General features: G+C 61.9%; 109 protein-coding genes and 8 tRNA genes (2 of these 117 only partly in view). 43 read left to right on the top strand and 74 right to left on the bottom strand.

The genetic code is table 11. From position 1 onward, the window contains the following. The 5 genes from KW842_RS13730 to KW842_RS13710 form a co-directional block, all read left to right on the top strand. Window positions 1-807: the 3' portion of a LysR family transcriptional regulator gene (locus KW842_RS13730; protein WP_218304646.1), read on the top strand. The gene continues 90 nt to the left of window position 1, outside the view; only the last 807 of its 897 coding nucleotides appear in the window; the start codon falls outside the window, past its left edge; it ends in the stop codon at window positions 805-807. Window positions 808-816: 9 nt separating this feature from the next. Continuing rightward, entirely contained in the window at window positions 817-1,722 is a 906-nt protein-coding gene (gene cdd / locus KW842_RS13725) for a cytidine deaminase (RefSeq protein WP_218304645.1), read from the top strand. 98 nt (window positions 1,723-1,820) lie between these two features. Continuing rightward, window positions 1,821-2,804 (top strand): DUF1852 domain-containing protein, encoded by a 984-nt coding sequence (locus KW842_RS13720; RefSeq protein ID WP_218304644.1) that lies wholly within the window; start codon window positions 1,821-1,823, stop codon window positions 2,802-2,804. Between the two features lie 26 nt (window positions 2,805-2,830). Continuing rightward, on the top strand, window positions 2,831-3,865 hold the full coding sequence (locus KW842_RS13715; RefSeq protein ID WP_218304643.1) for a methionine synthase: 1,035 nt from the start codon (window positions 2,831-2,833) through the stop codon (window positions 3,863-3,865). Window positions 3,866-3,926: 61 nt separating this feature from the next. Then, window positions 3,927-4,436 (top strand): flavin reductase family protein, encoded by a 510-nt coding sequence (locus tag KW842_RS13710; RefSeq protein ID WP_218304642.1) that lies wholly within the window; start codon window positions 3,927-3,929, stop codon window positions 4,434-4,436. Window positions 4,437-4,491: 55 nt separating this feature from the next. Here KW842_RS13710 and KW842_RS13705 read toward each other — a convergent pair. The 8 genes from KW842_RS13705 to cysS form a co-directional block, all read right to left on the bottom strand. Beyond that, a tRNA-Ser gene (locus KW842_RS13705) sits at window positions 4,492-4,584 on the bottom strand. A 403-nt stretch (window positions 4,585-4,987) separates the two neighbouring features. After that, window positions 4,988-5,314, bottom strand: coding sequence for a nuclear transport factor 2 family protein (locus KW842_RS13700; RefSeq protein ID WP_229223670.1), 327 nt, complete (start codon window positions 5,312-5,314; stop codon window positions 4,988-4,990). Window positions 5,315-5,540: 226 nt separating this feature from the next. Continuing rightward, window positions 5,541-5,633, bottom strand: a tRNA-Ser gene (locus tag KW842_RS13695). Window positions 5,634-5,734: 101 nt separating this feature from the next. Further along, entirely contained in the window at window positions 5,735-6,982 is a 1,248-nt protein-coding gene (locus KW842_RS13690; protein WP_218304641.1) for an aspartate kinase, read from the bottom strand. Window positions 6,983-7,126: 144 nt separating this feature from the next. Then, entirely contained in the window at window positions 7,127-8,527 is a 1,401-nt protein-coding gene (gene tilS, locus KW842_RS13685; protein ID WP_218304640.1) for a tRNA lysidine(34) synthetase TilS, read from the bottom strand. Window positions 8,528-8,587: 60 nt separating this feature from the next. Continuing rightward, on the bottom strand, window positions 8,588-9,562 hold the full coding sequence (locus KW842_RS13680; RefSeq protein ID WP_218304639.1) for an acetyl-CoA carboxylase carboxyltransferase subunit alpha: 975 nt from the start codon (window positions 9,560-9,562) through the stop codon (window positions 8,588-8,590). A gap of 84 nt (window positions 9,563-9,646) precedes the next feature. After that, on the bottom strand, window positions 9,647-10,306 hold the full coding sequence (locus KW842_RS13675) for a DNA-3-methyladenine glycosylase (RefSeq protein ID WP_218304638.1): 660 nt from the start codon (window positions 10,304-10,306) through the stop codon (window positions 9,647-9,649). 1 nt (window position 10,307) lies between these two features. Then, on the bottom strand, window positions 10,308-11,696 hold the full coding sequence (gene cysS / locus KW842_RS13670) for a cysteine--tRNA ligase (protein WP_218304637.1): 1,389 nt from the start codon (window positions 11,694-11,696) through the stop codon (window positions 10,308-10,310). A gap of 221 nt (window positions 11,697-11,917) precedes the next feature. On the opposite strand from cysS, the gene KW842_RS13665 reads away from it, so the two are divergent. The 3 genes from KW842_RS13665 to KW842_RS13655 are packed head-to-tail and all read left to right on the top strand — an operon-like array spanning window position 11,918 to window position 13,800. Then, window positions 11,918-12,502, top strand: coding sequence for a peptidylprolyl isomerase (locus tag KW842_RS13665; protein WP_218304636.1), 585 nt, complete (start codon window positions 11,918-11,920; stop codon window positions 12,500-12,502). Window positions 12,503-12,546: 44 nt separating this feature from the next. After that, a complete protein-coding gene (locus tag KW842_RS13660) occupies window positions 12,547-13,041 on the top strand; it encodes a peptidylprolyl isomerase (RefSeq protein ID WP_218304635.1) in 495 nt (164 codons plus the stop codon). A gap of 3 nt (window positions 13,042-13,044) precedes the next feature. Beyond that, complete coding sequence (locus KW842_RS13655; RefSeq protein WP_218304634.1) at window positions 13,045-13,800, top strand: UDP-2,3-diacylglucosamine diphosphatase; 756 nt, start codon at window positions 13,045-13,047, stop codon at window positions 13,798-13,800. Here KW842_RS13655 and KW842_RS13650 read toward each other — a convergent pair. Next, window positions 13,790-14,542 carry a tetratricopeptide repeat protein gene (locus tag KW842_RS13650; RefSeq protein ID WP_229223669.1) on the bottom strand — a complete coding sequence of 251 codons (753 nt, stop codon included), beginning with the start codon at window positions 14,540-14,542 and terminating at the stop codon, window positions 13,790-13,792. The two genes, KW842_RS13655 and KW842_RS13650, sit on opposite strands and share 11 nt — an antisense overlap. An 82-nt stretch (window positions 14,543-14,624) precedes the next feature. Here KW842_RS13650 and KW842_RS13645 point away from each other — a divergent pair, with 82 nt between their 5' ends. From KW842_RS13645 to KW842_RS13635, 3 genes are all read left to right on the top strand, one after another. Beyond that, complete coding sequence (locus KW842_RS13645) at window positions 14,625-15,290, top strand: response regulator transcription factor (protein WP_218304633.1); 666 nt, start codon at window positions 14,625-14,627, stop codon at window positions 15,288-15,290. Further along, window positions 15,277-16,638: an ATP-binding protein gene (locus tag KW842_RS13640; RefSeq protein ID WP_218304632.1), complete on the top strand. Its 1,362-nt coding sequence runs from the start codon at window positions 15,277-15,279 to the stop codon at window positions 16,636-16,638. Before KW842_RS13645 ends, KW842_RS13640 begins: the two co-directional genes overlap by 14 nt. 63 nt (window positions 16,639-16,701) lie before the next feature. Beyond that, on the top strand, window positions 16,702-17,103 hold the full coding sequence (locus KW842_RS13635; RefSeq protein ID WP_218304631.1) for a YgiW/YdeI family stress tolerance OB fold protein: 402 nt from the start codon (window positions 16,702-16,704) through the stop codon (window positions 17,101-17,103). Window positions 17,104-17,109: 6 nt separating this feature from the next. Here the strand turns inward: KW842_RS13635 and KW842_RS13630 are convergent, their stop codons facing one another. Both KW842_RS13630 and KW842_RS13625 read right to left on the bottom strand, forming a co-directional pair. After that, on the bottom strand, window positions 17,110-17,688 hold the full coding sequence (locus KW842_RS13630) for a DUF6622 family protein (RefSeq protein ID WP_373925181.1): 579 nt from the start codon (window positions 17,686-17,688) through the stop codon (window positions 17,110-17,112). A gap of 46 nt (window positions 17,689-17,734) precedes the next feature. Then, on the bottom strand, window positions 17,735-18,292 hold the full coding sequence (locus KW842_RS13625) for a DUF1439 domain-containing protein (RefSeq protein WP_218304629.1): 558 nt from the start codon (window positions 18,290-18,292) through the stop codon (window positions 17,735-17,737). Between the two features lie 37 nt (window positions 18,293-18,329). On the opposite strand from KW842_RS13625, the gene KW842_RS13620 reads away from it, so the two are divergent. Beyond that, entirely contained in the window at window positions 18,330-19,058 is a 729-nt protein-coding gene (locus tag KW842_RS13620) for a DUF72 domain-containing protein (RefSeq protein WP_218304628.1), read from the top strand. Here KW842_RS13620 and KW842_RS13615 read toward each other — a convergent pair. Genes KW842_RS13615 through KW842_RS13590 form a run of 6 tightly spaced genes read right to left on the bottom strand, consistent with a single transcriptional unit; the run spans window position 19,044 to window position 24,972 of the window. After that, complete coding sequence (locus tag KW842_RS13615) at window positions 19,044-20,945, bottom strand: response regulator (protein ID WP_218304627.1); 1,902 nt, start codon at window positions 20,943-20,945, stop codon at window positions 19,044-19,046. The genes KW842_RS13620 and KW842_RS13615 overlap by 15 nt on opposite strands. A gap of 9 nt (window positions 20,946-20,954) precedes the next feature. After that, entirely contained in the window at window positions 20,955-22,280 is a 1,326-nt protein-coding gene (locus KW842_RS13610; protein WP_218304626.1) for a sensor histidine kinase, read from the bottom strand. Next, window positions 22,277-23,302: an ATP-binding SpoIIE family protein phosphatase gene (locus tag KW842_RS13605; RefSeq protein WP_218304625.1), complete on the bottom strand. Its 1,026-nt coding sequence runs from the start codon at window positions 23,300-23,302 to the stop codon at window positions 22,277-22,279. The genes KW842_RS13610 and KW842_RS13605 overlap by 4 nt, the downstream gene beginning before the upstream one ends. Further along, on the bottom strand, window positions 23,290-23,760 hold the full coding sequence (locus KW842_RS13600) for an anti-sigma regulatory factor (protein ID WP_218304624.1): 471 nt from the start codon (window positions 23,758-23,760) through the stop codon (window positions 23,290-23,292). The genes KW842_RS13605 and KW842_RS13600 overlap by 13 nt, the downstream gene beginning before the upstream one ends. Further along, window positions 23,760-24,116 carry an STAS domain-containing protein gene (locus KW842_RS13595; protein ID WP_218304623.1) on the bottom strand — a complete coding sequence of 119 codons (357 nt, stop codon included), beginning with the start codon at window positions 24,114-24,116 and terminating at the stop codon, window positions 23,760-23,762. Before KW842_RS13595 ends, KW842_RS13600 begins: the two co-directional genes overlap by 1 nt. 7 nt (window positions 24,117-24,123) lie before the next feature. Further along, complete coding sequence (locus KW842_RS13590; protein WP_218304622.1) at window positions 24,124-24,972, bottom strand: STAS domain-containing protein; 849 nt, start codon at window positions 24,970-24,972, stop codon at window positions 24,124-24,126. Window positions 24,973-25,146: 174 nt separating this feature from the next. Between KW842_RS13590 and KW842_RS13585 the strand changes: the two genes are divergently transcribed. The 5 genes from KW842_RS13585 to KW842_RS13565 are packed head-to-tail and all read left to right on the top strand — an operon-like array spanning window position 25,147 to window position 28,579. After that, complete coding sequence (locus KW842_RS13585) at window positions 25,147-25,503, top strand: GntR family transcriptional regulator (protein WP_218304621.1); 357 nt, start codon at window positions 25,147-25,149, stop codon at window positions 25,501-25,503. Further along, complete coding sequence (locus KW842_RS13580) at window positions 25,500-26,357, top strand: ABC transporter ATP-binding protein (RefSeq protein ID WP_218304620.1); 858 nt, start codon at window positions 25,500-25,502, stop codon at window positions 26,355-26,357. The genes KW842_RS13585 and KW842_RS13580 overlap by 4 nt, the downstream gene beginning before the upstream one ends. Then, entirely contained in the window at window positions 26,354-27,301 is a 948-nt protein-coding gene (locus tag KW842_RS13575; RefSeq protein WP_218304619.1) for a hypothetical protein, read from the top strand. The genes KW842_RS13580 and KW842_RS13575 overlap by 4 nt, the downstream gene beginning before the upstream one ends. Beyond that, complete coding sequence (locus KW842_RS13570; protein ID WP_373925180.1) at window positions 27,288-28,016, top strand: hypothetical protein; 729 nt, start codon at window positions 27,288-27,290, stop codon at window positions 28,014-28,016. The genes KW842_RS13575 and KW842_RS13570 overlap by 14 nt, the downstream gene beginning before the upstream one ends. A 41-nt stretch (window positions 28,017-28,057) precedes the next feature. Further along, entirely contained in the window at window positions 28,058-28,579 is a 522-nt protein-coding gene (locus KW842_RS13565) for a TlpA disulfide reductase family protein (protein WP_218304618.1), read from the top strand. 6 nt (window positions 28,580-28,585) lie between these two features. Here the strand turns inward: KW842_RS13565 and KW842_RS13560 are convergent, their stop codons facing one another. The 13 genes from KW842_RS13560 to KW842_RS13500 form a co-directional block, all read right to left on the bottom strand. Then, window positions 28,586-29,215: a hypothetical protein gene (locus KW842_RS13560; RefSeq protein ID WP_218304617.1), complete on the bottom strand. Its 630-nt coding sequence runs from the start codon at window positions 29,213-29,215 to the stop codon at window positions 28,586-28,588. 28 nt (window positions 29,216-29,243) lie between these two features. Next, a complete protein-coding gene (ccmI, locus tag KW842_RS13555; protein WP_218304616.1) occupies window positions 29,244-30,095 on the bottom strand; it encodes a c-type cytochrome biogenesis protein CcmI in 852 nt (283 codons plus the stop codon). Then, window positions 30,092-30,565 (bottom strand): cytochrome c-type biogenesis protein, encoded by a 474-nt coding sequence (locus tag KW842_RS13550; protein ID WP_373925179.1) that lies wholly within the window; start codon window positions 30,563-30,565, stop codon window positions 30,092-30,094. Before KW842_RS13550 ends, ccmI begins: the two co-directional genes overlap by 4 nt. Continuing rightward, window positions 30,558-31,085, bottom strand: a complete 528-nt coding sequence (locus KW842_RS13545) for a DsbE family thiol:disulfide interchange protein (RefSeq protein WP_218304615.1) — start codon at window positions 31,083-31,085, stop codon at window positions 30,558-30,560. The genes KW842_RS13550 and KW842_RS13545 overlap by 8 nt, the downstream gene beginning before the upstream one ends. Window positions 31,086-31,107: 22 nt before the next feature. Next, window positions 31,108-33,102, bottom strand: coding sequence for a heme lyase CcmF/NrfE family subunit (locus KW842_RS13540; protein WP_218304614.1), 1,995 nt, complete (start codon window positions 33,100-33,102; stop codon window positions 31,108-31,110). A gap of 9 nt (window positions 33,103-33,111) precedes the next feature. Then, window positions 33,112-33,561 (bottom strand): cytochrome c maturation protein CcmE, encoded by a 450-nt coding sequence (gene ccmE, locus KW842_RS13535; RefSeq protein ID WP_218304613.1) that lies wholly within the window; start codon window positions 33,559-33,561, stop codon window positions 33,112-33,114. Continuing rightward, on the bottom strand, window positions 33,545-33,772 hold the full coding sequence (gene ccmD, locus KW842_RS13530; RefSeq protein WP_218304612.1) for a heme exporter protein CcmD: 228 nt from the start codon (window positions 33,770-33,772) through the stop codon (window positions 33,545-33,547). The genes ccmE and ccmD overlap by 17 nt, the downstream gene beginning before the upstream one ends. Window positions 33,773-33,774: 2 nt before the next feature. Further along, window positions 33,775-34,530 carry a heme ABC transporter permease gene (locus KW842_RS13525; RefSeq protein ID WP_218304611.1) on the bottom strand — a complete coding sequence of 252 codons (756 nt, stop codon included), beginning with the start codon at window positions 34,528-34,530 and terminating at the stop codon, window positions 33,775-33,777. 21 nt (window positions 34,531-34,551) lie between these two features. Beyond that, on the bottom strand, window positions 34,552-35,220 hold the full coding sequence (gene ccmB / locus KW842_RS13520; RefSeq protein WP_218304610.1) for a heme exporter protein CcmB: 669 nt from the start codon (window positions 35,218-35,220) through the stop codon (window positions 34,552-34,554). Next, entirely contained in the window at window positions 35,214-35,849 is a 636-nt protein-coding gene (ccmA, locus tag KW842_RS13515) for a cytochrome c biogenesis heme-transporting ATPase CcmA (RefSeq protein ID WP_218304609.1), read from the bottom strand. Before ccmA ends, ccmB begins: the two co-directional genes overlap by 7 nt. 121 nt (window positions 35,850-35,970) lie before the next feature. Further along, the gene (locus tag KW842_RS13510; RefSeq protein WP_218304608.1) at window positions 35,971-36,885 is read right to left on the bottom strand and encodes a 4Fe-4S dicluster domain-containing protein; all 915 of its coding nucleotides are present in this window, start codon (window positions 36,883-36,885) and stop codon (window positions 35,971-35,973) included. 9 nt (window positions 36,886-36,894) lie between these two features. Next, a complete protein-coding gene (locus KW842_RS13505; RefSeq protein ID WP_218304607.1) occupies window positions 36,895-38,289 on the bottom strand; it encodes a sigma-54 dependent transcriptional regulator in 1,395 nt (464 codons plus the stop codon). Between the two features lie 10 nt (window positions 38,290-38,299). Beyond that, the gene (locus KW842_RS13500) at window positions 38,300-39,802 is read right to left on the bottom strand and encodes an ATP-binding protein (RefSeq protein WP_218304606.1); all 1,503 of its coding nucleotides are present in this window, start codon (window positions 39,800-39,802) and stop codon (window positions 38,300-38,302) included. A 262-nt stretch (window positions 39,803-40,064) separates the two neighbouring features. Here KW842_RS13500 and KW842_RS13495 point away from each other — a divergent pair, with 262 nt between their 5' ends. From KW842_RS13495 to KW842_RS13480, 4 genes are all read left to right on the top strand, one after another. Next, complete coding sequence (locus KW842_RS13495; RefSeq protein ID WP_218304605.1) at window positions 40,065-40,403, top strand: c-type cytochrome; 339 nt, start codon at window positions 40,065-40,067, stop codon at window positions 40,401-40,403. A gap of 82 nt (window positions 40,404-40,485) precedes the next feature. Further along, window positions 40,486-42,474, top strand: coding sequence for a cytochrome C (locus tag KW842_RS13490; RefSeq protein WP_218304604.1), 1,989 nt, complete (start codon window positions 40,486-40,488; stop codon window positions 42,472-42,474). A gap of 418 nt (window positions 42,475-42,892) precedes the next feature. Then, window positions 42,893-43,843 (top strand): DmsE family decaheme c-type cytochrome, encoded by a 951-nt coding sequence (locus KW842_RS13485; protein ID WP_218304603.1) that lies wholly within the window; start codon window positions 42,893-42,895, stop codon window positions 43,841-43,843. Between the two features lie 13 nt (window positions 43,844-43,856). Further along, window positions 43,857-46,253, top strand: coding sequence for an MtrB/PioB family decaheme-associated outer membrane protein (locus tag KW842_RS13480; protein ID WP_218304602.1), 2,397 nt, complete (start codon window positions 43,857-43,859; stop codon window positions 46,251-46,253). Between the two features lie 82 nt (window positions 46,254-46,335). Here the strand turns inward: KW842_RS13480 and KW842_RS13475 are convergent, their stop codons facing one another. Then, on the bottom strand, window positions 46,336-46,572 hold the full coding sequence (locus KW842_RS13475) for a hypothetical protein (RefSeq protein ID WP_218304601.1): 237 nt from the start codon (window positions 46,570-46,572) through the stop codon (window positions 46,336-46,338). A gap of 125 nt (window positions 46,573-46,697) precedes the next feature. On the opposite strand from KW842_RS13475, the gene KW842_RS13470 reads away from it, so the two are divergent. Next, window positions 46,698-48,098, top strand: coding sequence for a PLP-dependent aminotransferase family protein (locus KW842_RS13470; protein WP_218304600.1), 1,401 nt, complete (start codon window positions 46,698-46,700; stop codon window positions 48,096-48,098). Window positions 48,099-48,133: 35 nt separating this feature from the next. Here the strand turns inward: KW842_RS13470 and KW842_RS13465 are convergent, their stop codons facing one another. The 4 genes from KW842_RS13465 to rnr form a co-directional block, all read right to left on the bottom strand. After that, entirely contained in the window at window positions 48,134-48,811 is a 678-nt protein-coding gene (locus KW842_RS13465; RefSeq protein ID WP_218304599.1) for a YceH family protein, read from the bottom strand. 12 nt (window positions 48,812-48,823) lie between these two features. Further along, window positions 48,824-49,561, bottom strand: coding sequence for a serine O-acetyltransferase (gene cysE, locus KW842_RS13460; RefSeq protein WP_218304598.1), 738 nt, complete (start codon window positions 49,559-49,561; stop codon window positions 48,824-48,826). Window positions 49,562-49,686: 125 nt separating this feature from the next. Then, window positions 49,687-50,433 carry a 23S rRNA (guanosine(2251)-2'-O)-methyltransferase RlmB gene (gene rlmB / locus KW842_RS13455; protein ID WP_229223668.1) on the bottom strand — a complete coding sequence of 249 codons (747 nt, stop codon included), beginning with the start codon at window positions 50,431-50,433 and terminating at the stop codon, window positions 49,687-49,689. Continuing rightward, the gene (gene rnr / locus KW842_RS13450; protein ID WP_218304597.1) at window positions 50,434-52,884 is read right to left on the bottom strand and encodes a ribonuclease R; all 2,451 of its coding nucleotides are present in this window, start codon (window positions 52,882-52,884) and stop codon (window positions 50,434-50,436) included. 286 nt (window positions 52,885-53,170) lie between these two features. On the opposite strand from rnr, the gene KW842_RS13445 reads away from it, so the two are divergent. Further along, window positions 53,171-53,255: transfer RNA gene (locus tag KW842_RS13445), tRNA-Leu, on the top strand. A 73-nt stretch (window positions 53,256-53,328) separates the two neighbouring features. Here KW842_RS13445 and KW842_RS13440 read toward each other — a convergent pair. Then, window positions 53,329-54,873 (bottom strand): ATP-binding protein, encoded by a 1,545-nt coding sequence (locus tag KW842_RS13440; protein WP_218304596.1) that lies wholly within the window; start codon window positions 54,871-54,873, stop codon window positions 53,329-53,331. A gap of 150 nt (window positions 54,874-55,023) precedes the next feature. Here KW842_RS13440 and KW842_RS13435 point away from each other — a divergent pair. Further along, window positions 55,024-55,108: transfer RNA gene (locus KW842_RS13435), tRNA-Leu, on the top strand. A 38-nt stretch (window positions 55,109-55,146) separates the two neighbouring features. Here KW842_RS13435 and KW842_RS13430 read toward each other — a convergent pair. After that, window positions 55,147-55,896 (bottom strand): ABC transporter substrate-binding protein, encoded by a 750-nt coding sequence (locus tag KW842_RS13430; protein ID WP_218304595.1) that lies wholly within the window; start codon window positions 55,894-55,896, stop codon window positions 55,147-55,149. 173 nt (window positions 55,897-56,069) lie between these two features. Between KW842_RS13430 and KW842_RS13425 the strand changes: the two genes are divergently transcribed. Together KW842_RS13425 and KW842_RS13420 are read left to right on the top strand one after the other, a co-directional pair. Beyond that, window positions 56,070-56,154: transfer RNA gene (locus tag KW842_RS13425), tRNA-Leu, on the top strand. 25 nt (window positions 56,155-56,179) lie between these two features. Next, window positions 56,180-56,264, top strand: a tRNA-Leu gene (locus tag KW842_RS13420). A gap of 69 nt (window positions 56,265-56,333) precedes the next feature. Here the strand turns inward: KW842_RS13420 and KW842_RS13415 are convergent. Continuing rightward, window positions 56,334-57,182 (bottom strand): SDR family oxidoreductase, encoded by an 849-nt coding sequence (locus tag KW842_RS13415; protein WP_218304594.1) that lies wholly within the window; start codon window positions 57,180-57,182, stop codon window positions 56,334-56,336. 94 nt (window positions 57,183-57,276) lie between these two features. Here KW842_RS13415 and KW842_RS13410 point away from each other — a divergent pair, with 94 nt between their 5' ends. The 6 genes from KW842_RS13410 (at window position 57,277) to KW842_RS13385 (ending at window position 66,087) form a co-directional block, all read left to right on the top strand. Continuing rightward, on the top strand, window positions 57,277-57,687 hold the full coding sequence (locus KW842_RS13410) for a helix-turn-helix domain-containing protein (RefSeq protein ID WP_218304593.1): 411 nt from the start codon (window positions 57,277-57,279) through the stop codon (window positions 57,685-57,687). A gap of 77 nt (window positions 57,688-57,764) precedes the next feature. Next, entirely contained in the window at window positions 57,765-59,963 is a 2,199-nt protein-coding gene (locus KW842_RS13405; RefSeq protein ID WP_218304592.1) for an ATP-binding protein, read from the top strand. A 95-nt stretch (window positions 59,964-60,058) separates the two neighbouring features. Then, on the top strand, window positions 60,059-61,216 hold the full coding sequence (locus KW842_RS13400) for a GGDEF domain-containing protein (RefSeq protein WP_218304591.1): 1,158 nt from the start codon (window positions 60,059-60,061) through the stop codon (window positions 61,214-61,216). Between the two features lie 283 nt (window positions 61,217-61,499). Continuing rightward, a complete protein-coding gene (locus KW842_RS13395; protein ID WP_218304590.1) occupies window positions 61,500-62,054 on the top strand; it encodes a phasin family protein in 555 nt (184 codons plus the stop codon). Window positions 62,055-62,122: 68 nt separating this feature from the next. Next, window positions 62,123-63,763, top strand: a complete 1,641-nt coding sequence (locus KW842_RS13390; RefSeq protein ID WP_218304589.1) for a VRR-NUC domain-containing protein — start codon at window positions 62,123-62,125, stop codon at window positions 63,761-63,763. Beyond that, window positions 63,751-66,087: an ATP-dependent DNA helicase gene (locus KW842_RS13385; protein ID WP_218304588.1), complete on the top strand. Its 2,337-nt coding sequence runs from the start codon at window positions 63,751-63,753 to the stop codon at window positions 66,085-66,087. The genes KW842_RS13390 and KW842_RS13385 overlap by 13 nt, the downstream gene beginning before the upstream one ends. Here the strand turns inward: KW842_RS13385 and KW842_RS13380 are convergent. Together KW842_RS13380 and KW842_RS13375 are read right to left on the bottom strand one after the other, a co-directional pair. Next, window positions 66,056-66,589: a hypothetical protein gene (locus KW842_RS13380; protein ID WP_218304587.1), complete on the bottom strand. Its 534-nt coding sequence runs from the start codon at window positions 66,587-66,589 to the stop codon at window positions 66,056-66,058. The two genes, KW842_RS13385 and KW842_RS13380, sit on opposite strands and share 32 nt — an antisense overlap. Before the next feature lie 10 nt (window positions 66,590-66,599). Continuing rightward, window positions 66,600-67,691 (bottom strand): zinc-dependent alcohol dehydrogenase, encoded by a 1,092-nt coding sequence (locus tag KW842_RS13375; RefSeq protein ID WP_373925187.1) that lies wholly within the window; start codon window positions 67,689-67,691, stop codon window positions 66,600-66,602. A gap of 43 nt (window positions 67,692-67,734) precedes the next feature. Between KW842_RS13375 and KW842_RS13370 the strand changes: the two genes are divergently transcribed. Together KW842_RS13370 and KW842_RS13365 are read left to right on the top strand one after the other, a co-directional pair. After that, window positions 67,735-68,190, top strand: coding sequence for a host attachment protein (locus KW842_RS13370; RefSeq protein ID WP_229223667.1), 456 nt, complete (start codon window positions 67,735-67,737; stop codon window positions 68,188-68,190). A gap of 134 nt (window positions 68,191-68,324) precedes the next feature. Next, window positions 68,325-68,780 (top strand): nuclear transport factor 2 family protein, encoded by a 456-nt coding sequence (locus KW842_RS13365; RefSeq protein ID WP_218304585.1) that lies wholly within the window; start codon window positions 68,325-68,327, stop codon window positions 68,778-68,780. Here the strand turns inward: KW842_RS13365 and KW842_RS13360 are convergent. From KW842_RS13360 to KW842_RS13325, 8 genes are all read right to left on the bottom strand, one after another. Further along, entirely contained in the window at window positions 68,777-69,199 is a 423-nt protein-coding gene (locus tag KW842_RS13360; protein WP_218304584.1) for a GNAT family N-acetyltransferase, read from the bottom strand. The genes KW842_RS13365 and KW842_RS13360 overlap by 4 nt on opposite strands. 9 nt (window positions 69,200-69,208) lie before the next feature. Beyond that, window positions 69,209-69,940 carry a LytTR family DNA-binding domain-containing protein gene (locus tag KW842_RS13355; protein WP_218304583.1) on the bottom strand — a complete coding sequence of 244 codons (732 nt, stop codon included), beginning with the start codon at window positions 69,938-69,940 and terminating at the stop codon, window positions 69,209-69,211. A gap of 15 nt (window positions 69,941-69,955) precedes the next feature. Continuing rightward, the gene (locus tag KW842_RS13350) at window positions 69,956-71,023 is read right to left on the bottom strand and encodes a sensor histidine kinase (RefSeq protein ID WP_218304582.1); all 1,068 of its coding nucleotides are present in this window, start codon (window positions 71,021-71,023) and stop codon (window positions 69,956-69,958) included. Continuing rightward, window positions 71,023-71,739: a LiaI-LiaF-like domain-containing protein gene (locus tag KW842_RS13345; RefSeq protein WP_229223666.1), complete on the bottom strand. Its 717-nt coding sequence runs from the start codon at window positions 71,737-71,739 to the stop codon at window positions 71,023-71,025. Before KW842_RS13345 ends, KW842_RS13350 begins: the two co-directional genes overlap by 1 nt. After that, window positions 71,736-72,116, bottom strand: a complete 381-nt coding sequence (locus tag KW842_RS13340) for a LiaI-LiaF-like domain-containing protein (RefSeq protein WP_218304581.1) — start codon at window positions 72,114-72,116, stop codon at window positions 71,736-71,738. The genes KW842_RS13345 and KW842_RS13340 overlap by 4 nt, the downstream gene beginning before the upstream one ends. 120 nt (window positions 72,117-72,236) lie before the next feature. Continuing rightward, window positions 72,237-72,395: a hypothetical protein gene (locus tag KW842_RS13335; protein ID WP_218304580.1), complete on the bottom strand. Its 159-nt coding sequence runs from the start codon at window positions 72,393-72,395 to the stop codon at window positions 72,237-72,239. 152 nt (window positions 72,396-72,547) lie between these two features. Next, window positions 72,548-73,429: a LysR family transcriptional regulator gene (locus tag KW842_RS13330; protein WP_218304579.1), complete on the bottom strand. Its 882-nt coding sequence runs from the start codon at window positions 73,427-73,429 to the stop codon at window positions 72,548-72,550. 13 nt (window positions 73,430-73,442) lie between these two features. Then, on the bottom strand, window positions 73,443-74,060 hold the full coding sequence (locus KW842_RS13325; protein ID WP_218304578.1) for a hemolysin III family protein: 618 nt from the start codon (window positions 74,058-74,060) through the stop codon (window positions 73,443-73,445). Between the two features lie 261 nt (window positions 74,061-74,321). Between KW842_RS13325 and KW842_RS13320 the strand changes: the two genes are divergently transcribed. The 4 genes from KW842_RS13320 (at window position 74,322) to KW842_RS13305 (ending at window position 79,625) form a co-directional block, all read left to right on the top strand. Further along, window positions 74,322-74,702 carry a BlaI/MecI/CopY family transcriptional regulator gene (locus KW842_RS13320; protein WP_218304577.1) on the top strand — a complete coding sequence of 127 codons (381 nt, stop codon included), beginning with the start codon at window positions 74,322-74,324 and terminating at the stop codon, window positions 74,700-74,702. Next, the gene (locus KW842_RS13315) at window positions 74,702-76,270 is read left to right on the top strand and encodes a M23/M56 family metallopeptidase (RefSeq protein ID WP_218304576.1); all 1,569 of its coding nucleotides are present in this window, start codon (window positions 74,702-74,704) and stop codon (window positions 76,268-76,270) included. Before KW842_RS13320 ends, KW842_RS13315 begins: the two co-directional genes overlap by 1 nt. A 3-nt stretch (window positions 76,271-76,273) precedes the next feature. After that, window positions 76,274-78,397, top strand: coding sequence for a TonB-dependent siderophore receptor (locus KW842_RS13310; protein ID WP_218304575.1), 2,124 nt, complete (start codon window positions 76,274-76,276; stop codon window positions 78,395-78,397). A 121-nt stretch (window positions 78,398-78,518) separates the two neighbouring features. Beyond that, window positions 78,519-79,625 carry a patatin-like phospholipase family protein gene (locus KW842_RS13305; RefSeq protein WP_229223665.1) on the top strand — a complete coding sequence of 369 codons (1,107 nt, stop codon included), beginning with the start codon at window positions 78,519-78,521 and terminating at the stop codon, window positions 79,623-79,625. Here KW842_RS13305 and KW842_RS13300 read toward each other — a convergent pair. Next, the gene (locus KW842_RS13300) at window positions 79,622-81,325 is read right to left on the bottom strand and encodes a cyclic nucleotide-binding domain-containing thioredoxin-disulfide reductase (protein ID WP_218304574.1); all 1,704 of its coding nucleotides are present in this window, start codon (window positions 81,323-81,325) and stop codon (window positions 79,622-79,624) included. The genes KW842_RS13305 and KW842_RS13300 overlap by 4 nt on opposite strands. A gap of 85 nt (window positions 81,326-81,410) precedes the next feature. Next, window positions 81,411-81,740, bottom strand: coding sequence for a hypothetical protein (locus tag KW842_RS13295; RefSeq protein ID WP_218304573.1), 330 nt, complete (start codon window positions 81,738-81,740; stop codon window positions 81,411-81,413). Between the two features lie 115 nt (window positions 81,741-81,855). Between KW842_RS13295 and KW842_RS13290 the strand changes: the two genes are divergently transcribed. Further along, the gene (locus tag KW842_RS13290; RefSeq protein WP_218304572.1) at window positions 81,856-82,932 is read left to right on the top strand and encodes a type II asparaginase; all 1,077 of its coding nucleotides are present in this window, start codon (window positions 81,856-81,858) and stop codon (window positions 82,930-82,932) included. Between the two features lie 6 nt (window positions 82,933-82,938). Here the strand turns inward: KW842_RS13290 and KW842_RS13285 are convergent, their stop codons facing one another. Beyond that, on the bottom strand, window positions 82,939-83,562 hold the full coding sequence (locus KW842_RS13285; RefSeq protein WP_218304571.1) for a flavin reductase family protein: 624 nt from the start codon (window positions 83,560-83,562) through the stop codon (window positions 82,939-82,941). Window positions 83,563-83,670: 108 nt separating this feature from the next. On the opposite strand from KW842_RS13285, the gene KW842_RS13280 reads away from it, so the two are divergent. Next, the gene (locus KW842_RS13280) at window positions 83,671-84,120 is read left to right on the top strand and encodes a GNAT family N-acetyltransferase (RefSeq protein ID WP_218304570.1); all 450 of its coding nucleotides are present in this window, start codon (window positions 83,671-83,673) and stop codon (window positions 84,118-84,120) included. A 199-nt stretch (window positions 84,121-84,319) separates the two neighbouring features. Further along, window positions 84,320-86,281, top strand: coding sequence for a CocE/NonD family hydrolase (locus KW842_RS13275; protein WP_218304569.1), 1,962 nt, complete (start codon window positions 84,320-84,322; stop codon window positions 86,279-86,281). Between the two features lie 3 nt (window positions 86,282-86,284). Here the strand turns inward: KW842_RS13275 and KW842_RS13270 are convergent, their stop codons facing one another. The 3 genes from KW842_RS13270 to KW842_RS13260 form a co-directional block, all read right to left on the bottom strand. Continuing rightward, window positions 86,285-86,698 carry a DUF6691 family protein gene (locus KW842_RS13270; RefSeq protein WP_218304568.1) on the bottom strand — a complete coding sequence of 138 codons (414 nt, stop codon included), beginning with the start codon at window positions 86,696-86,698 and terminating at the stop codon, window positions 86,285-86,287. Next, on the bottom strand, window positions 86,692-87,102 hold the full coding sequence (locus KW842_RS13265) for a YeeE/YedE family protein (protein WP_218304567.1): 411 nt from the start codon (window positions 87,100-87,102) through the stop codon (window positions 86,692-86,694). Before KW842_RS13265 ends, KW842_RS13270 begins: the two co-directional genes overlap by 7 nt. A gap of 102 nt (window positions 87,103-87,204) precedes the next feature. After that, window positions 87,205-88,827, bottom strand: coding sequence for a methyl-accepting chemotaxis protein (locus KW842_RS13260; protein ID WP_218304566.1), 1,623 nt, complete (start codon window positions 88,825-88,827; stop codon window positions 87,205-87,207). Window positions 88,828-89,096: 269 nt separating this feature from the next. On the opposite strand from KW842_RS13260, the gene KW842_RS13255 reads away from it, so the two are divergent. Then, the gene (locus KW842_RS13255) at window positions 89,097-89,405 is read left to right on the top strand and encodes a hypothetical protein (RefSeq protein ID WP_218304565.1); all 309 of its coding nucleotides are present in this window, start codon (window positions 89,097-89,099) and stop codon (window positions 89,403-89,405) included. Window positions 89,406-89,434: 29 nt separating this feature from the next. Here KW842_RS13255 and KW842_RS13250 read toward each other — a convergent pair. The 6 genes from KW842_RS13250 to KW842_RS13225 all read right to left on the bottom strand — a co-directional run bounded on the left by KW842_RS13250 (window position 89,435) and on the right by KW842_RS13225 (window position 94,791). Further along, window positions 89,435-89,511, bottom strand: a tRNA-Arg gene (locus KW842_RS13250). Window positions 89,512-89,585: 74 nt separating this feature from the next. Beyond that, window positions 89,586-89,662, bottom strand: a tRNA-Pro gene (locus KW842_RS13245). A gap of 73 nt (window positions 89,663-89,735) precedes the next feature. Next, the gene (gene glmM, locus KW842_RS13240) at window positions 89,736-91,085 is read right to left on the bottom strand and encodes a phosphoglucosamine mutase (RefSeq protein ID WP_218304564.1); all 1,350 of its coding nucleotides are present in this window, start codon (window positions 91,083-91,085) and stop codon (window positions 89,736-89,738) included. A 23-nt stretch (window positions 91,086-91,108) separates the two neighbouring features. After that, on the bottom strand, window positions 91,109-91,948 hold the full coding sequence (folP, locus tag KW842_RS13235; protein WP_218304563.1) for a dihydropteroate synthase: 840 nt from the start codon (window positions 91,946-91,948) through the stop codon (window positions 91,109-91,111). Between the two features lie 67 nt (window positions 91,949-92,015). Next, entirely contained in the window at window positions 92,016-93,899 is a 1,884-nt protein-coding gene (gene ftsH, locus KW842_RS13230; protein ID WP_218304562.1) for an ATP-dependent zinc metalloprotease FtsH, read from the bottom strand. 196 nt (window positions 93,900-94,095) lie between these two features. Continuing rightward, entirely contained in the window at window positions 94,096-94,791 is a 696-nt protein-coding gene (locus tag KW842_RS13225) for an RlmE family RNA methyltransferase (RefSeq protein ID WP_218304561.1), read from the bottom strand. A 43-nt stretch (window positions 94,792-94,834) separates the two neighbouring features. Between KW842_RS13225 and KW842_RS13220 the strand changes: the two genes are divergently transcribed. Then, a complete protein-coding gene (locus tag KW842_RS13220) occupies window positions 94,835-95,299 on the top strand; it encodes a YhbY family RNA-binding protein (protein ID WP_218304560.1) in 465 nt (154 codons plus the stop codon). Between the two features lie 34 nt (window positions 95,300-95,333). On the opposite strand, the gene KW842_RS13215 is transcribed toward KW842_RS13220, so the two are convergent. From KW842_RS13215 to KW842_RS13150, 14 genes are all read right to left on the bottom strand, one after another. Beyond that, a complete protein-coding gene (locus KW842_RS13215) occupies window positions 95,334-95,813 on the bottom strand; it encodes a DUF4149 domain-containing protein (protein WP_218304559.1) in 480 nt (159 codons plus the stop codon). Further along, window positions 95,813-96,289, bottom strand: coding sequence for a transcription elongation factor GreA (gene greA, locus KW842_RS13210; protein ID WP_161014536.1), 477 nt, complete (start codon window positions 96,287-96,289; stop codon window positions 95,813-95,815). Before greA ends, KW842_RS13215 begins: the two co-directional genes overlap by 1 nt. Window positions 96,290-96,389: 100 nt before the next feature. Next, on the bottom strand, window positions 96,390-99,608 hold the full coding sequence (gene carB, locus KW842_RS13205) for a carbamoyl-phosphate synthase large subunit (RefSeq protein ID WP_218304558.1): 3,219 nt from the start codon (window positions 99,606-99,608) through the stop codon (window positions 96,390-96,392). Then, a complete protein-coding gene (carA, locus tag KW842_RS13200; RefSeq protein ID WP_218304557.1) occupies window positions 99,609-100,778 on the bottom strand; it encodes a glutamine-hydrolyzing carbamoyl-phosphate synthase small subunit in 1,170 nt (389 codons plus the stop codon). It lies immediately after the preceding gene. Window positions 100,779-100,989: 211 nt separating this feature from the next. After that, window positions 100,990-101,400: a heme-binding protein gene (locus KW842_RS13195; RefSeq protein ID WP_218304556.1), complete on the bottom strand. Its 411-nt coding sequence runs from the start codon at window positions 101,398-101,400 to the stop codon at window positions 100,990-100,992. Between the two features lie 13 nt (window positions 101,401-101,413). Further along, window positions 101,414-102,337, bottom strand: coding sequence for a patatin-like phospholipase family protein (locus tag KW842_RS13190; RefSeq protein WP_218304555.1), 924 nt, complete (start codon window positions 102,335-102,337; stop codon window positions 101,414-101,416). Between the two features lie 68 nt (window positions 102,338-102,405). Then, the gene (locus KW842_RS13185) at window positions 102,406-103,866 is read right to left on the bottom strand and encodes a hypothetical protein (protein ID WP_218304554.1); all 1,461 of its coding nucleotides are present in this window, start codon (window positions 103,864-103,866) and stop codon (window positions 102,406-102,408) included. A 46-nt stretch (window positions 103,867-103,912) separates the two neighbouring features. Next, window positions 103,913-106,090: a glycoside hydrolase family 36 protein gene (locus KW842_RS13180; RefSeq protein ID WP_218304553.1), complete on the bottom strand. Its 2,178-nt coding sequence runs from the start codon at window positions 106,088-106,090 to the stop codon at window positions 103,913-103,915. 11 nt (window positions 106,091-106,101) lie between these two features. Further along, a complete protein-coding gene (locus KW842_RS13175) occupies window positions 106,102-107,190 on the bottom strand; it encodes an amidohydrolase family protein (RefSeq protein WP_218304552.1) in 1,089 nt (362 codons plus the stop codon). Between the two features lie 13 nt (window positions 107,191-107,203). Beyond that, window positions 107,204-108,169, bottom strand: coding sequence for an N-acetylglucosamine kinase (locus KW842_RS13170; protein WP_218304551.1), 966 nt, complete (start codon window positions 108,167-108,169; stop codon window positions 107,204-107,206). After that, window positions 108,153-109,337, bottom strand: a complete 1,185-nt coding sequence (locus KW842_RS13165; protein WP_218304550.1) for an SIS domain-containing protein — start codon at window positions 109,335-109,337, stop codon at window positions 108,153-108,155. Before KW842_RS13165 ends, KW842_RS13170 begins: the two co-directional genes overlap by 17 nt. Next, the gene (locus KW842_RS13160) at window positions 109,331-110,626 is read right to left on the bottom strand and encodes a D-tagatose-bisphosphate aldolase, class II, non-catalytic subunit (protein WP_218304549.1); all 1,296 of its coding nucleotides are present in this window, start codon (window positions 110,624-110,626) and stop codon (window positions 109,331-109,333) included. The genes KW842_RS13165 and KW842_RS13160 overlap by 7 nt, the downstream gene beginning before the upstream one ends. Window positions 110,627-110,628: 2 nt before the next feature. Beyond that, window positions 110,629-111,546 (bottom strand): DMT family transporter, encoded by a 918-nt coding sequence (locus tag KW842_RS13155; protein ID WP_218304548.1) that lies wholly within the window; start codon window positions 111,544-111,546, stop codon window positions 110,629-110,631. A gap of 2 nt (window positions 111,547-111,548) precedes the next feature. Beyond that, window positions 111,549-114,035, bottom strand: the 3' portion of a protein-coding gene (locus tag KW842_RS13150; protein ID WP_218304547.1) for a TonB-dependent receptor. It continues 261 nt past the right edge of the window; the window shows 2,487 of its 2,748 coding nt (coding positions 262-2,748); its start codon lies beyond the right edge, outside the window — the gene reads right to left on this strand; the stop codon is at window positions 111,549-111,551.

Genomic DNA, 114,035 nt, shown 5'->3' with positions numbered 1-114,035 from the left:
TCGGCCCTGAGCCACAGCATGAAGAAGCTGGAACAGCAGCTCGGCACCGACATCTGGCTACGCGAAGGCCGCAGCCTGCGCCTGACGCAAGCCGGCCAATATTTGCTGGCCGTGGCGCAGCGCATGCTGCCGCAGCTGGAACTGGCCGAAGAACGCCTCCGCCAATACGCGCAGGGCGAGCGCGGCACACTGCGCATCGGCATGGAATGCCATCCCTGCTACCAGTGGCTGCTGAAGATCGTCTCGCGCTATCTGGCGGCGTGGCCGCTGGTGGATGTGGACGTGAAGCAGAAATTCCAGTTTGGCGGCATCGGCGCGCTGTTCGGCTTTGAGATCGACTTGCTGGTGACGCCCGATCCACTGCTGAAACCGGGCCTGCGTTTTGAGCCAGTATTCGACTACGAGCAGGTGCTGGTGGTACACAAGGATCATCCGTGGGCGGGTCAGAAGCAAGTGTCGCCGGAACAGCTGAACGAGGAAACGCTGATCACCTATCCGGTGCCGCTGGAACGGCTGGATATCTTCAATATGTTCCTGCTGCCAGCGAATGTGTCCCCGCGCAAGCACAAGACTATCGAAACCACCGACATCATGCTGCAAATGGTGGCCAGCGGACGCGGTGTAACGGCGCTGCCAAAATGGCTGGTGACCGACTACGCGCCGCAGTTGCAACTGCGCACCCTGCGGCTCGGGCCGAAAGGCATCCAGAAGCACATCTACCTCGGCGCGCGCGAAGCGGACTACAACACCGACTACCTGCAATCCTTCATCGAATTCGCCCGCCTGGCCGACAGTTACCCTCTTTAAGACGACATCATGCATCAACGTTTTACCTCCTTCTTCCCGCAGCTGAGCGCAGACATCCAGGCGGCCGCCCTGCCCATCTTCAATCGCGAGCAATTCAACGGCATCCTGGCACCGGCGGATATACAGGCATTGAAGGCACAAACCGGACTGGATGATGACGCGCTGGCCATCGGCCTGCTGCCTGCGGCGGCGGCCTATTCGGTCGCGCCGATCTCGCAGTTCCATGTGGGCGCCATCGCGCGCGGCGTCAGCGGCAACTGGTATCTGGGCGCGAACGTGGAGTTTGCCGGCGTGCCGCTCGGCCAGAGCATCCACGCCGAACAATGCGCCATCGTGCACGCCTGGTCCTGCGGCGAGACGCGCCTGGACACCATCACCGTCAACTACAGTCCCTGTGGCCACTGCCGGCAGTTCATGACTGAGCTGAACAGTCAGCGCGAGCTGAAAATCAGCCTGCCCGGCCGTGACGTGCTGACGCTGGGCGACTATCTGGTCGATTCTTTTGGCCCGGCCGACCTAGGCATCCATACGCTGCTGCTGGATCCGCAGGACCATGGCTACAGCATTCAGGGCAATAACCATCCGCTGGCGGATGCGGCGCTGGAAGCGGCGAACCGCAGCCACGCGCCTTACAGCCTCTCGCACAGCGCGGTGGCGATCCTGACCGACAAGGGCGAGGTGTACGCCGGCGCCTACGCTGAAAACGCTGCCTTCAACCCCAGCCTGCCACCCCTGCAAGCCGCTGTGTTGATGATGTACCTGAAAGGCAGCCCCGACGACCGCATCCTCCGCGCCGTGGTGGCGGAGGAAACGGCGCCGCAAATCTCGCAATATGCATCCACACTGGAAACCCTGCGCACGCTCGGCTGCGAGGACGTGCAAAAGCTGGTAATTACACGACGCATCAACCCATGAGCCAGACTCATGGTTTCATGAGATAAAATCATTTTTACTCATTGATGGATTAGCATAAAATTTGTCTTAGATAAAGACTGCTAAGTAAAGAACCCATCATGAGTAAAGAATTTACCTTTTCCATTCAGAGCATTTGTTTCGATGAAGATTATCGTCCTTCAGAAAACACGCGCATCACGACCAACTTTGCCAATTTAGCCCGAGGCCAGAGTCGGCAGGAGAATTTGCGCAACACCTTCCGGATGATTGACAACCGTTTCAATGCCCTTGCGCATTGGGATAATCCCAAAGGTGATCGCTACAAGGTCAATCTTGAGATCATTTCGGTTGAGATGAATATCGAGGGAGCAAATAATGGCCGCGCCCTTCCCCTGATTGAAATCTTAAAAACCAGTATCTTCGATCAGAAGAATAACGAACGCATTGATGGCATCGTAGGCAATAACTTCTCCTCCTATGTGCGGGATTACGACTTCAGCGTGGTGCTGCTGGAACATACCAGGAATCAGCCCGAATTCAGCACGCCAGATAATTTCGGCGATCTGCATGGGAAGCTGTTTAAGCACTTCGTAAATTCGGATACTTACAAAGCGCATTTTGGCAAACCACCGGTCATATGCCTGAGTGTTTCGAGCAGCAAAACCTATCTCCGTACTGAAAACCAGCATCCTGTGCTGGGCATTGAATACCTGCAAGATGCGTATTCTTTGACGGATGAATATTTCAACAAAATGGGCCTGAAAGTCCGCTACTTCATGCCTCCAGATAGCGCGGCCCCGTTGGCGTTTTACTTTACCGGCGATCTGCTGGCCGATTACACCAATCTGGAACTGATCAGCACCATCAGCACGATGGACACCTTCCAAAAGATTTATCGCCCAGAAATTTACAACGCTAATTCGTCGGCCGGAAAATCCTATCAGCCAAGCTTGAAGCACCAGGACTATTCATTAACCCGGATTGTGTATGACCGCGAAGAACGTAGCCGGCTGGCGATTGAGCAGGGCAAGTTTGTGGAAGAACACTTCATCAAGCCCTACCAGGCCATGCTTGAGCAATGGTCGGCAAATTACGCTCTCTGAATCATCAAAACATAAGGTCATCTATCGTGAAAAAACTGTTACCCACCTCGACTGCGGGCAGCTTGCCTAAACCTGCCTGGCTTGCGGAACCGGAAAAGCTTTGGTCGCCCTGGAAACTGCAGGATGCGGAACTGGCCGAGGGCAAACAGGACGCCTTGCTGTTGTCACTGCAGGAGCAGCAACACGCGGGCATCGATATCGTCAGCGACGGTGAGCAAACGCGCCAGCATTTCGTGACCACGTTCATTGAACACCTCAGTGGTGTCGACTTTGACCAGCGCGAAACGGTGCGCATCCGTAATCGCTATGACGCGAGCGTGCCGACGGTCGTCGGTGCTGTTTCGCGTCCCAAGCCGGTTTTCGTTGACGACGCCAGATTCCTGCGCCAGCAAACCAAGCAGCCTATCAAATGGGCGCTGCCTGGCCCGATGACGATGATCGACACGCTCTACGACAGCCACTATAAAAGCCGCGAAAAGCTGGCTTGGGAATTCGCCAAAATTCTCAATCAGGAAGCGAGAGAGCTGGAGGCTGCGGGCGTGGATATTATCCAGTTTGACGAACCCGCATTCAACGTCTTCTTTGATGAAGTGAACGATTGGGGCGTGGCCACGTTGGAAAAGGCGATTGAAGGACTGAAGTGCGAAACCGCCGTCCATATCTGCTACGGCTACGGGATCAAAGCCAATACGGACTGGAAAAAAACACTTGGTTCCGAGTGGCGCCAGTACGAGGAAGCTTTCCCCAAGCTGCAGAAATCCAGTATCGATATCGTCTCCCTGGAATGCCACAACTCCAAGGTGCCCATGGACCTCATCGAACTGATTCGCGGCAAAAAAGTGATGGTTGGCGCCATCGATGTCGCAAGCCATATCATTGAGACGCCGGAAGAAGTCGCCAACACCCTGCGCAAGGCGCTGCAGTTTGTGGATGCTGACAAACTCTACCCTAGTACCAACTGCGGCATGGCGCCCCTGCCCCGCCGGGTGGCAAACGGCAAGCTCAATGCCTTAAGCGCAGGCGCAGAAATCGTGCGCCGGGAAATCTTGAGCAAGTCCTGAGCCGAAGTCTGAGGCGGTGATTGAATGCACCGCCTCCCCGCATCCAGTTTAATTAACGACCATGCCCCACTCCAGCACTGCTATCGAGTCATTGAGGTTTCGCGAAGCACTCGGGCACTACGCATCCGGCCTCACGGTGATTACGTCGCACATCGATGGCGAGCTGATTGGCTTCACTTGCCAGTCGTTCTACAGCGTGTCGATGAATCCGCCGCTGGTGTCATTCAGCGTCATGTCCAGTTCCGCCAGCTATCCCGGAATCCGCCAAGCCGGCCGATTCGCCGTCAATATACTGTCAGAACAGCAGGTCCAGATTTCCAACCAATTCGCCCGGCGAGGCACCGACAAATGGCACGACGTCGCATGGCATGCATCGCCGCTGGGCAATCCGATCATTGCCGGTAGCCTGCACTGGCTGGATTGCGAAATCTACGCCGAACACACCGCAGGCGATCACCTGATCGTGATTGGCGAAGTGAAAGCGCTGGATCTGCAGGAAGCCGCTGCGACGCAGCCATTGCTGTACTTTAAAGGTCAATACCGCAACATTGGCGCACATAGCCCCGTTTGAACGCGGCAACGTCACCGTCAATGAAAAAACCCGCCGAAGCGGGTTTTAAAAGTTCTGGCGGAGACGGTGGGATTCGAACCCACGATACAGGTATAAGCCGTATGCATCCTTAGCAGGGATGTGCCTTCGGCCACTCGGCCACGTCTCCAAGTTGATTGCTCAACCGACCAATATAGTATAGGCAGGAGACGGTTTGGTCAAGGCACGCCGACGCCAGCAAACAGGTATCGCCGAATATGGAAAGACCGCCATTGGCACGCTGCCCCGCATGCCAAACGGCGATCCGCCCTGTTCGTTATCTGGCTGGGTGTCGATGCGGTAGTTCAATGAGACGGGCAGCACGGTCGGCCGTTCTGCCGTCCAATATCTGTACGCAAATTCTGACCTGCAGAGCATGTACATGGCCCGCCTTGCTCAGAGGCTTGATGCTAATTGAAAATGCGGCCGTCGAAGCCGGATCAGCAGCATCGGCCGCTAACGGCAGAAAAATCGCCAGAGGCAGCAAGAGTTGGCATCATTTTTTTCTCATGGAAGTCACTTGCTTTCGTGGCTTACTCAAGACTGGCATCGATGCGATGGATGAGGCCATCGCTGTTCACCAGGATGTCCAACAAGCCGATTTCATGCCCAAAGCTTCCGGTAAAGTCGAGACGGACACACACCCTGCCCTTTCCTTGGCGCTCCATCGATATGAGGCGGGTTCGCGTCTGATAACCCAGAAAGTAGCGCTCGATGTAGCGTCTGATGCCTGCGTGCCCGTTGAAACAATGGCCGGTTGAGGGATCGTCGATCAAAGCGTCAGGGGCAAATAAGGCCAATACGCTCGCAACATCGTAGCGATTTGTCGCGTCCACAAAAGCAGTAACCATCTTGCGCATAGCTTATTCTTTCCATTTGCGTCGTCGAACTCAGACACATGGTAAAGCTCGCCTGAAAATCAATCCTATTGATTCCTGCCGCAATCCTGCCTATTCCTGGCGAAGCAAGCGACCGACCTTTCTGGATCGGTGGCAGTACATTAAGCAATCGCGCAGCAAAAAAAACCCGCAGGTCCATAAGGACCAGCGGGTTTTTAATGTCCATCTAGCTAACTGGACTGTGTTCTGGCGGAGACGGTGGGATTCGAACCCACGATACAGGTATAAGCCGTATGCATCCTTAGCAGGGATGTGCCTTCGGCCACTCGGCCACGTCTCCTAGTCGATTACTCAACTATGTCCGCCGTGAAGCAGACGACCGTCATAGTATAGACCGTGATCCGTTTGGTCAAGGCAACTCGGCGGTTTTTTTGGAAAAATTTAAGCCTTTTCCAGTTCGAACGCTTTATGCAGCGCGCGCACGGCCAGTTCCATGTATTTCTCGTCGATCAGCACGGAAATCTTGATCTCGGAGGTCGAGATCATCATGATGTTGATGCCCTCTTCCGACAGCGTGCGGAACATTTTCGAGGCCACGCCGACGTGCGAACGCATGCCCACGCCCACCACCGAGATTTTCGACACTTTGGCGTCGCCGGCGATGCTGGCCGCGCCCAGCTGGTCTTTCGAGCCGTTCAGCACGTCCAGCGCGCGCTGGAAGTCGTTGCGCGGCACGGTGAAGGTGAAGTCGGTCTTGCCATCCACCGACTGGTTCTGGATGATCATGTCGACTTCGATATTGGCTTCCGCCACCGGGCCCAGGATGTGGTAGGCCACACCTGGACGGTCCGGCACGCCCAGCACGGTGATTTTGGCTTCATCGCGCGCAAACGCGATACCGGAGATGACTGCTTGTTCCATGTTTTTGTCTTCCTCAAACGAAATCAGTGTGCCCGAGTTGGCTTCCACTTCCAGGTCCAGCATCGGGTCGGTCAGCGACGACAGCACGCGGGTCGGCACGCGGTAGTTACCGGCGAATTCGACCGAACGGGTCTGCAGCACTTTGGAACCCAGCGACGCCAGTTCCAGCATTTCTTCAAACGTGATCGCCTTCAGGCGGCGCGCTTCCGACACCACGCGCGGGTCGGTGGTGTAGACGCCGTCGACGTCGGTGAAGATCAGGCATTCGTCGGCCTTCATCGCGGCGGCGATTGCCACTGCCGAGGTGTCCGAGCCGCCACGGCCCAGCGTCGAGATGTTGCCGCCATCGTCCACGCCCTGGAAGCCGGTGATGATGACGATCTTGCCGTCGTCCAGGTCGCGGTTGACTTTTTCGTCGTCGATCGACTGGATGCGGGCCTTGGTGAAAGCGGAATCGGTTTTAATCGCGACTTGCCAGCCGGCGTAGGACACGGCTTTCTTGCCGATCGCCAGCAGCGCCATCGACAGCAGGCCGACCGAGACTTGCTCGCCGGTCGAAGCGATCATATCCAGCTCGCGCGGGTCCGGCTGCTCTTGAATTTCCTTGGCCAGGGCGATCAGGCGGTTGGTCTCGCCCGACATTGCCGACGGCACCACCACAATGCGGTGCCCCGCGTCATGCCACTTGGCGACACGCCGCGCGACGTTCTTGATACGGTCCGTCGAACCCATCGACGTACCGCCATATTTGTGCACGATTAAAGCCATAACAGTGAGTTTTCCGCTCAAATAAAGGTAAATGGAACCCTAAACTCTACCTGCCGCAGTGCAAAATAACAAGTCAAAAAACTCATAATCTCATACTGAATAGACATATCTACATACAAAATTCGGCAGAAAGCCGTTCAATGTCTATACAGCTTGCCAACGCAGCCTGATCCGCCCCGCCCCGCTGCCGACATGATGGCAATCCATGCCGATGCCGGCGGCGAACAGCAGCTGGCTGGGGCTTTTCACCACTGGCAGCCGGCCGCGCTCCCACGCCGGGATATTCAGCGCCTGGTAGTGGTATTTGACCGGGCGGGTGGAACGATTGGGCGCCAGCTTGAGTTTTTCGCCGCCGCGCCGGAATTCGATCAGCAGTTTTTGTGCGCGCAGCCAGTCAGCATCCAAACCCTCCTCGGCTGGCTCGAAATACAACACTCCGCCATAGGCCGGGAAGGCCAGTTCGGCTTCGCCGTTCCAGACGAAGCTGGTGCCGGGCTTGTCGTCGAACTGGTCTTCGCGCGTACCGTCGAGGTCTTCCAGCTTGGGCGTCAGGTGCAGGCGGTCGCGGTAGCGGCGTACGTGGCAGTCCGGATGCGTGACCAGCAGCTGCGCGTCGTACTTGGCTTCCAGCAGCTGCGCCAGCATTTCAGCCAGCCAGGCGGTGCTCGGCATGCTGTAGCCGCGCGTGGCGAACCAGTGGCGCAACAGGTTGTAGGCGCGGTCCTGGCTCAGCGCGCGCAGCTTGCTGATGTCGAGCTGGTCGCCGTCGCGGGTGGCGGCAAGGTCTTGCTCGGCCAGTTCGGTCAGCAGGCGGGTGGCCGATTGGGCGTGCTGGGCGCTGCGCGCGAAGCGCTCCTGGAAGCCGGGAAAGTGCTGCTCCAGCGCCGGCATCACGGTGTGGCGCAGCGCGTTGCGGGCGTAGCGCGGATCGTCGTTGGATTCGTCATGGATGTGGCTGACGCCGCTTGCGGCGGCATAGGCTTCCAGCTGCTTGCGTGAGGCTTGCAGCAGCGGGCGTGCCATCACCAGCTGCCCGTTTTGCAGCAGGCCGGCAGCGGTGTTGGCGGCGTCCATGCCGGACAGGCCGGCCGGGCCGGAGCCGCGCAGCAGTTGCAGCAGCACGGTTTCCGCCTGGTCGTCCTGGTGGTGGGCGGTCAGCAGTAATGGCACGCCGTGTTCATGGCACAGTGCGCCGAGGGCGGCGTAGCGGGCTTTACGGGCGGCGGCTTCGGTGCCGGATTTCTTTTGCTCTTGCAGCTGGATGCGGCGCGCGTCGAACGAGACGTTGAGGGCGGCGCATTGCTGCTCGCAGTGCGCCAGCCAGGCATCGGCGTTGGGGCTGAGGCCGTGGTGCATGTGGAAGGCGCACAGCGTCAGCTCGTGCTGCTGGGCGTAGGCGTGGGCCAGATGCAGCAAAGCCGACGAGTCCAGCCCGCCGCTCAGCGCGACGGCGATACGCGGCGCGGCGCCCTCGCCTGTCAGCGCGCGGGCGGTGGCGACAGCTTGTTCAAAGGTGGACGTGAGGGTGGGCTTTTGCTGCTTCAATGTTTGCTCCAAATGCAAACCGGGGGCACAAGCCCCCGGTTGGTGTGACGTCGCAGAAGATTATTCCTGCGGCGTGGTTTCCTTGAACTTGCCGTAGCTCATCAGCTTCTCGTGACGGGCTTCCAGCAGGTCCTTGGTTTTCATGCCGTGGAACTGGCGCAGCGAGTCGGCCAGCGCACGTTTCAGCATGGTGGCCATCTGTTTCGGATCGCGGTGCGCGCCGCCCAGCGGTTCGCTGATGATCTTGTCGATCAGGCCAATCGCTTTCAGGCGGTGTGCGGTCAGGCCCAGGGCTTCCGCAGCGTCGGCCGCGCGCTCCGAGGTCTTCCACAGAATCGATGCGCAGCCTTCCGGCGAGATCACCGAGTAGGTCGCGTATTGCAGCATCAGCACCTGATCGGCTACGGCAATCGCCAGCGCGCCGCCGGAGCCGCCTTCGCCGATGATGGTGGCGATCAGCGGCACTTTCAGTTCCGCCATCACGTACAGATTGTGGCCGATCGCTTCCGACTGGCCGCGTTCTTCCGCGTCGATGCCTGGGAAGGCGCCCGGCGTGTCAACGAAGGTGAACACCGGAATGCCGAACTTCTCGGCCAGCTTCATCAGGCGCATGGCCTTGCGGTAGCCTTCCGGCTTCGGCATGCCGAAGTTGCGCATCGCGCGCTCCTTGGTGTCGCGGCCCTTCTGGTGGCCGATCACCATGCACGCCTGGCCGTTGAAGCGGGCCAGGCCGCCGACGATCGACTGGTCGTCCGCATAAGTGCGGTCGCCGTGCAGTTCGTGGAAGTCGGTGAAGATTTCGTTCACATAGTCCATGGTGTATGGACGTTGCGGGTGACGCGCGATCTGCGAAACCTGCCATGGCGTCAGCTTGGCGTAGATATCCTTGGTCAGTTGCTGGCTCTTTTTGGCCAGACGGTCGATCTCCTCAGAGATGTCGACTGCCGAATCGTCCTGGACGAAGCGCAATTCTTCGATCTTGCCGTCGAGTTCAGCAATCGGTTGCTCAAAATTGAGGAAAGTCGTTTTGGTCATTGTACCTCCGTGTTTATTCTCACCTGTGGGGCAGTGCAGCTCGTCAAAAGAGCGCAGAAAGCCCTCGCACAGCGATTAGAGTATCTATTCTACCGCAACCGGGTCCAAACTACGCCATAAATACCAGGTGGCTACCGTTCGGTAAGGCTCCCAGTTGGCAGAAACCTCGCGCGCATCGCTGCGCGACACCGGTTCACCCGAGAAATAATTCTGGCTGATGCCCTGGATCAGACCGGGGTCGTCCAGCGGCAAAACGTTGGGACGCAGCAGATTAAATATCAGAAACATCTCGGCTGTCCAGCGGCCGATGCCGCGGATCTGCGTCAACTCGGCGATCACCGCCTCGTCATCCATCTGGTCCCATTGCGCGGTATGGACGCGCTTGTTCTTGAAGTGGTCCGCCAGGTCGAGGATGTACTCGGTCTTGCGCTTGGACAGGCCGCAGCCGGCCAGCTGTTCAGCGCCAGCCTTGATGATCTGCGCCGGCGTGCATTTCGGGCTGATCACCAGCAGCTTTTTCCAGGCCACGTCGGCGACCTTGGCGGTCACCTGCTGGCCGACGATGGAGCGCGCCAAGGTGGTAAACGGGTCGTGATGGCCAACCAGGTGCAGGTCGCCAAACTGCGGGATGAGCTTGTTCATGATGCGGTCCCGCTTCATCAGCTCGATCTTGGCTTGCTCCCAGTAGGCCGGAACGGCCGATACCGGGCTGGCTGCGCCCTCGTTATCCTTGGCGGTCACCATATTATGCGCGGCGCCAGTTGGTGGTGCCGTCAGGCTTGTCTTCGAGGATCACGCCCTGGGCCAGCAGCTCGGCGCGGATCTTGTCGGATTCGGCGAAATTGCGGGCTTTCTTGGCTTCCGCGCGCTGCACGATGGCAGCCTCGATGGCCGCGTCGTCACCACCCGCGCCGCCAACGGCGGCCTGGCGGAACTGCTGCGGCGTGCGCTCCAGCAGGCCGATCACGGCGGCCAGCGCCTTCAGCTGGCGCGCAGCCACCGGCGATTTCGATTTATTCACCTCGCTTGCCAGCTCGAACAGCGCGGCCACCGCCAGCGGCGTGTTGAAGTCGTCGTCCATCGCCTCGGCGAAGCGGGCGGCGTGTTCCTCTTTCCAGTCCAATGGCTGGCCGTCGCCTTCCACGCCGTCCAGCGCGGTGTACAAGCGGGTCAGCGCGCCACGCGCGTCGTCCAGGTGGGCGTCCGAATAGTTCAGCGGGCTGCGGTAGTGGGCGCGCAGGATGAAGAAGCGCACCACTTCGGCGTCGTACTTCTTCAGCACGTCGCGGATGGTGAAGAAATTGCCCAGCGATTTGGACATCTTCTCGTTATCCACGCGCACGAAACCGTTGTGCACCCAGTAGTTGACCATCTGGTGGCCGAATGCGCCTTCCGACTGGGCGATCTCGTTTTCGTGGTGCGGGAACTGCAAGTCCGCGCCGCCGCCGTGGATGTCGAAATGTTCGCCCAGCAGCGCCGAGCACATGGCCGAGCACTCGATGTGCCAGCCCGGACGGCCCTTGCCCCACTTGGAATCCCACTTCACCTCTTCCGGCTCGGACTCCTTCGATGCTTTCCACAGCACGAAGTCGAGCGGATCGCGTTTGCCGGTATTGACATCGACGCGCTCGCCGGCGCGCAGGTCGTCCAGCGACTTGCCCGAGAGGCGGCCATATTGCGGGAAATTGCGCACCGCGTAGTTGACGTCGCCGTCCTCGCTCTTGTAGGCCAGGTCCTTGGCTTCCAGCTGTTCGATCAGCGCCAGCATCTGCGGCACGTATTGGGTGGCGCGCGGCACCAGCGTCGGCGGCAGGATGCCCAGCGCCAAGGTGTCTTCGTCCATGTACTGGGTGAAGCGGGTGGTCAGCTGGGTGATGGTCTCGCCGTTTTCCACCGCGCGCTTGATGATCTTGTCGTCGATATCGGTGATGTTGCGGGCGTAGGTGACCTCATAGCCGGAGGCCAGCAGCCAGCGGTACATGACATCGAAGGCCATCATCATGCGGGCGTGGCCAATGTGGCAGTAGTCGTAGATGGTCATGCCGCAGACATACATGCGGACTTTGCCCGGCTCGATAGGTAGGAATGTCTGCTTGTCACGCGCCAGCGTGTTGTAAATCTTTAAATTGCTCATCGGACTCTTGCGTTTTGCTGGGCCGCCTCAGGCAATACGACGGCCTGGCGCACATTGTAAAACTGCGCGCACCTGTCATCATCGTGTGCCTGGGGAAACCTCGGGAATATTCTGGTTTCTACCTTCTAAGGGGTAGAATGGAACAAGTATAGCATTGATAAAAACAGCATAGGCCTCATCTGTGACAGGATTTTGCCTATCTAACAACCAGAGGAAGCCCGATGCACCAAAAACTGATGACCGCCCTCGCCGGCCTGGCCCTGTCCGGCGCCGTGTTCGCCGCGCCCGCCCAGCAGGTCGAGCTGAAAACCAGCATGGGCGACATCGTCCTGGAGCTGGACCACGAGAAAGCACCGAAATCAGTCGATAACTTCCTGGCCTACGTTAAATCGGGCTACTACAAGAACACCATTTTCCACCGCGTCATCGACGGCTTCATGATCCAGGGCGGCGGCTACGATGAAAAACTCAAGGGCAAGCCGACCAACAAGCCGGTTCCGCTGGAATCCGGCAATGGCCTGCACAATGTGAAGTACTCGCTGGCCATGGCACGCATGGGCGATCCGAACTCGGCCACCTCGCAGTGGTTCATCAACGTCGAGGACAATCCGGGGCTGGACGCGCCGGGTCCGGACGGCACCGGTGGCTACGCCGTGTTCGGCAAAGTCATCAGGGGCCAGGAGACCGTCGACAAGATCAAGGCGGTGCTGGTGGACGACAAAGGCATCTTCCAGAACATCCCGGTGATCCCGGTCACCGTGAAGTCGGCGACAATACTTAAGACACCAATCCAGCCAAAACAGTAAAATAGCGGCCTTGCCGTTTTCATTTAACCATTCAGGATAACAAAATGACCAAAGTAATCATCAAAACCAACCTGGGCGCCATCACCGCTGAACTGGACGCGGAAAAAGCGCCTAAGACCGTTGCCAACTTCCTGGCTTACATGGAAGCCGGCCACTACAACAACACCATCTTCCACCGCGTGATCGACGGTTTCATGGTCCAGGGCGGCGGTTTCGAGCCAGGCATGAAGCAAAAGCCAGCCGACAACACCGTGGAAAACGAAGCCAAGAACGGCCTGAAAAACGATAACTACACGCTGGCCATGGCCCGCACCTCGGCGCCACACTCGGCTTCGGCACAGTTCTTCATCAATGTGAAAAACAACGCCTTCCTGGACTACCCAGGCCAGGACGGCTGGGGCTACGCCGTGTTCGGTAAAGTTGTCGAAGGCACCGACGTGGTTGACGCGATCAAGAAAGTCAAAACCACCCGTAGCGGCATGTTTGCCGACGTGCCAGCGGAAGACGTAATCATCGAAAGCATCGAACTGGCAGCCTAAGCAATGTCTGAAGTCTGCGCGCTGTTCATCTCCGATCTGCATTTGCAGCCTGCGCATCCCGCTACCACGGCAGCGTTTTACGACTTCCTGGAGCGGCATGCGCGGCACGCGCAGCAGCTATACCTGCTTGGCGACCTGTTTGAATACTGGGCCGGCGATGACGACATCGCCGATCCCTACCACGCCGACATCATGGCGGCGCTGCGCGCCGTCAGCGATGCCGGGGTTGCCGTCTACTGGATCGCGGGCAACCGCGACTTCCTGGTCGGCGCCCGCTTTGCGGAGGCCGCCAACCTGACTTTACTGCCCGAAACCTGGGTGGCCGAGATCGCCGGCCAAAAGGTCGTGGTGCTGCACGGCGACGCCCAGTGCACCCAGGACAGCAAATACATGGAATTCCGCGCCATGGTGCGGCAACCGGCCTGGCAGGCGCAGTTCACCGCCATGCCGCTGGCGCAGCGCAAGGCCATCATCGCCGGCATGCGCGCCGACAGCCGCAAGGAGCAAGGCGGCAAATCCTACGAGATCATGGATGTCACGCCGGACGCGATTGCCGAGGTGTTCGCGCAGACTGGGACCAGCATCATGATCCACGGCCACACCCACCGCCCCGCCCTGCACCACATCGGCGACCGACTGCGCTACGTGCTGCCCGACTGGGAGCCGGATGCGACGCCGCCGCGCGGCGGCTGGATCGCCATCGACAGCGAAGGCGCCATCACGCGCCACGACCTGCGCGGCGCGCCTATCAACGATTAAGCGACGACATTGCCGCATTCAGGCGGCGCACCAGCGGCTGGTTGAGCTCACGCGTGTGGCTGGCCCAGCGGCTCATGGTCCGCTGCAATTCCTCATACAGCTGATTGGCCTTGCCGGCGTCGCCAACGCCGGCCGCCCAGATCGCAAACTCGGCCTGCACGCTGAAGCTGTTGTGGCGGGCCAGCACATCCTCAAAGGCGGCGCGCGCCTCATCCTGGCGGCCGGCCGCCGCCAGCGCCTGCGCCAGCAACAGCAGCACCTGTTCCGGACGGAAGCGTTCATCCTTGCTGCGTATCGCCTGCAAATGCGCCACTGCCGCAGCCGCGCGGCCACAAGCCAGCGCCGCCTGCGCCGCGCCGAAGCGGATTTCCAGGTCGCCCGAGAACGGGCCTTGCAAGCAAGCCTCGTAGGTGGACGCGGCTTCCTCCGCGTTGCCCGCCGCCAGCAGCGCGCTGGCCAGACGCATCTGGTTCTGCGCGGTCGGCGTGAATTCGTAGGCCTGGCGCGCTTCGCGCAGGTCGCGGCCCGGGTCCAGCGATTTGGCGGCCGCCTTCACCACCTTGCGCGCGCCATGGTCCAGCTTGGAATTCGGCAGGTAGATCGCAAAGAAATACACCACGCTGCCCAGCGCCGGAAACATGAACAGGATCACCACCCAATACAGCTGCTGGCCGCTGCGAATCGCATGCACGGCGAAGAAAAGCGCGATCAGAATGTGCGCGACACCTAAAATTGCCATCATTTACCTCATCTATAAAACATGGCAAGTATTGTAAGAGTTCTGGCTTAAGATTGCATTCATGTTTTTACGGCACACTGGCACGATGCGCATATTACTTGTTGAAGACGACGCCTCCTTGGGCGACACCATCCAGGCCTGGCTGCGGCTCGACCAGCACGCGGTCGACTGGGTGCGCCGTGGCGACTCGGCCCAGACCGCGCTGATGACGCACAGCTACGATTGCGTGCTGCTGGACCGCGGCCTGCCCGGCCTGTCCGGCGACGCCCTGCTGGCCCAGCTGCGGGCAGCCGACAATCCGGTGCCGGTGATCCTGATCACCGCCTTCAATGCACTGGCCGATCGCGTCGAGGGACTCGACCTGGGCGCCGACGACTACCTGGTCAAGCCCTTCGAACTGGAAGAAATGTCGGCCCGCATCCGCGCCGCCGTCAGGCGCGGCGCCAGCCAGCCCGGCAAGCAGCTGACGCATGCCGGCATCGCCCTCAATCCGGACACCCGCCAGGCCAGCCTGGACGGCGTGGCCCTGGCGCTCACAGCGCGCGAATACCATGTGCTGTACGCGCTGCTGCTGCGCAAGCACAGCATCGTCAGCCGCGCGCAGATCGAGGAAGCGCTGTACGGCTGGGGCGACGAGGTGGAAAGCAACGCCATCGAAGTCTACATCCACAATCTGCGCAAGAAGCTCGGCGCCGAACACATTGTGACCGTGCGCGGCCTCGGTTATCGCCTGAAGCATGCTGCGCCCTGAGACATGGTCGCTGCGGCGGCGTCTGCTGGCCGCCATCGTCGCCGCCAGCAGCGTGCTGTGGCTGGCCAGCCTGAGCATCGTCACCGTGATCGCCTGGCACGAAACCAATGAAGTCTTCGATGACGCGCTGGAAGAATCCGGCTATATGGTGATGGCCGCCACCACCGATCTGGACGAACGCGGGCTGCTGGCCGAACTGCGGCCCGGCGGCCACGCGCGCAAGGTGGATATGCAATACCAGATCGTCGTTGATGGCCGCGTCATCCAGCGCACCGGCAGCGCGCCGGCCCAGCCATTCATCGGCAACTTCAGCAAAAAAGATGGCTTTGCCGACGCCGAAGTCGATGGCCGCAACTGGCGCGTATTCGTGGTGCGCAATGAACAGCGCAAGGTCGAGGTGCAGGTCGGCCAGCAATACAAGAAGCGCATCGACATCCTGGAAGAACTGGCCGAGCACCTGTGGGCGCCGGTGCTGGGCATGCTGGCGCTACTGGCACTGATCTGCTGGCTGCTGACCGGTCGCGTCCTGAAGCCGCTGCGCCAAACCGCCGCCGCGATTGCCGCCAAGACGCCCGACGACCTGGCCCAAGTGCCGACCGCAGGCCAGCCGCGCGAGCTGCAACCCATCGTGCAGGCGCTGAATGGCGTGCTGGCGAGGCTCGACAACGCCCTGCAAACCGAACGCCGCTTTACCGCCGACGCCGCACACGAACTGCGCACGCCGCTGGCGGGACTGCATATGCACGTCCAACTGCTGCAACGCCAGCATCCGGAACTGGCCGCGCCGTTCCAGAAACTGCGCCACGACATCAGCCGCAGCACGGCATTGGTCGACAGTCTGCTGACGCTGGCGCGGCTCGATCCCTTGTCGCGCGAGGAATTAGCGCGCGAACCGGTGGCGCTGGCGCCGCTGCTGGCGCAACTGCGCGCAGCCTATGCCGCCGAGGCTGAGCAGCGCGGCATCACGCTGAGCGTGCGCGCAACGCCAACGCCGCAGCCGGAGTACGTGCAAGCCCATCCCGCCATGCTGGACATCGCCCTGCGCAACCTGCTGGAAAACGCGCTGCGCTACTGTCCGGCAGGCAGCCGCATCGACATCGAAGCCGTCTGGCACAACGGCCAGGCGAGCATCGCCGTGCTTGACGATGGTCCTGGCGTCGATGCAGCCAGCCGGCAGCGGCTGACCGAGCGTTTCTTCCGCGTGCTGGGCCAGGAAGCCGAGGGCAGCGGACTCGGCCTGTCCATCGTCCAGCGCATCGCCGATCTGCATGGCATGTCGCTGCGTTTCGGCCCCGGACTGGACGGGCGCGGCCTGGGCGTCACGCTGGCATGGCCGGCCGCACTTTAAGATACAGTTAATGTCCGATGGTTGTAATGGTGCTGTACTTTCAACAACAACCAAGGACGCATCATGAAACGACTGACCCAACTCGGCTGCCTGGCCACCCTGCTCGCCGGCTCCACTTTCGCCATCGCCCAGACCGGCTACACCGGCCCATCCACCCCAACCCCTGCGGCAGCCTACGCCGGTCCATCCAGCGTGCCGGTGATGAGCGCCAAGGATTTGCTGGCCAAGGGCAAGGACGACCAGTACGTCACGCTGAAAGGCAAAATCACCAGCCATAAAGGTGGTGAAGACTACGAATTCACCGACCAGAGCGGCAAGATCACGGTGGAAATTTCTTCCAAGCGCTTTCCGGCCGGCCAGAGCATCGATCACAACACGCTGGTGGAGCTGACCGGTGAATTCGATAAGGAAATGTTTGGCGTATCCACCCTCGACGTCAAGCAAATCAAGGTGGTCGCCAAGTAAGCCGGATCAGGCGGCCAGCGGAGCAGGCTGACGCAGGTAGGCTGCGGCGTAGCGGGCCAGGCGGCCGAGGAACAGGCCGCTGAACACGCCGTACAGCAAGGTGATCGACGCGGCAAACACCAGGCTGTGGCTCAGTTCAGGATGCATGGCCGACACCACGGCAACGCTGTACTTGGTGACAAAGATGGCAATCATCAGTGCCAGCGGCATCCAGCTGCCGCGCTGGAAGATGGTGCCGGCGGCGCGGTCCACGCGGATTTCGCTGGTGGACAAGTGCCAGATCGCAGTGACCGAAGCGGCAACGCCGAGCGTCCACACCGCCCAGACCGCCTCGCCCAGCGGACCGTTGCCCTGGATGCCAGAAATGCCCAGGCCCAGCATCACCAGCGGCAGCAAAGCCACTTTCAACAGCGAAGTTTCGCGGTCCTTGCTGGCCAGCCAGCCACGGTAAATCAGAAAGGCCAGCAAGGCCCAGACGAACAGTGGGGTGTGCGAGATAATTTGCTGAATCATGGCGTGCTCCGTAGTGGTGAGTGAAGGAGTTGAACTCCGATGTAGCCACTTTGCGCCTTTCCAGCCTCCCACGGTTCGCGTTGCGACGAAATGCGCCAGCGCGGCGCGAAATGCAGGATTACTGCGCCGGCTGCAACTTGGCCACCAGGCCGCCAGGGCGGGTATCGATGCCAGTCAGCACGAATTGCACGCCCGCATAGCGCAGCTCCTCCGGGCGGAAGGTGTGCACCGGCACATCACGGATCACTCTATCGCTGAGCAGGTTGGCGACACTGGCCAGCTGGTGCTGCTTGCCCTCGTCCATATTGTCAACGATGAAACGGTCAACATGGGCGTCGGCGATATAGATGGCGTTGTTGGCGCTGTCCACCCGCAGACGGCCGGACACCAGCATGCTGCCATGCCACGACTGCCGCGCCAGCAGCGGCGACACGCCCAGGTCGATGGCCAGCGCCACCCGGTCACTCTCCGGCAGCACCGACAGGCGCGGATGGCTCAGTTCCACCTCAAACACGCCCAGTACCCGCTGATGCATGGGGAATTTGCGCTCCAGGCTGGATTGCAGGCGCTCTTGCGGCAACTCAACCTGGCGCGGACCGATCAAGCCGGCGCAAGCGCTCAGCAGGCCGGCAAGCATCAGTGGCGCGGCAATTTTGGCGTAGCGTTTAAGATTCATTGCAACTTCCCTCAAAAATACGGAACCTGCGCATTATATGACTGTGACGAGAATAGCTTGTGCCGGTTGGAGCATCAGCCGTGAAGCGGCGCCGCAATTTGGCGGCCCCGGCAGCCATCTGGAACGATACGCCCGCGTGCTGAGTGCCGCCGAAATCAACTCCTCCTTCTACCGCCCGCACCAGCCGCAGACCTATCAGCGCTGGGCGGACAGCGTACCGGACGACTTCCGCTTCTCGGTCAAGCTGCCGCGCAGCATTACCCACGAGCGCCGCCTGGAGGACAGCACGGACCTGATCGACGCCTTTGCTGCCCAGGCAAACACCTTGGGGAGCAAACTGGGCTGCATACTGGTGCAATTGCCGCCCAGCCTGAAGCTGGACGCGGAGGCGGCCGAACGCCTGTGGCTGCAACTGCGCAAGCGCTTCAACTGCATGCTGGCCTGCGAAGCGCGTCACGGCAGTTGGTTCACGGATGAGGCGAGCACCCTGCTGTCGCGGCATGGCGTTACACGGGTGATCGCCGATCCGCCGGCCGGCAAGCCGGGGCCGTACACGCCGACCACGGAGACGCTGTACATCCGCCTGCATGGCAGCCCGCGCATCTATGCCTCGCTGTACTCGGACGAGCAACTGCGGCAGGTGGCGCAGCTGATGGCCGGCAAGCCAGGCTGGTGCGTGTTCGACAACACCATGAGCGGCCAGCAGACGCTGCAAGCGCTGAAATTGGCCGGGCTATTGGCTGAAGACGCTTTAGCTGCCGGCTAAGGCCCGCTCCAGATCATCAAAGCTGGCCGGCTTCACCAGATGGAAATCGAAGCCGGCTTCGCGCGTGCGTTCGAGGTCACGCTCGGCGCCGTAACCGGTGTGGGCAATCAGCCTGGTCTGCGCAAAGGCGGGATCGGCCCGCAATTGACGCGCCAGCGTATAGCCATCCACATCCGGCATGCCGAGATCCATGATGATGGCTTGCGGCTGCTGGGCGCGGGCCTGCTGCATCGCCTCCGCGGCATTGCTGGCGGTGAAGACCTCATTGCCCATCAGCGACAGCAGGTCAGCCATCACGCTCAGCGAATCGAGATTATCGTCGACCAGCAACAGGCGTTGCTTGCCGGCCGCCGGCGCTGTGGCCTCGGCCTGAGCGGCAATCGGCACTGGCGACGCTACTGGCAACGGCAGCTCCAGCACAAACGTGCTGCCCTTGCCGATGCCCTCGCTGCGTGCCTGCACCGTGCCACCATGCATTTCCATCAGCTTGGACACCAGCGACAAGCCGATGCCCAGCCCGTCATGCACGCGGTCTTGCGTCGACGCCCCCTGCGCGAACATATCGAAAATCCGCTCCAGATTGTACGAGGTGATGCCGATGCCGCTATCGCTGACAGCGATGCGGATGCGGCCCGGTTGCGGCAGCGTCACCTCCAGCCGGATCTGTCCGCCCGGATCGGTGAACTTGGCGGCGTTGTGCAGCAGGTTGCCAATGATCTGCGCCAGCCGCACCGGATCGCCATGCAGCCACACCTGCTGCGGTGGCGTTACCACTGTCAGCGTGTGGCCGCGCTGCTCGACCAGCACCTTGACCGTCTCCAGCGCCGGTTCCACCACCGCGAGCAATTCCACGTCCTGCAGGCGCAAGGTCAGCTTGCCTTCGGAAATGCGCGCCACATCCAGCAAATCGTCCACCAGATGCGTCAGATGGCCCACCTGGCGCAGGATCACGTCGCGCGCGCTGCGATGCACTTCCAGCTGTTCCGGCGGCGCGTTGTTCATCAGCGCCACCGCGTTGCGGATCGGGCTGAGCGGATTGCGCAGCTCGTGCGCCAGCGTTGCCAGAAAGTCATTCTTGTTGTCATCGGCGGCGCGCAGCAGGCCTTCCATATTCTTGCGCTCGCTGATATCGCTGCTGATGCGGGCGATGCGGTACGGCTGCTGCTGGTCGTCGCGCACCAGGAAAGCGCGGTCGCGTACCCAGCGCATGCCGCCGTCACGCGGCGCCAGCCGGTACTCCTGATCGTACTGACCATCATTCGGCAGCGCGGACAACGCGCGCCACTGTGCGGTCACCACCTCGCGGTCTTCCGCGTGCACGGCATTGAGCCAGTCGTCCGGGCTGTGCTCCAATTGCGCCAGCGGGCGGCCGAACAGCCGCTCATAGGCCGGGCTGGCGTACAGCAGCCGATCGTCCTGTAGACGGAACATCCAGAACACGTCTTCAATATTTTCCGTCAACTGGCGGAAGCGCTCTTCGCTATTGCGCAGGTCCATCTGCACGCGTTGCAGGCGCAGCAGCGCTTTGACGTTAGCGATCAGCTCATCGGCCTCGATCGGCGCCGCCAGATAATTGTCGGCGCCGCCATCCAGGCCACGGATCTTGTCGTCGCGGCCGATCAGCGCGGCCGAGGTTTGCAGCACCAGTACCGTGCAGGTGACAAGGTCGGCCTTGATGCGGCGGCACACTTCGATGCCGCTGATATCCGGCAGCTTGACGTCCAGCAGCACCAGCGCGGGCAGGCGCTGGCGGGCCATCTCCAGCGCATCGGTGCCATTGGCGGCCTCGATCACCTGAAAGCCGGCGCTTTGCAGAATGCGCGTCTTGACATACCGCGCACCGTCGTTATCGTCCACATTGAGTATCAGGATGGCACTGTTATCCATGATGGTTCCTTAGCTATTCACCGGCAGATGCAAAGAGAACGTCGAGCCCTGCCCTTCGGCGCTACACACGCTGACCTCGCCGCCCAGCAGCGCCGCCAGCTTGCGGCACAGCGGCAGTCCCAGGCCGGTGCCTTTGGCGCGCCGTTGCAGCGGATGTTCGATCTGGCTGAACTCTTCAAAGATCAGTTGCTGGTTTTCCGCACTGATGCCAATGCCACTGTCGGTGACGGCGAAGGTCAGTCTATCGCCGGGACGGTAGTCGCGCAGTGCGACCTCCACCTTGCCGTGCTCGGTAAACTTGAGCGCATTCGAAATGAAATTGCGCAGGATCTGCGTGATCTTGCTTTCGTCCGACACCAGCACCACCGGCGGCGGATCGACAAACACCAGCTCCACCGTCGAATCGCGCGTCAGCGGCCGCAACATGCCTTTCAGCGCGCTGAACAGCTGGTCCAGCTGCACCGGCGCCAGCGTAATTTCCACCTTGCCCGCTTCGATCTTGGCCAGGTCCAGCAGGTCGTTGACCAGTTCCGACAAGTCGCCGGCCGCCTGCGAGATAAAGCTGACCTGGCGTTCCTGCTCCGGCGTCAACGGGCCATCCATGCGGTCCAGCAGTAGCTGGGTCAGCGCGCGGATCGAGCTCAGCGGCGTGCGCAGCTCATGGCTGGTATTCGACAGGAAGCGTGATTTCATTTCATCGGCCTTGCGCAGACGCTCGGCCTTGTCCTCGATTTCGGCGTACAGCGCCACCACGCCACGGTTGGTGTCCTCCAGCTCGCGCGTCAGCGCCAGCAGATCATCCTGCCGCTCGCGCAACTCGGCCAGCGCCTGTGCCAGGTCGCGGTTTTGCTGCTCGATTTCAGCGTAGGTGTTTTGCACCGGCGTACCGGCCAGCTGTGCACCGATCAGCGCCAGCTCGCGCGCATTGGCGGCCAGTGCCGCCGGTAGCGACTTGCGCATCACCACATGCAGCGTGGTCGGCGAGGCCGCCACCACATTGCAATCGTCCATCAGCCGCTGCGCGGTCAGGATCGCTTCCTGCAACGGGTCATGCGGCTCGCCTGGCATGGCCGGCTGCGGCGCCGGCCGGGCGGCGCCATCGGCGCTGATCGTCACCTGCAATTGCGGCGGCTGGCCGCCAACGACAAACACCGCCCGCCCGCCAGTCAGGCGGCCATAGGCGCAGCGCGCCACTTCCGAGACGGCGGTCGCCACCCGCACCTGGTCTTGCACGCCCAGTGTCAGCAACGCGGCGATCTGGCGCGCGCGCTGGCGCACCGTCACCACATCCGGTTCGCTGTCTATGCCCATCTGCAAGATACGCTGGGCGCTCATGCCGCCGACTCCGGCATGCGCACCACCAGCACGCTGGCATCGTCGCGGCCACGGCTGTAATCGCGCAGCAGCACCGCTGCGATCACCGCAGGTTCACGCGCCAGCAGACCCGGATAGGTGGCCAGGTCCCAGTTGGTACCGATGCCGTCGCTGGCCAGTATCACAGTCGCACCGCGCGGGCACGGAAACAGCAGGTCCTGCACCTTGCGCATATTGTGACCGACAATACCATTGTGCGACATCAGTTGCCGCCGCCCTTCGTCACCGATGATGCAGGCGCTGATATTGCCGACACCGGCAAATTTCAGCTGCTGGGTGGCGCTGTCCAGCGCGGCAATCGCCACTGCCGCACCGCGCGTCGGCCGCAACGCTTGGTGGCAGGCCAGCATCAGCTCGGATGGCGCCTGTGCTGACTGCGCCGCCAGCACCGCCAGCGCGGCGTCGGCCGCCTTGGCCGCTTCCGGCCCATGCCCCAGGCCATCCGCCGCCAGCAGCGTCAAGCCGTCCGCTTGCACGCGGACGGCCCAGGCGTCGCCGCTGACCGTCTCGCTGGCCAGCGGCAGGCACACGCCGCCCAGCTGCGGCAGCCGCGCCGGCGTCCCCGCTTGCCACAGGCGCAGGAAAATCACCGTCCCCTTGCCGGGTGCGCTATACCAGTCGAACTGGTCGGCCAGGCGCCGCATCGCACCCAGGCCGGTGCCGGCGGTGCCGGCGCTGGATACACCATCGGTCATGGCTTGCGCCAGATTGGCGATGCCTGGACCCTGATCGATCGCCAGTACTTCAATACAGCGCAGGCCGCCATGGTTGACGATGGCCAGCTGCATGCGGCCGTCGCCGGCGTGCTTGAGGATGTTGGTGGCCGCCTCGGTCACCATGATCGCCAGCTGGCCGCTGCGGGTTTCGCTCAGTCCCAGCTGCGCGGCCAGCCCCTGCCCGACACGGCGCGCCTCGGCGGCGTCGCTGGCGTGGTGGATCGCGACCCAGCGGACCGGGTCGAGCGTGCTGCTTAGATTTTCCATTTAATGATAGCGACCGCAGTGCCCTGTTGTGGACGTGAATCAATCACAAAATCGTCGACCAGGCGCTTGGTGCCGCCCAGTCCCAGACCAAGGCCGCCGCCACTGGTATAGCCATCGCGCAGCGCCTGCTCGATGTCGGCAATGCCAGGGCCGGTATCGGCAAACACCAGCCGCAAGCCCTTGCGCAAGCCGTCGCTGAGCCGCTCCAGCACCACCACGCCACCGCCACCATACTTCAGCGTATTGCGCGCCAGCTCGCTGGCGGCGGTCACCAGCTTGGTCTGGTCGACCAGGCTGAGTTTGAGCGCCAGCGCGTGCTCGCGCACCTGCTTGCGCACCTGCACCACATGCTCGTCGCCTTGCAGCGGCAACACCTGGTGCAAGTCGGCCGTAGCGGCATAGCGCAGCAGCAGCGGCGAGTTGTAGCGGTCGAGATCGAAGGTGCCATCGGTATTCATCAGTGATAGCTCTTGCCGAGCAGCTGCATGCCTTTTTCGACATTCAGCGCAGTTTTAACGCCGGGCAGCGTCAGCCCCAGCTCCACCAGCGTGATCGCCACCGCCGGCTGCATGCCGACCAGCACCGTCTGCGCGTCGAGCACGCGCGCCATGGCGGCGGTGTTGCTGATCATGCGGCCGATGAAGGAATCCACCAGATCGAGTGCCGAAATGTCGATCAGCACGCCCTTGGCACGGTCTTTAACGATGCGCTCGGTCAGGTCGTCCTGCAACGTCATGGCCAGGCGGTCATGCATGTCCACCTGGATGGTCACCAGCAGCAAGTCGCCAATGCGCAAGATAGGAATGCGTTCCATGCCGTGCTCACCCGTTGCGTTGAATGGTGGCGCCGACGCGTTGCAGCGCCACCACAAAGGCATCCGCCAGCGTCGCCTTGGTGACCACGTCCTCCAGGTTGACGCCCAGGTGCACAATGGTCTGTGCGATCTGCGGACGGATGCCGCTGATGATGCAGTCGGCGCCCATCAGGCGCGCGGCGGCGATGGTTTTCATCAGGTGCTGCGCCACCAGCGTATCGACAGTCGGCACACCGGTGATGTCGATGATGGCGATGGCGGCGCCGGTTTCCACCACTTTTTCCAGCAGGCTTTCCATCACCACCTGGCTGCGCGCGCTGTCCAGCGTGCCGATCAGCGGCAGCGCCAGAATGTCCTGCCACAGTTTGACCACCGGCGTCGACAATTCCATCAGCTCATGCTGCTGGCGCACAATGATCTGGTCGCGGCTTTTCTGGAACACTTCCACCGTGTACAGGCCCAGCTGATCCAGCAAGGTGCTGATGGCCCACAGCCCATCGGCCAGCTGTGCCGCCTCGTTGCTCAGTTCGCGGCGCAGCGTGGTGAACAGCGATTGCTTGAGCGAGAACACAAAGGTCGCGGTTTCATTCGGCGTCGAGCCACTTTTGGCGCGCTGGGTCGAGATCTCGGTCAGCAGATTGCGCACCTCATCCCAATGACGCGAATGAATGTCGTCGGTGCCGCCGCCGGCAATCGCGGCAGGCAGCAGCGCCAGGAACTGGCGGCAATGGCGCTCGGTGGCGTCATCGTTGCGGAAAGTCTTGGCGGCCAGTTCGCCGGTCCACAGTGTCAGGATGTCACTCTCAAATTGCTTGATCAGCGCACTGATGCGCTGAGCGATGTCATTGGTGCTCATTGTTTCCCCTAGTATGTTGATTGACGCAACTGTCAGACTATATAGCAACTCGTCAACAATAGCCTTTTTCCAATCGTGCGGGTGCTTAATAAAAACTTTTCTTGCGTTTTTGATTTCTAGTGTTATAGTTAACTACAACACCACTTCATTAACACACGTAAGGGGTAAACATGTATGTGGAATGACAACACGCCGATCTATCGGCAGCTGAAAGACAAGGTCGTCGGCATGATGCTGGACGGCCTTCTGAAGCCGGGCGACGCCCTGCCCTCGGTGCGGCAGATTGCCGCCGATTATCAACTCAACCCGATCACGGTGTCCCGCGCCTACCAGGAGCTGGTGGACGAAACGCTGGTCGAAAAACGGAGGGGGATAGGTATGTATGTAACTGATGGCGCCCGCGACAAACTGCTGGCCAGCGAACGTGAACGTTTCCTGCGCGAAGACTGGCCTGCCCTGCTGGAACGCATCCGCCGCCTCGGGCTGGATCTGGAAACCCTGCTGCAAGCAGCGCCGGGAGGTGCACAATGAGCGCCGTCATCACCGCCAGCAACCTGGTCAAGCAATACGGCAAGCAGGCCGCGCTGGACGGCGCCAGTTTCAGCGTCGAGGCCGGCCGCATTGTCGGCCTGATCGGTCCAAACGGTTCCGGCAAAACCACCACGCTCAAGGCCATCCTCGGCCTGACCCGCTTTGACGGCGAGCTGTCGGTGCTGGGCATGGACCCGCGCAGCCAGCGCGAAGCACTGATGAACGAAGTCTGCTTCATCGCCGACGTGGCGATTCTGCCGCGCTGGCTGAAAGTCAAGGACGCCATCGACTTCGTGGAAGGCGTGCATCCGCGCTTCGACCGCAGCAAGGCCGAGAAATACATCGCCAACACCAAGCTCAAGCCGGAGATGAAGGTGAAAGCCATGTCCAAGGGCATGGTGGTGCAGCTGCACCTGGCGCTGGTGATGGCGATCGACGCCCGCCTGCTGGTGCTGGACGAGCCGACGCTGGGCCTGGACATCCTGTACCGCAAGCAGTTCTACCAGAACCTGCTGGAAGACTACTTCGACGAAAACAAGACCATCCTGATCACCACCCACCAGATCGAGGAAGTCGAGCACATCCTCACCGATCTGCTGTTCATCGAAAACGGCAAGATTTCGCTGGCAGCGTCGATGGATGAAGTGGGCGAACGTTTCACCGAGGTGATGGTCGAGCCGCAATTCGCCGCCGCCGCCAACGCCCTGCAACCGCTGAGCCAGCGCACCGTGTTCGGCAAGCCGGTGATGCTGTTTGACGGCGCCGACCGCGCGCAACTGTCGACATTTGGCGAACTGCGCACGCCCAGCGTGGCCGATCTGTTTGTCGCTACCATGAAAGGAAGCTACGCATGAAAACGATGAAATGGCTGATCAAGCGCGAGATGTGGGAAAACAAGGGCATGCTGCTGTGGACCCCGCTGGTGATCGCCGGCGCCATCGCCGCGCTGGTGCTGAGCGCACTGGTGATGGGGCATGTGCAAAATATCCAGGTCGATGGCCACAGCTTCAACACCATTACTATTGAAGGCGCGATCCGGCAGCGCATTGCGGAAACGCTGGCGCAAGCGTATATCGGTACCGGCATGCCGGTGCTGATGGTGCTGGGACTACTGGTGTTCTTCTACTGCCTGAGCGCGCTGCATGACGAGCGCCGCGACCGCAGCCTGCTGTTCTGGAAATCGCTGCCGGTGTCGGACCTGACCACGGTGCTGTCGAAAGTGCTGCTGGCCCTGGTGGTGGCGCCGCTGATCACGATCGGCGTCGCGGTGGCGCTGGGCCTGATCATGCTGCTGGCGACTTGCGTGACACTGCTAATCCATGGCACCAACCTGTTTGGCGAGATCCTCGGGTCACCCGAGCTGTACCTGTCGCCGCTGCGCCTGGTCGGGCTGCTGCCGGTGTACATACTGTGGGCCCTGCCGACGGTCGGCTGGCTGCTGATGGTGTCGAGCATGGCGCGCTCCAAGGTATTCCTGTGGGCAGTTGGCACGCCGGTGATCATCACGCTGCTGCTGGTGTGGGCACAGAAGGCGCTGCACTTCGGCGTGGACGCGCTGTGGTTCGCCAGCCATATCACCAACCGCATCCTGCTGGGCGTGGTGCCAGGCTCGTGGCTGGCCTTCAGCAAGGACACCATCGAGATCGCTCACGAAGAACACAAGCTGCCGCTGCCGGACGCCATCTTCAATGCTTCGTGGTCGACGCTGGGTGGTCCCAGCGTATGGATAGGCGCGGCCGCCGGTATCGCCATGATCGCCGTGGCAGTGTATATGCGTCGTCGCCGTGAAGAAGTCTAAGCTGCTGCTGGTCCTGCTGCTGCCGCTGCTGGCAGCGGCAGCAGAGAAAGACGAGCCGGAGGAGCAAAGCCCGGTGGTGGTCATCAACGGCACCCGCAGCCCGGACTTGCAGCCCTACCGCTATATGCTGTCCGGCCTGGATGCGTTTGAAGACAACCACGAGCTGGCGCCGGATGCGCAGCAAGTCTGGTTCCGCCTGACGCTAAAGGCCAAGGCGCCAGCGGACGCAATGGATGGCGTGACGCTGCGCGTGTCCGGCAAGCAGAGCGACATCGCGCTGCCGCTGGACGCCGGCCACCGCTTCGTGCTGCCACGCGATGAGACGGCCGAAGACGAGAACGCCGATATCGTCCTCAACAAAAAGAAAAGCTACTTCAGCTTCTGGCCCGATGTGCACAGTGCCGGCGTTCCGGCCGGCATGCGGCGGCTGGGCGATATCCGCCTTGAGTGCCGCGTGCTGGTGGCGATCGGCAAGAACTACATTCCGTTCATGCTGCGCGCGACGATCAACACGCTGACGCTCACCACCGACTGGTGCGGCTTCAAGGACTTCAAGCTGAGCGTACGCGCCGAGGCGCCGCTAGCGCGCGCCACACTGCTGGATGGCGAGACGCGCGTACCGCTGACGATCGGCAAGGACGGCAAGTCGTATTCGGTCCCGGTCGGCAGCAAGCAGTACGGCAACGATGCGCTGATCGAGCTGGAGTTGATGTAAGTCAAGGATTCTTGAGGCGCAGCCTTCTTATACTGCGCCTCATGAAAACGACAAGTACCACCCTGCTGCTGACACTGGCGCTGACAATGCATGGCGCCAGCGCGGCGCCACCTGCCCAAGCCATCGGACAGGTGGCCATCGGCGCGCCCTTGCGCCAGGCCACGCTGGATCCGCTGCTGGGGCCCGCGCGTGAGCTGAACGCCTATCGCGGCAAGCCGCTGGTGATCAATGTCTGGGCCAGCTGGTGCGGTCCCTGCCGTGCCGAAATGGGTTCGCTGCAACGTCTGGCGCAGCGCTACGGCAAGCAGTTCAACGTCATCGGCGTTTCTACCGACGACTACCGCGACCGCGCCAGCGCCTTCCTGCGCGGTGCAGGCATCCGCTTCCCCAACTATATCGACCATCAGCTGCAACTGGAAATCATGCTGGGCGCGGACCGCATCCCGCTAACGCTGCTGGTGGACGCGCAAGGCCGCGTGCTGGCACGCCACTATGGCAGCCGCGAATGGGACAGCCCGCAGAGTGTGGCGCTGATCGCCAGCACCCTGCGCATCCGTCCCTGAACCCGCCTAGCCCGGCGCGAAGCTGTTGGCCAGCTTGATAAAACTGTCGCGGTGCGCGGCAACCGTCTTGCTAGGGCCATAGGCTTGCAGCGTGATGCGGCCGATGCTGGTTTCCACCATCGCCACCAGCAAAGTCTGATTGCTCTTGCGTTCCGCGCCTGGCAGCATATTCGCGCCACGGGTGTAATTGCCTTGCAGCGTCAGCAGCGTGACCTTGGTCATGCCTGCCTTGGCGGTGGTAATCTGCGGCTTGACCGGCTTGCCGGCGGCGTCGGTCACTTCCGCGCTCCAGCGTTCGATATTGGCTTCCTGGCTGCCGCCATCGCCGGCCGGGAAGAAGTACGCGACCATTTCGCCATCGTCGGCGGGCTTTCCGGTGCCGCCAGGCAGGATGAACTGGGCGGCACGCATTGTGCTGGCGGGCTCTACCGGGGTCCAGGCGGCGGGCGCGGGCGACGACCAGCCGCGTATGCTCAGCTTGTCCTGTTTCGGCAAGGGCTTGAGCGCCTGCGGCGACGCCGGGCGGCCGTGCGGATTGGCGCCTGGCTGCGCAGCAGCTGCGGCTGCGCTGGCAACGCCAGCCGGCAGCAGAACGCTGGCCATGACCGCCATGGCGGCTATCTGTTTCTTCATCATTTGTTACCTCTCATAAGTAAAAGACAGTTCACGGTGCTGCCTGGCGCTGCTGCGCAATAGCAATGCTTTCGATGGTGTTGCGCGCCGTGTCGGAATCCGGCGGCACCAGCGGCAGAATCTTTTTCCATTGCGCCACCGCGCCAGCGTAATCACCCCGCTCAAACAAGGTACTGCCGAGCAGCGACAAGCCCTTGAAGTTTTCGGCGTCGATACGCAGCGCGCGCATCACCAGCTGCTCCGGCTCGCCCTGCATGGTTTTTCCACGCGACATGGCCAGCACATCGGCGAAGTCGACCAGCAGATTCGGATTGTCCGGGTCCAGGCTGATCAGGTGACGATAGGTGTCGGCTGCCTTCTCGAAATTGCCCATGCTGGCATAGGAGCGCGCCAGCATATTCCAGCCAGCCACATCGTTCGGCTGCTTGCGCAGCTGCGCGGCCATGCCTTCCACCAGTTCCGCCAGTTCGGTCTGGCGCGCCAGTTCCTCGTTGGCTTGCATGCGCGTGGGATCAAGCGCAACCGGCGTGCCCAGCAGCAGATAAAAGGCGCAGGCCAGCGCTGGCAGCGCCAGCGTCAGCAACGCGGCAGCCAGGCGGCGCGGACCGCCCAGCTGTTCGGCCGTGGCGGCAGGCACGGCGCCGACGTCGCTGGCGACGCGCCGTTCCAGCTCGCCGCGCGCCTGCGCATAGCCGGTGGCGTCGATGGTGCCAGCCGCCAGATCGGCGTCCAGCTCGCGTAGTTGGTCGCGCAGCACCGCGAGGTTGGCGACAGCGCGCGCGGCCGGACCACGGCGCGGACGCTCGCTGCGCAACAACGGCGGCAGGATGAACAGCAGCGACAGCGCTGTCAGCAACGCGGCGGCAATGGAAAACGTAGTCATGTCATTTCTTTCTCAGGCAGTGATGCATCCAGCAGCGCGGCGGCGCGCGCCAGCTCGGCAGGCGATAATTCAGGTTCTGTCGCAGCGCGGCGGTGCAGTTGCAGCGCCAGCCCGCCCAGGCCGGCGGCCAGCAGCAGCGCCGGCCCCCACCACAGCAGCCAGGTCATGGGCTTGAACGGCGGGCGATACATGACGAAGTCGCCGTAGCGCGCCACCATGTAGTCGATCACCTGTTGTTCGCTGCTGCCCTGCGCCAGCTGCTCGCGCACCTGGTTGCGCAGGTCGATGGCCAGCTCGGCGTGCGATTCAGCGATGGTCTGGTTCTGGCACACCAGGCAGCGCAATTGTTCGGACAGGCTCAGCACGCGCTGTTCCAGTACCGGGTCGGCCGCCACTGGCGGCGCTTCCGCTGCCAGTGGCGACGACAGCACCAGCACACAGGCCAGCAGCATGGGTATTAATTTAAACACGGTTCAACTCCCTTATCAGCGGCATCAGCTTCTGCTCAATGATTTCCGGCGTCAGTACGCCGATGAACTTGAAGCGGATCACACCTTGTTTGTCGATCAAAAAGGTTTCCGGTACGCCGTAGACGCCGTAGTCGATGCCGACCCGGCCATCCTCGTCAAAGCCGGACAGGGTGTACGGATTGCCAAAGCGCGCCAGCCACTTGTTGCCGTCGGCGCGCTGGTCCTTGTAGTTCAGGCCGATAATCGGCAGCAGCTTGCGCTGCGACAGCGCCAGCAACGCCGCGTGCTCGTCGCGGCACGCCTCGCACCACGAGGCCCAGACATTCAGCAGCCACACCTGGCCTAGCATGTCCGGCGGCGCGATGGTGGCGGCCGGGTCGCCCAGCTGGCTCAGGTGAAACTGCGGCGCCGGCTTGCCGATAAACGGCGACGGTATCTCGCGCGGATTCAGCTTGAGGCCGACGGCCAGAAAAACCAGCAAGGCGACAAACACGCCCAGCGGCAGCAGAAATCGTTTCATATGCGTTCTCTCCTGTGGATGTTCAGGCTTGGGCTGGCTGTTCGCTGGCGGCCAGCGCCGGCCCGGCCGCCAGGCGGCGATGGCTGGCGGCCATGCGATAGCGTTTGTCCCCTGCCGCCAGCAGTCCGCCGGCCGACATGATCAGGCAACCGGCCCAGATCCAGCCGACAAACGGCTTGTGCTGCACGCGCACCACCCACACGCCCGGCGCGGTTTCCTCGCCTAGCGAGACGTACAGGTCGCGGGTAAAGCCACGGTCGATGGCCGCCTCGGTCATCGGCATGCCTTGCGCCTTATAGACGCGCTTCTGCGCGCGCAGCGTGGCCACCAGCTGGCCGTCGCGCGTCACCTCGAACGTGCCTTCAGTACCGCTGTAGTTCGGGCCCTGCACCGGCGCCAGTGCGCTGAAGCGGAATACATGGCTGCCGGCGTGCGTGGTGTCGCCCACCTGCATGCTGACGTCGTTGGCGGTTTCCATGCCCTTGACCAGCGTGACGCCGACCACGAACACGCCTATGCCGGCGTGCGCGGCCAGCATGCCCCAGTAGCTCAGCGGCTGGCGGCGCAGGCGCTGCCACGCACTGGTGCCAGGGGCGACGTGGCGCAGCCGTTCCAGCATGTGCGAGGCGGTGCCCACGCAGATCCAGAATGCGCAGGCGACGCCCACCAGCACCATCGGCGTGGGCGACAGCCACAACTGGATCGCCACGGCAAACAGCAGCGTGCCCAGCGCGATCCAGCGCAAGCGGTGCAGCAGTTCGTTCAGCGGCGCGTCCTTCCAGCGCAGGAAGGGACCGACCGCCAGCAGCACCAGCACCGGCAGCATCAACGGCACGAATACCGCTTCGAAGTACGGCGGACCGACCGAAATCTTGCCGAGACTGAGCGCATCCAGGAATAGCGGATACAGCGTGCCCAGCAGCACGGTGCCGGCCGCAGCCAGCAGCAAGACATTGTTTACCAGCAGCAGCGATTCGCGCGACAGCATGCCGAACTTGCCGCCGGAGCCGACTTTCGGCGCACGCCAGGCGTACAGCAGCAGCGAGCCGCCGATCACCAGCGCCAGGAAAATCAGGATAAACAGGCCGCGACGCGGATCGGTGGCAAACGCGTGCACCGAGGTCAGCACGCCGGAACGCACCAGGAAGGTTCCCAGCAGCGACAGCGAGAAGGCGATGATCGCCAGCAGCACGGTCCAGTTCTTGAAGCTGCCGCGCTTTTCCGTCACCGCCAGCGAGTGCACCAGCGCCGAACCAACCAGCCACGGCATGAAGGAGGCGTTTTCAACGGCGTCCCAGAACCACCAGCCGCCCCAACCCAGCTCGTAATACGCCCAATAGCTGCCCATGAAGATGCCGAGCGTCAGGAACACCCACGCCACCAGCGTCCACGGCCGCGACCAGCGCGCCCAGGCGGCGTCCAGCTGACCGCCCATCAGCGCGGCAATCGCAAACGCGAACGCCACCGAGAAGCCCACATAGCCCATGTACAGCATCGGCGGATGGACGATCATGCCGAAATCCTGCAACAGCGGATTCAGGTCGCGGCCATCAACAGCGGCCGGCAGCAGGCGCTCGAACGGATTCGAGGTGAACAGCATAAAGCACAGGAAGCCAACGCTGACCAGGCCCAGCACGCCCAGCACCCGCGCCACCATCACATCCGGTAGCTGGCGGCTCAGGCAGGCCACGGCAAAGGTCCACAAGGCCAGCATCTCGACCCACAGCAGCAGCGAGCCTTCATGCCCGCCCCACGTGGCGGCAATGCGGAAGTGCAGCGGCAGCATCGAGTTGGAATTGCCGGCCACATAGGCCAGCGAAAAGTCATTCTGCACGAACGACCAGGCCAGCGCGCCAAACGCCAGCGTCAGCAGCACCAGCTGGCCGGCGGCGGCAGGACGCGCCAGGCGCATCCAGCGCTGGTCGGCGCGATACGAACCGACGATGGGCATCACGCCCTGCACCAATGCCAGGCATAGCGCCAGCATCAGTGCCAGGTTTCCTAATTCTGCAATCATTTCATACCCCTATTTTTTATCCTCTGCCTGCTGTGCGGCTGCGCCCTGCTTGAGCGCGTAAGCAGCTTCCGGCGGCATGTAGTTTTCGTCGTGCTTGGCCAGCACTTCGTCGGCCAGGAACAGCATGCCCTCGCCCAGCCGGCCTTGCGCCACCACACCCTTGCCTTCCTTGAACAGATCCGGCAGGATGCCCTTGTACTGGACCTTGATCTGGCGCGCGGTGTCGCTGACCACAAAGGCCACCGTCACGCCGTCGGCCTGGCGCTGCAAGCTGCCCGGCTGCACCATGCCGCCCATGCGGAAGCTGCGGTTGCGCGGCGCTTCGCCTTCAAGAATTTGCGTCGGCGTGTAGAAGAACACCAGGTTCTGCTGGAACGCCGACAACAGCAGCGCCACCGCCACGCCCAGCGCGGCCACGCCGCCGGCGATCAGCGCCAGCCGTTTATGCCGCGGCTTCATCTTGCACCCCATGCGAGCTATATTGCACCACCGCCGGCGCGCGCGCCGGCCGTCCTTGCGCCTGTTCCGCCAGGCTGCGCGCCTGCGCGTGGCGCCGTCTCAGGTGCCACATTTCAAAGCCCATGCACAAGGCCACCACGGCCATCGAGCCCCAGACATACAAGGCGTAGCCGCCCATCGCCCAGAATTCACTCAGCTTGTTCCAGATCATGTCTATACTCCTACTGCCTCACGGCTCCAGTCACTATGCGCGTCGCGTTCAAGCATGATGCAGCGCACCCGCACCAGCGCGGCTGCAATGCTGTAAGCCCAGAACGCCAGCGCCATAATCAGCATGCCCAGCAACATGGTCATCGCCATGCTGGGCGCGCTCTTGAAATTGATCGACGATCCCTGATGCAGCGTGTTCCACCACTGCACCGAAAAATAAATCACCGGCACATTGACCACCCCGACCAGTGCCAGCACGGCGCCGGCGCGGTCAGCACGGCGCGGCTCGTCGATGGCGGCTTGCAGCGCCATGAAGCCCAGGTACAGGAACAGCAGGATCAGTTCCGAGGTCAGGCGCGCATCCCACACCCACCAGGTACCCCAGGTCGGCTTGCCCCACAGCGCGCCGGTCCATAGCGCCAGAAAAGTGAACATCGCACCGGTAGGCGCCAGCGCGCTGGCCATCATCGACGACAGCCGCGTATTGAACGCCAGCCCCATCGCTGCCCAGAACGCCATCGCCAGGTAAATCACCATCGACATCCAGGCAGCGGGCACGTGAACAAAAATAATCCGGTAGGCGTCGCCTTGCTGAAAGTCGGTCGGTGCGACAAAAAAGCCGATGTACAAGCCCAGCGCGGTCAGCGCAATCGCGGCCGCCGTGCAGTAGCGGATCAGTTTTCCGGCCAGCGGATAGAACACTGCCGGCGATGCATATTTGAACCAGCGCGACACGCGCCTGTGGTCACTATTTCCCATGTTTACTCCTTCGCTAAAGTTCTATTCCAGCGCCACCCGCAGCGCCGAGGCGACTGCCCACGGCGCCAGCGCCGCCGCTGCGGCCAGCATCGCCCCCAGCAGCAGGAAATGCGCTTGCGCGCCCATGCCGCTGGCTTCGGCGCTGACCGCGCCCGCGCCAAAGATCAGCACCGGGATGTACAGCGGCAGCACCAGCAAGGCCACCAGCACGCCGCCGCCGCGCACGCCCAGCGTCAGCGCAGCGCCGATCGCCCCCAGCAAGCTGAGTACCGGCGTGCCGATCAGCAGCGTCAGGCACAGCACCCAGACCGAACTGGATGGCAGGCCGAACTGCATGCCCAGCAGCGGCGCCAGCAACACCAGCGGCAGGCCGGACACCAGCCAGTGCGCCAGCACCTTGGCGCAACTGATCAGCATCAGCGGTTCGGCCGACAGCAGCATCTGTTCCAGCGTTCCGTCGGCGAAATCCGGGGCGAACAGGCGGCCCAGCGCCAGCATCGACGCCAGCAATGCAGACACCCACAGCACGCCGGGCGCCATGGTGCGCAGCAGTTCGGGTTCCGGCCCCACGCCGAGGGGAAACAGGGTGACCACGACGATGAAGAAAAACAGCGTGGTCAAGACATCGGAACGGCGCCGCAGCGCCAGCTTGAGATCGCGCCGCAGCACGCAGGTGAACACCTTCAGCATGCGGCCTCCCGGCTCAGGTCGAGCAGCCGCGCCCGAGGCGCGCGCAGCGGCACATGCTGATGCGTGGTGTAGACCAGCATGCCGCCACGCTCCAGATGGCGCTCCAGCGTGCCGGCGAGGTGGGCAATGGTGGCGGTATCGAGCGCGGCAAATGGCTCGTCCAAGATCCACAGCCGCGCGTCCTGTTGCAGATGCAGCCGGGCCAGCGCCACGCGCTTGCGCTGCCCTTGCGACAGGGACAGCGCCGGCAGGCAGGCTTGCGCACCCAGCCCCAAGGCCGCCAAGGCGGTGCACGCCTGTACGCGGTCTACCAGCTGGCCAGCCAGCGTACTGGCGACCACCAGGTTTTCCCACGCCAATAGATCATCCTTGACGCCGTGCGCGTGGCCCAGATAGGTCAGCGCTGCGCCGAACTCTTCACGCGCCGCGCGGATATTACGGCCATGCCAGCGTACTTCGCCGGCGCTAGGGAAAGCAAGGCCGCATAGCAGCCGCAACAGGCTGCTTTTACCGCTGCCGTTGGCGCCGGCAACGCGCAATGCGTCACCGGCTTGAAGCGTGAAATCCAGCCCATGGAACAGGCTGCGGCCGCCACGCGTGCAAGCGAGCTGACATGCTTGCAAACTCATGATGATTCTCCCTTAACCACGCCCGCCACTGCGGCAGGCGCGCAAAATCCGCTTGTTTCAGGCTGGATCTTGCTTTCGGGGAATGATACGAATTAGTACTAGTTCTTTTGATTGACCCAGATCAAATTTTTCCATCTTTGCTACAAATCTCTTTGCGATAAGCGATCAGGCCAAGCGCTAGTCCACGCTGGCGCATTACCTGGTCGCAAGCGTCGATGCAGGCGCCGCAAGCGATGCAGTCGTGCCGCTCGCCTTGGCGGATATCGCTGCCGCTCGGGCAGACCTGTATACACAGCGTGCAATCCAGACAGTCGCCTTGCGCCGCCAGCACAGCGCGATCGCGCTTGGCGTTGCGCAGCCCGCGCGGCTCGCCACGTTGCGCGTGGTAGCGGACGGCTCTGGTACGAGGTCCCGCCAGCGCGCCCAGCAAGGGTCCGAACGGGCAAAACCAGCGGCACACGCGGTGGCGCAGCAGCATGCCGTTAACATAGAAGAACACCGAATAGGCGAGCACCGCCATCCACGGCCCCGGCGCACCATGCAGCAGCTGCACCGGCAACGCGCGCGCCGGCGTGAACCAGGCCGTCATGCCAAATCCACAGCCCAGTGCCAGCAGCGTCCAGGCGCCATGCTTGAGAAATTTCTTCCGCCAGCGTCGCAGCGCAAGCGGCGCCTGATCCAGCTGCATGCGTGCGCTGCGGCTGCCTTCGATACGGCGCTCCAGACACAGCAGCAGATCGGCGTACACCGTATGCGCGCACAGATAACCGCAGAACAGCCGCCCCTGCCACGCCGACGCCGCCATCAGCAGCAAGACCAGACCCAGCAGCGGCAACAGCAGCCAGGCCAGTTGCTGCGGTCCCAGCACCACACCGGGCAGCGCCACCCGCACCGCCGCGACGTCATACAGCAGCATCTGCCGGCCATCCCAGTTCAGCCACGGCAGCAGGAAGAACAGCACCTGGCTGAACCATCCCCAGCAATGCCTCCTGCGCGTGTGGCGGCCGCTGGTTTCGCGCACATAGACCCGGCGCATGCCACGCCCTTACAGCAAGCCCAGCGTTTCGAATTCTTCCTGCTTGCGGTACAGGCTGGACAAGCCCATGCCCAGCTTCTGCGCCGCCAAACGACGGTCCCCCTCGGCTTCGCGGATAGCGCGGGTAATCAGCGCGCACTCAAAGCGGCGCACCTGATCGCGCAGGCTTTCGCCCGGTTCGGCCGGTAGCTGGCCACTGATGCCATCCGCCACCGGCGCTGCGCCCGCCTCCTTGACGATTTGCGGCGGCAGGTCGGCGCAACTGACCTGGCCGCCGTCAGCCAGGATCAGCGCGCGGTCGATCACATGCTCCAGCTCGCGCACATTGCCCGGCCACTGGTAGGACAGCAGCAGCTCATCGACTTCCGGCTCCAGCGCCGGCACGCGATGCAAGCCGCTACGCTCGGCGCCACGGCGCAGCAGGAAAGCCATCAGCGCTGGCAAGTCGGCGCGGCGCTCGCGTAGCGGCGGCAGCTGGATCAGGAACACGCTCAGGCGGAAATACAGATCTTCGCGGAAGCGCCCTTCCGCCACCATCTGCGCCAGGTCGCGGTTGGTGGCGGCAATGATGCGCACATCAGCGCGGCGCGCCTGCTCGCTGCCCACGGCGCGGATGCTCTTCTCTTCAATCACATGCAGCAGCTTGACCTGCATCATCAACGGCAATTCGCCGATCTCGTCGAGGAACAGCGTGCCGCCGTCCGCCTCCAGGAACAGCCCTTTGCGCGCCTTGTCGGCGCCGGTGAACGCCCCCTTGACGTGTCCGAACAGCTCGCTCTCGATCAGGTTTTCCGGCAGCGCGCCGCAGTTGACCGGGATGAATGGCGCGTTGGCGCGCGGGCTCTGCTGGTGAATGCGGCGCGCCACCACGCCCTTGCCGGTGCCGCTTTCGCCGGTCACCAGCACCGTGCTGGCGGTCGGCGATACCTTGTCCACCAGCCGCGCCAGATCGCGCATCACCGGCGAGCTGAACTCGAACTGGTCTTCGCGCTTGCCCTGCACCAGGCTGCGCAGCACGCGGTTTTCGGCGCGCAGGCCGCGCAGGTCGCTGATCTTGCGCAGCCGGTGCTGCAGTTCCTCGTTGCGCACCGGCTTGACCATATAGTCGGTGGCGCCGGCCTGCATCGCCTCGATGGCCGTATCCACCGAGGCAAAGGCGGTCATCATGATAAAGCTGGTGTCGATACCGGCCGCGCGCACCTGGCGCACCAGTTCGATGCCGCTCATGCCGGGCATCTTGATATCGCAGATGGCCGCTTCGATATCGCCTTTCGACAGGCGTTCCAGCGCTTCCTCCCCGGTGCCGGCCTGGACCACGGTGCAGCCCAGCTTCAGCAGGTGCGCCGCCAGCATCTGGCGGATCACCGGCTCATCGTCGATCACCATCACGTCGAGTGATTTCATGCAGTATTTCTCATTCGGTTGGAGGGAATAGCACCCGCACCTGCGTACCGCGCTCGGGTGCCGATTCGATATCGATGGTGCCGCCGTGGTTCTGCGCGATCGCATAGCATAGCGACAGGCCCAGGCCGGTGCCCTTGCCGGCTGGCTTGGTGGTGAAAAAGGCTTCAAACACGCGCTGCACGGTGGCCGCATCCATGCCGCTGCCATTGTCTTCCACGCACATCTGCACGCCCAACGGCGTGCGGCTGGTGGTGACGGTGATGGTCGGCCGGCGCCGTCCGCCGACACCTTCCAGCGCATCCATGGCGTTGATCAGCAGGTTCATGATCAGCTGGGTCAGCTGGTCGGCCACGCCATGGATGGCGGGTAGTTGCATATCCAGCTGCAATTGCAGCTCGACGCCGGCCAGGCGCTTGTCGTAGCGGACCAGGCTGGTGGTGCTGCGCAGCTGGTGATTCAGGTCCAGCAACTGCGCCTCCACCGCGCGCGGTGAGGCGAAGTCGGCAATCTCGCGGGTAATTGCCGCCAGACGCGCGGTTTGTTCGTAGATCAGGTCCGGGCGGCACTGGCAGCAGTTGACGCGGCCATGTTCGTCCATGCAGGCGCGCCGCTCCAGCATGTCCTGGGCGATGCCGGAGATGGCGGCGATGGGGTTGCCGATCTCGTGCGAGATGCCGGCAGCCAGCGTGCCGATTGCCGCCATCTTCTCCTGATGCATATACTTCTGCCGCTCCAGCATCAGTTCCTTGTTGCGCGCTTCCAGCGTATCCGACATATTGTTCACGGCGGTCATCAACTGGCCGACCTCGTCATGCCGGGTGACGTTGATCGGCCCGCCATGCAGGCCATGCAGGATTTCCAGCGCGCGTTTTTGCAGGATGGCCAGGTCTTCCGTCAGGCGGCGGAAGAACAGCACGATGCAGGCCCCCAGCATCACCAAGCCCAGCATGCCGGCGAGGAAAATCGTTCTGGCCACCGAGCCGGTGCGTTCGCGGTAGCTGGCCGCCAGCGACTGGCGGCGCCGCTGCACTGCCTCGGTCAGCGCCGACAGCTCGCTCTTGACCTTGACCACGCCACTGAGCAGGCGATTCAGATTGGGCTTGTCGGGATGCTGGTTGGCGCGTTGCCAGTCGGCGTCCAGCGCTCCCGGCGCCAGCAGCGCGTTGTCGAAGCGCTGGCCGAGATCGCGTTGCGCATCAAGCAGAGACTGGTGATACATCTCGGCGTGCTGCATCGCCACCTGCGGATCATTCGCGTCGATGGCGGCAAAGATGGCGATCACCGCGTGGAAGGCGGACAGGTCGGCCTGCTTCAGCAAGGCCTCGGTCTGCAGCGTGCTCTGGATTTCCTCGAACTCGCGCAGCAGCTGATTCTTCTGGTCGAAGGCAAACAGCGAAATGACGATCGCATACGCCAGCAAGGCGCCGATCACTATCGCGCCCTTGCTGCGTATCGACAGCGCATGGCGCGCCGGCGGCAAGGGCTGGCGGTCGGATGGCGCTTGTTGCTGCATCTTGCTCAATTCTTTAGTACCTGCATCGCGCCATGGTAGCGGCTGGGCAGCCATTCGCACAGGCGCCGATGTCAAGTTAAGTGCATTTGATTGCGGCGTCTCGCAAACGGGAATGGACTAGCCGCTTTTCCCATTTTCGGGAGCAGCCATATCGCAGAGCGCCTGTATTGGCGGGCTTTTCTGCATGGCCTTCTTTTTGCTTATACGCCTGGTGAGTCGTGTATCAACGCGGCCGACATCTGAAACAACCATCGAGGAAATCATGAAATCGATTATTAAACTGAGTGCTCTCCTGCTGCTGGCCAGCAGCGCGCTGGCCAGCGTGAACGCCTACGCCGACGACGCCGAAACCGAAGCACTGCTGCGCAAAAATGGCTGCTTCAAATGCCACGCGGTCGACAAGACCAAAAAAGGCCCGTCGTATAAGAAAGTGGCCGGCAAATACAAAGGCAAGGCGGATGGCGAGGAACATATCGTCAAACAGATCACTTCCGGTCCTACCGTCAAGCTGGAAGACGGCACCGAGGAAGAACACAAGATCATCGACACCAAAGACCCCGCCAAGCTGAAAAGCGTGGCGCAGTGGATATTGACGCGCTAGTCCTCTCCACTCCTCCGCCGTTCCGGCAGCGGCGGGCTGGGCCGTGTGCCCGCCCGCCGCCTTTCAGCATCCAGGAAAAATCATGTACTCCAAACCGTTACTGAAGGCGATACTTGGCGCCGTGCTGTGTCTGTCTGCCGCGCTGTCCAGCGCAGCGGTCGACCCGGCCGCCGCCAGCAGCGATGCCGCCTGCATCGCCTGCCATGAGGCAAACAAAGCCCCCATCAAGGTCAGCAATGACGATGGCGACGAGCGTGCGCTGCGCGGTATCGACGCTGCCAAGCATGGCGCCGGCGTCCACCGCGACCTGTCCTGCGTCAGCTGCCACAGCGACCTGACCGTCACCGGCAACAGCAAGCAGCCGCACAAGAAAAACCAGCAAGCCGCACCCGATTGCGCCACCTGCCACCAGAAGCTATGGGACGAGGCGCAAAAGAATCACAGCGCCGCCGCCAAGCCGCGTCTGGGCAAAGTGGTGGAAAATATCGCCGCCTACAAAAAATCCTTCCACGCCAAGCCGGATGATGACAATCCGGATCTGCCGAAGGCTTCCTGCACCCAGTGCCACGACACACACAGTTTCAACGTCCCCACCGATCGCAAGAGTCCGGAGTATGCTGCCTGGCGCGCCGGCGTGCCGGCCCTGTGCGGCACGCAATGCCACACCGACCAGCTGGATACCTACACCGAATCGGCGCACGGCAAGGAAGTGCTGGAAAAGAACAACAGCAAGGCTGCGGTCTGCATCGATTGCCATACCACGCATGAAATCACCAGCACCTCGCTGCTGTCGTTCAAGCTGCTGAATGTGGAAGAATGCGGCAACTGCCACCAGGAACAGCGCAAATCCTATGGCGGCACCTATCACGGCCAGGCCACCAATCTCGGCACGGCGGAAACCGCCAAGTGCTACAACTGCCACGGCAGCCATGAGATCCTCGGCTCGAAAGATCCGGAATCCAAGGTGCATCCGGACAAGCGCCTGAAAACCTGCCAGTCCTGCCACGACGGCAAGAAACGGCCGAAAGCCACCGCCGGCTTCGCCTCGTTCGAGCCGCACGCCAACAGCCACGACTTCGCCAAGTATCCGGAAATGTGGATCGTCACCAACTTCATGGTGGCGCTGCTGATCGGCGTGTTCCTGTTCTTCTGGACCCACTCCGGCCTGTGGCTGTACCGCGAATGGAAGGAATCGGCCAAGCACAAGCTGGAAACCCATATCCGCCTGGAAGGTCTGCCTGAACCGCTGCAACACAAGCACTTCCGCCGCTTCCCTGTCGGCTGGCGCATTGCCCACCTGTGCTTCGCGCTGGTAACCATGACGCTGGTACTGACCGGTACCGCCGTGCTGTTCTCGCACGCTTCATGGGCGCCGCATGTGGCCAAGGTGTTCGGCGGTTCCAAGCCGATGGGCCTGATCCACCGCTTTGCCGCCATGGCTTTTGTCGGCATCTTCTTCATCCATTTTGTGTATGTGATGCAGAAACTGCTGCGCGACCGCAGCTTCCGCTGGTTCGGCCCGGATTCGCTGATCCCGAACTGGAAAGACCTGCGCGATTGCATCGGCATGTTCAAGTGGTTCTTCGGCAAAGGGCCGAAACCGAAATTCGACCGCTGGACCTACTTCGAGAAGTTCGATTACTGGGCGGTGTTCTGGGGCGTCAACATTATCGGCTTCAGCGGCCTGACGCTGGCGCTGCCGACAGTGGCGGCTGAGTATCTGCCCGGCTGGATCTTCAACGTCGCCACCGTCATCCATGGCGAGGAAGCATTCCTGGCAGCGGTCTTCCTGTTCACCGTGCACTTCTTCAACAACCACTTCCGGCCGAACAAGCTGCCGCCACCGGACATCGTGATGTTCACCGGCACCCAATCGCTGGAAGAGTTCCGCGACGAGCACCCGGCGCAGTATGAGCGTCTGCTGGCCTCGGGCGAACTGGAGAAATACCTGGTGGATGCGCCATCCAAACCGATGCGCATCGGCTCGAAGATCCTCGGCCTGGTGCTGATTGCCTTCGGCCTGATCCTGCTGACGCTGGTCACCATCGGCTTCTTCAGCGGCGGCCACTAACCCCGATCGATGTGCGTGTTGGGCCACGGCGCTTGCCGTGGCCTTTTTTTTCGCGCCCCGCAAGGGCTGCCCGGCAGCACAAAAAAAGCCCGTCACCTCGACGGCGACGGGCTCAGACTACGCTCAACGATCAGAAGGAATGCAGGTAGGACCATATTGCCAGTCTGCGTTGCGGGGCAGGCGCATGGCAAGCGCGGCTACGGCAATCCCAAAAACAGGAATGTGGAAGCGGCTCTCAATAGCGAGGAAATACGCCGCCACTTTCCCATCTTCGAGAAAACAAATCAGCCTTAAGCTCCACATAAATTCCGTTTATAAACAATGTCTTATGAAAATTTTTGCCACTATTTTTGGCGGGCATTGTTTTTGCAAATAGGGAGATGACAGAGAGACACCTGTCTATCACACGGAGAAAATAATGAAGATACTGCGACTCGTTTCCATCCTGGCCTTGGTCGCCGGCATGGCAAGCGCCTTCCCCGCAGCGGCCCAGGGCGATGACCTGGTGCTCAAAGGGGATGCCAAATGCACCGCTTGTCACGACGAAAGCGATAATCCCCAACTGCTGCAAATCGGCAAAGGCAAACACGGCACCCGCGCCGACGGCCGCACGCCGACCTGTACCAGCTGCCACGGCGCCAGCGACGCCCACGCGGACAGCAAAGGCCAGCAACGGCCGGCGCCTGAGCGTACCTTTACCAAGCACGCCAAAACCCCGGTCGCCGACCGCAACGACGCCTGCCTGTCCTGTCACGAGAAGGACGCCAAGCGCTCGCACTGGGCCGGCAGCACCCACGACACGCGCGATGTGGCCTGCACCTCCTGCCACCAGGTACACACCGGCCACGACAAGGTCCGCGACAAGCGCACCCAGCCCGAAGTCTGCTACGCCTGCCACAAGGAACAGCGCGGCCAGGTCAACCGTCCTTCGCACCACCCTATCCCTGAAGGCAAGATGAGCTGCTCCGACTGCCACAATCCGCATGGCTCGGTGGGCCCTAAACTGCTCAAGCGCGACAGCATCAACGACACCTGCTACACCTGCCATATGGAAAAACGCGGTCCGTTCGTACATAACCACGAGCCGGTCAACGAAGACTGCACGCTGTGCCACAACCCGCACGGCACCACGGCGGAAAACATGCTGAAAGCGCGTCCGCCCTTCCTCTGCCAGCAATGCCACACCCCGCACGGCGGCTTCATCCCGCAAGTGGCTGGCGCGCAGGCTACCGCTCCGACCACCAACACGCCAGGCAAGTCCGGCACCTGGGTCACGCAAGGCCGCGCCTGCAACAACTGCCACACCCAGGTCCATGGCTCGAACAATCCGACCGTGACCAATCCAACACCGCAGTTCATGTTCCGTTGAGGGAGAAATGACAATGAAAACCAAGCTTCATACGGCCACGCTGCGCCCTACAGCGCTGGCGCTGGCCCTGATGGCGATCTTTTCGACAGCCGCCGCAGAAGATGACGTGGCCAAGCTGATCAAGCCCGACAGCGTAATCAGCGTCGGCCTCGGCGCCCTCAGCGGCGGCAAGGACGACCGCGCCATCTACGGCCAGTACAACGGCAAGCGCAACAACGACGCCTACGCCATCGTCGACGTCGAGTGGGTCACCCGCGACGACGCCACCGGCACCTGGATGCGCATCAACGTCAACGACGGCGCGCTGGAAGGCCGCTCGGTCAGCTTCCTGCACGAAAAACAAGGCGCGTGGAAATATGCTGCCGAGTACAGCGAGATCAGCCGCGAGTATCCGCGCACCATCAACACCGCCATGACCGGCATCGGCAGCACCACGCCAGTGATCGCGCGGCTGGCAAAGCCGGGCACCGGCAAGAACGTGAACATCGGCACCGAGCGCAAGGCCGCCTCGCTCAACTATGAGCAATGGCTGACGCCTGACCTGCAATTCGAGGCCAATTTCAAGAACGAGGACAAGAGCGGCGCCCGCCTGTGGGGCCGCGGCTATGCTTGCGCCGCCTACGTCTGCGGCACTTCAAGCACCACAGCCATGAACCAGGCCAACTACACGGCCGGCGCGTTGCTGCTGGTGCCGGAGCCGATCGACTCCTCCACCAAGCAGCTCGACATGCGGCTGAACTACCATGACAGCAAGCTGCTGATCGGCCTCGGCTACTATGGCTCGCTGTACAACAACGCCAATGGCAGTCTCAACCCGGTGGTGCCGAACAGCTTCAATAGCGGCCTGGGCGTGGCCCTGCCCGGCTATCCTGCGGTCGGCAACAACATTATCGCTGGCGGCGGCATGAGCTTGCAGAGCGTGCTGCAATCGGCGATGGCGCTGCCGCCGGATAACCAGGCGCACCAGTTCTACCTGGACGGCAGCTATGCGTTCAGCCGCGCGGTCAAGGCCAACTTCAAGGTGGCGTACACCCACGCCAGCCAGAACGACAGCTTTGCCGCCAACGGCCTGCTGGGTGCACCGGCCGGTGCCTCCAGCCTGAATGCCCGCGTCGACACGCTGCTGACCCAGTTCGGCTTTACCGCGCGGCCGACCAGCAAGCTGTCGCTGCTGGCCAATATCAAGCACGAAGACCGCGACGACAAGACCCCGCTGTTCCGCTACAACCTGGAACCGTCGGCCGTCACGCCGGCCACCACGCCAGCCAGCTACACCAATCTGGATGGCGCCTGGTACAACAGCCGCACCAGCAACGTCAAAACCACCGGCAAGCTGGAGGCCAGCTACCGCATCGCCCAGGGCTGGCGCGCCACGCTGGGCGCCGACTACTATCAGGTGGAACGCGAAGTGCCGACTTCGGCGGCGGACGAAAACGTCGCCGGCCTGACCGCGCTGCGCGCCAAGACCAAGGAAACCGGCTATCGCGCGGAACTGCGCCGCAACCTGTCGGAAACCTTGAATGGCGCGATCAGCTATTCGGAAAGCAAGCGCACCGGCTCCGACTGGACCACGCTGAGCACGCTCGATCCAGCCGTGGCCGGCACCACCGCCGCCAATCTGGCGCTGATCAACCTGTATTGCGGCGGCCGTGCCTGCTATGGCCAGCAACTGCCGGCGGCGGCGATTCTGGCGCTGGCGGGCAACTCGGTATTCCCGCTGTCCTTGACCAATCTGAAGCGAGAAAAATGGAAGCTGTCGCTGGACTGGAATCCGGCCGAGAACCTGAACCTGCAACTGGTGGCGGAAGACGGCAAGGACCGCAACACCACCGGTTACGCTCCGCTGAACGGCGGCAAGGGCTGGCGTGAATCCGGCGTGTCGCTGTACAGCCTGGACGCTGGCTACACGCTGTCGGAAAAGCTGACGCTGAACGCCTATATGTCGCATGGCGAGCAGACCCAGTTCATCAACCATAGCACCGGTTACATGGCGGACCTGCACAACTTCAACGACGCGGCCGGCATCGGCGCCAAGTTCAAGGCCAGCGAGAAGCTGCGCTTCGATCTCACCCTGGCGTATCTGAACGATCGCAACAAGTATGGCGTGGCAGCCGCCAGCGGAGTGTCAGGTACCACGGTGACGGCGCCCAGCGCAGCCAACCTGGCCCAGGCAGCGATTGGCCTGCCGGACGCCAGCTACCGCCAGATGGGACTGCGGCTGGCCGCGATGTATGCGATCCGCCCGAATGCCGATCTGCGCTTCGACTACGGCTATTCACGCGTGAAGTTTTACGAATACCAGTGGAGCAACAACGGCGTGCCATTCACGTACTCGGATAACACCACCGTCAACATGCAGAACCGCCAGAACGTAGCAGATATCGCGGTCCGCTACATCTACCGCTTCTAAGCGCCGACAGCAATCAGGCTTCAACAGGACTACGGTCCTGCATGAAGCCTGATTTTTTTCGCCTGCCGGCACATCTTTGCGGTCATGGAAAGGTCAAGTCCATACCCAGCATTTTGATGACGAAGAAGGTGACGAGTCCCAGCCCCAGCAGCACTAGCACGAATAGTGCGACCACTTTGCCGCCCGCGCGCAGCACTGCGCGCCTTTCGTTTTCCTTCTTCTTCCCTTGATCGTAATGCCACTTCACGGCATAGAACATCCCCGTGCCAAGCACGAGAAACTTGAAGATCACGAAGATTACAGGTATCCAGTCCACCATTTTGAGTATTTCCAGTTATTACTTGACACTATCTATTGTGGCGTCGGCGACTGCCATGCAAGGATGGTGTTGCTGCACGTTCTGATGCATACTACCTTAAAGCAATTTCCATACATTGAGACAAAATGTCCCAGTTAGAATCCATACAAGATGGCAATTCCCCCATCTGGCTGCCGCGCTTGGCCGTCCACGGCGGGCCACGTTTTTTGCAGATCGCCGATGCCTTGCAGGCGGCGCTCGCGGACGGATCGCTGAAACCGGGCGACCGCCTGCCTCCACAGCGGCAGTTGGCGGCACAGTTGGCCGTCGACCTGACGACGATCACGCGCGCCTACGACGAAGCCAGACGCCGCAACCTGCTGGAGGGCCGCGGCGCGCGCGGCACCTATGTCGCAGCGCCGAAGGTCGAGTTAAACGCAGTCCTTGATCTGAGCATGAACACCCCGCCACCGCCGGATGGCGTGGACTTCGACGATATGCTGAAACAAGGTTTGGCTCAAGTGTTGATGCGAGCGGATAATGAATTGCTGATGACTTACCACCTGGCCGGGGGCAGCGATTCCGACCGCAAGGCTGGCGCCCAATGGCTGGCGCCGATGTTCGGACAGGTCGATGCCCGACAGGTTGTGGTCTGTCCGGGAGCCCAGGCGGCGATCGCTGCCTTGATGCTCGCGCTGACCGAGCCTGGCGATGCCATCCTGGCCGAGCCTATGAGTTATCCTGGCTTGCGCACCGCAGCGAGCCAGTTCGGCCGGCACATCATCGCGGTGGCAGCGGACCAGCACGGGATGCTGCCTGAGAAGCTTGAGCAAGCCTGCCGCCAGCACAAGCCCGCGCTGGTCTACCTCAATCCCACATTACAGAACCCTTGCGCCACCACCATGCCGGAACGGCGGCGCAAGGAGCTGGCCAGCATCGCCAGGCGCTGCAATGTACGCATCGTCGAGGACGATCCCTACTGGCTGCTGGCCGATGCCCCGCCGCCGCCCGTGGCCACGTTTGCCCCGGAACAGGCGTACTACATCTCCACGCTGTCGAAATGCCTGACGCCAGGCTTGCGTGTCGCCTTCGTGCTGATACGCGATCCGCACGAACGCGAACGTTTCCTGGTCGCGCTCAGATCATTTGCGCTGATGGTCGCGCCGCTCACGGCAGCGCTGGCCACCCAGTGGATACTTGACGGTTCGGCTGACAGATTGATGGACGGCGTGCGCAAGGAAGCACGCCTGCGCCACCGCATGGCGCGGGACATCATGGCGGGACGATACAGCGGCGCCGGAGACGGCCTGCATGTATGGCTTGAGCTGCCGGTTTACTGGAACTCTTCGCAGCTTGCGCGCGCAGCCGGCAACGAGGGCATCGCCGTCACGCCGGCCGAGGCTTTCGCCACTGGCGGCGGCTCGGTGAATGCGATTCGTATTTCTCTAGGCAGCATCAAGGACCGTGGACGTTTGCGGGCGGGCCTTCAACGGCTGTCTCAACTGCTGGCGCGGCGGCCCGAATCGTTCAGCGCTGCCGTGGTGTAAGCAAGATAAAAAATCCAGCGGCCCGCGCCCATGGTTTATTCAAACTGCTTGCGGAACTCGGCAAACTGCGCGGTCAGCTCCTCGACTTGCTGGCGCAGTTGCTGGACTTCCTGCTCCAGCGCGCCTAAGCGCGTGCCCTGCCCGCCAGTACTGACGGAACCACCCAGGCTGAGCGCGGTTTCTTCGCGCGCCAGCGCTTCCTCGCCGCCCAGCAGATGGCCGTAGCGCGGCTCCTTGGTGCCTGGCGCCAGCGGCAGCCTGGATACCAGCGGCGGATATTTATCGATCAGGAATTGCAGCGCCTGCTCCACATCGGCAACCGACTTGAAGTCATGCAGCCGGCCGCTGCGGGTGCGGATCTCGCCGGCGGTTTGCAGGCCGCGCAGCATCAGTATCGTCAGCACCGCCAGCTTGTCCTGCTCCAGCGACCACTTGATGCGCATCCGGTGTTCGTACTTGGTGACGCGCGCGCCAGCTTGGGTGATACCGTTGACATATTTGTTCTGCATCAGCCGCTGCAGCACTTCCGCCACTGTTTCTTCCGACAGCGCCATCACCGGATCGCGGCTCGACAGCTGATTGCAGCCATTGACCAGCGCGTTCAACGACAGCGGATAGTTATCCGGCGTCAGCGCTTCCTTCTCGGCCAGCACCGCCAGCACGCGGATTTCAAACGGGTCCAGTATTTCCAGGCCTTCAGGCGTTGTTTCCATATCCACTTCCTTTTATTCGACGAGCTTGTTCAGTTGGTCGGAGTTCAATTTATCACACTCAGCTACGCTCTGACACGCCAGCCCCGCCGCCTTCATGGTGGCCACCAGCTGCTCGATGCGCTGCTCCTGCTTGACCGCGTTTTCGATCAGCCCGCGCAGCGCCTTGGACAGCGGGTCATCGCCGTTCGGCGTCACGCCATAGGCGGCGAAAGGATTGGCGGCGGCGTTCAGCACATCTTTTTGCACGATGTGGGCCGGATTGCCGACCGCCGTCGCGCCCGGCGGCAGCGGCTTCAGCAGCACCGCGTTGGAGCCGACCTTGGCGTATTCGCCGACGGTAAAGCCGCCCAGCACCTTGGCGCCAGCGCCGATGATGACGCCGCGCCCCAAGGTCGGGTGGCGCTTGGCACCGGTGTGCAGCGAGGTGCCGCCCAGCGTCACGCCCTGGTAGATGGTGCAGTCGTCGCCGATTTCTGCGGTTTCGCCGATCACCACGCCGAAGCCGTGGTCGATGAAGACGCGGCGGCCGATGGTGGCGCCTGGGTGTATCTCAATGCCGGTGATGATGCGCGCCAGGTAGGAGACGAAGCGCCCCAGCCATTTCATCTGGTGGGTCCAGTACCAGTGCGCCCAGCGGTGCATGACGATGGCTTGCAGGCCGGGGTAGCAGGTCAGCACCTCCCAGGCGTTGCGGGCGGCGGGATCGCGTTCGATGATGCTGTTGATGTCTTGGCGTAGACGGTGGAACATGGCTTATCCAGAATGACAACCGGTGCTTGCATGGTAGCGTATCCGGCTGGGAGTTGCTGAACAGCGGCTGAGTTCGGAGGGAGTTCGGCGGCCCTCGAATTCGGCCGCCGAATGGTGCGTGTCGCTTATGCTTCCTTGGCGATACGCTGGCGGCGTGCCTCGTACAGACAGACGCCCGAAGCAACCGACACGTTCAGGCTCTCGACCGAGCCGAACATCGGGATGCTGACCAGCATGTCGCAGGTCTCGCGGGTCAGGCGGCGCATGCCCTCGCCTTCCGAACCCATGACCAGCGCGGTCGGGCCGGTGAAGTCGGCTTCGTACAAGCCTTTGTCGCCATCGTCCGAGGTGCCGATCAGCCAGATGCCGCGGTCTTTCAGTTCGCGCAAGGTGCGCGCCAGATTGGTGACGGTGATGTAAGGCACGGTCTCGGCGGCGCCGGAGGCGACCTTGGCGGCGGTGGCGTTCAGGCCCACGGCACGGTCTTTCGGCACGATCACCGCATGCGCGCCGACGCCGTCGGCCACCCGCAGGCAGGCGCCCAGGTTGTGCGGATCGGTGATACCGTCCAGCACCAGCAGCAGCGGCGGACCGTCGATGGCGTCCAGCAGCTCGTCCAGATTGCGCGCCAGCGCCAGCTGCGACGCAAACGCGATCACACCCTGGTGGCGGCGGGTGCCGACGATTTTGTCCAGACGTGCCGAATCCACCGGCATGACGCGCACGCCAGCCGATTTGGCGTTGGCGATCAGGTCTTTCATGCGGCGGTCATCACGACCGGCATCGACGAAAATTTCTTCCACCGACGCAGCCTCGTGACGCAAACGCGAGGTCACCGCGTGGAAACCGAAAATCATTTTGTTCTTGCTCATTTATCGCTTCTTCTTACTCTTAGGGGCAGCTTGGGCTGCTCTGGGTTTGGCCGCGGATGCGGCCTTGGTCTTGCGGGCAGGCTTGGCAGCTGCGGGCTTGGCCGCTGATTTTGCCGCTGGTTTGCTGGTCGGCTTGGCGGCCGGGATCGCCGGGCCAGGCTTGATATTGGTCTTGCTGTTCTTGCTGGCGGCGTTGGCCTTGCCTTCGCGCGGCGGCACGGCATCGACGCCAGCCAGTCGCAGATCGATCTTGCGCGACTCCAGGTCGACGCGCACCACCTGCACGCTGACGCGGTCGGTCAGCTGGAAGGTTTTGCCACTGCGTTCGCCTTTCAGTTCGTGACGCGCATCGTCATACTGGAAGTAATCCTGGCCCAGGTCGGTGATGTGCACCATGCCTTCGACAAACAGCTGGTCCAGCTGCACGAAGATGCCGAAGGTGGCCACGCCGGTGATGATGCCAGTGTATTCCTCGCCCAGCTTGTCCTGCATGAAGTAGCACTTCAGCCAGTTCTCGACATCGCGCGAGGCTTCGTCGGCGCGGCGCTCGTTGGCCGAGCAGTGCACGCCCAGCGCGTCCCACACGGTCAGGTCGCCGGCGGCCTTCGGCGCCTTGCCTTCGGCCTTGTCCTTGGCCTGCTGCTTGCGGGTAGCGTTCGAGACGTTGGTGTTCAGCACGCTGGTGCCGGCGATCTTCGGCTCGTACTTTTTGCCCAGCAGGATGGCCTTGATGGCGCGGTGCGTCAGCAAGTCCGGGTAGCGGCGGATCGGGCTGGTAAAGTGGGCATAAGCCTCATACGCCAGGCCGAAGTGGCCGATGTTATCCGGTGAATAGACCGCCTGCTGCATCGAGCGCAGCAGCATGGTTTGCAGCAGCGACGCGTCCGGACGCTCCTTGATCTGGCGCATCAGCGCGGCGTAGTCGGCCGCAGCCGGCTTGTCGCCGCCGTTCAGGCTCAGATTGACCTGCTTGAGGAAGGTGCGCACCTGCTTCAGCTTCTCAGCGGTCGGCGTGGCGTGGATGCGGTAGGTGCCCGGATGCTTGTGGCGGATCAGCAGATCGGCCGCACACACGTTGGCGGTCAGCATGCACTCTTCGATCAAACGGTGCGCATCGTTGCGGGTGCGCGGGATGATCTTTTCGATCTTGCCGTTCGGATTGCAGACAATATAGGTTTCGGTGGTTTCGAAATCAATCGCACCGCGTTCCGCGCGCGCTTTCAGCAGCGCCTGGAACACCTCGTACAGATTGCTCAGGTGCGGCACCAGGCCGGGACGGCGTGCCGCCTCGGGTCCCTTGGTGTTGCCCAGGATCTCGGCCACTTCAGTGTAGGTCAGGCGCGCGGCCGAGTGGATCACGGCCGGATAGAACTGGTAAGCCTTGATCTCGCCCTTGGCGGTAACCACCGCATCGCAGACCAGCGTCAGACGGTCCACCGCTGGATTCAGCGAGCACAGGCCGTTGGACAGTTTTTCCGGCAGCATCGGGATCACGCGGCGCGGGAAGTACACCGAGGTGCTGCGTTCCAGCGCATCGGCGTCCAGCGCGTCGTTCGGCTTGACGTAGTGGCTGACGTCGGCAATCGCGACGATCAGGCGGTAGCCATTGGCGCGGCCGATCTTGACCGGTTCGCAGTAAACCGCATCGTCGAAGTCGCGCGCGTCTTCGCCGTCGATGGTGACCAGCGGCACGTCGCGCAAATCAACGCGATCACCCCAGTCGGCTTCGCGCACATGGTCAGGCAGCTTGTTGGCCTGGCGCAGCGCCGCGTCCGAGAAGATATGCGGCACGCCGAATTTGCGCACGGCGATTTCGATTTCCATGCCCGGATCGTCCAGCGAACCCAGTACTTCAACAATCTTGCCCACCGGCTGCTTGAAGCGCATCGGCTGCTCGGTCAGCTCAACGCTGACGATCTGGCCCGACTTGGCCTTGCCGATCGCGCCCTCTACCAGCACGTCCTGCGAAATACGCTGGTCTTCCGGCGCCACGATCCAGGCGCCGTTCTGGTTCAGCAGGCGGCCGATGATGTGGGTATTGGCGCGCTGCGTCACTTCCACAATCGTGCCTTCCGAACGGCCGCGGCGGTCCACGCCGACGATCTTGGCCAGCACGCGGTCGCCATGCAGCACTTTCTGCATTTCCTTCTCCGGCAGGAACAGGTCTTCGCCCGGCTCATCCGGAATCACAAAGCCGAAACCGTCGCGGTGGCTGCTGACGCGGCCGGCGATGAAGCCGGTCTGCGTCGCCAGCGTGTAGTGGCCGGTGTCGTCAATGAGGATCTGGCCGTCGCGCTGCATCGCGTTCAGCCGGCGCGACAGGACAGCCTGCGCATCGGTGGCGACTTTCAGCGATTTCGACAGGGCGCGCAGATCCAGCGGACCTTTGGCGCTGCGGAAGATGCCGAGAATTTCCTCCCGGCTGGGAATGGTATGTGTAGGTTGGTTCAAAAGTTTTCTAGTTTTTTACAGTGTTAGCATCTATACGGCATGCGCGACAGGCGTAGTGTACTTGGAATCGCCTTGCTTGACTAATGCATGGCCGCGTCGGGAATTCTTCAAAAATATTTTGGGAGGCATTTGACATCGCCAAGGATTGCTCTATAATCTTGGTCTCTCGCAGCGAAAGCGGCGGGTTCTGCAAGACAGGGTTGATGTGCAGTAAGGAATGTAAAAGTTCATCTGGCGCAAAACTCTCCCGGTCGATATAATAGCAGAGTTGTTAAGCAGCATCAGTGCCCACGTGGCGGAATTGGTAGACGCGCATGGTTCAGGTCCATGTGCCGCAAGGTGTGGGGGTTCGAGTCCCTCCGTGGGCACCACAAAATTCCGCAAAAATAGCCATCCGGCTGAACGCGATCAGGATCGCGCTCATGTCCGATGGCTATTTTTCATTTAGTCGGTCCATTCAAGCTTGAGATGCGCACCGATCTCGCGCAGCAGGTCGTGCTCATTGACCGGCTTGGACAGGAAAGCATTCGCCCCCACCTCCAATGAACGCTCCTCCTCTTCCGGCGTGGAGCTGGCGGAGATCATCAGCACCGGCGTATCCGCAGTGCGCTGGTCGGCCCGCAGGCGGCGCGTGGTTTCGATGCCGTCCATGCCCGGCATCACCATATCCAGCAACACCATGTCAGGCTGCACGGCTTGCGCCTGCTGCAGCCCGGCACTACCGTTTTCGGCCTCCAGCGTGCGGAAGCCGAGCGAGCCAAGCAGATCGCGCAGCAGCGCGCGGTTGGTAGCAACGTCATCCACCACCAGTATCGTCTTGCGCGGACCAGCATAGCCGGTGGCGATGCGCTCGCCGCTGGCCAGTGCGCCCGGCGCATCCACCACCTTCAGCGGCACCTCAAACCAGAAGCGGCTCCCCTTGGCGGGCGCGCTTTCCACTTTCAGCGCGCCGCCCATCAACCGCACCAGTTGCCGGCTGATGGCCAGGCCCAGGCCGGTGCCGCCGGCGCGGCGCGAGACATCGCCAACCTGCTCAAAGGGCAGGAAAATCAGCTCCTGCTGATCGGCCGCGATGCCGATGCCCTCGTCGATCACCTCAAACCGCAGCACCTCATCCTGCAACGGCGACACGCGCAGCCGCACGGCGCCGCGATCGGTGAATTTCACCGCATTGCCCAGCAGGTTCAGTAGTACCTGCCGCAGCCGTGTTTCATCCACATGCACGGCCACCGGCAAGCCCTCCATCAATTCCAGCTCGAAGTACAAATGCTTTTGCTCGGCGCGCACGCGCATGATGTCGGCCACCACCGACAGCAGATCGCCCAGCCGCACCGGTTTGGGATGAAATTCCATCTTGCCTGCATCCACCCGCGACAAATCCAGCACATCGTTAATCAGCGCCAGCAGATGCTGGCCGCCCTGCTGGATGGTGCTGACACGGGTCTGCTGCGACACGTCCAGGCTGCGGTCGCGCTTGAGAATCTGGGTGTAGCCCAGCACGGCGTTCAGCGGCGTGCGCAGCTCGTGACTCATCGCCGCCAGGAAGGCGCTCTTGGCGCGGTTCGCCACTTCGGCGCGCTCCATGGCGGCACGCAGGTCGTCATTGGCTTTTTGCAGCTCAGCATTGACGGCGGCCAGCTGCGCCGGACTGGGAATGCGCAGCGCGATCGGTATCAGCCGCACCATGGCGATGGCGGTCACCACCGAGGCGGCGGCGGTAATCGCCTTCAGCGTGGCCGACATCACATAATCCGGATGCCACACCACCCAGATATCGGCGATATGGGTCGCGCCACAGGCCAGGATGAACACACCGAAAGCGATGAACATCCAGTCGAATGGCATGTCGCGCCGCTTGCGGATGAAGTAGACCAGGCTGACCGGTATGGTCAGGTACGCCAGCGCGATCAGCGCGTCGGAAATCACACTGGTCCACAGGATGGACGGTATCCACAGGAAGCAGTGCCCATGCGGCATGAAACTTTCCATCGCCGTCTCCAGTCTTGTTGAAATGACAGGAATCAAGCTTACGAAAGTGTTCCGCAACAGGCAAGCGCCAAAAACACTTGCGAAAAACAAGTTGTTGCCGTAATATACTGGCCTCTGACGCACACAACGCGACAGACACAGTAGTAAATTGCCCACGTGGCGGAATTGGTAGACGCGCATGGTTCAGGTCCATGTGCCGCAAGGTGTGGGGGTTCGAGTCCCTCCGTGGGCACCAAGAATTCCGTGTTAAAAGCCTCCTTCGGGAGGCTTTTTTCATTTCAGCACTTGCAGATACTCGTCGTACTTGCCACTCTCCCGCAAACGCTTTAAACCCCTATTGAATAAACCCAGGTAGCGCAAGCTTTCCTTGTTCCGCTTGTTCATCATCAGATGGTAGTGGGTGATGTTGTACGGATTGGGATCCCAGGTGATCAGCGCCGCCTGCTCCGGCGTCAGCGCGGTACGCATGATCGCGCGCCCCACATCCAGGTTGGCCGGGAACACGTCAAAACGCCCCGCCGCCAATTTGCGGAAATTCTGCTCGTCGGTGACGGCTGTGCGGTCGATGCTGAGGAAGGGGTATTTGTCGAAGGTGTATTCAAAGCCCGCCGTGCCACCCATGCGCACGCCCGCCATCTGCTGATAGCCGCTCCAGCGGAATGGATAGCTTTTCAAATGAAATAGCACCGACTGGCCGTCGAACACCACGTCGCTGAAATAAAACCGGCGCTGGCGGTCACTATCCCGGCCCGAGGTGCTCCACAAAATCGTGCCATGGGCGAAATCTTCCGCAGCCTCCGCATAAGCACGGTTCGGCGGGCGGAACACATAGCGCACCTCCACGCCCTCCAGCGCAAACGCCGCGCTGACGATGCGCGACAACGGCCCGTTATGCGGTAATTGCTGCGAAGTATATGGCGCCCATTCGGTATTCGTCAGCGTAATGACCTCCTTGGCGCAGGCTTGCGCAGACAGCATCAGCAGGCTGGCCACAGCCAGCACAAAGGAAACCGCACGCATCATGCAGTGAATACGATGTTGAAAGAAACGTCATTATGATTCAACTGGTCGCATACATCGCAATGAAATAATTTCACAAAAGCAGCTAAATGCTATTGACGGGTATGCTGCCACCCCTTAAGATGCGTGCCTTCTGTTGCAGAACACGCAGCAGAAAGTAGCAGCAAGACATCAGCGCCCACGTGGCGGAATTGGTAGACGCGCATGGTTCAGGTCCATGTGCCGCAAGGTGTGGGGGTTCGAGTCCCTCCGTGGGCACCAAGCGCTGATGATTGAAGTTATAAATGCCCACGTGGCGGAATTGGTAGACGCGCATGGTTCAGGTCCATGTGCCGCAAGGTGTGGGGGTTCGAGTCCCTCCGTGGGCACCAAGAATTCCGCAAAAAGCCGTCTGGCTGAGCGCGCTCAAATCGCGCTCATGTCCAGACGGCTTTTTTGTCTTACAGCGCCGTTTTGATGGCAGCTGCCAGCGAGATGGTCGGATGGCCAATCAGTTTGCTCAGCACTTTGCTGTCATCAAACAACGCCCCCTTGGCAGCCTGGGCATCTGAATCCGCCAGCAGCTCAGCCAACGGTGCCGGCAGGCCGATTTGCAGCAGCAAGCCCAGATAATCCTGCTGCGACAAGTTGTTGTACGGGATGTTGGTGCCAATCTGACGCGATACTTCCGCCGCCAGTTCAGCCAGCGTGAACGCACTATCGCCCGCCAGCTCATACACCTGCTCCACCACACCCTCGCTGGCCAGCACGACGGCTGCCGCTTCCGCATATTCCGCCCGCGCCGCAGCGGCAATCCGGCCCTCGCCTGCGCCGCCCGCCAGCGCGCCATGCGCCACAGCGCCGCCCAGGGTACCCGTGTAGTTTTCCACATACCAGCCATTGCGCAGGAAGGTGTATGGAACACCTGCCGCGCGTACCGCAGCTTCGGTTTCGCGATGCTCGGCGGCCAGCGCCAGCGTCGACGTATCGGCGTGCAGCACGCTGGTGTAGGCCAGCAGGCTGACCTTGGCGCGGGCGGCGGCGTCGATCACATTGCGGTGCTGCGGCACGCGGTTGCCCAGGTCGTTCGACGAGATCAGCAACACCTTGGTCGCGCCCTCAAAGGCGCTGTCCAGCGAGGCCGGATCGTTATAGTCGGCGTGGCGCACCAGAACACCCTGGTCGGCCAGGTCGGCCGCCTTGCCCGGATCGCGCACCGCCGCGACGATTTGCTCGGCAGGCACGCGCTTGAGCAGTTCAGCAATCACCAGACGGCCCAGTTGGCCGGAAGCACCAGTTACGATAATCATGAGGTTTCTCCTTGAAAGTGGATGGACCCATGATATAGGCTATACTTACGGAATGTAAGTACGCACATTTTAGTAAGTACCCCCAGGAGTCCCCATGACCAGCAAATCCCTGCGCAAAGCCATCGAACAACTGAATCAGGACCAGCAACGCGGTCAGGTGATGGCGGCCGACTGCCCTTCCCGCATTGTACTGGGCCACATCACCAGCCGCTGGGGTGTACTGGTGCTGGTGATGCTGCTGGAGCGCACCCACCGCTTCAGCGAACTGCGCCGGGCGGTAGGCGGCGTCAGCGAGAAAATGCTGGCGCAGACGCTGGAAGTCCTCGCCCACGACGGCTTGGTGTTGCGCGTGGCGCACCAGGTAGTCCCGCCGCACGTCGAGTACAGCCTGACGCCGTTGGGCCGCGAGGCTGCGCAGCGGCTGGAAGTGCTGGTCGACTGGATCGAGGATAACTTCCCGCTGATCAAGCAGGCTCAGGAAGCTGCCGCACTCAAGGCCGCATAACGCTTGCCCATACAGCCCCATCTTGTAATACACTGGCCTCCACGCCACCCTGTGGAGCCCGACCCGTACCGCCATACATGATGCCGCCGTTCTCGTCCGATCAGCCGCTGACCATCCTGATTGCCGCCAGCACGACTTACGACGCCGCCGCGCTGCGGCGCATGCTTGCGCGCCACCATTTTGAGGTGCAAGTCGTCAGCCGTGGCGACGAGGCGCTGAGCGCCGTACGTGACGGCAAGGTTGCGCTGGCCCTGCTGGACGTGGCGCTGGCCGGCAGCGCCAGCCTGGAGCTGTGTCCGCGCCTTCAGCAAGCCAGCCCGCATCCGCTGCCGGTGTTCCTGCTGTCCGCCCATCCCAGCGACGAGGAGCGCGTACTGGCGCGGGAAGCCGGCGCCTCGGTCTATCTGCCGCTGAGCTTCAATGCGGAAGACCTGGCGGAAAGAATCCTGCTGCACCTGCAAGTGATTTCGCCCGCCCCGGTGCTGGCCGGCGTGCCGACCATGGCGACGCTGGAAGTCAACTATCACACCATGCTGGCCGGCTCGCCGGACGCCATTGTGCTGATGCAACGCGGCAATCATCGCATCCTCGACGTCAATCTGCGCACCCGGCAGATGTTCGGCATGACCGAAACCGAGCTGATCCAGACCGACCTGCTGGCGCTGTGCCCGCCAGTGCAGCCGGACGGCCAGCCGACCGAGCATGTGCTGACCGTGGCGCAGGAACAAATCATGGCCGGCGAAATACAGCTGTTCGACATGGAGATGCGCCACAGTTCCGGCCGGCCGATGTCCTGCGAGCTGCGGATGGTGCCGCTGACCACCGCCGAACACCGGCTGATGCACGCGCGCATCGTCGACATCACGCCGCGCAAGCTGGCGGCCGAGCTACGCGACGGCAAGAACGCGCTGCTGGAAATGATCGCCCGCGGCGCCGGGCTGCCGGAGACGCTGGACAAGCTGGTGCGCCTGATCGAAGCCCAGCTGGACGGCGGCCATTGCACGGTGATGCTGCTGAATCCGGATGGCGTCACCGTCCACAGTGCAGCCGGCCCCAGCATGCCGCGCGCGTACATGGACGCACTCAACGGCCTGCCGATCGGTCCGGCAGCAGGCTCCTGCGGCACTGCGATGTTTCGCAAGGAAACCGTGATCGTCAGCGATATCCAGAATGATCCGCTGTGGGCGCCCTACCGCAACGCCGCCGTGCATTACGGCCTGCGCGCCTGCTGGTCGACGCCCATCCTGCTGGACCGGGGCACGGTGCTGGGCTCGTTTGCGATGTACTACCACGACGTGCGCGAACCCAACGAAGAAGACCGCCGCCTGATCCGCACCGCCACCCACCTGGCCGGCATCGCCATCGCCCGCACCCGGCGCGAAGAGGAATTACTGCGCCACCGCGAGCATCTGGAAGACCTGGTGGCGGCCCGCACCGCCGAGTTGCGCCAGGCCAAGGAGGAGGCGGAACACGTCAACGAGGAACTCAGCACCGCACTCAACAACCTCAGCATGACCCAGGACGAACTGGTGCGGCGCGACAAGCTGGCGGCGCTGGGTGCGCTGGTGGCCGGCGTTGCCCATGAGCTGAATACGCCGATCGGCAATGCGCTGACGATGGCGGGCAGCATGGAGGAACGCACCGCCGAACTGCGGCGCGATATGGAAGGCGGGCTGCGCAAATCCGTGCTGGAAGCCTATCTGGAGCAAGCTGCCAGCGCCGATGCGGTGGTGCTGCGCAACCTGAACCGTGCCGCCGCGCTGGTCGACAGTTTCAAGCGCATAGCCGTCGACAGCGCCCACAGCCAGCGCAGCCGCTTCGCGCTCGGCGATGTGGTGGCGCAATTGATGCAATCGCTACAGGCAGAAGTGCAGCGGCGCGGCCTGGAGCTGATCGAAGACATCGAGCATTGGCTGGAAATGGACAGCTATCCCGGCCCGCTCGGCCAGGCGCTGCAACATCTGATCGAAAACAGCCTGGTGCACGGTTTCGACAACCGCGGCAGCGGCAGCGTCACCCTGTCCGCCCATGACACCGGCAACGGTGAGATCGCCATCACGCTAAGCGACACCGGCGTCGGCATTCCGGAAGCCAACCTGCCGCGCATCTATGATCCCTTCTTCACCACGCGCATGGGATCGGGCGGCTCCGGGCTCGGTTTGTATATAACACACAACATCGTCACCGGCGTGCTGGGCGGCCGGATCGACGTCGCCAGCACGCCGGGGCGCGGCACCAGCTTTATGCTGCGTCTGCCAAAAGTCGCACCACTGTAGCCTCCGCTTAAATTCCCTACGCCGCAAATGTTGCAGTCGTATAATGCAACATAACAGACCGGCAAGCAGCCGGCGCCTAGCGGAGATACGCGGTCATGCAATCGAATGCTGTTCAGTCCAGGACAATCAAGGTAGCGCCCCTGCGCTGCGAGTTCCGCGATGGCGCGACGGAAAACGATTTCCTTGAACATCAGCTGGCCATGACCCAGGACCAGTTGCGCGTCACCTTTCTGTTCTGTGCGCTGTTCTACCTGTGTTTTGCGCTGACCGATCTGCTGTGGCTGGGCTATGAGCTGAAAACCGGCCTGCTGGTCGGCGTGCGCATCGCCGTGGCGGTCACCGTGCTGGCCAGCCTGGCGCTGCTCAAACATCGGCCGGACTCGATACCGGTGACGCGGCTGGTCGCCAGCGTGGTCGAAATCGTCGGCGCGGTCGGCTTCCTGCTCATCGCAGGACTGCGGCCTATGGAGTTTTCGCTGCACGCGATTTCGATGTCGGTGGTGGTCATCGTGCTGTATATCTACATTCCCAACCGGCTGATCTATGCGGCCGCGATTGCCGCCGCGACCACGGCGCTGTTCATCGGCATGGCGTGGCGGCTCGGCGGCGTGGTCGGCATCCAGCTGCCGACCATGGCGGCGCTGCTGATCCTGACCAACCTGTTCAGCTACGTGGCGGCAAGGCGCTACCAGATCCTGTGGCGCGAGGAGTATAGCGCCCAGATGGTGCTGAAAAACCTCTCGGTGCGCGATCCGCTGACAGGCTGCTACAACCGCCGCCATCTGCACCAGCAGCTGCTGGAAACGGAAATCTCGCGCGCCCAGCGCTACCGGCTCAGCCTGACCGTCATCATGTGCGACCTGGACCATTTCAAGGCGGTCAACGACAACCATGGCCACTATGGCGGCGACACCGTGTTGCAGCACTTCGCCGCCCTGCTGCAGTCGATGACGCGGGATAACGTCGACAGCGTGGTGCGCTACGGCGGCGAGGAATTCCTGCTGATCCTGCCGGAGACCGACTTGGCCGGCGGCGCATTGCTGGCCGAGCGGCTGCGCCAGTCGCTGGCCGCTACGCCGGTCGAGCACGACAAGCAGCGCATCGCGGTGACCGCCAGTTTCGGTGTCGCCAGCGTCGATTTCGCGGTGCAGCCCCAGGCGGCACACATCAATATGATCGCCGCCGCCGACGATTTGCTGTACGCTGCGAAAAACAGTGGCCGCAATCGCGTCTGCGCCCAACAACTGGTTTAAAGGTATGAAGACATTCACGCGACAACGCGCTTTGCTGCTGATGCTGGCCCTGGCTTGCGGCAGCCTGGCGGCCGAGCCGGCGCCCTGGTGGAAATGGCGTAGCAAGATCGACGGAGCGCTGTTTTGCTCGCAAACGTCGCTGGGGCCGGGCTGGGATAGGGCCTACGGGCCGTTTCGTGACGCCCGTTGCGAGAAGCTTATTGTTGTACGATAATCAAATTACAAAAACACGGTTAAACCGGAATCGCTGCAAGCTGTATCCCCCCATCTATGAGGAGACTGTATGTTCACGAATCCCGAGCAATTTGCCAACGCCACCAAAACCCTGTTTGAATTCCAGCTTGAAACCTTCAACACGCTAACCAGCAAGACCGTGCAGGGTGTCGAGCAGGTGATCGCGCTCAATCTGGCGACCGCCAAGTCGCAGTTGCAGGGCGGACTGGCCGCTGGCAAGGAAATCAGTCAGAGCAGCGATCCCAAGGCGGCGCTGAAAGTCGCTACCGACCAGATCCAGCCCGGCGTCGCCAATGCCGCCACCTACAACCAGCAGCTGGGCGACATCATCGCCGAGATCCGCGAAGAATTCACCCGCGCCGCCGACGCCCATGTGGCCGAAGCCAAAAACAACCTGAGCGCGCTGATCCATGACGTGACGAAAAACGTCCGTCCCGGCTCGGAAAACGCGGTCAGCATCGTCAAGACCGCCATCGACAACGCCTTTGCCGGCTACGAGCAGGTGACCAAGGCCACCAAGCAGGCGGTGCAGGCCGTGGAAGCGGAAATCGCCAAGGCCAACACCCTGGTCACCCAGCAGACGGGCCCCGCCGCCAAGAAATAGCTGGGCAAGCGGGACGCAACGCGATACACTGTATATAAATACAGTTCATCCCGTTTCGTCCCACCGCAATGATCAAAGTTCTGGAAAATCCGTTCTATTATCTGGAAAATTTTCACCAGGTACTGACGTGGATCGGCGAACGCTACGACGATCTGCTGAACGCCGACGAACGCCGCTTCCTCACCAGCTTCCCCGCCCTGCCGCAAGCCTCGCGCGCGCTGTTCGTGCGCATGGTGATGCGCAAAGGCACGATATTCCGCGCCAGCAAGCTGATGTACGCGGAAATCGGCAGCACCCACGAGGCCGCCCGGCCGTTGGCCGAACTGGGCCTGATCGAAGAAGATCCGCAACTCGGCCTCGACCAGCTGTTCGAGCTGCTGCAAAAACCGGAAATCGTCAAAGTATTCCAGCTGGGCGCACACGTCCGGCATCTGCGCAAGGCCGAGCAGTTGGAGGCGCTGCGCGAGGAATACGGCGCTGAGCACCGCTTTTCCGGCTGGTACGCCAATTCCGGCGACCACGTCTACCGCAATCTGACGCAGGAACTGTGCGACCGCCTGCGCCTCATCTTCTTCGGCAACTACCATCAGAACTGGACCGAGTTTGTCCTGTCCGACCTGGGTATCTACCAGTACGAGAAAGTGGCGTTCTCGCCGGCAGCGCGCGGCTTCCGCTGCCGCCGCGACATCGATGATTTCCTCGCCATCCATCAGTGCCACGAGCGTTTTGCCGAAGGCGAAGACCCGGCCGATGTAATCGCCGGCCTGCCGCCCTGCGCCGACGATAACGAATGGCTGCGCAGCCGCCGCAGCAAGCTGGTGTTCACCATCGCCCAGCATGTCGAAAAGCTCGGCGACTGGCCGGCCTCGCATGCGCTCTATGCCGATTGCGACTATCCCGGCGCCCGTGCGCGCGCCATCCGCGTGCTGGAAAAAAACCAACAGCCGCGCGAGGCCTTCGCGCTGCTGCAAACCGCCATACTGGCGCCCGAGAGCGAAGCCGAACGCCAGCAGTTGCTGCGCATGGCGCCGCGCCTGGCGCGCAAGCTGGGCCACGCCAAGCCGCCTCCGGTGATGCTGGCGCAGGCCGAGCGCATCGACCTCAGTCTGCCGCCGCCAGAGGAAGCCAGCTACGTCGAATTCGTCGTCCGCGATCACCTGAGCCGCGCTGACGCGCCGGTCTACTATGTCGAGAATTCGCTGATGAATTCACTGTTCGGCCTGCTGTGCTGGGAGGCGGTGTTTTCGCCGATACCGGGCGCGTTCTTCCATCCCTATCACCGTGGCCCGGCCGATCTGCACAGCGCCGACTTCCAGCGCCGCCGCGCGCCGCAGTTCGGCGACGCGCTGTCGCAACTGGATGGCGAGCAATACCGCGCCACCATCCGCACCAACTACACGGCCAAATACGGCATCCAGTCGCCCTTCCTGTACTGGGAAGCGATCGACGAGGATCTGCTCGACCTGGCGCTGGACTGCATCCCGCCGCTGCACCTGAAGCGCGCGTTTGAGCGCATCCTGCTGGACATCAAATCCAACCGCAGCGGCTTCCCCGACCTGATCCAGTTCTGGCCGGCCGAGCGCCGCTACAATATGATCGAAGTCAAAGGACCGGGCGACCGCTTGCAGGACAACCAGCTGCGCTGGATCGAATACTGCGCGGCGCACCAGATGCCGGTGTCGGTCTGCTACCTGCAATGGGCGGCATGACACACCCCGCCCGCTACACCGTCGCCGTGCGCGCACTGTGCGAGTTCACCGCCAAGGCCGGTGATCTCGATCTGCGCTTCACGCCCTCGCCAACGGCGCAGGAAGGCATCGCCGGCCACGGCGTGGTCACCTCGCGCCGCGACGACGACTACCAGACCGAGCTATCGCTGAGCGGCGATTTCGGTCCGCTGCATGTGCGCGGCCGCGCCGACGGCTATGACATCCGCGCCAACCGCCTGGAAGAAATCAAGACCTACCGCGGCGACCTGAAGAAAATGCCGGACAACCAGCGCGCGCTGCACTGGGCCCAGGTCAAAATCTACGGCCACCTGTTGTGCCAGGACCAGGGACTGGAAAAGATCCGCCTGGCGCTGGTCTACTTCGACATCGGCAGCCAGAAGGAAACCGTGCTGCACGAGGACCACACGGCCGCCGATCTGCGCGCCTACTTCGAACAGCAATGCGGCCTGTTCCTGCAATGGGCGCAACAGGAAATGGCGCACCGCGCAGAACGCGACCAGCAACTGAAGGCCATGCGCTTCCCCTACGGCGACTTCCGTCCGGGCCAGCGGCAACTGGCAGAAGCCATGTACCGCGCCAGCAAGCGCCAGGTATGCCTGCTGGCGCAAGCACCGACCGGCATCGGCAAGACCGTCGGCAGCCTGTTCCCGATGCTCAAGGGCAGCGCCGAACATGGCGTCGACAAGATCTTCTTCCTTGCCGCGAAAACATCGGGCCGTCAGATGGCGCTGGACGCGGTGGACCTGATCCGCGAAGGCGCGCCGCTGCTTCCTTTGCGCACGCTGGAACTGGCGGCGAAAAGCACCGCCTGCGTCAATCCCGACAAAGCCTGCCACGGCGATTCCTGCCCATTGGCGCAAGGCTTCTATGACCGGTTGCCAGCCGCGCGCGTCTCGGCGCTGGCGCTGATGGCGCCGTCGGCCAACGGCGCAGCGCCACCAGCGCTGGACCGCGACACGCTGCGCGCCATCGCCCTCGCCCACAACGTCTGCCCGTATTACCTGAGCAGCGAACTGGCGCGCTGGTGCGACATCGTCATCGGCGACTACAACTACTACTTTGACAGCAGCGCCATGCTGTACAGCCTGACGCAGCTGAACGACTGGAAGGTCAACGTGCTGGTGGACGAGGCGCACAATATGGTCTCCCGCGCGCGCAAGATGTATTCGACCGAGATGGAACACGACAGTTTGCGGCTGCTGCGCAAGGTCGTTCCGGAGGAACTGAAAAAACCGCTGGACCGCGTGCACAAGCAATGGAACCAGCTGGAGAAGGATCAAACCTCCGAATACCAGTCCTACACCGAGCTGCCGGAAAAATTCATGGGCGCGCTGCAAACGGCGTCCACCGCGATTTCCGACTACATGGCCGATCATCCTGGCTATGTCGAACCGGACCTGCAGAGCTTCTATTTCAACGCGCTGATGTTCGCACGGCTGGCGGAAAGCTTTGGCGACCACGCACTGTTCGACATCGAGAAAGCGCCCGGCGCGCGCGCCAGCAATAGCAATTCGCTGCTGTGCATCCGCAATATCGTGCCCGCTCCCTACCTGAAGCCCCGCTTTGAAAGCACCCACACCACAGCGCTGTTCTCGGCCACGCTCAGTCCATGGAACTACTTCGGCGACATGCTCGGCATGCCGGAGACTACCGCCTGGGTGGATGTGGAATCGCCATTCGTCGCCGAACAGTTGTCGGTGCAGGTGGCGGCGCACATCTCGACCCGCTATGCGCACCGCCAGCAATCGTTACGTCCAATCGCGGAGCTGATGGGCAGGCAGTACGTTCATCAGCGCGGCAACTACCTGGCCTTCTTCAGCAGCTTCGATTACATGGAGAAGGCGGCCACCCAGTTCAGCGAGCTGCATCCCGAGGTGCCGGTGTGGCGCCAGTCGCGCCGCATGGATGAGGCGGAGCGCGCGCAGTTCCTCGACCGCTTCACACTCGACAGCGAAGGCATCGGCTTTGCGGTGCTGGGCGGTTCTTTCGGCGAAGGCGTGGACTTGCCAGGTGCGCGGCTGATCGGCGCGTTTGTCGCCACGCTGGGACTGCCGCAGATTAATCCGGTCAACGAGCAGATACGCGCGCGCATGGACACCATCTTCGGCGCCGGCTACGACTATACCTACACCTACCCAGGCATGCAGAAAGTGGTGCAGGCGGCGGGCCGCGTGATCCGCACCACCTCCGACAGGGGCACCGTCTACCTGATCGACGACCGTTTCGGCCGCCCCGAAATCCAGCAGCTGATGCCGGCGTGGTGGAAGATCGCTACCGCGTCAACCGCGCATTCCGGCGCTTGAGCAGATAGCAGGCCACACCCACCACGGCCATGGTCACCGCCACTTTGCGAACCAGCCCGGCCTTGTTGTGCTGCCACTCCGCGCGGATACCCATCTCGGCAAAGATATTCGGCACGCGACCTTGGCCGAGATCCTGTCCGAGACCCTCGACCACATTGACGCGATCGGCCATCATCAGCATCAGCCAGTGGCGGATATCGTTCTCGCTCAGCTTATAGGCAAGGCCGCGCAGCTTGCCGCTCAGGCCAGATGGCGGCGTGCTGGTGCCAAACACCGGCGTCACGCCCGGCCGCTCAATCGAATGGAATACCTCCACGTTTAGCGGCTGATCTTGCGGCCGTTCGCTGCTCACGCCCTCCAGTCGTGGCGGCGTGCGCTCCATCGGATAGGCTGGCCGGTTCTCCCGCTCCAGGTCTACGCCCCAGCCGGGGATGTGGGCATAATCCTTCTCATCCAGGCTGTTGGCGCGGCGATGCTGGCCGCTGTGATCGCGTGTCTCCATATGTTTCTCCTTATTGCGCAGCGCGAGGTGGCACGAGCACGGTCTTGATGCAGTTATCCAGCTTGCTGGAGAAAATATGGTAAGCGTCCGAAATCTCCTCCAGCGGCACGCGGTGCGTGATGATCTGCTTGGGATCGATGCGGCCAGCCTGGATATGCTCGATCAAGCGAGGCAGATGGCGCTTGACGCTGGCCTGGTTCATGCGCAGTGTCAGCCCCTTGTTGACCGCATTCCCTATCGGCATCGCATTGAAAGTCGGCCCGTACACGCCGACAATCGACACATGGCCGCCTTTGCGCACCGAGTTGATGGCCCAGTGCAGCACGGTGGCCGCGCCGGCCTGCCATTTCAGATAGCGCCCAGTAAGCGTCTGCATGGCGTTGCCGACTGCTTCGCAGCCGACGCAATCGATGCAGACATCGGCGCCCAGCCAGTCTGTCATCTTCTTGATGTGCAGCGCCATGTCGTCCACTTCACGGAAATTGATGGTCTCGCACTGCGCATAGCGGCGTACGAAGTCCAGCCGGTATTCCACATGATCGACCACGATCACGCGGCCGGCCCCCAGCAGCCACGCCGACTTGGCCGCGAAGATGCCAACCGGCCCGGCGCCAAACACCACCACCGTATCGCCGCGCTTGATGCTGCCCATTTCGGCCGCCTGATAGCCGGTTGGCAAAGCATCGGTCAGCAGCACCGCGTCGTCCGGATCCATGTCCGGCGGCAGCACAGTAGGGCCGACGTCGGCCATCGGCACGCGCACGTACTCGGCCTGGCCGCCGTCATAGCCCCCGGTCGAGTGCGAATAACCGTAGATGGCGCCGACCGCGCTGGCTTCCGGATTCGTGTTGTGGCAATTGCTGTAGAGCTCACGCTGGCAAAAGTAGCACGCGCCGCAAAAGATATTGAACGGCACCAGCACATGGTCGCCGACCTTCAGATTCTGCACGCCTTGGCCGATCTGTTCGACCACGCCGGTGAACTCGTGGCCGAAGGTCATGCCGGCCCGCGTGTCCGGCATCAGGCCATGGTAGAGATGCAGATCCGAAAAGGTGAAAGAATTGTACGCGTCGGCGACCGGTCCACACGCCACGAATTTCAGCCGTGCGCGCCTATTTAATCTTCACTCATCAGGAGTATCCAGCATGGAAATCACAATGATACTGGCCGCCAATTCAGGGCGCGCACGATTTTTTACCGGCGTTGAAAACGCGCCGCAACTGGAGGAAATTCACGATATGGTGAACGAGGCTGCGCGGCAGCGCGCGGCTGATCTGGATACCGATCGCATCGGGCCTAAATCGGCGGGCAAGAGCGTACACAACACCACTGGCGCGCTGCCCAACAATACTTATCAGCCTGCGCAGACACCAGCCGAGCATCAGGCCGACAAGTTCGCGCGCGACATCTGCGCCTACCTGCTGCAATCGCAACGCGACGGTGGATACAGCAAGCTGGCACTGATTGCGACGCCGCAGTTTCTCGGTGTGCTGCGGCCGCTGCTCGATCCGCAAGTGCGCGCGATCACGCAACAGGAAATCAATAAGGACTACACCCAGCTCACCGCCCACGAGCTGCGCGAACAAATCGCCATGCGCTGATTCAAGCGCATGATGCACCATTCATCGGACTTACATGCGATTCGCCACCTCTATTGCGCTATTCGTCGGACAACCGGAAGGCCATGATGGCACCCGCGTAAAATGACCGGCATCGCAACCTTACGGAGCCGGTCATGAAGAAATGGGGAATCCTGCTATGCGCGTTGGCCGGGTCGGCGCACGCCGCCGATGACGCGCTTACCGCCACCGTGGCGAAGCTGGACACGGAGATGTTCAGCGCCTTCAACAGCTGCGACAAGCCGGGGCAGCTGGACAAATACGCCAGCTACTTCGATCACGACATCGAGTTCTATCACGACAACGGCGGCGTCACCTGGAAGCGCGACGTAATGATCGCCCAGACCGCGAAAAACGTTTGCGGCAAATACCGCCGCGAGCTGGTGCCGGGCAGCCTGAAAGTCGTACCGGTGAAAGACTTCGGCGCCATTGCCACCGGTTCGCATACCTTCTGCCAGTTCGGCAGCAACAAGTGTGAAGGCATCGCCGAATTCACCCTGATCTGGCGCCTGCGCGACGGCGTGTGGCAAGTCACCCGCGCCTTAAGCTACGGACACCGCGCCAATCCTTAGAACAGTTCCTTGGTCAGCGCGTAGCGCGCGCCGCCGGGCGGGAAGTCGGCCAGCTTGCTGTGAATTTTGTAGCCTTGTTTTTCGTAGAAGGGCAAGGCCTGGAAACTCAAGGTTTCGAGGAACACACGCGGACAGCCACGGCGCACCGCCTCCTCTTCGGCCGCCTGCAGGATGGCTTTGCCCTGCCCCATGCCGCGCAACTCATCGGCGACCCACAGCGCCTGCACCGTCAGCCAACCCAGGTAGGCTGCACCAACCAGGCCGCCCAGCACCGCCGCGCCGTCGTCTTCACGTACCGAGATCACCAGGTAGTTGGGCGTCTCGCCATTGGCGTGCGTAGCGTTGAACATGGTCAGGCCGGTGATCACTTCCGCCATCACCGCCTGATCGGGTCCGTTCTCCATGACTATCTTGGGCATATCGCTCCTTTATTGAATGACCGCGCGGATTTTCTGGTAGCCGCTACGGCTGATGGGCAGGCGGCTGCCGTCCTTGAGCACCGCTACATGACTATCCTTGGTCGCCTGCTCAATACGGTCTACAAAGCTGATGTTGACGATATAGGAGCGGTGGATGCGCAGGAACTGCTGTCCGTCCAGCTGTTCCTCCAGCTCCGACATGCGCTGATTCTTCAGATAGGACTTGCCTTCCGAACGTATCTGCACATAGTCATCCTGCGCTTCGATATATTCAACCTTGTCGGCGCTTATAACGTGGACCTTGGCACCGTCGCGTATCAATATCCGTCCCAGCGGCTGGTTGCGGCCGACAGCTTCGCGCACCATCTTTTCAACCGCCTCGCCGCCTGCGCCGAGATTCGCGCGCGCATGCGCCAGCGCCTGGTCGAAGCGCTGCTGACTGAAAGGCTTGAGCAGATAATCCAGCGCATGGAAGTCGAACGCCTTGATCGCATACTGGTCGAAAGCCGTGGCGAAAATGTAGCGGGTTTTGCTGCCCGCCAGCTCGGCCACTTCAAAGCCATCCAGCTTGGGCATCTGTATATCCAGGAACACCAGGTCCGGCGACAGCTCGGTGATCGCTTTCACTGCTTCAAAACCGTTGGCGCATTCCGCCACGATTTCCACGTCCGGATGTTCGGACAGGTATTCGCGCACCACGCCGCGCGCCAGCATTTCATCGTCCACGATGATGATACGCATTGCTCTACCCCCTTGTTAGCTTGTTTGGGCGGGCATTGTGATGTCCACGCCAAAGCTGTTTTCTTTGCGGCCCCAATGGATGCCGGCTTCGTGTTTGTAGGCACCGGATAAACGCTGGCGCACGTTGCTCAGGCCAATGCCGTGGCCATCGCTGCGGATTGACGACATATCCTCATCCACCGGATTACTGACACTGATCTGCAGGATCGATCCCGCGCGCCGCGCGCTGATGCGCACCGTACCGCCGTCCGGCATATTGCAGATGCCGTGCTTGACGGCGTTCTCCACCAGCGGCTGGATAATCATCGGCGGCACCAGGCAGTTGGCGGCATCCTCCTCGATGTCCTCCACCACTTGCAGGCGCTCGCCAAAGCGCACCTGTTCGATCGCCAGGAAGTGCCGTATCAGCACCATCTCCTGTTCCAGCGTGACTTTCTTGTGCGCTTCCATGCCCAGGCTCTGGCGGAAGAAGCTGGCCAGCTCCAGCGTCATGCGGCGCGCAGCCTTGGGGTCCTGCGAGGTCAACGCACTGATCGAATTCAGGCTATTAAACAAAAAGTGCGGGTCAATCTGGGTGCGCAGCATGCGCAGCTCGGCTTCCTGCGCCATCAGCAACGATTCCAGCTCGCGCTGCTCAGCGTTCTTGGCGCGCACAAACTCGATCACCAGATAATGCAGCGCCGCCGCAAAACCATACAGAAGCACGCCCAGCGCCACGATCAGCACCGACAGCTGCGGCGTGATCAGGATGCCGCTCCACGCCAGGCCCAGCAACAGGCATACGCCATTCCACAGATTGCCGATGATCAGCCATAGAAATCCCGACACCACTGCAGCGATGGTCAGCGTCAGCGTGATCGCCATCGGCCTGCGGCTGCCCAGAGGATAGGCGCGGCACAGATAGTAGGCCGAGTAGCCCGTCGCAAACGCATACACCAGGTTGACCGGAACCGCAAACAGCATGGCGTTGGCCAGCGGAGCATCGCTGGCCAGGAAGATCACGCCGCCCAGCGCGCAGCCGAGGAACAGCCATACCAGCAGGTAGATGGCCAGGCCGCGCCGGGTGGAGGACAGCTCCAGCATCAGTTGCGCACTTCCACGCCGCCCATGATGACGTAGCCGCGCAGGATCAGGCGCTTGCCGGTGCCGCCAGCAACCGGCGGCACGGTCTTCTCTTCAAAGCCGCCCATGATCGGAGTGCCTTCCATGATCACAGTCCAGTCGATCGGCACCTTGAGTGTGATACCGCCGCAGAACGCGAACACATTCAGCACCGCGTCGCCATTGATCGAGGCCTGGCGCAGATCCAGGTCGCTGCCGCCCATGATGGCGGTGATTTCGCCGCCACGGAAATCCTGCGAGGTATTGCGGTTCTTGTAGCCGCTCATGACGGCGGTGATATTGACCTGCGACTCGTTGCCCGCCTTATCCAGCGACAGCTCGCTGTTCTCGATCTGCTTGCGGCTGGTCGCGGATTTCGCCACCACCGCCACACCGGCGCCGATGATCAGCAGCGGCCACAGGGTGCGCCAGTCGATGTTCAGGAAGCCCAGTGACTTCAGCATGAACAGCGCTCCGACCACGATCAGCGCGCCGCCGACGATCACGCCGGACTGGCTGCGGGTCTGCATCACTTTCAGGATGCCGACTGCAATCAGCACGGTCGGCACAACGTGGATGCGCAGGTCCAGATCGAGCCAGCCCAGGTTATCCAGCAAAAACAGCATGCCCAGGCCAATGACGAACAGGCCGACGATCATCTGCGTAGCGGGGTTGCGCTCGCGGCGACGGTTACTCATGCTTGCTCCTTGGTCGATGGTGGGAAAATATTATCCAGCAGAGGACGCAGCATCATGCCCAGTCCCCAGGCGACCAGCAGTGCCGGCCAGGTTTCACCGAAGCCCAGGCCCCAGATGTGATTGAAGGAGACATACCACCAGCCGGCGAAGAAAATCTCCCACCAGCCTTCGGTGAAGTGGCGCGAGGTGGTTGGCGGGATGATTTTGGTGAGGCCGCTGATCACCAGCAGCCAAGGCCACCAGCGCCAGAAGTGCGCAGGATTGAGATCGATGTCGAGAATATCGAGCTGCGCCAGCAGGATCACGGTGCCGGCGATGATCAGCGCCAGTCCCCAGACCAGCTGCTTGCGCCAGCGATACGCGGTTTCTACATTCATATTAGTCCCCCAAGTCGGTATGGATGTAACAATACCGGGGAACTGCTGGCGGGGAAACCGCTATTCGGCGAACGGCGTAAATGGGCCGGTGAACGGCGAAAGTATCGGCAAACTGCGCGTTTAGTGACGGCCGTTGCCGACGTTCTGCTCAAAGCCCATCAGGCCCCAGCCGAGCTGGCGGCGGATTTCTTCGGGCGTTGGCGGCGGCTTCACCTCCCGCGAACGGCGCTCCAGGTAGGCGCGCACCAGGTATTTCGAGGGCTGAGTAGTCTGCTTCATGATGACCTCCATGCGGCGGCAACATCGTTTGTCTGGTGCCGGTACTTGAGGCTACCGGCTTACCTGCTGCCGAGCGTCTGGCACTCCAAGCATGCAAGGCCAGTGTAGCGCTGGCAGGCGTCATGCTCTGTACGCACCCGCACACTGCGCGATCAGAGTTTTTGCTGCAAAAACTCCAGGAAGCAGCCGATCCGTTGCGCCAGCTGAGTGTTGCGATAGTAGACCGCGTGGATCTGCTGGCGATATCCGGTGTAGTCCGATTCCAGAATCTTGACCAGGCGCCCCGCTTCCACGTCGGCGCGGGTCATGAAATCGGCCAGGCAGACGATGCCCTGGCCGGCCAAAGCCAGCTGGCGCAGCGTCTCGCCGCTGGAAGCGGAAATCGATGGCGTCACCGGCAGGTTGTTGCCATTGGCGTGGCGCAGCGGCCACTGGTTGCCCAGTTCATACTGCACAAAACCCAGCAGCGAATGCTGCGCCAGGTCTTCCGGCGTTTGCGGCGTGCCGTGGGACGAAAGATAAGCAGGACTGGCCAGCACATACAGCGGGCTGGAACTCAGCGCGCGCGCATGCAGCGTCGAATCATTCAGCGCGCCGATGCGGATGGCGATGTCGGTACGGTGTTCGATCAGGTCGGTGATCTGGTCGTTGCTGCTTAGTTCAAGCCGGATCTCCGGGTACATGGCACGGAATTCGGCCACATGCGGCACTATGCAATGCAGCATGAACGGCGATGCCGCGTCCACGCACAGGCGGCCGGCCGGCTTCTGGCGGCGGATGCGGATGGTTTCTTCCGCTTCTTCCATCGCGCCGAGAATGGCGCGCGCCTTTTCGAGGAACAGCGTCCCTTCTTCGGTCAGCTCCATGCGGCGCGTGGTGCGCGTCAGCAGCGAGGTGGCCAGCTTGTCCTCCAGCCGGGACAGCGCCCGGCTGACGCCGGAGGTGGTCTGCCCGAGGTGCACCGAGGCAGCGCTGAGCGTGCCGCTGTCGATCACGGTGATGAAGGTTTTTAAATCGTCCGAGTTGATTTCCACGGGTGTTCCATCCTTACGCCACGTACAGCAGCACCGCGCCGAAATGGCATGCGCTGCCGCCCAATACAAACAAATGCCAGACGCCGTGCCCATAACGCCATTTGTGATCGGTGACGAAGAAGGCGATGCCCACGGTATAAACCAGGCCACCGATCGCCAGCCACATAAAGCCATGCCAGCCCAGCGCGTCGATCAGCGGACTGGCGCCGATCACGCCCACCCAGCCCATCGCCACGTAAATCAGCAGCGACAGCACGCGCGCGCCCTTGGCGAACAGCAGTTCCTGCACGATGCCGATCACCGCCAGTCCCCACACCACGCCAAACAGCGACCAGCCCCACGGGCCGCGCAGGCTGACCAGCGTGAAAGGTGTGTAGCTGCCGGCGATCAGCAAGTAGATGGCGCAGTAATCCATCTGCCGCAGCACGTCCTTGGCGCGGCCACGCAGGCTGTGATACAGCGTCGACGTCAGATACAGCGCCAATAAGGTGGCGGCATAAATACTGCAGCTGACTACCTTCCAGGCGTCGCCGCTGCGGGCGGCCTGGATGATCAGCAGCGTGCCGCCGATCGCCGCCAGCGCGGCGCCTACGGTGTGCGTGATGCTGTTGAAGCGCTCTCCGTAATACATAGATTCAGTTCCAATGCAATGTGGCTGCGGCTGGGATAGCTGCGGCCAACGGCATTGTATAGCGCCCCGGCGGTTCTCGCCGCCGCTGACACGCTCGCATGGCCATTCCTTATTGCTAATTAGCAAAAAATCCATCCTAGCATATTCGAAATTTATTCAAAGCAATGTTACAAAATGATATATATGAACTTGATATGCGAAAGCTTGACGGCTATGCGACAAGTGTCGCATAATCATCCCATTAGTCGCACAGGGGTATATATGTCTGTTTTGATTCCTTCGGTCAGTGAGCTGACCTTGCTGAAAGTGCTGTGGAAGCAGCAGCCGATGAGCGCACGCGAAATCCACGACGCCGCCGCCGATGAGCTGGGCTGGTCGTTCTCGTCCACCCGCAAGACCCTGGACCGCATGCTGGAAAAGCAAATGATCGGTTTGCAAGCCGTGCACGGCATCAATGTGTATGAGGCCAAGCTGGAGAAAGTCGGCACGCTGGCGGCGTTTGCCCGCGATTTCGGCCGCCGCGTCATGGAGATGGACGCACCACTGCCGGTGGCCATGTTCACCGGCAGCAAGCTGGTGGACCAGCAGGAGCTGTCGCAGCTGGAGCAGATGCTGAACGACTGGCCGGCGGACGGCGAGTGATGTCGGCGGCGTATTTGCTGGGGGTGCAATGGCTGCTGTCCAGCGCAGGCTGCGTGGCGGTAGGCCTGCTGGCATGGCTGCTGCTGAACGGCGCAGCGCAGGTCTGGCCGGCGCTGCGGACGCGCCGCATCGTATGGCTGGCCGCCCAGTGCGTCGTGGCCGCAGCCGCGCTACTGCCTTTCCTGCCGCGCAGCGCGCACGTCACGCCGCCCGTCGCGCTGGCCAGCGCACCAGTCGTCCTCGCCGCCGCAGGCTTGAGCGATGATGAAAACGGCGCGCACACCGACGCGAATACGCATGCTGACGCCGAGCATACGCCTGGCGTCGCCCCATCGGCCGGCACGGTCGTCCCGTCAACGGCCGTCAGCCGGCCGGCCACGCTGTCGCTGTCTATCACTGAGCGCGTGCTGCCGCTGCTTGCGGCAGGCTGGCTGCTGATCTACCTCGCCGGCCTGACGTGGGCGACCGTCAAGCTGCTGCGCGCTCGCCGCTTGTGGCGCGGCCTGTTGGCCGCAGCCCTGCCCTGCGAAGCGCCGTTCATTGCCAAACAGCCAGGCCTGGACGTAAAGCGCATCGACGCGCCTGTTTCCCCGATGCTGATTGGCGTGTTGCGTCCGGTGCTGCTACTCCCTGCCCATCTGGATGCGCTCAGCACCGAACAGCAGCAAATGATCATCGCCCACGAGCTGCACCACTGGCGCGTCCGCGATCCGCTGTGCCTCGCCATCGCCGCCACTTTGCAAACGGTCTTCTGGTTCAATCCCTCGCTGCGCTGGATGGCCAGGCAAATGGAATGGGCGCTAGAACTGCAATGCGATCAGCAAGTCCTGGCCGGACGCCCGCAACATCAGCGCAAGCAATACGCCACCGCGCTGCTGCAACAATGGTCTGCACCGATGGGCGTCGCAGCCTTCAATGGCGCCACCATCACCGCCCGCATTCGGCATATGCAGAAAGGCAGCTTGCCGATACTGAGCGCCGCTGCCGGATGGACGGCTTGCGCTGCGCTGGCAGCGGTGCTGGCAACAGGCGTGATATTGCAACCGGCGCTGGCCATCAGCATTCCTGGGCTGCCAGCAACAGCGTCAGTGGTGGCACCGCCAGCGACGCTGCCCGAGGCTTGGCGTGCACCGCTCGACAAAGTCCGCGTCACCAGCTTTTACGGCGTCAAGCGCAGCCTGCCGCGCACACCGCACAGGGGCATCGATTTCGGCGCGGCCAACGGTACGCCAGTCCACGCCACTGCCAGCGGCACGGTCATTGCCGCTGGCGCGATTGCAGAAAACGACGGCAAATACGGCAATACCGTCATCATCGATCACGGCGCGCAACGCTCGTTTTATGCGCACTTGAATAGTGTCAGCGTCAAACCAGGCCAACGTGTGCAAGCCGGAGAACTGATCGGCGCGGTCGGCGCAACCGGCCTCACCACCGGACCACACCTCCATCTCGAAGTGCGGCAGAACGGCAAAAACATCGACCCCGCCACCATGCTCGCCAACCTGGACGCCTACGCCACACCGCGCGCCCTCAAGGTGCGCCACCAGCAACTACCCTCGAAGGGATAAGCCATGCCAGTACCACGCATCACCAGCAGCTTGCTGCTGGCGGTGACCGCTTGCGCCTACGCATCGGAAACACCGGAGCCGCAACAGGTCCAGATCAGTGCAAAACGCGACGATCAACGCCAGCGCGAAACCACCACTGCCATCGTCGTCAACCACGCCGACATCGTGCGCCAGGGCGACCAGACGCTGGCCGATGTACTCAAGCGCCTGCCCGGCGTCAGCATCAGCGGTACGCCCGGCCAGGGCGGCACGATCCAGATGCGCGGCCTGGGTAATGGCTATACCCAGATCCTGCTCAACGGCGAGCCGGTTGCCGCAGGCTTCTCGCTGGACGCCATCGCGCCCGAAACCATCGAACGCATCGAAATCCTGCGCAGCGCTACCGCGGAGCGAAGCAACGCGGCGGTGGCAGGCGCCATCAACATCATTCTGAAAAGAGCGGCGCCGCGTGACCAGCGCTCGGTCAGTGCCAGCGTCGCACGCCAGCGCGGCGCCAGTACACCGACACTCAGCGCGCAGCTATCCGACCAGGATGGCGCCTACTCGTACAGCCTGGCCGCCACACTGAGCCGCAAACACGAAGAGAAGCCGTTCACCGACTGGCAGCAACAGCGCGCAGCCGATAGCACGACCACGCTGCTGCGCCGCACGCCGCAAACCGAATCCGGCCGCACCGACTCGCTCACGCTGACGCCGCGGCTGAACTGGAAACTCGACGGTGGCGACACGCTCAGCTGGCAAAGCCTGGTCTACCTGCGCCGCATGGACAACCTCAAAGGCGCCGACGAAACGGCGCTGATCGGTGAGCATAGCGAGTATCCACGTAACTCGGCTAACTACGTCGCTAACGTTGTCATGCTGCGCAGCGACGTGCATTGGACGCACCAGTTGGAAAGTGGCGGCAAGCTGGAGATGAAACTCGGCGCCAGCACCAATCGCCGCACCAGTACCTTCGACTTTCATGGCATGGATACCGACGGTAAGCCACTAGGCCGCCATCATGTGGATTCCGGTCCGGTAGAAACCAACGTCACCAGCACCGGCACCTATCGCCATCCGGTCGGTGAACAGCATGCGATTGCCGTCGGCTGGGACGCCAGCCACGCCATCCGCCGCGAAGACCGCAACGAGACGCTGTTCGACGGCGATGGCCGCCAGGCCGGCGCCAACAACGCCGACTACCAGGCCACAGTGAACCGGCTGGCGCTGTTTGCACAGGACGAGTGGCAGGTAACCAAGCGCTATTCGCTGTATCTCGGCCTGCGGCATGAGCGCCTGGATACCGCCAGCCGCGCGGCGGCGGCGAACGCACCGGATGCGCTGGACAGCAGTTCTGCCGTCTGGAGTCCATCGCTGCAATCGCGCTATGAGCTGGCCAACAAGGATGTGGTGCGGGTGGCGCTGAGCCGGACCTACAAGGCGCCGCCGCTGGTGCAGCTGGTGCCGCGCCGCTATACCAAGGATAACAATAACAATCCCACCAATCCGGATGAACAAGGCAATCCTAACCTGCGGCCGGAACTGGCGTGGGGACTGGATGCGGCCTATGAACACTATCTCGGCGAAGGCGCGCTGCTCAGCGCCAGCGTCTATGCACGCCGCATCCGTGATGTGACGCAATGGCGCTTGTTTGAACAAGATGGCGTGTGGATCACCGCGCCATTCAACGACGGCAACGCACGCACGCATGGGGTGGAGCTGGAAGCCAAGCTGAACGTCAGCAAAGCGCTGGATGTACGCGCCAATCTTGCGCGCAACTGGTCGCGTGTCGACAATGTACCGGGCCCGTACAATCGCCTGGAATCGCAAACGCCGGTCACTGCCAACATCGGCGCCGACTACCGCCGGGGACAGCTGACTTTCGGCGGCAGCCTGAGCTACAAAGCCAGCGAGCGCGAACGGCAATCAGCACAAACGCTCAGCAGCACCAGCCCGAAACGGGAGCTGGACCTGTACGCACTGTGGAAATGGCAGCCGAAAACGCAGTTGCGCCTGTCCGCCAGCAACCTGCTGCACCAGCATGCCACGGAAAACTATGACTATATCGATGCCAAAGGCGCTACCCGCACCATGCGTCTGACGCCGACCAGCGCCAGCGTACGCATCATGCTGGAGCATCAGTTGTAGTCAGTCGACGTTGCGCGCGATGTAATCCGCAGCGGCTGTGATTCCCGGAGGGTCGCCAGTCAAACGAAACAGCGCCGAAATATCGAATAGATCAAACTATGCTGTGATATGGTTGCGTTCTATGACGCAAGATTCGTATAAACCATATAAACGTTGCATGGTGCTGGGAGGCGGTGGTTTCCGCTTCGGAATTTACATCGGCATGTACGCCGCGCTGCGCCAGGCCGGCAAGGCGCCGGACGTGCTGCTGGCCAGCTGTGGCGGCGCGATTGCCGCCGCCATCATTCATCACCTGCCCGATCCGGAAGCGCAGCGCCAATGGCTATCGTCCGAAGAAATGTACCAGTTCTGGTGCAGCCTGCGTGCCACCGATAGCGCCGCACTGCTCGGCACGCTGCTGCGCGCCGCCAAGCGCAAACTATCCAGCGCCAGTGCACCGGTGATTCCCGACCTGTTCAACGACTACCTGTTCGAGATTCCGCCGCAACTGCCCTTCCCGGCCGCCAGCGGCACATCGGAAGTGGACGTCGCCATCATCGGCGGCAAGCTGCTGTTCGGTCCGGAGGACGTCGGCCAGCGGCGGGGCCAGCGCAAGCTGTATGCGGAAACTATTTTCTGCAACGAACGCGCGGCCGCCGCGTTGCGCGGCATGGACTCACCGCTCAGCGACGCCCGCTGGGGCGAGCATGCCGTCGCGCGTGACATGCTGATAGACGGCACGGTGCCGGTCACCGAAGCGGCCCGCATCTCCATCTCCGACATGATCTACTTCCGCAGCGCGCACTATGCCGGCAACGAATACATCGGCGGCGTGGTGGACCTGTTCCCGGTCGAAATCGCCCGCAAGCTGGGCGAAGAAGTAATCATGGAGTTCAAGGAAGCGTTCGACCAGGTGTTCTCGATTCCCGCCTGGCGCACGGTGCTGGGCGTGGATGGCAACGCACGCCTGCGTTACGCCAACTCGCACCTGGCAGATATGCGCATCGATTCTTCCGATGTGTCAGTGGTGCTGGAAAAGCAGCAGCTGCAACAGAAAATAGACTGGCTGCGTAACCGCATCGAACTGCAAATGCCGCCGAGTTACGACATCTTCGCGCAGCACATGCGCGACCAGTGGCAGTACGGTTATGAACGTGCGCAGGAAGCACTCGCGCGGCCGCCACGCCAGCAGCCGCTGGTGCGGCGCGCCAGCAAGTACAGCAAGCCGCTGCGCAGCATCGAGCCTTAAAGCAGGTCCGACGCCAGCGCCTGGTGCAGCGAGGCCACCGCCGCCGAACCTTCGCCCACTGCCGCCGCGACGCGCTTGACCGAGCCGCTGCGCACATCGCCAACGGCAAAGATGCGCGGGCGGCTGGTTTCCAGGAAGTGGCGCGGCCGCTCCAGCGGCCAGCTGTCCGCAGGTACATCCGGCCCGGTCAGCACAAATTGCTTGTCATCCAGCGCGACACAATCACCCAGCCAGGCGGTGCTTGGCTCCGCGCCGAGGAACAGGAACAGATGCCGCGCCGGCGCCTCACGCGGTTCGCCGCCGGCACTTTGCCAGCAGATGCTTTCCAGCCGTTCGCCGCCGCGCAATTCGACAATCTGCTTGTGCGTGTGCAGCGTGATCTTCGGCGACGCCTCGATGCGCTGGATCAGGTAGCGCGACATGCTGGCCGCCAGGCCGCCGGAACGCACGACGATGTGCACATGCCTGGCGTGCGCCGACAGGAATACCGCCGCCTGCCCGGCCGAATTACCGCCGCCGACAATCACCACTTCCTCGTTGGCGCAAAAGTTGGCCTCCATGAACGAGGCGCTGTAGTAAACGCCCTTGCCTTCAAAGCGCTCCAGTCCAGGCAAGGCCGGCTTGCGATAGCGCGCGCCGCTGGCGATGACCAGAGAACGCGCGCGCAGCTTCTCGCCGCTATCGAGGACCATGGCGTATTCGGGGCTGGAACAATCCACCGCGCTGACCTTGACCGGCACCGCCACCTCGGCGCCGAATTTGCGCGCCTGCGACAAGCCGCGGCCCGCCAGCGCCTGGCCCGACACGCCGGTCGGGAAGCCAAAGTAGTTTTCGATCTTGGAGCTGGCGCCTGCCTGGCCGCCCGGCGCCTTCGCGTCCAGCACCGCCACGCTCAAGCCTTCCGACGCCGCATACACCGCCGCCGCCAGTCCCGCCGGACCAGCGCCGACCACCACCACATCGAACAAGCGGCCATCGATGCCGTCGGGACTGATGCCGATGCCGTCGGCCAGTTGGCGCAGCGTCGGCTGGCGCAGCACCGCACCGGACAGCGTGACCACCGCCGGGATATCCTCCGCGCCGATGCCGAAGCGCGCCATCAGCGCGCGCGCCTCTTCGTCGGCGGCATTGCCGGTGTCGAAGTAGGCGGCCGGCTGGCCGTTACGGTTCAGGAAATGGCGCAGGATCAGCGTCTGCTGCGAATCGCGCACGCCGAAGATCACCACGCCGCCGCCAGTCTGGTCCTGCATGTAGGCGACGCGCCGCAAGATGTAGGCGCGCATGATGATTTCGCTCAGCTCCGCTTCCGAAATCACCAGCGTGCGCAGCGACTCCTCGCTGATGACGATCAATTCGCTGTCCTCCACCACGCGTGCGGTGGCAACGGCGGCACGTCCGGCTAGCGCGCCCATCTCGCCGCTGAACATGCCGGGGCCATGCCGGCCCAGCAAGCTCGTACCCAGCACCGAGCCACGCTCCACCTCGATCGCGCCGGAGATAATCACGTACATGGAGATATGCCGTTCGCCCTGGCGGAACAGCACCGTGCCGGCGGCGAAGTGCTTCCGTTCGCCGTAGCGCAGCAGCACGTCGAACTGGCTCTCGCTCAGTGTGGGGAAAATCTGATGGCGGCGGTTGCCGATGTCGGACGACGCCAGATGGGGCGCGGTAATGTTGGCAGCCCCGGTTTGCTGTTCCATGCCGTATCCTCGTGGAGTGATGCAGCCATCATAGCGCTAAACCGCCGGGCTGGTCGCCTCTCCTTGAGGAAGGCAGATTAGCGGATTAGCGGCACAGCTGCTGCCACTGGACGTCGAACTCCGCCGGCGAGACATCCTGCGCCAGCAAGGTCAGATCGCGCGCCACAGAAATATAGCGCTGGAAGCCGATGTAGGCGCCAAACGCGTCCTTGGCATTGACTTCGCCGCACGGCGCGCCGCCCTTGCCGATAAACTGGTTGCGGAACTGCGCCTGCGACGGCTCCAGCACTTTTTCCCGAACATATTTCTCGCCCTGGCTGGTCAGCACCGCCGTCTCTTCGCGCTGCTTCTGCTCCGCAGACTTGCCGCAGGCGGCCAGCGCCAGCATCAATGCCATCGTGATTAACAATCTCATATGTTTTCTCTTTTATTTTCCAGCATTCCCGCCTTAACGCAGCAACACCCCGCGTTGTTGACACGCGGTTCATTTGTTAATATCCCAAGCTTTACCGCTTGATCAGGAGACACGCATGTCCACCCCAACTTCCGCCCGCTGGTTCAAAGCCCTGCTGGCTTGTGCAATGTTGCTCAGTTCCTATGCCGGGGCAGCTGAAAAGCTGGCCCATGTGACCATCCTGGCCACCGGCGGCACCATTGCCGGCAGCGGCGCCAGCAGCACCACCACGGTGGGCTACACCGCCGCCACCGTCGGCGTGGACCGCCTGATCGCCGCCGTGCCGGAGCTGGCCAAGGTGGCCGACGTCAAAGGCGAACAAGTGTTCCAGATCGCCAGTGAAAACATGAGCAACGAGCACTGGCTGACGCTGGCCAAGCGCGTCAACACCCTGCTGGCGCAGCCGGACGTTGACGGTATCGTCATTACGCACGGCACCGACACGCTGGAAGAAACCGCCTACTTCCTGGACCTGACCGTCAAGAGCAAGAAGCCGGTGGTGCTGGTCGGCGCCATGCGTCCGGGCACCGCGCTGTCGGCCGACGGCCCGATCAATCTGTATAACGCCGTGCTGCTGGCCGCCAGCCAGGACGCGGTCGGCAAAGGCGTGCTGGTGGCGCTGAATGACCAGATCCACGCGGCGCGCGACGTCACCAAAACCAATACCTCAACCCCGGACAGCTTCAAGACCCCGGAACTGGGCCTGCTCGGCTACATCCAGGGCAACAAGCCGTATTTCTATCGCCAGTCGACCCGCAAGCACACCGCCGACACCGAGTTCGACATCAGCAAGCTGAGCGCACTGCCGCAGGTCGACATCGTCTACGGCTACGCCAATGTTAGCCCAGTTGCGCTGAACGCGCTGGTGGGCGCGGGCGCCAAAGGCATCATCCACGCCGGCGTCGGCGACGGCAGCCTGGCCAGCGCGGTCAAGACCGCACTGGTGGCGGCGCGCAAGCAAGGTGTGCTGATCGTGCGTTCGGCCCGCGTCGGCCAGGGCATCGTGGCACGCAACGGCGAAGCCAATGACGACGAACTGGACTTCGTTGCCTCCGACACGCTGAATCCGCAGAAAGCCCGCATCCTGCTGATGCTGGCGCTGACCAAGACCACCGACAGCAAGCAGATTCAGCGCATGTTCTACACCTACTGATTGCGCTTACGGATAACTGGGCCGCGTCATGCGGAACAGATTATCCGGCGTGATTTCAAAGTAGTCGGCCGGACCGCCGCCACGCAGGATAGGGCGCGCGCCGGCCGTATCATAAACGCCATCGCGCAGCAGCTCGCGCGCGATATGCACGCCCACCACCTCCCCCAGTATCAGCCAGCTATTGGTCTGCGCGCCGGATGCGCCCTGCAGGCGGACGATTTGCGTGCATTTGCATTCAAACGACACTGGGCTTTCGGCCACGCGCGGCACGGATACTACTTTGGACGCGGCCGGCGTCAGGCCGGCCAGCTGGAACTCGTCCACTTCCGGCGGTGCGGCAGCGCAACTGGCGTTCATCGCCTCGGCCAGCGGGCGGGTCGCCAGGTTCCAGACGAATTCACCGTTTTCCTCGATGTTGAGCAGCGTGTCCTTGCGGCCCAGGCTGGCAAAGCCGATCAGTGGCGGCGTGTAGTTGAACGCATTAAAGAAACTATAAGGCGCGAGGTTCAGCATACCGTTGTCGGCGCGGGTGGAAATCCAGCCGATAGGCCGTGGGCCGACAATAGCGTTGAAGGGATCATGCGGCAGGCCGTGGCCTTGCGCCGGCTCATAGAAGTAAGAAGTGTCCATGCCTCATTGTCGCACAAGCCGAAAATGAAACAATTTATACAAAGGGGGGCTTGCGCCATTGAGGCGGGCGACGCAGTATACGTGTACCACCTACTAGAAACACGTATCATGGATCTCGATTTACAATTCCGGCTGCTGAAAACGCCGCCCAGCACCAAAGTTTTAATGGCATTCCGCAAGGACGCGGACAGCGAAGGCTTGATGCCGCCTCCCAAGCCGGCCGATCCGCGCGGCAAGCTGCAATGGATAGCGATCGAGTTGAAGAACAAACAGATCGGCATCGCCCGCCTGGAGCTGGCGGCGCCGGAGTTCTGCTTTGTGTCGGAGTTGATGATTGCGAGCCAGTATCGCGGCCTAGGCATCGGCCACTGGGTCATGACACGGATCGAACAGTACTGCCTGAGCCTGGGCATCAAGCGCCTGCTGCTGGAGGCCGGCGAAGGCACTGACAATTTCTATAAATCGCAGGCCTTCATCTCCGATCCGCTGATGCCCCGCTTGCTGCGCAAGGACATCAATCCTTTCCAGCGCAAGATGTTCGCCCCGCTGTTTCACTGATGCCTGCACGCCAGGCGCGCTATTAACGCAACTGCTACCCCAGGGTTGTTAACAAATTCTGTGGATAAGCTTGTTAAGAAGCGCTCCCATCTACTGCCAAGCCATTGTTTTCATTGAGGAAAATTTTACTGCGCAATTTTTTTGCAGCGAAGTTATCCACTCCATTACACTACGGCCTCCCACTTTAGTTCTGGATCACATGAAATTGCGATTGACTGCCCTCGCCTTGTCCATGCTGCTCGGCGCCACCAGCGCCCAGGTCAGCGCCGCCGAGGCTGCCGCTCCCAAATGGAGCTTGCGCGAACACTACACCAAGTACGAATTCCGCATCCCGATGCGCGACGGCGTGAAACTCTTCACCGCCGTCTACGTGCCCAAGGACGCCAGCAAGCCCTATCCTTTCCTGGTCCAGCGCACGCCGTACAGCGCCGGCGTGCAGGCAGACGGCCAACTACACTACGGCGTGGACTTCTACCCCGAACACATCGGCCCGTCGCAACAGTTTGAGGACAGCGGCTACATCTTCGTCAAGCAGGATGTGCGCGGGCGTTATATGTCCGAGGGCAAGTGGCAGGAAATGACGCCGCACATCAATCCCAAGCGCGCCAAGGGCGAAGGCAATGAGAGCGAGGACATGCACGACACCGTGGAATGGCTGCTGAAAAACGTCGCCAACAACAACGGCAAAGTCGGCATCCTGGGCATTTCCTATCCCGGCTTCTACACCTCGGCCAGCATCATCGATTCGCACCCGGCGATCAAGGCCGCCTCGCCGCAGGCCCCGGTGACCGACTTGTATATGAACGACGACTCCTACCATGGCGGCGCCTTCATGCTGGCGGCAAACTTCGACTTCTACTCGGCATTTGTCGAGGCGGACAATCCAACGCCGCTGCCCAAGACCTGGGAGCGCTTCGACTACGGCAGCGCCGATGGCTACGAATTCTTCCGCAAGCATCTGACGCTGGGCAACATCCTCAACACGATGACGGCAAAACAGCGCGCGTTGCTGCAACCGACCATCGAGCACAGTAGCTACGACGAATTCTGGAAAACCCGCAACATCGCCGCGCACCTGAAAAATATCAAGGCCGCCGTGCTGACCGTGGGCGGCTGGTACGACGCCGAAGATCCGCAAGGCCCGCTGACCACCTACGCCAGCATCAAGCGCAACAATCCTGGCATCTACAACGGCCTGGTGATGGGTCCGTGGGTGCACGGCGGCTGGGCGCGCGGCGAAGGCAAGCGCCTGGGCTACGTCGATTTCAGCAGCAAGACTGGCGAGTATTTCCGCAGCAAGATCCAGTTCCCGTTCTTCGAGCAGCACCTGAAAGGCGTAGCCAACAAGGACGCCACCGAAGTGCACGCGTTTGAAACCGGCAGCAATGTCTGGCGCAGCTATGCGGTCTGGCCGCCAAAGCAGGCGCAAGCGCGCACGCTGTATCTCGGCCCGAACGGCACGCTGAACTGGAAACAGCCGGCCGCCGGCGATGCCTACGATGAATATGTGGCCGATCCGCGCAAGCCGGTACCGTTCACCGCCTATCCGACGCTGGGCGTGCCGAAGGAATACATGGTCGGCGACCAGCGTTTCGCCTCCACCCGGCCGGATGTGCTGACCTACCAGAGCGAGCCGCTGGAGGATGATGTCACCTTCGCCGGACCGGTCAAGCCCAAGCTGTTTGTCTCCACCACCGGCACGGATGCCGACTGGGTGGTGAAGCTGATCGATGTCTACCCGCCTGAGTATCCACTTGGCGAGGGCGAGGAGCGACGCGGCGGCGATGTCGGCAAGCCATCACTGCCGATGGCCGGTTATCAGCAGCTGGTGCGCGGTGATCCGCTGCGCGGCAAGTTCCGCAACGGTTTCGATAATCCGCGGCCGTTCACGCCGGGCAAGGTGGAAACCGTCAGCTACAGCATGACCGACATCAATCACACCTTCCGCCGCGGCCACCGTATCATGGTGCAGATCCAGAGCTCCTGGTTCCCGCTGGTGGACCTGAATCCACAGACGTTTGTGGATATTCCGAAGGCCAAGCCTGAGGACTTCCGGAAGGCGACGCAGCGGGTGTACCACGCGCCGTCCATGTATTCGGGCATCGAGGTGCAGTTGTTAACAAATTCTGTGGATAAGCTTGTTAACAAACGACAAGACTGATAGTTAAGTATCTGTTTTATTGGAAGTAAAGCGGGCTGCGTATTTTCTGCGCAGCTCGAATAAGCCCATGCCAGCCAGCATGGCGGCCACAAACAGCACGGCCTTCGGCACGCCCATCCCCAGTCCGACCAGCGCCGGCCCAGGACACAATCCGGCCAGCCCCCAGCCAGCGCCAAACATGGCCGCGCCGATGATCAGCGGACGATCAATCCGGGTCGCCGTCGGTAATAAAGTATTGCGATGCTTTTTCGCCCAGCGAAAGGCAAAGAAACTCGTGCCAATAGCACCGGCCATAACCCAGGCCAGCGATAAATCAGTACCACGCAGAAAAGCCAGCACATTGGCTGGATTCGCCATACCAGAAACAATCAGGCCGAAGCCAAATATCAGGCCAGCCAGGAGAGATAAGATCACCATGCGACGACAAAACCTACGGCCATGAATACCAGCGTAGCTATGATAGAACGGCGCGACAAACGCGATATTCCACAGACGCCATGGCCGCTGGTACAGCCGGAACCATAGCGGCTGCCAAAACCAACCAGTAATCCAGCAAGAATAATGGTGAATGAATTCGCTTCAACCTGAATAGATGGCAAAGACCACAGTAAAGCGTAGACAATTGGCGCGGCAATTAATCCGCCAATAAATGCCACACGCCAGCCTATATCATGGCGATGCGGCTTAATCAAACCGCCGAGTATCCCGCTAATCCCGGCAATGCGGCCAGTGAATATAACGAATAATGCGGCAGCAAGGCCGATCAATACGCCGCCAGCCAAGGCGGCGGCAGGAATGGAAACGATGGAATCAACAGACATGTGGCGCTCCTCAAGCCCGGCATCACAGTGCGGGCTTGGAGAGTATGCCAGAAATGAGTGGCATCACGCCAATTTTTAGCGCAACACCAAGGAACTACGGGCTTAGCCGTTCACCACGCGCAGGCTGGTGCGCGCTGGCGCCGGAGCAGCTTGCCTCGGCAGCTCGGAAATCGTGGCGGCGTCCAGTTTAAATTGACCGACAATTTCATTTAAATGTTCGGCCTGGTCTTTTAATTCATGCGCAGCCGCGCCGGCTTCTTCCACCAAAGCGGTATTCTGCTGCGTCATGCCATCCATTTGACCTATCGCCTGGCTGACTTCCTGAATACCGACGCTTTGTTCTGCGCTTGCATGGCTAATCTCAGCCATTATCTCGGTCACCCGGCGTACGCTGGCAACCACCTCATGCATGGTAGTACCGGCTTTTTCCACCAGATCCGAACCTGCGCCAACTTTTTGCACAGAATCGTCGATCAGCGATTTAATTTCTTTAGCAGCTTGAGCAGCACGTTGCGCCAAAACACGCACTTCACTGGCCACGACGGCAAAACCCCGGCCTTGTTCACCAGCGCGCGCAGCCTCTACTGCGGCATTCAAGGCCAGAATATTCGTCTGGAAAGCAATCCCGTCAATCACCGAAATAATATCGACGATTTTCTTGGATGAATCATTAATCGATTCCATGGTATCGGTGACCTGGCGCATTACTTCCCCGCCCTGCTCCGATACTTCCGATGCCGACTGCGACAATTGATTAGCTTGCTGCGCATTGCTGGCGTTTTGTTTGACCGTGGAGGTTAATTCTTCCATCGCGGTCGCTACGCGTTCCAGCGACTGTGCCTGCTGTTCGGTACGCTGTGACAGATCCACATTGCCGTGCGCAATGTCATTGGAGGCGTGGGTGATCGCCTCAGTGCCATGACGCACTTCACTGACGATGCCGGCCAGGCTGTCGCGCATGCTCTTGATCGCAAACAGCAAGCTATCCTTGTCCGATGGCGCCAGATGCACGGTCACGGCCAAATCGCCCTTGGCGATACGGCTGGCGATTTCCGCCGCGTACGCTGGCTCGCCGCCCAATTGTTTCAGCAGCACGCGCTTGATCAGGCCGGCAATCACCACACTCAGCACAAACGCCACCACCGCCAGCGCCGTGACCAGGCGCTGGGCGCCAGCGGCATAATCTTCCACCACGGTGGTCGCAGTTTCAGATTCTTTCTGCGCGGCCTTCACCAGCACCGACATATCTTCCACGATGCGGCGGCGCAGCGGGCTGCACTCATTGACCAGGAAACGGCCGTATTCCGCCATCTTGCCCGACTCGCGGAATTTGCGTGGACGATTCAGTTCGTTGGCCATGGCCAGCAAACCTTCTTTGACCTTGGCGAATTGTGGATCATTGGCATAGGCCGGCGCCATTTTCTCGACTGCGGCCAGGTAAATCGCCTTTTGCTCATCGACGATATTCAATTCCTTGGCGGCTTGCGCGCTGTCCTCAAAGATATAGGCGTTGCGGGCGGCCAAGCCAGTCTGCGCCAGCGCCTCACGCGCCACATACAGCGGCTCCAGCTTGTCGGAGGAAATCCGGTTCTCCTCCTGGAAGGCCTTCGACAGCGACGACACGCGCACCACCGAAAACACCGCCAGCACCAGCATCAGCGCCGTCAGCATGCCAAAACCCAGCGATAGCTGAGTGCCGATTTTTAATTTTTTGAACGAATCCATTTGACGCTCCTGAGAATGGGCAAAGTCGGGCTAACAACCAGGCTCGCGGACGCGGGGCGAAGAAGGGACAATGTGTCGGGGCGGGGACGAAGAAACTGAGGAAGGACCGGCTAAGGTGTGGGCGGCGCTTCAGGATTGAGTGCTTAGCCGATACTATGCCTCAAAAGATTCCTTAAATCAATAAAAATTACACTATCAACATGAAATGATGCTAAATCGCCGCGCAACTTTGCAGAATCGGTCATGCGCCAATTCGCTACAATGATGGGATGTCGAAAACGCCCAAATTCCCCGGCCCGCTGACCGCGCGCGGCGCAGTACTGGCGGTGCTGCTGTCGGATGCAGACCAAACCGGCGCCGAGCCACTGCAAGGCCGCACCTCGCTCGCCGCCATCATCAAAACCTTGAAGCGCAAATACCATTGGCCCATCGAGTCCAGCAGCTTCCCCTCCAACGCCGGCGACGGCCGCGCCACCTGGGCGACGGTCTACATCCTGCCAGCACCCGTGGTCGAGCGCGCATTGAACAACGGCGGCCGCGCGTGGCTGGAGCGCCGAGCGGGCGCAGGGCGAGGATGATTCAGAAGAATGGCGCTAGGTGCTTTTAGTGGCCTGCCCAGCTGGGTTCGAACCAGCGACCCCAAGCTTAGAAGGCTTGTGCTCTATCCAACTGAGCTATGGGCAGAGAATGAGACGCCGCAGGAATCTGCGGCGGAAATGAAAAACGGGCTGTCTTTCGACAACCCGTTTCCGAGATTTTGGTCGGAGTACAAGGATTCGAACCTTGGACCCCCTGGTCCCAAACCAGGTGCGCTACCGGGCTGCGCTACACTCCGAAGACCAGTATTCTACTAGCACTCCCTTATAACGTCAATCAAAGCAGTCGATTTATATTTCACTGCCAAAACATCAGGCAGCCAGCTTGGCTTCGACCTTGTCGGCGATACGGCGCGCCATCGATTGTGCGGCATCAGCATCGCGCGCTTCGACCATTACGCGGATCAGCGGTTCGGTGCCCGAGGCGCGGATCAGCACCCGGCCGCTGCCGCCCAGCTCGCTTTCGACCTTTTCCTTTTCGGCTACCATGGCGGCGTTCTTGGTCCAGTCGAAGCCTGGCGCGACGCGCACATTGATCAGCGTTTGCGGGAAGATGGTCAGGTCGGCGCAGCATTCTTCCAGCGATTTGCCGGCGCGCTTCAGTGCCGACAGCACTTGCAGCGCGGAGATGATGCCGTCGCCGGTGGTGTGCTTGTCCAGCGCCAGCAGGTGGCCCGAGCCTTCGCCGCCGAGGTTCCAGCCTTTTTCCTGCATCACTTCCAGCACGTAGCGGTCGCCAACCTTGGCGCGGGCGAAGCCGATGCCCTTCTCTTTGAGCGCCACCTCTACCGCCATATTGGTCATCAGCGTGCCGACCGCGCCCGCTACCGGGCCGGTGGCGAGGCGATCCATCACCATCAGGTACAGCAGCTCGTCGCCGTTGTACAGGCGGCCGTTGGCGTCGCACATGATCAGGCGGTCGGCGTCGCCATCCAGTGCGATGCCGAGGTCGGCGCCATGTGCCTGCACGGCGGCGGCCATGGCTTTCGGCGCGGTGGCGCCGTGTTCCAGGTTGATGTTGAAGCCGTCCGGCTTGTTGCCGATGGCGATCACTTCCGCGCCCAGTTCATGGAATACGTGCGGGGCGATGTTGTAGGCGGCGCCGTGGGCGCAATCGACCACCACCTTCAGGCCGCGCAGGTCCAGTTCGTTCGGGAAAGTGCTCTTGCAGAATTCGATGTAGCGGCCCTGGGCATCGTCCAGGCGCTTGGCACGGCCCAGTTTTTCCGATGGCACACAGTTGATCGGCTGCTCCAGCTCGGCTTCGATGTCGAGCTCGACCGCGTCCGGCAGCTTGGTGCCCTGGGCCGAAAAGAATTTGATGCCATTGTCCTGGAACGGGTTGTGCGACGCCGAGATCACGACGCCAGCCGACAGCCGCAGCGCGCGTGTCAGGTAGGCAATCGCCGGGGTCGGCATCGGACCGGCCAGCATCACGTCGACGCCGGCGGCGGAGAAGCCCGCCTCCAGCGCCGCTTCCAGCATATAGCCGGAGATGCGGGTGTCTTTACCGATCAGCACGGTTGGGCGGGTATTGCCGCTGCGCTTGCTGGCCAGCACCTTGCCGGCCGCGTAGCCGAGACGCATGACGAAGTCAGGGGTGATGGGTAATTCGCCGACCAGACCGCGAATGCCGTCAGTACCGAAATATTTACGTGCCATTGTGTTTGCTCTTTAAGTCGTTGTTATTGTGCTGCGTGCCATACTTTGAGGGCATCGACAGTCTCCGCCACATCGTGCACACGCACGATCAGCGCTCCCTGCGCCACTGCCGCCAGCGCACCGCCGACGCTGCCCGCCATCCGTTGCTCAACCGGCTTGCCGGTCACCGCGCCCACCATCGATTTGCGCGACAGGCCGGCCAGCAGCGGCAGATTCAGCTCGCCAATCAGACGCGAAGTGGCTTTTAGCAAGGCATAATTATGCTCCACAGTCTTGCCAAAGCCAAAGCCGGGGTCGATGCATAGTCGACGTGGATCAATCCCCGCCGCCAGCAATGCCTCCGCCCGCGCGCGCAAGAAGCCGATCACCTCGTCCACCACATCGCTGTACGACGGCGCCAGTTGCATCCCCTGCGGTTCGCCCTGCATGTGCATGATGCACAGCGCGCAGTCGCTGTCGCGCACTGCGTCGATGGCGCCGGGGGCGCGAAAACCATTGATGTCGTTGATCATGTCGACGCCCGCAATGATGGCTTCGCGCATCACTTGCGGCTTGTAGGTATCCACCGAAATCGCCGGGCCCATATCGCGCACCGCGTACAGCACAGGCATGACGCGCTGCAGCTCGTCTTCCAGCGATACCGGCGGCGCGCCCGGACGGGTCGATTCGCCGCCGATGTCGATGATGTCGACGCCGTCCTCAATCATCTGCTCGGCGTGCTCCAGCGCGAACTCCAGCGCATGGTGCTGGCCGCCGTCCGAAAACGAATCCGGCGTCACATTGAGGATGCCCATCACGCGCGCACGCACGCCCTGCCCCCGCCACGGGAAATTGAAACGGCCAAACTGTAAGGTGGATTGCATGTGGTTCTGAAAATAAAAAGGGCGAGGATTGCTCCTCACCCTTTGTGGTTGATGCTGTTCTGCGTGCTTAAGCCGGTGCGGTCACGCTAGGCGATACACCGCTGCCGCCGTCGCCAGGAGGCTGTTTGCGGATCGACACGCCGGCTTTCGGCGGGCGCGGCTCCAGGCCGGCCATGATGTCATTGATCTGGTCGGCATCGATGGTTTCCCAATCCAGCAGCGCCTTGGTCATGACTTCCACTTTTTCGCGGTTGTCTTCCAGCAGCTTGCGCGCCAGCGCATATTGCTGGTCCAGGATGTTACGGATTTCAGCGTCGACCTTCTGCTGCGTGGCTTCCGAGATGGTCTTGTTGCTGCCACCCATGAAGCCATCGTTCTGCGAGTCTTCATACACCATCACGCCCAGCGCATCCGACATGCCGAACTTGGTGACCATCGAGCGGGCCAGCTTGGTAGCGCGCGAGAAGTCGTTGGAAGCGCCGGTCGACATCTGGCCGACGAAGATTTCCTCGGCAATACGGCCGCCGAACAGGATCGAAATCTCTTCCAGCATCTTGTCCTTGTAGCCCGAAATATTGTCGTGCTCCGGCAGCTGCCAGGTCAGGCCCAGTGCCCAGCCACGCGGCATGATGGTGACTTTGTGCACCGGATCAGCCTTTGGCAGCAGCTTGGCGACCACCGCATGGCCAGACTCGTGGTAGGCGGTATTGCGGCGCTCTTCCTCGCGGATGACCATCGATTTACGCTCAGGACCCATATAGATCTTGTCCTTGGCATCTTCGAAGTCAGCCATGTCGACCAGGCGCTTGGCGCGGCGCGCGGCAAACAGCGCAGCCTCGTTGACCAGGTTGGCCAGGTCGGCGCCCGAGAAGCCAGGCGTACCACGGGCCAGCAAGTCGGCTTTAACGTCGGTGCTAATCGGCACTTTACGCATGTGCACATTCAGGATCTGTTCACGGCCACGGATGTCCGGCAGACCCACAGTGACTTGACGGTCGAAACGGCCCGGACGCAGCAGCGCCTTGTCCAGCACGTCGGCACGGTTGGTCGCGGCGATGACGATCACGCCGGACTGCGCTTCAAAGCCGTCCATTTCCACCAGCAGCTGATTCAGCGTCTGTTCGCGTTCGTCATTGCCGCCGCCCATGCCGGCGCCACGGTGGCGGCCTACTGCGTCGATCTCGTCGATGAAGATGATGCAAGGCGAATGCTTTTTGGCGTTCTCGAACATGTCGCGGACGCGGCTTGCACCCACACCGACGAACATTTCCACGAAGTCCGAACCGGAAATCGAGAAGAACGGCACTTTGGCTTCGCCGGCAATGGCGCGCGCCAGCAGGGTTTTACCCGTGCCTGGAGGACCGACCATCAGCACGCCGCGTGGAATGCGGCCGCCCAGTTTCTGGAATTTGCTCGGGTCTTTGAGGAAGTCGACGATCTCGGCGACTTCTTCCTTGGCTTCGTCGCAGCCGGCCACATCGGCCAGAGTGACGGTGTTATTGGTTTCGTCCATCATGCGCGCCTTCGATTTGCCGAAGGAGAACGCGCCGCCCTTGCCGCCGCCCTGCATCTGGCGCATGAAGAAGATCCACACACCGATCAGCAACAGCATCGGGAACCAGGAGACGAACACCTGCGACAGGAACGAAGGCTCCTCAGGTGGTTTAACGTCGAAACGGATGCCGTTGTCGCGCAGATCGCCGATCAGGCCGCGATCCAGCACAGTGGCGGTGGTGCGGACTTTGGTGTCGTCGCTCTTGGTGGCGGTAATGGTGCCGCCTTCAATCACGACGTCCTTGATGCGTTTGGCTTTCACATCATCCAGCAAATCGGAATAAGCGATAGGTTTAGCACCACCGGCTACGCCATGGCTGTCAAACTGCTTGTACAGCATAAGCAGCAGCAGTACCACGACTACCCAGATGGCTGATTTGGAAAACATGTTATTCACGAAAACTCCTTGGATGCGAGACGCATCGATAAACCTGGCTGAAATTCGATTTTACTCGCAATAAGCAGGCGTTGCCAGAAACCTGCCGTGCGCCAGTCAAAAACCGGCTGAAAAGCACCTTATTTGACCCAAATCATGCTGCAATCCAGGCAAAAACGGCATTCCTTGCGTGAATATAAGGGTTATTGAGCCAATATCAAGGGTGCCAGCCGTCCGAATCGAGCGGTTGCGCCGATGCCATGCCGGCGTCGGTCGGATTTTTCAGGCCACGGCCGAGCAAGAATATCTCGGACGACTTGTCGCGGCTGGCTTTGGGTTTCTTTTGCGTCACTGTTTTAAATTCGGCACGGAATTTATGCACGATGTCGTTAAACCCCATGTCCTTAAAACATTTGACCAGCAGCGCGCCGCCAGGTTTCAAATGCGCCTGCGAAAACTCGATGGCCAGGTCAATCAGATGCTCCATGCGGGCGGCGTCGGAATCGTGGATGCCAGACAGATTGGGCGCCATATCCGATAGCACAAGGTCAACTTTCTGCCCCTGCACCACCGCTTCCAGCTGTTGCAGCACTTCCATTTCGCGGAAATCGCCCTGGATGAAATGGAAATCGGCGATCGGCTCCATCGGCAGCATATCCAGACCGATCAGCGTGCCATTGATGCCGCCGCCCTCCTTGCCCGCCAGCTTGCGGCGGACGTACTGGCCCCAGCTGCCCGGCGTGCAGCCGAGGTCGACAATGACCTGGCCGGGCTTGATCAGCTTCTCGTCCTCGTCAATCTCTTTCAATTTGAAAGCCGCACGGGCGCGATAGCCCTCTTTCTGGGCCAATTTCACGTACGGATCGTTAATATGGTCGTGAATCCAGTTTTTGTTTAATTTGTTCTTAGCCATTCGCGTAGAATACTGCCTTTAAGGAACCTACTAAAATAATTTTATGATCAAACTTACCCCCGCCGAGCGCAGTGCCCTGCGCGCCGAAGCCCATGGCCTGAATCCGATCGTCATGATCGGCGCCGACGGCCTGACTGCCAACGTCCTCAAGGAAATCGCGCTGGGTCTCGACTCCCACGGCCTGATCAAGGTACGTGTATTTGGCGACGACCGCGAAGCGCGTATCGCCATGTACGAAACCATCTGCGAGCAGCTGAAAGCGGCGCCGGTGCAGCACATCGGCAAACTGCTGGTGCTGTACCGTCCGAAAGTGGAAACGGAAAAAGCCCGCAGCTCGTCCGGCAAGGGCATGCGCGAAGTCACCATCGTCAAGGCCAGCGCCAGCGGCACCAAGCGTCCGTCGGTGACCAAGGTCCTGCTGAAGGGGAATGAACGCGTGACCCAGGGCGGCAACATCAAGCGCGCCAAGGCACGCCAGAAGTCAACCAAGAAAACCGCACTGAGCTAAAGTTACAACGGGGACCATCAGGTCCCCGATTTTTTTACTGCTTCACCACCAGCCACGCGGCCAGCAGGCTTTGGATCAGGTAGATCGTGCTGGAAATCCCGTGCAGGATGCCGAATTCATTCTTGGCGGCGCCCTCCATCACGCCGCCAGCGCCGGCAGCCGCGCGCAGCCCCGCCATCATCGGCTGCAAGCCGAAGTGCGACACCAGCGTGCACGCCAGCATCACCACCACCACAATCAGCAGATTACGGCGCGACTTGGCGGCCATATTCGCCGCCGGACCGGCAAAGATGCCGCCAGTGCTGGTCTGGGTTGCCGCCAGCAGCACCAGCATCAGCAGCGCGCAGGCGATCGACAGCCAGGCCTGGTTGGCAAACAATTGGCCGGCCAGGGTGCCGGCGAGCACGCGATCACTCAGCGTGGCGAACAGGGTCGGTGCGGCCAGATAGCCCACCGCCCATAAACTGCCGGCCCACAGGGTCGCGACCAGCAAACGTGTGCGCGCGAGTAACATCAGACGTAACGCACTTCCAGAATCTCGTATTCGCGCGGGCCAGACGGCGCCTGCACTTCCACCACGTCGCCGGCCGACTTGCCGATCAGCGCGCGGGCGATCGGCGAAGTCACCGATACCTTGCTCAGTTTCAGGTCGGCTTCATCGATGCCGACGATCTGGTAGCTGACTTTGGCGCCCGACTCCAGGTCTTCCAGGTCCACGGTTGCGGCAAACACCACGCGGCCTTCCGCGTCCAGCGTGGTCGGGTCGATGATTTGCGCGGCGCTCAGCTTGCCCTCCAGTTCCGCGATGCGGCCTTCCACGAACGCCTGGCGTTCTTTGGCGGCATCGTACTCGGCGTTTTCCGACAGGTCGCCATGCGAGCGTGCTTCGGCAATCGCGTCGATCACGATACGGCGTTCTTTGGTCTTCAACTGGTGCAACTCTTCTTTCAAGAGCTCGGCGCCGAATTTGGTAAGTGGAACTGAAGTCATGTTGTCTATTTACTCTGTTATTACAATGGAAAACCACAGAGGCCGCGCCAAACTGCCAGCGCGAGCTCTGTGGTCCGGGTACTACCTAAACCTATAAACCTTAGTGTAAGGTTTTATGCAGCCCTTGTAAATCGTACACTTGCAATTCGTCGAGATGACGAATCCCTTCGACCGCCGCTTCCGCGCCAGCGATGGTGGTGTAGGTAGTCACACGCGAAGCCAGCGACGAGGTACGGATGGCGCGCGAGTCAACAATCGCATTGCGCTTCTCTTCCACCGTGTTGATGACCAGGACGATTTCATGGTTCTTGATCATGTCGACGATGTGCGGACGGCCCTCTACGACCTTGTTGACTGCGGTGACCGGAATGCCGGCCGCCGAAATCACCGCCGCCGTGCCCTTGGTGGCCGCCAGCGTGAAGCCCATGTCGACCAGGTCGCGCGCCACTTTCACAGCGCGTGGCTTGTCCGAGGATTTCACCGACAGGAACACCTTGCCCGACTTCGGCAGCTTGACGCCGGCGCCCAGCTGCGACTTGACGAAGGCTTCACCGAAGGTTTTGCCGACACCCATCACTTCACCGGTCGATTTCATCTCAGGGCCGAGGATGGTGTCCACGCCCGGGAATTTCACGAACGGGAACACGGCTTCCTTGACGCTGTAGTAAGGCGGCACCACTTCAGTGGTGATGCCCTGCTCCGCCAGCTTCTGGCCGACCATGCAGCGCGCCGCGATCTTGGCCAGTTGCAGGCCGGTCGCTTTCGACACGTACGGCACGGTACGCGATGCGCGCGGGTTCACTTCCAGCACGTAGACCACGTCCTGGCCGTCCTGTTTCTGAATCGCGAACTGCACGTTCATCAGACCGACCACGTTCAGGCCCTTGGCCATCAGCGAAGTCTGGCGCTTCAGTTCATCGATGGTCTCCTGCGACAGCGAATACGGTGGCAGCGAGCAGGCCGAGTCGCCCGAGTGCACGCCAGCCTGTTCGATGTGCTCCATCACGCCGCCGATGAAGGTGGTGTCGCCGTCAGAGATGCAGTCGACGTCGCACTCGATGGCATCGTTCAGGAAACGGTCCAGCAGCACTGGCGAATCATTCGACACCTTGACCGCTTCGCGCATGTAGCGCTCCAGGTCGCGCTGCTCGTGGACGATTTCCATCGCACGGCCGCCCAGCACATAGGAAGGACGCACCACCAGCGGGTAGCCGATTTCCTGTGCCAGCGCCAGCGCGTCCGCTTCGGTGCGCGCGGTGCGGTTAGGCGGCTGGCGCAGACCCAGGTCTTGCAGCAGCTTCTGGAAACGCTCGCGGTCTTCGGCGGCGTCGATCATGTCCGGCGAGGTGCCGACGATAGGCACGCCGTTGGCTTCCAGGTCCAGCGCCAGTTTCAGCGGGGTCTGGCCGCCGTACTGGACGATCACGCCAACCGGTTTTTCCAGCTCGACGATTTCCAGCACGTCTTCCAGCGTCAGCGATTCAAAGTACAGGCGGTCCGAGGTATCGTAGTCGGTCGACACGGTCTCCGGATTGCAGTTGACCATAATGGTCTCGTAGCCGTCTTCGCGCATCGCCAGCGCGGCGTGCACGCAGCAGTAGTCAAATTCGATACCCTGGCCGATACGGTTAGGGCCACCGCCCAGCACCATGATCTTCTTCTTGTCGGTCGGGTTGGACTCGCATTCCTCGTCGTAAGTCGAGTACATGTAAGCGGTGTTGGTGGCGAATTCCGCCGCGCAGGTGTCAACGCGCTTGTACACCGGACGGATGTCCAGCGAATGACGGTATTTGCGCACATCGGCCGGCGTGGTTTGCAGCAGGAAGGCCAGGCGGCGGTCCGAGAAGCCCTTCTGTTTCAGCTTGTACAGCGTGGTCTTGTCCAGCTGTTCCAGCTTCTGCGTGTCCATCCACAGTTCCAGGTCGACGATCTCTTTAATCTGGATCAGGAACCATGGGTCGATCTTGGTCAGCTGGTGCACTTCTTCCAGCGTGAAGCCTTGCGCGAACGCGTCGCCCACGTACCAGATGCGTTCAGGACCAGGCGCGCCCAGTTCCTCTTCGATCTTCTCGCGGTCCTTGGTTTTTTCGTTCAGGCCATCCACGCCCACTTCCAGGCCACGCAGCGCTTTCTGGAAAGATTCCTGGAAGGTGCGGCCGATTGCCATCACTTCGCCGACAGATTTCATCTGCGTGGTCAGGTGGTGGTCAGCGGTCGGGAACTTCTCAAAGGTGAAACGCGGGATCTTGGTCACGACGTAGTCGATCGAAGGCTCGAACGAGGCTGGCGTTGCGCCGCCGGTGATCTCGTTGCGCAGTTCGTCCAGCGTGAAGCCCACGGCCAGCTTGGCCGCCACTTTGGCGATCGGGAAGCCGGTGGCTTTCGACGCCAGCGCCGAGGAACGCGACACGCGCGGGTTCATCTCGATGACGATCATGCGGCCGTCTTTCGGGTTGATCGAGAACTGCACGTTGGAACCGCCGGTGTCGACACCGATTTCACGCAGCACCGCCAGCGAGGCGTTGCGCATGATCTGGTATTCCTTGTCGGTCAGCGTTTGCGCTGGCGCCACGGTGATCGAGTCGCCGGTGTGCACGCCCATCGGGTCCAGGTTTTCGATCGAGCAGATGATGATGCAGTTGTCCGCCTTGTCGCGCACCACTTCCATCTCGTACTCTTTCCAGCCCAGCAGCGATTCTTCGATCAGCAGCTCATTGGTTGGCGAGGCTTCCAGGCCGCGTTTGCAGATCGCTTCGAATTCTTCTTCGTTGTAAGCGATGCCGCCGCCGCTGCCGCCCATGGTGAAGGACGGACGGATGATGGTCGGGAAGCCGACTTCCTTTTGCACCGCCCACGATTCTTCCATCGAGTGCGCCACGCCGGAACGGGCGGAACCCAGGCCGATCTTGGTCATCGCGTCCTTGAACTTGGAGCGGTCTTCGGCCTTGTCGATGGCTTCCGGGGTCGCGCCGATCAGCTCAACCTTGTACTTGTCCAGCACGCCGTTGCGGTGCAGGTCCAGTGCGCAGTTCAGCGCGGTCTGGCCGCCCATGGTCGGCAGGATCGCGTCCGGCTTTTCCTTGGCGATGATTTTTTCCACGACTTGCCAGGTGATCGGCTCGATGTAGGTCACATCGGCCATTTCCGGGTCGGTCATGATGGTTGCAGGGTTGCTGTTGACCAGAATGACTTTGTAGCCTTCTTCGCGCAGGGCCTTGCAGGCCTGGGCGCCGGAATAGTCGAACTCGCAGGCCTGGCCGATGATGATCGGGCCAGCGCCAATAATCAGGATGCTTTTAATATCAGAACGTTTTGGCATTTATTTTTTCTCCGTAGCTTCCATCAGGCCGATGAAGCGGTCAAACAGGTAAGCGACGTCAGTCGGGCCAGGCGATGCTTCAGGGTGACCCTGGAAGCAGAAGGCCGGGGTGTCGGTGCGGGCGAAGCCCTGCAGCGAACCGTCGAACAGCGATACGTGGGTCACGCGGCAGTTGGCCGGCAGCGTGGCTTGATCCACCGCGAAACCGTGGTTCTGCGAGGTGATCATCACCTGTTTGCTGTCCAGGTCCTGCACCGGGTGGTTGGCGCCGTGGTGGCCGAATTTCATTTTCAGGGTCTTGGCGCCGGAGGCCAGGCCCATGATCTGGTGGCCGAGGCAGATGCCGAACAGCGGAATCTTCTTCTCCATGAACACCTTGGCGGCGGCAATCGCGTAATCGCACGGCTCAGGATCGCCAGGACCGTTCGACAGGAACACGCCGTCCGGATTCAGCGACAGCACTTCCTCGGCGGTGGTCTGGGCAGGCACCACGGTGACTTTGCAGCCGCGCGCGGTCAGCATGCGCAGGATGTTTTTCTTGACGCCGAAGTCGTAGGCGACCACATGGAACTTCTGGTCGGCTTCGGCCAGCTTGCCGTAGCCTTCGCCGAGCGCCCATTCGGTTTCGGTGTATTCGTACTTGTCCTTGACCGACACCACCTTGGCCAGGTCCATGCCGGACAGGCCGGGGAAGGAACGTGCCAGGTCCAGCGCCTGCGACACCGACGGCTCGTTGCCCTGGGTGCCGGTGACGATGGCGCCGGATTGGGCGCCCTTCTCGCGCAGGATGCGGGTCAGCTTGCGGGTATCGATACCGGCGATGGCGACGATGTTCTCGGCCTTCAGGTAGTCGGCCAGCGACTGGGTGGAGCGGAAGTTCGACGCGATCAGCGGCAGGTCACGGATGATTAGACCGGCGGCGTGCACTTTGGTGGACTCGACGTCTTCGGTATTGATACCGTAGTTACCGATATGGGGATACGTCAGGGTGACGATCTGGCGGCTGTAGGAAGGATCGGTCAGGATCTCCTGATAGCCGGTCATGGAAGTGTTGAAGACCACTTCACCGGTCGTATGGCCGGCGGCGCCGATCGAAAAACCTTTGAAAATGGTTCCGTCAGCGAGGGCCAGTATGGCTGGAACGGCGGGGCCAGAAAAAAATGGCGGCAAGGGCAACTCCTGATAAAGTTACCGTAGCTGCGCCACGTCAGACGACCGTCAAGCAACCCAGGCCACGCATGCGCCGGGGGTGAGGGTCAGATTGATGATGGATTGAGTGGTAGTCGCTACGGTAGAGATGTGATTTGGCTAAACCTTTGAATTATAACCAAATCCGCCCTGCTTGGCAAGGCCGTCGGCGTTGCACCGGCGGCCCCTTTTTTTAATTCAGCGCGGCAATGCCGGCCTTTGCAATTTGTGCATCTTCGGCCGATTTGACGCCGGAGACGCCGACCGCGCCGATGACGTGGCCGTCGACGATGATCGGCACGCCGCCTTCCAGCATGCCGTCGGTCTGTGGCGATGGCGCACTGAGGAAGGACACGCGGCCGTTGTTGATCATGTCTTCATAGACTTTCGATTCACGGCGGCCCAGCGCGGCCACGCGCGCCTTGGACGGGGCGATATGCGAGGACAGCGGATTGGCGCCGTCATTGCGTTGCAGCCACAGCAGGTGGCCGCCGTCGTCGACAATGGCGATCACCACGGCCCAGTTATTGGCAACAGCTTCCGCTTCGGCGGCAGCTGCAATTTTCTTGACGTCGGCCAGCGACAGATAGGGCTTGGTTTGCATAGAACTTCCTTGGTTACGGTTTGCGTTTTGCTTCGAGTTTTGCTTTGATCTGCGCCATCACCTGCGCGGCGGCCTGCTCGCCGGCCAGCACCGCCTGATTGCGGCCATTGAAATCATTGCTGGCCATCTTGCCGAGCGGCGGCGTGATGACGATGTCGGCGTCGCGCAGCTCATATTCATTGATGCGCTGGCCCATGATGGAGAAAGTCTGCATGATCACATCCAGCGAGCTGACAGTAGCCTGCACATCGGCCTGCGTGGAGATATTGACGGCAATGACGAAGTCCGCGCCCATGTCGCGCGCAAAGCGCACCGGCACCGGCGCCACCAGGCCGCCATCGACGTAGGTATGGCCGCTGATCGCCACCGGCTGGAAAACACCCGGCACCGCCGACGAGGCGCGCACCGCCATGCCGGTATTCCCGCGCTGGAACAGGATAGGTTTGCCATCCTTCAGATCGGTGGCCACGGCGCCGAATGGAATCTTCAGCTTTTCCATCGGCTGGTTGTTGACTGCCTTGTTGACGTAAGCCTGCAGCGCCTCGCCTTTCAGCACGCCGGTCGATTTGCGGAACAGCGGCAAGGCCCAGTCGGAAATCTGCGCCTCGTCCATCTCCATCGCCAGCTTTTGCAGCTGGAAGCCGGTATTGCCGGCCGCGTACAGCGCGCCGACCACACTGCCCGCGCTGGTGCCGACCACGATGTCCGGATAAATGCCCTGCGCCTCCAGCGCCTTGATCACGCCTATGTGCGCAAAGCCGCGCGCCGCGCCGCCGCCCAGCGCCAGGCCGATCTTGATCTTCTTGGGTGGCAGCGGCTCAGGAACAGGCGTCGGCTGCAAGACTGGCGTTTCCGCCACAGGAGGCGTTTTGCAGCCGACCAGGGCGGCTGCGGACAGGATGGCAAAACTGGCAAGGGCAAGACGGCGTGAAAGCATGAGCGATGTATAAGCTGAGATAAGCCCACAGATTGTACACCGCCTTGCACCACCCTACGCCAGACGCCTCACTGGGGACCAGCAGCGCTGCCGTATTCGTCCGCGCCCAGGTCGATAATGCCCTCGATACGCGCCTGGCCATTCATATCCTGCGTACCGTTCAGCGGAATCGAACCGGAAGGGAAATAGCGCGTCCACAGCGGCGAACTCCAGTTGCTCAGCGCCACGCCGGTCGCGCCCACATTGATGGCTGGCGAGGTATTCAGCAAATTCAGATTGCCGCTGGCCGGCGCCGTGTAGCGCGGATCGGCCACCACCCGCGTGCCCGGCAGACTATTGGCGCTGGAATTCGCCCCCCACCACAGATTGATGCCCCATACATTATTCGTGTTGCCGCTGCCCTCAACCAGATAGTTTTCCGCCACCGTACCTTTGCCGGAGAAGATGTTATTGCTGAAGCGCGAATCAATCACTTTGTACTGCAACACCACCTCCGTGCCCCAGCCCTGGTTCTTGTAGAACGAGTTGTTATGCACATTGATGCGGCGCGCCTGGCCTGCGCTGGAAGAATAGCCGCCCAGGGACAAGCCAGCTTCCTTGTTTGCGTAGACGAAGTTATTGATCATCAGGATGTCTTCGGTAGCTTTGCCGCTATGCTCACTGGCAAACTCGAAGCCGATGTCGTTGCCGGTCGAGATATTGCGGTCAAAGATGATATTGCGCCCGCCATCGACATAAAAGCCACCGGCCGAGCCTTCGCCGCCATACCAGGGATTACTCGCGCTGGAATTGTTCACCGCACGGTTGCCACGCACCAGGCCATTGCGCACCCGGTCGTTCTCGCCGCAACCGGAGCACTCGCCTTCATAACCGATGAAGTCAAAGCCGATATTATTATTGTCATGGACGTTGTTATTCAAAATCTCGAAGCGGTCCACATTGCCATTGATGACCAGCGCCTCGCTGGCCTGCAGCACGTTCTGATACACCTCGTTCCCCTGCACCAGCAGATCGGTCACGCCAGTGGCGTTCTTGCCGAACACCGCCAGGCCGTGCGCCCCAACCGCGCATGGGTCCTTGCAGGTACTGGTGTTCTTGATGCCGTGGATCTTGTTGTTGACGATTTGCAGATTGGAGCCATTGCCCTCAATCAGAATCCCGACCGGCGTATTGCTGCCGCTCGACGTCAGGCCGGTGACATCAAAGCCCTCCACCCGCACGTAGTTGGAGTTCTTGATGGTGATCAGCCCTTCGCGGCCGGCCGGCGTCAGGCCGCTGCCGCTGAGGATCACGCCGGTATCCGCCTTCAGCGTGATGAAGGCGGTGGCGCTACCGGACTTCGCGGAAATCAGCACCTTCTGCGCATAGGTGCCGGCCAGCACCCGCACCGTGTCTCCCGCATTGGCGGTATTCACCGCTGTCTGGATCGACTGACCGGGACTGACCGTGATCGTGACGGCGTGCGCCGGGGACACCAACAGACCTGCAAGCACACTCGCAGCTGCGGTGAAAGCTTTTACATAGTTCATAGGCTATTCTCCAGATAGAAAATCAACGCATCGGGCCACGCCCGCCTTACACCCGCACCGCCTCCAGCAGCAGCGCATGTTCAAAGCGTAGTGTCAGGCGATTGCGGCCGCCCTCCACTTCGCCGACATCCTTGCCATTGACGTAATCACGCAAACGCCAGCGCCCCGCGCCCAGGCCGCGTATCTCAACCGGGCCGTTCCAGCTCGGCGCATAGAAAGCGAAATACATCCTGTCGTCCTTTTCGACGACATGGGTTTCCGGCTTATCGAAGCCGATGTCATACAGCTCGCCGCGATACACGCCTTTGGCCAGCATCTTGTCGCGATAAATGCCGATCCACTTACGCCACTGGACCTCACGCTCCGGCGTCAGCAGGAAGCTATCCTTCGGTTTGGGATCAACCGGCCAGGTGAATTTGGTCGACAGCACCGCGCCGATGCCGATGGTCGAGGCGAAATCGTCGCCGCCGTCGCTCAGTTCGACGTGATCGCCGGCGTAAGGGGCGGAGCGGCCCATCAGCGCCTTCAGCGTCTTGCCCTTGTGCCGCACCTGCCATGACGACAGCGGGTCCGCCGCCGGCGCCTGGTTCATATAAGGAAAATTGTGGAAGGCATATGAGGTGCCGCATGGGCACAATTCGATCACCGCGTTTGGATTGACTTCGCGTGCGGTGTCGTACACCACCTTCCAAAAGTCTTGCAGCTTCTCGACCGACTCTTCCGGCCGCGCGTGCTTGTGGGCGGGATTGTGGCAAGGCGCCACGCCGTTCAAATGCTGGCCGTCGATCTTGATGCCCTGATAGCCCCACTCGCCGAAAATCTTGCGTATCCACTTGCGCGTCATCTCGATGGTCGGCTCGTAGGCCGGACACAGGTAGAAGCTGTTCCACCAGCTGATCAGCTGTGGCGCGCCTTCCTTATCCAGCAACAGCATGTCGGTATGGTCGTGCAGCAGGTCCGAGCCGGGATCCACCGCCAAAGGCGTGATCCACAGCCGCGCCTTCAGGCCGGCGTCCTTGATAGACGTGACCAGGCCGCGCATGTCGGCTTCGCCGTTAGGGAATTTTTTGCTATCCAGCTTCCAATCGCCTTCGTTGTTTTGCCAGCCGTCGTCCAGCACCGCCCATTCCAGGCCCAGCTCCTTGGCCTTTTGCAGCGTACCGACCATCAGCGGCACGGTGAAGTCGCGTTCATAGCCCCAGGCGCACCAGATCGGTTCGTAGGATTCGGCCGGTGCGTCCGGTGCGCGCAGGCCGCGCTCCGCCATCGCCTGCCGGTATTGGTCCAACGCGGCGAAATAATCGCCTTTGTGCAGCGCCAGGAAAGTGTCCATGGTGTCCAGCGTCTCACCCGGTTGTAACGTGGTGTCTGCGTTGAACTCGACCGCGATTGCGGCGCCACCGGCCACTGCGCGCACTGGTAATGCGATCAGGCGCGGTACGGTGTCCAGATGCCCCACTGCCAAACCGCACTCGCGGTTCCAGACATCCGCCGCCGGCGTGCCGCTGCCGTAGTCCGAAGCATTCATGCCCATGAAATTACGCTGCTCGAAGCCGGCAACCAGCGGCTGTATCCAGTCGCGCCGGTCTGGATGGGATGCGCCCGAGAAGGTCCAGAATTCCGCCTTGCGGCCAGCCGCCGGGCGCAGCGTGTGGGCGCTGTTCACCCACTCCGCAATCGCTAGCGGCTTGTCGCTGGCATTGCGGTAGGAGGTACGAATCACGGCAAAGCCGGGCAGACGCTCATAGAAAGTCACCGCCACCGCTTTCTCAACGCCCTCCTTGGATTTTCCGCTCAGGCGATGCCGTACGCCTGGTCCATGCGGGCCATCCACGCGGTCGGCCGCCTGCGACGACAAGGTAAAACGTTCGATCCAGCGGCCATTGGCGGCGTTGGCGGCATTGGCGCTGGCCGCAACCACGGCGGCATTGATGCCCGCGCCATTGGCGCCGTCTGCGGCATTGGCGGTATTCAGCAGGCGCAGACGCTCGCTCGGCGCGAACGCTGTCACGGCGGCCGGGCGCGGCCCCAGGCGCGATACCACACGGCATTGCAACTGGCTGTCGAATTCCAGCGCCATGGCGGCGTCGCCGATGCGCGCCACGTCCTTGCCCCTGGCCGCCGGCGCGACCGCCGCACCCGCTTCGACCACGGTGGACGCTACAGCCGTTCCGGCCAGCCATTGCAGCAGATTGCGCCGGCGTTGGTTGTGTTGGTGTTCCATCTGTCTCCCTTTTATTTGTGTTGTTGCCAGGCCTGTGGGAAGGCCTTTTCTGCATTGTTGCGATACAGCTTGTCGACCACCTTGCGCGGCAAGGCCAGGCCGCGTACCGGCTTATCCAGCTCTGGCACAACGAAGCTGTCGGCGGTGACGAAATAACGCCAGTCGCGCCGCCACACGGTATCCATATCGGTCACGAAATCGGCGTCGCTCTGCTCTGCGGATTGCGCCAGGTCCGAGCCATACATCAGCCTGTCCTGGTACTTGATGAAGAAGGCGCGCACGCGTTCACGGTCGCGCTGCGACTGGTACTGCAATTGGCCGATGCGGGCCGCGACATCCAGCTTGACGCCCGGATGGGCATCGAGAAAGCGGCCGATCCGCACCACGTCATACTCCAGCGACGCCAGGTGCACGCCGGTGAAGCGCAGCTTCGGATGCTGCGCCAGCAGATGGTCGCGCGCCGCCATCTGCTGTTCGTAGCTCGGCATCTCTGGATGCAGATACATGTGATACGCCGGATGGTTCTTGAAGTATTCGCGGTCATTATTGACCGTCATCTGTTCCACCGGCAGCCAGCAATTGTGCGGTTCGCCCTGATGGCCAAGCACCATCACGCCACGCTGCGTCAGGCCATTGAATAATGGCGACAGCCGCGCATCGTCCACCATCACCAGTCTGCCCTGCTGGTCGCGCAAGCTCATGCCGATGTTTTTCCAGACCTTGACGCCAACCGCGCCGTCTTTCAGTGCACCATCCAGATCTTTTAAAGTGGCGTCGCTCCAACCTGGCCGTTCAAAACCATCGGCGGCAAAGGTGGCAACCCACGCCACCTGCTGCGGATGCTGATGCGCCAATGCGCTGGCGACTTTGCGCTGCTGCGCCAACGGCGGAAAGTCCGGATAGTCGACATTGATGGTCAGCGCGCGGAAGTTATCCTTGCGCGCTAGCGCCAGCCATGCATCCTGATTCGTGCCATGCAGATGCAGATGGGCGTCAATCTTCGGCACCTTCTCGTAGTCCGTCATGGCGTATGTATCGGCCGCCAACGATGGCGCGGCGATCAGTGCCGCGAGAATGGCAGGTAGCGCAATCCAGCGCATAAATGTCTCCTTTTTAGTTTTGAGCGGTCAGGCGCTCCAGCGCAGTTGCGCTCAGTGGCGCACCAACGCTGCGTGCAGCATACAGGGCCGCACCCAGCACCGGCGCCAGGCTCGGCCTCGTCAGGCGATAGGAATCGCCGCGTGCTGCCAACGCCCGCGCAAACGGCGCATGCAGCGGTCCATCGGCGCCAAACAGGCCGCCGCTGTACGACACCGGAACGCCGTGCCCCGCAGCCACGCCAAGCGTGCTGCGTACCGCATCCACCAAGGCCACCAGTTCAGCCGCTGCCGCATCGATAATCGCTTCCGCCTGGCGATCGCCCTGCGAGGCCGCCTCTGACACCAATCGAGACAGCGCGGCGATGCGGCTGCGGTCTCCGTTCAATTCTCCGTAGACGACCTGGCACAAGTCCAAGTCTTCCTGCAAGGCCAGGCGTTCGCGCACCAGCGGATGAAACGGTCCACGCGGGGCGCGGCCATCGCTCATGCGCGAGAACAGCGCCAGGCCAGCGCGTGCGATCCAGTGTGCCGAGCCTTCGTCGCTGAACAATTCACCCCAGCCGCCAGCACGCGCACGGCGGCCGGAAAACTCGCCATAAGCCATCGATCCGGTGCCGGCGATGACGCTAATGCCGTCGGCGCAAGCCAGCGATCCGGCCCAGCTGCACACCATATCGTTGTCGCATGCGTAGCGGTCATGACCCAGAACCGCGCGCGGCAAGGCGTCCAGCTGAGGCTGGACCACACGATCCTCGCCATAGGCCGGCAGGCCAAAGAAAGCAAAGCGAATGTCGGCGGCGGTCACGCCCGCAATCGAAAAGAGCGCATCGCAGCCGCGTGTCAGCATCGCCGCAACGCCAGCCATGCCGACTTCCAGGTAGTAAGCGCTGCTTTCCTGGTGGCGCGCCAATACCGTGCCGTCGCTGTCAATCAGCGCAAAAGCCGTCTTGGTGCCGCCGCCATCAACACCGAGGAACATGCTGCTCTCCCGCATACGGATAAATGGTCACGCCACGTACCACGCGGTTGACCGTGCCCGACACGCTCGGCGTATCGGGACGGATGCCCTGCGCCAGCGACTGCAACAGCGCAAACGACTGGCAGAACAGGATGTAAGGCAGCGCCAGCGCCAGGTCGCACGCGCCTTCCGCACCCTGCAGCAACACGCAATCCGCCCCGAGTTCCGGCGCGGCCTGGCCACTCAGCGCCAGCACGCGGCCGGCGCGGCCATCGTTGCGCAGTTCGCGCAGCAGGTCCAGATCGTAGCGGCGCGCCTGCGAGTCATTTGACAGCAGCACCACCACCAGTGTTTCATCATCAACGATGGTTTTCGGTCCATGGCGGAAGCCCAGCGGCGTATCAAACAGCGCCACTACGCGGCCATCGGTCAGTTCCAGCAGCTTGAGCGAGGCTTCCCGCGCCAGGCCACGCAGCTCATTGCTACCCAGGTAGACCACGCGCTTGAACTGCTGCGCCACCAGCGATTGCAGCAGCGGCAGCGCCGTCGCGTGCAGGCTGGCTGCGGCCGCCGATGGCACGCTCGCCGCACCGGACGGCAGAACACCAAACGCCAGCGCGGCGGCCAGCAGCATCGAGGTAAAGCTGGTGGTCATCGCGAAACCACGGTCATGGGTGGCGTCCGGCAGCAGGATGGCGTAGGCATTGGCCCGGCCTTGCGCCATGCGATACAGCTCGCCATCGGCGTTGCAAGTGATGACCAGGTGATGCACGTTCTTCACCAGCTGGTCTGCCAGCTCAACCGCCGCCAGGCTCTCCGGGCTACTGCCCGAACGGGCGAACGACACCAGCAGCGTAGGCACATCCGCTTGCAGGAAGCGCTGCGGGCCGGAAACGATATCCGTGGTCGGCACAGCTTCCGCGCGCCAGCCCTTGCCCAGCATCGCTGGAGCCAGGCATTCACCAAGGAAGGCCGAAGTGCCGGCGCCTGTCAGCACAATGCGCAGATTGCCGCGTGCCAGCAGCGGGCCGAGGAAGGCATCCAGCGCTGCGCGGCTGCTGTCCAACAGCGCGTCGATCTGCGGCCACACGCCGGGCTGCTGCGCGATCTCGCGCGCAGTCAGTCCGCCGCCGGCGGCGTCCAGGCCGGCCGTGCTGATACCTAAAATGTCCTTGTCTACCACTAGCATGTTTCCAACTCCTTTGTTGCGGCGCCTGCACAGGCATCCATGTACTGGCGCAGCACCTTGGCTACGCCTTCTTTAAGTAAATCGGCCGGCAGATTGCGCACGCGTCCTTCGCGCACAGCCTCATATTGCGCCGGAAGGTACTGGCTGAGCAAGGTCAGCGGAGGCGGCGTGTGCTCCAGCTTGGCCAGCAGTTGCGCCTGCGCCGCCTGAATCTTCGGATGCGGCCAGTAATAGCGGATACGGTCGCTCAGGCTGTATTGCTGATCGAAGCGCGCGCGCGCCGGATCGCTGTCGTAATATTTGCGCCAGTATTCCGGTTCGTCACGCATCACTTCCAGCACCACGTTCTTGAAGTCCGAACCCGTATCGCCCATTTCCTGCTCGATGTCGGCCAGGGCCCACAGGGTTTCGCGCAGCGCGAAGGTCAGGCCGGGGCCGACCTTCAGGATGGCGAAATGGTCAGCCACCAGCGCGGCCAGATTGGCGGGCGTCTGATAATCGGTCGAATGCGCTTCGTACACCAGCGTTGGCTCGCTTTCGATGAAGCGGCTCAGTTGCGCGGCCTGCTGCGGTTGATAATCGATGACCTTGTGGTGATCGAACTCCACGCCTGGCTGCACCACCAGGCCAACCACGCGCGGCCACGCCGCATCCAGTCCGGCGGCGGCGAAGGCCAGCCGGTGCACCTTGATGGTCAATCCGGCTGCGCCGGGCGTGGTCACGCTCAGCGTCTCCAGGTCTTCATGCGCGCCACCGGGCACCGGCACTTCGGTGCCGACCACGTACACCGGCGCCTCTCCGCCAACCGCGCCCCATGCGCGTTCAGCCACCACGCACAGGCGTGCGGCGCGCTCGGCCACTACCGCATCCGGCAGCGGCACCGGATCACCGGCGCAGGACATCGAGCAATCCAGGTGAATCTTGCGGAAGCCGGCGCGCACATACTGGTCGATCAGCACTTCAGCCCTGGCCATCGCCTCTTCCGCCGTTTGGCTCTGCCAGGCGTTTGGCCCCAGGTGATCGCCACCCAGCAGTACGCGCTCGCGCGCCAGGCCGGTGCGGTCGGCAATGCCATAGACGAAATCGCGGAAGACGGCCGGCGTCATGCCGGTATAGCCGCCGTCCTGGTTCACCTGGTTGGAGGTGGATTCGATCAGCACCGGCAACCCGCGCTCGATGGCGGTTTCCATCGCCGCTTCGATCACCAGCGGATGCGCCGAACACACCGAGTGGATGCCGACCGGTTCGCCAGCCTTGTGGCGGCGCACCAGATTCAAAAGATAGTCCATTGTCAGTTTCCTTGGGTTGGTTCGTCCGGCTGCAGCGCGAGGAACAGCGCCGCCGCCAGCGACAGGCCGATGCCAGCCAGCCGGTAGCCGGTCGGCACCGATGCCGCCAGCGCCATCGCGATCATCGTGGTCAGCAGCGGCGCGCCAGCGTTCACCAGCGGCGACACCATCAGCGCTTTACCATGGCGGAAGGCATACACCAGCGTCAGCGCACCGACCGCATTCAATATCTGCGTGGCGGCGGCGAGCAGCGGCCCGGATGGACCGTAATTAATTGGCTGTGAAAAGTCCGTCATCGCCAGCGCCACCGGAATAAACAGCAGCGCGCTCAGCGTCATGTAGAAGAAGATGCTTTCCGCGTCCATGCTGGCGTTGGCCAATTTGATGAAATACGCCTGCAAGCCCCACGCCACCAGCACGCCCAGCGCCAGCACGAACCACACACCATACTGCTGCGGCGCGCCGCCCGGCGTGTAGTCGAATAGCGGCAGCGCGCAGATCGCCAGCACGATGCCGGCCATGCCCATCACGCCCGTACGCTCGCGCAGGAACAGGAAAGACAGCGCAATCGTCAGCACCGGCGACAGTGAAATCAGCGGGAAGATCAGGTAAGCAGGCCCCGCCTTCACCGCGTAGAACAACACCATCTGCCCGCCCGCACCCAGCACACCGATGGCCAGGCCGTAGGCGATCGAGCGGCCGTCGCGGCGCACGCGCCAGCCGTTGCGGGCGAGGACGAACAGCGCCGGCGGCAGCATCGTCAGCGCCCACACCACATAGATCAGCGTTTCAGGAAAGCCGTGTTGGCTCGGCAGGCCGGCAAACGCGCCCCACACGCCCCACAGCAGCGTGGTGGTGAGCGCGTAGACCAGCCAGCCGGCGCGGCGCGTGGAGATCGTCGGCAAGGTTGTCGTCGTCATCGTCAGAATTTCACGCTGATGCCGGCGGCGTAGGTGCGGCCCCAGGTTTCAAAGCCGTACAGCGCGTCGCTACGGCCCAGGTTGGAACGCATCACCGCGTCGCCCAGATTTTTACCCTCGACGAACAGCGTGATTTTCGGCGTGATGTCCCACGATGCCGACGCCGTGACCCAGGTCAGCGAATCTACCTTGTTCGGATAGCCGGCCAGCACATTGGTGCTTTGCGTGTAGTCGCCGGTGTAGTCGAACGAGATCGAGGCATTGATGCCACCCTTCTCATACAGCAGGCCGATCGACGAGGCGGTAGGCGCCACGCCTTCCAGCTGGCCGACATACTCGCCGCCCTGGTAAGCCTTGGTCAGGGTCTTGGCGAATTTGGCGTTGAAGCCAAAGCCGTTGTCGAACAGATGCTGGATGCCGAACTCAAAGCCGCGCACGCGCGCCTTGTCGCCATTGACCGGGTGCGTCACGGTGTACAGGTAGCCCGGCACGCCGATGTCCACATGCTCGTCGGTCTGATAGGTAACGAAGTTCTTGATCTGCTTGGCGAAGATGGCGGCGGTGATCGCCGATTTCGGGCGGTAGTACCACTCCACCGAAATATCCTGCTGTACCGCCTCGGTCGGTTTCAGCTTGGCGTCGCCGACGATGTTCAGGATGTAGCTGCGGTCCAGCGTATTATCGGTACGGGTAGGCGCCAGCTTGTCCAGCGAAGGACGGGCCATGACCTTGGCAATCGCGCCGCGCACGACAAAGTCGTCGCGCGCCCACCAGCTGATGTTCGCTGATGGCAGCAGCTTGGTGTAGCGGCCTTCCTCCGATACCGGCTCGGCCTCGCTGTAGGTGATGTTCGGGCTGCTGGTCGGGATGTTGGGCGTCGGATCGTCGATGGCGAGGATGCGGTCGATCGCAGTGCGCGAGGTGGTGCGGGTGCGGACCAGGCGTGCGCCGACATTGCCGTTCCAGTTTTCGCCCGACAGCTCCAGCTGGCCGTACAGGGTGGCGGTCTTCTCGGTCACCGCATACGAATCGGTCGGCACGAACACCGGCTGCGATTTACTGAGGTCATACACACCGCCGTCCGGCTTGGGCTGGCCGTCCAGTTTTTTCAGCGCAGCGAGATACGCCGGCACGTCGAACTTGATAAAGCTGCCAGGGAAGCTGCCGCCGGCGTTACGCATATAGTTCGGCAGCGTCATCGGGCTGACCACGTTGGCGCCCAGCGACGCGAAGGTGGTCGAGTACATATCGCAGTACTGGCAGGCGCCGCCACTCTTTTCGTTGCCGATCGAGTTGCGGTCCTTCTTGCGCGAGGTGGCGCTGGCGCCGAACTGCACGGCATCGATATGCCATGCGCTGCTCAGCGACAGGCGGCCATCCAGCGCAGCGCCGTCGATGGTGTCCTTGATGTTGGTGCCGGTCAGGCCGGCGAAGTGCACGCCGTAGTCCTTGTTGCCGAGGCGGCCGGCGGCCAGCTCGGTAGCCAGGTCGCGGCCATCTTCCAGCGTCACGCGGATGTCCGGGAATGCGCCGTTGTTGGCCTTGTAGTAGCCGGTGTTATGGCCGGCGATGCCCGCCACCACAAAGGTGTCCTTGCCGCCGGAGTTACGCTCGGAGGTCGAGCGGTATACATCGCCGGTCAGCTTCAGCTCATTCGACGGACGCCATTCACCGCGCCAGCCGATCTGTCTGGTATCGACCACGCGGTCGGCTGTCACGTTCGACATTTCCGGGATCAGGTCAGCGATCTTCATGCTGGTGATCAGGCCATTCTTGACCACCACATCGGACCAGCGATCCGGCGCATGCTCAATATAGTACGATTGCTGATAGCCGACCTGCGGCGAATCCAGGCGCGTAGCCAGCGCATCGGCCGTCATCTTGAAGGTCGGCGACACCTTCCATTCAAACGCACCAGACAGCGCGGTGCGGCGCTTCTCTTCAAACACCGAGCCAAACGAGATGCAGCATGGTGCCAGCAGATTGCTTTCGCCGGCACCGATCACGCCATCGCCGTTGACATCGTAACTGCCCGGCGAATCCGCGTTATAGGTCTGGTAGCCAAGCGAATCGGTACGCACCTTGCGCTTGGAGACGACCGCGCCAACCAGCACGCCCATGGTGTTGTTATTGAAGGTGTTGCTGACCACGCCCGACAGCTTGCCGCCATCCTTGCGCGACAGGTCGTTATGGTCCGCCTCGAAACGCACCGAAGCGTGATAGCCGGGATTGTCCATCGGCCGGGCCGAGCGCAGGTTGACCGAGCCGCCGATACTGCCTTCCATCTGCGCCGCGTCGGCCGATTTCATCACGTCAGCGCCGCTGATTACCTCAGACGGCAGCACATCGAAGGCGAAGTCGCGGCCATCGCCATCGGTGGCGAGGATACGCTTGTTCAGAGTGACGATGTTGTAGCCAGAACCAAGGCCGCGCACATTGATGTACTGCCCTTCGCCGCCACGCGTGCGGGACACCGAAATGCCGGAGAT

It is taken from the genome of Duganella sp. sic0402 (genome assembly GCF_019219065.1).
Classification (GTDB): Bacteria; Pseudomonadota; Gammaproteobacteria; order Burkholderiales; family Burkholderiaceae_D; genus Rugamonas.
Note: the sequence above shows the minus strand (reverse complement) of the source record. Positions and strands in the feature narration are given on the sequence as shown.

Coding starts and splice junctions, on each gene's coding strand:
- greA (WP_161014536.1), bottom strand. CDS start 96,289: ATGACTTCAGTTCCACTTACCAAATTCGGCGCCGAGCTCTTGAAAGAA.
- KW842_RS13575 (WP_218304619.1), top strand. CDS start 26,354: ATGAAAACGATGAAATGGCTGATCAAGCGCGAGATGTGGGAAAACAAG.
- KW842_RS13640 (WP_218304632.1), top strand. CDS start 15,277: ATGCTGCGCCCTGAGACATGGTCGCTGCGGCGGCGTCTGCTGGCCGCC.
- KW842_RS13690 (WP_218304641.1), bottom strand. CDS start 6,982: ATGGCTTTAATCGTGCACAAATATGGCGGTACGTCGATGGGTTCGACG.
- KW842_RS13380 (WP_218304587.1), bottom strand. CDS start 66,589: ATGGAGACACGCGATCACAGCGGCCAGCATCGCCGCGCCAACAGCCTG.
- rlmB (WP_229223668.1), bottom strand. CDS start 50,433: ATGAGCAAGAACAAAATGATTTTCGGTTTCCACGCGGTGACCTCGCGT.
- KW842_RS13260 (WP_218304566.1), bottom strand. CDS start 88,827: ATGGATTCGTTCAAAAAATTAAAAATCGGCACTCAGCTATCGCTGGGT.
- KW842_RS13440 (WP_218304596.1), bottom strand. CDS start 54,873: ATGGAAAGTTTCATGCCGCATGGGCACTGCTTCCTGTGGATACCGTCC.
- KW842_RS13165 (WP_218304550.1), bottom strand. CDS start 109,337: ATGCTAGTGGTAGACAAGGACATTTTAGGTATCAGCACGGCCGGCCTG.
- KW842_RS13190 (WP_218304555.1), bottom strand. CDS start 102,337: ATGCTTTCACGCCGTCTTGCCCTTGCCAGTTTTGCCATCCTGTCCGCA.
- KW842_RS13500 (WP_218304606.1), bottom strand. CDS start 39,802: ATGCAGCAACAAGCGCCATCCGACCGCCAGCCCTTGCCGCCGGCGCGC.
- ccmE (WP_218304613.1), bottom strand. CDS start 33,561: ATGAAGCCGCGGCATAAACGGCTGGCGCTGATCGCCGGCGGCGTGGCC.
- KW842_RS13285 (WP_218304571.1), bottom strand. CDS start 83,562: ATGGACACTTCTTACTTCTATGAGCCGGCGCAAGGCCACGGCCTGCCG.
- cysE (WP_218304598.1), bottom strand. CDS start 49,561: ATGTTCCACCGTCTACGCCAAGACATCAACAGCATCATCGAACGCGAT.
- ccmB (WP_218304610.1), bottom strand. CDS start 35,220: ATGCTGAAGGTGTTCACCTGCGTGCTGCGGCGCGATCTCAAGCTGGCG.
- KW842_RS13430 (WP_218304595.1), bottom strand. CDS start 55,896: ATGATGCGTGCGGTTTCCTTTGTGCTGGCTGTGGCCAGCCTGCTGATG.
- KW842_RS13510 (WP_218304608.1), bottom strand. CDS start 36,885: ATGCGCCGGGTCTATGTGCGCGAAACCAGCGGCCGCCACACGCGCAGG.
- KW842_RS13565 (WP_218304618.1), top strand. CDS start 28,058: ATGAAAACGACAAGTACCACCCTGCTGCTGACACTGGCGCTGACAATG.
- KW842_RS13610 (WP_218304626.1), bottom strand. CDS start 22,280: ATGAGCGCCCAGCGTATCTTGCAGATGGGCATAGACAGCGAACCGGAT.
- KW842_RS13675 (WP_218304638.1), bottom strand. CDS start 10,306: ATGGTGACCGCCAAGGATAACGAGGGCGCAGCCAGCCCGGTATCGGCC.
- KW842_RS13265 (WP_218304567.1), bottom strand. CDS start 87,102: ATGTCTGTTGATTCCATCGTTTCCATTCCTGCCGCCGCCTTGGCTGGC.
- KW842_RS13175 (WP_218304552.1), bottom strand. CDS start 107,190: ATGCGCTGGATTGCGCTACCTGCCATTCTCGCGGCACTGATCGCCGCG.
- KW842_RS13170 (WP_218304551.1), bottom strand. CDS start 108,169: ATGTTCCTCGGTGTTGATGGCGGCGGCACCAAGACGGCTTTTGCGCTG.
- KW842_RS13305 (WP_229223665.1), top strand. CDS start 78,519: ATGACGCAAGATTCGTATAAACCATATAAACGTTGCATGGTGCTGGGA.
- KW842_RS13370 (WP_229223667.1), top strand. CDS start 67,735: ATGGAAATCACAATGATACTGGCCGCCAATTCAGGGCGCGCACGATTT.
- KW842_RS13345 (WP_229223666.1), bottom strand. CDS start 71,739: ATGAGTAACCGTCGCCGCGAGCGCAACCCCGCTACGCAGATGATCGTC.
- KW842_RS13295 (WP_218304573.1), bottom strand. CDS start 81,740: ATGAGATTGTTAATCACGATGGCATTGATGCTGGCGCTGGCCGCCTGC.
- KW842_RS13300 (WP_218304574.1), bottom strand. CDS start 81,325: ATGGAACAGCAAACCGGGGCTGCCAACATTACCGCGCCCCATCTGGCG.
- KW842_RS13650 (WP_229223669.1), bottom strand. CDS start 14,542: ATGATGGCAATTTTAGGTGTCGCGCACATTCTGATCGCGCTTTTCTTC.
- KW842_RS13480 (WP_218304602.1), top strand. CDS start 43,857: ATGAAAACCAAGCTTCATACGGCCACGCTGCGCCCTACAGCGCTGGCG.
- KW842_RS13595 (WP_218304623.1), bottom strand. CDS start 24,116: ATGGAACGCATTCCTATCTTGCGCATTGGCGACTTGCTGCTGGTGACC.
- KW842_RS13385 (WP_218304588.1), top strand. CDS start 63,751: ATGGGCGGCATGACACACCCCGCCCGCTACACCGTCGCCGTGCGCGCA.
- KW842_RS13645 (WP_218304633.1), top strand. CDS start 14,625: ATGCGCATATTACTTGTTGAAGACGACGCCTCCTTGGGCGACACCATC.
- KW842_RS13615 (WP_218304627.1), bottom strand. CDS start 20,945: ATGGATAACAGTGCCATCCTGATACTCAATGTGGACGATAACGACGGT.
- folP (WP_218304563.1), bottom strand. CDS start 91,948: ATGCAATCCACCTTACAGTTTGGCCGTTTCAATTTCCCGTGGCGGGGG.
- KW842_RS13310 (WP_218304575.1), top strand. CDS start 76,274: ATGCCAGTACCACGCATCACCAGCAGCTTGCTGCTGGCGGTGACCGCT.
- KW842_RS13665 (WP_218304636.1), top strand. CDS start 11,918: ATGCACCAAAAACTGATGACCGCCCTCGCCGGCCTGGCCCTGTCCGGC.
- KW842_RS13275 (WP_218304569.1), top strand. CDS start 84,320: ATGAAATTGCGATTGACTGCCCTCGCCTTGTCCATGCTGCTCGGCGCC.
- KW842_RS13410 (WP_218304593.1), top strand. CDS start 57,277: ATGACCAGCAAATCCCTGCGCAAAGCCATCGAACAACTGAATCAGGAC.
- KW842_RS13625 (WP_218304629.1), bottom strand. CDS start 18,292: ATGAATCTTAAACGCTACGCCAAAATTGCCGCGCCACTGATGCTTGCC.
- KW842_RS13365 (WP_218304585.1), top strand. CDS start 68,325: ATGAAGAAATGGGGAATCCTGCTATGCGCGTTGGCCGGGTCGGCGCAC.
- KW842_RS13355 (WP_218304583.1), bottom strand. CDS start 69,940: ATGCGTATCATCATCGTGGACGATGAAATGCTGGCGCGCGGCGTGGTG.
- glmM (WP_218304564.1), bottom strand. CDS start 91,085: ATGGCACGTAAATATTTCGGTACTGACGGCATTCGCGGTCTGGTCGGC.
- KW842_RS13590 (WP_218304622.1), bottom strand. CDS start 24,972: ATGAGCACCAATGACATCGCTCAGCGCATCAGTGCGCTGATCAAGCAA.
- KW842_RS13315 (WP_218304576.1), top strand. CDS start 74,702: ATGTCGGCGGCGTATTTGCTGGGGGTGCAATGGCTGCTGTCCAGCGCA.
- KW842_RS13605 (WP_218304625.1), bottom strand. CDS start 23,302: ATGGAAAATCTAAGCAGCACGCTCGACCCGGTCCGCTGGGTCGCGATC.
- ccmI (WP_218304616.1), bottom strand. CDS start 30,095: ATGACTACGTTTTCCATTGCCGCCGCGTTGCTGACAGCGCTGTCGCTG.
- ccmD (WP_218304612.1), bottom strand. CDS start 33,772: ATGATCTGGAACAAGCTGAGTGAATTCTGGGCGATGGGCGGCTACGCC.
- KW842_RS13710 (WP_218304642.1), top strand. CDS start 3,927: ATGCCCCACTCCAGCACTGCTATCGAGTCATTGAGGTTTCGCGAAGCA.
- KW842_RS13400 (WP_218304591.1), top strand. CDS start 60,059: ATGCAATCGAATGCTGTTCAGTCCAGGACAATCAAGGTAGCGCCCCTG.
- KW842_RS13635 (WP_218304631.1), top strand. CDS start 16,702: ATGAAACGACTGACCCAACTCGGCTGCCTGGCCACCCTGCTCGCCGGC.
- KW842_RS13465 (WP_218304599.1), bottom strand. CDS start 48,811: ATGGAAACAACGCCTGAAGGCCTGGAAATACTGGACCCGTTTGAAATC.
- cysS (WP_218304637.1), bottom strand. CDS start 11,696: ATGAGCAATTTAAAGATTTACAACACGCTGGCGCGTGACAAGCAGACA.
- KW842_RS13525 (WP_218304611.1), bottom strand. CDS start 34,530: ATGGGAAATAGTGACCACAGGCGCGTGTCGCGCTGGTTCAAATATGCA.
- KW842_RS13495 (WP_218304605.1), top strand. CDS start 40,065: ATGAAATCGATTATTAAACTGAGTGCTCTCCTGCTGCTGGCCAGCAGC.
- KW842_RS13560 (WP_218304617.1), bottom strand. CDS start 29,215: ATGATGAAGAAACAGATAGCCGCCATGGCGGTCATGGCCAGCGTTCTG.
- KW842_RS13585 (WP_218304621.1), top strand. CDS start 25,147: ATGTGGAATGACAACACGCCGATCTATCGGCAGCTGAAAGACAAGGTC.
- KW842_RS13280 (WP_218304570.1), top strand. CDS start 83,671: ATGGATCTCGATTTACAATTCCGGCTGCTGAAAACGCCGCCCAGCACC.
- KW842_RS13185 (WP_218304554.1), bottom strand. CDS start 103,866: ATGAACTATGTAAAAGCTTTCACCGCAGCTGCGAGTGTGCTTGCAGGT.
- KW842_RS13720 (WP_218304644.1), top strand. CDS start 1,821: ATGAGTAAAGAATTTACCTTTTCCATTCAGAGCATTTGTTTCGATGAA.
- KW842_RS13470 (WP_218304600.1), top strand. CDS start 46,698: ATGTCCCAGTTAGAATCCATACAAGATGGCAATTCCCCCATCTGGCTG.
- KW842_RS13490 (WP_218304604.1), top strand. CDS start 40,486: ATGTACTCCAAACCGTTACTGAAGGCGATACTTGGCGCCGTGCTGTGT.
- ccmA (WP_218304609.1), bottom strand. CDS start 35,849: ATGAGTTTGCAAGCATGTCAGCTCGCTTGCACGCGTGGCGGCCGCAGC.
- carB (WP_218304558.1), bottom strand. CDS start 99,608: ATGCCAAAACGTTCTGATATTAAAAGCATCCTGATTATTGGCGCTGGC.
- KW842_RS13545 (WP_218304615.1), bottom strand. CDS start 31,085: ATGAAACGATTTCTGCTGCCGCTGGGCGTGTTTGTCGCCTTGCTGGTT.
- KW842_RS13655 (WP_218304634.1), top strand. CDS start 13,045: ATGTCTGAAGTCTGCGCGCTGTTCATCTCCGATCTGCATTTGCAGCCT.
- cdd (WP_218304645.1), top strand. CDS start 817: ATGCATCAACGTTTTACCTCCTTCTTCCCGCAGCTGAGCGCAGACATC.
- KW842_RS13180 (WP_218304553.1), bottom strand. CDS start 106,090: ATGGAACACCAACACAACCAACGCCGGCGCAATCTGCTGCAATGGCTG.
- KW842_RS13415 (WP_218304594.1), bottom strand. CDS start 57,182: ATGATTATCGTAACTGGTGCTTCCGGCCAACTGGGCCGTCTGGTGATT.
- KW842_RS13155 (WP_218304548.1), bottom strand. CDS start 111,546: ATGACGACGACAACCTTGCCGACGATCTCCACGCGCCGCGCCGGCTGG.
- KW842_RS13395 (WP_218304590.1), top strand. CDS start 61,500: ATGTTCACGAATCCCGAGCAATTTGCCAACGCCACCAAAACCCTGTTT.
- KW842_RS13215 (WP_218304559.1), bottom strand. CDS start 95,813: ATGTTACTCGCGCGCACACGTTTGCTGGTCGCGACCCTGTGGGCCGGC.
- KW842_RS13660 (WP_218304635.1), top strand. CDS start 12,547: ATGACCAAAGTAATCATCAAAACCAACCTGGGCGCCATCACCGCTGAA.
- KW842_RS13700 (WP_229223670.1), bottom strand. CDS start 5,314: ATGCGCAAGATGGTTACTGCTTTTGTGGACGCGACAAATCGCTACGAT.
- KW842_RS13290 (WP_218304572.1), top strand. CDS start 81,856: ATGTCCACCCCAACTTCCGCCCGCTGGTTCAAAGCCCTGCTGGCTTGT.
- KW842_RS13620 (WP_218304628.1), top strand. CDS start 18,330: ATGACTGTGACGAGAATAGCTTGTGCCGGTTGGAGCATCAGCCGTGAA.
- KW842_RS13390 (WP_218304589.1), top strand. CDS start 62,123: ATGATCAAAGTTCTGGAAAATCCGTTCTATTATCTGGAAAATTTTCAC.
- KW842_RS13220 (WP_218304560.1), top strand. CDS start 94,835: ATGATCAAACTTACCCCCGCCGAGCGCAGTGCCCTGCGCGCCGAAGCC.
- KW842_RS13680 (WP_218304639.1), bottom strand. CDS start 9,562: ATGACCAAAACGACTTTCCTCAATTTTGAGCAACCGATTGCTGAACTC.
- KW842_RS13255 (WP_218304565.1), top strand. CDS start 89,097: ATGTCGAAAACGCCCAAATTCCCCGGCCCGCTGACCGCGCGCGGCGCA.
- KW842_RS13325 (WP_218304578.1), bottom strand. CDS start 74,060: ATGTATTACGGAGAGCGCTTCAACAGCATCACGCACACCGTAGGCGCC.
- KW842_RS13270 (WP_218304568.1), bottom strand. CDS start 86,698: ATGGTGATCTTATCTCTCCTGGCTGGCCTGATATTTGGCTTCGGCCTG.
- KW842_RS13405 (WP_218304592.1), top strand. CDS start 57,765: ATGATGCCGCCGTTCTCGTCCGATCAGCCGCTGACCATCCTGATTGCC.
- KW842_RS13600 (WP_218304624.1), bottom strand. CDS start 23,760: ATGAATACCGATGGCACCTTCGATCTCGACCGCTACAACTCGCCGCTG.
- KW842_RS13475 (WP_218304601.1), bottom strand. CDS start 46,572: ATGGTGGACTGGATACCTGTAATCTTCGTGATCTTCAAGTTTCTCGTG.
- KW842_RS13195 (WP_218304556.1), bottom strand. CDS start 101,400: ATGCAAACCAAGCCCTATCTGTCGCTGGCCGACGTCAAGAAAATTGCA.
- KW842_RS13540 (WP_218304614.1), bottom strand. CDS start 33,102: ATGATTGCAGAATTAGGAAACCTGGCACTGATGCTGGCGCTATGCCTG.
- KW842_RS13360 (WP_218304584.1), bottom strand. CDS start 69,199: ATGCCCAAGATAGTCATGGAGAACGGACCCGATCAGGCGGTGATGGCG.
- KW842_RS13485 (WP_218304603.1), top strand. CDS start 42,893: ATGAAGATACTGCGACTCGTTTCCATCCTGGCCTTGGTCGCCGGCATG.
- KW842_RS13340 (WP_218304581.1), bottom strand. CDS start 72,116: ATGAATGTAGAAACCGCGTATCGCTGGCGCAAGCAGCTGGTCTGGGGA.
- KW842_RS13335 (WP_218304580.1), bottom strand. CDS start 72,395: ATGAAGCAGACTACTCAGCCCTCGAAATACCTGGTGCGCGCCTACCTG.
- KW842_RS13350 (WP_218304582.1), bottom strand. CDS start 71,023: ATGCTGGAGCTGTCCTCCACCCGGCGCGGCCTGGCCATCTACCTGCTG.
- KW842_RS13225 (WP_218304561.1), bottom strand. CDS start 94,791: ATGGCTAAGAACAAATTAAACAAAAACTGGATTCACGACCATATTAAC.
- KW842_RS13160 (WP_218304549.1), bottom strand. CDS start 110,626: ATGGACTATCTTTTGAATCTGGTGCGCCGCCACAAGGCTGGCGAACCG.
- KW842_RS13505 (WP_218304607.1), bottom strand. CDS start 38,289: ATGAAATCACTCGACGTGATGGTGATCGACGATGAGCCGGTGATCCGC.
- KW842_RS13580 (WP_218304620.1), top strand. CDS start 25,500: ATGAGCGCCGTCATCACCGCCAGCAACCTGGTCAAGCAATACGGCAAG.
- KW842_RS13320 (WP_218304577.1), top strand. CDS start 74,322: ATGTCTGTTTTGATTCCTTCGGTCAGTGAGCTGACCTTGCTGAAAGTG.